The organism is Rugamonas rivuli, assembly GCF_009380165.1.
Classification (GTDB): domain Bacteria; phylum Pseudomonadota; class Gammaproteobacteria; order Burkholderiales; family Burkholderiaceae_D; genus Rugamonas; species Rugamonas rivuli.
This window is the reverse complement of the sequence record NZ_WHUF01000003.1, coordinates 287,041-396,000: the sequence shown is the minus strand read 5'-3', so window position 1 is coordinate 396,000 and position 108,960 is coordinate 287,041. Positions and strand designations below refer to the sequence as shown.

Here is a 108,960-nt window from a genome sequence, read left to right as displayed (position 1 = left end):
GAGCTGAGCACCGTCAGCGGCCAGGACGGCGTGTCGATCGCTGCCAATCTGAACATCAAGATTGACTCCTTCGTCTACACCGATACCGACGCACTCGATGCCAACGGCATGGGTGGCGGTTCGGTCAGCTTCAACGGCATCAAAGTGAACGGTCTGATCGCCGCCAACATCGACATCCTGTCGAAAAACTCCTTCCTGGCCGCTGCCGGCGCCGCTGGCGTGACCAACCCAGGCACCTTCTACAACCCAGCTACCGGCGGCGACGTCGTACAGATCGCTATCCCAGCGAGCGTGGTTGCTGACGGCCACTACCTGAACGTGTCGGTCGACGCGATCAAGATGGGCAACAGCGCAGCTTCGTTCGGTTCGGTTGCCATGAACCAGATCGACATGCGCGGCACCACCGTCTGGATCTTCGCGCACTAATCCAGGCCCGTCCGCGCTGGCTCGCAGGGTCTGTTGCTTGGCCTGAAAAGTCAGCGCGGCACGCTGGACGCTTGCAACACCGTAGCCCTAAGATGGTTACGCAGCATTGAAAAAAACACAAATACCTAGACCAAAACCTCACGGAGACGATCACATGCAATTCATCAAAACCGCAGTAGCAGCAGCCCTGGCAACCCTGGCTTTCTCGGCATCGGCCATGACCCCAATCCAAGACGCAGAGCTGAGCACCGTCAGCGGCCAGGACGGCGTGTCGATCGCTGCCAATCTGAACATCAAGATCGCTTCGTTCACCTACACCGACACCGACGCACTGGATGCCAACGGCATGGGTGGCGGTTCGGTCAGCTTCAACGGCATCAAAGTTAACGGTCTGATCGCCGCTAACATCGACATCCTGTCGAAAAACTCCTTCCTGGCCGCTGCCGGCGCCGCTGGCGTGACCAACCCAGGCACCTTCTACAACCCAGCTACCGGCGGCGACGTCGTGCAGATCGCTATCCCAGCGAGCGTGGTTGCTGACGGCCACTACCTGAACGTGTCGGTTGACGCGATCAAGATGGGCAACAGCGCAGCTTCGTTCGGTTCGGTTGCCATGAACCAGATCGACATGCGCGGCACCACCGTCTGGATCTTCGCTCACTAATCAGCTGAGCAACAACAGCCGCGCCCGCGGCTGTTGTTTCCCACATCATGAGCTCCTTCTATTCCCTGCGTTCGCTGTGGCTGTGCGCGGCTTTGGCCTGCTGCACGCTGACGGCGTCGGCGCAAATGCAACCGTTGAGCGAAGAGGAATTGTCCAACACGCGTGGACAAGGTCTGGTCGCGCTCACCAACACCAGCCTGGGCGGCTTCGATTTCAGCAAGGTCGCGCTGGACGCCGACATCACGCTGAGCGCCAACCTGCGCAATATGCGCCTGGGCGAATACAGCTACGCCCCGCGCAACGGCAGCGGCGCCGACCTGGACATCGGCCTGCTACAGTTTGGCCGCAGCGATGGCACCGAGGCGCAGCGCCTGGTCCACATCAGCAATCCCTATTTCGAATTCGTCTACAAGAACGCGGCCGATGGCGCCTCGCGCGAGGCGGTCGGCATGCGCTTCGGCTTCGAGGGCATCAGCGGCGACATCGGCATGAAGATCAACAGCCTGTCGGGCTCGATGCGGGTGACGGGCCAGGCGGCCGACGGCACCGCCGTGGTGCTCGATTCGCGCACCGATACGCTCGGCGGCAAGCGCTGGGACGGCGGCTGCACGGCGCCTTGCCTGTCGCTGGCGCAGTTGGGCGGCGTGACGGCCGGCGATGCCGCCGGACCGAGCCGCGATTTCTGGATTTCCGTCTTGAAGACCGGCGTGCAGTTTCCGACCGCCGCCGGCGTGCCGCCGACGGATGCGGCCCAGGCCGGCATCTGGATGAACTGGCGCGACAAGCTGCAGGCGCTGAGCACTTCCGGCCTGGTGCCGCCGAATCTGCCGAAGGGCCGTTGATGGCGGCCGCGCGCGCTTCCTTGCTGTTGCTGCTGGCCGCCGTGTGCGCGCCGGCGCCGGCGATGGAGCCTTTGAACGACGCGGCGCTGTCGACGGTGCGCGGGCGCGACGGCGTCAGCTTCGACCTGAACGGCTTCGCCATGAGCGGCGATGCGCGCGTCAGCTACACCACGCCGGTCGGCTCCAGCCTGTACGTGGAAAAATTCAGCGCCTCGCGCAGCGACAATCCGCTGCCGTTTTCCGATCCCTACAAGCTCGACATCGTGGCCGGTGCGCCCGGCCTGGCCGATGTCATCAACATCGCCTTTCCGTTGAACGTGAATGCCGACCAGCGCTGGCAGGCCGCCTACGATTGGGGCGTGACGGCGGATGGCGTCACGCGCGAGCAGGGCAGCGTGGTCATCAAGGATCTGGTGTTTTCCGGCGGCGGCTTGCAGTTCTCCACGCCGCAAGTCAACGACGGCGTGGCCTTCGGGGCGGCGCTGCGCATGGATATCGGCAAGCTGTCGTTCCAGCCGCGCGGCCGCAACGACGCCACCGAGGCGATGGTGCTGAGCGGCGTGCACATCGGCGGCGTCGATGGCAATGGCGTGTTCAACAATACGCCGTGGATGCTGGCCAATGTGGCGTCGCAGCCGGCGGTGATCAATGCGCTCAACGACGAGACCGGGCCGCGCCTGCACATCGGCATCGACTGGCCGGATGCGCGTTACGGCAGCGGCGTGGCGCCGGCCGGCGGCGTCGTGGTCGACAATATTTCCTTCGTGAGTCCTGGCCAGCCGACGGTGGATCTTGGCTCCTCGCGCATAGGCTCGATCCAGATCCAGTATCTCGACATAAAGTTCAAGCACTGATGGCGCGCGCTCTGTTCCTGTGGATGATGCTGGCGGCGGGCGTGTCGCAGGCGGGGCCGTTGCAGGCGTTGGACGACAGCGAGCTGTCCAAGGTCAGCGGACAGGACGGCATCAGCTTCGCGGCCCACATCTCGCTGAACGATCCGACGCTGGTGGGCGCGGTCAGCGACAGCCGTTTGTCGCTGGGCTTCAAGGGCGATGGGCAGAACCGCTACATCGTGTTCAAGAATGTGCGCGGCGCGGTGGACATGTTTGCCGTCAGCCTGGGCGTGCAGACGCGTACCGATGGCGGCGGCGACTACATCGCCATCGGCTTGCCGGGTTATGTGCGCTACACAAACTTCGGCTTCGAATCGCTGAGCGTGCAGAGCGATCCGAATGCGCCTGTCACCGGCAACCTGGGCAGCCTCAACATCAACGGCACCGTATCGCTACAGGGGCAAGTGCGTCTCTGGTCGCACTAAGCCCGGGGTTCGGTAGCGAACACGCACAGCGCGGTGACGGGGAAGGCCAGGCCTGCCCACAGCACGCCGCTCCATCCGTGTGCGGCAAACATCCAGCCGCCCAGCGATGATCCCAGCGCTCCACCCATGAAGAACAAGGCCATGTAGAGCCCGTTCAAGCGGCTGCGGATGTCCGCCGGCAGGGCGAAGATCGCCCGTTGTCCCGTCACCAGATTGGCCGAGACGCCCATGTCCAGCACGATGGAGGTCAGCACCAGCACGCCCAGGTCGACCAGGCGGCTGGAGTGGATCAGCAGGGGCAGGGCGAAGGCCAGCGCGCCCAGCGTCAGCGCGACGGCGGTGGTGGAGCGGCTCTTGCCATGGTCGGCGCGGCGGCCGGCGATGGGCGAGGCGATCGCGCCCGCCACGCCGACCAGCGCGAAGATGGCGACGCCGGTCTGGCTCAGCTGGAAGCGCGGGCCGGTCAGCTCCAGCGATACGCTGGTCCAGAACAGGCTGAAGGCGCCGAACATGCAGGCCTGGTAGGCGGCGCGGCGGCGCAGGATGGGCGTGGTCTTCAGCAGGTGCCACATCGATCCCAGCAAAGCGAAATAGTGCAGGCCCGAATCCGGCTGCCGCTGCGGCAGGCGCGCGCGCAGCAGGAAGGCCAGCGCGGTGGTGCCGACTGCCGAGATGACGAAGATCGCATGCCAGCTCAGCGCGTCGGCCACCAGGCTGGCCACGGGACGCGCCAGCATGATGCCCATCAGCAGGCCGCTCATCACCTTGCCGACGGTCTGGCCGCGTGTCTCGGGGCGCGACAGGTGGGCGGCGAACGGCACCACGATCTGCGCCGCCACCGAACCCAGTCCGATGCAGAAGGCCGCCAGCAGGAATAGCGCGGCGCTGCTGGTCAGCGAGGCCGCCAGCAAGGCCAGCGCCGTGGTCAGCAGGGCGATGAAGATCAGGCGGCGGTTTTCCAGCAGGTCGCCCAGCGGCACGATGAACAGCAGGCCGAGGCAGTAACCGATCTGCGTCAGCGTGACGATCAGGCCGGCCGCGCCGGGATCGAGGCCGGTGGCGCGGCTGATCGGGCCGATCAGCGTTTGCGCGTAGTACAGGTTGGCGACGATCAGGCCGGTCGCGGTGGCGAACAGCCAGACCATGCCTGGCGAAATGTCGCGCTGGGCGTGGGACGGGCTCACGCGCGCACCAGCGCCTGCCGTACTTCGGCGGCGATTTCGTAGGAGCGCAGCCGCTGGCTGTGGTCGAAGATCTGCGAGGTGATCATCAGCTCGTCGGCGCCGGTGCGGGCGATGAATTCCTGCAGCTGGCGGCTGACGGTGTCCGGCGCGCCGATGGCGGAGCAGGACAGCACGGCGTCCAGCATCGCCCTTTCCTGCGGCCCCAGCGATTGCAGATAGCCTGCCTTGGGCGGCGGCAGCTGCGACGGCTTGCCGGTGCGCAGGTTGACGAAGGCTTGCTGCATTGAGGTGGCGCGGTAGTGCGCTTCCTCGTCGCTGTCGGCGGCGAACACATTGAAGCCGAGCATGACGTGCGGTCTGGCCAGCTGCGCCGACGGCTGGAAATTGCCGCGATACAGGGCAATGGCCTGCTGCATCATCTGCGGCGCGAAGTGCGAGGCGAAGGCGAACGGCAGGCCCATGTGCGCGGCCAGCTGCGCGCCGAAGGTGCTGGAGCCCAAAATCCACAGCGGCACCTTGGCGCCTTTGCCGGGCACGGCCAGTACGCGCTGGCGCGGCGTGTCGGACAGGTAGTCTTGCAGTTCCAGCACGTCTTGCGGGAAGGCGTCGGCGTCGCTGTCGAGGTTGCGGCGCAGGGCGCGCGCGGTGGTCTGGTCGGACCCGGGGGCGCGGCCCAGGCCGAGGTCGATGCGGCCGGGGTAGAGCGCTTCCAGCGTGCCGAACTGTTCGGCGATCACCAGCGGTGCGTGGTTGGGCAGCATGATGCCGCCGGCGCCGACCCGGATGGTCGAGGTGCCGCCGGCCACGTGGGCCATGACGACGGCGGTGGCGGCGCTGGCGATGCCGGGCATGCCGTGGTGTTCGGCCAGCCAGTAGCGCTGGTAGCCCCAGCGTTCGCCGTGCTGCGCCAGGTCCAGCGTGTTGCGGAACGATGCGGAAGGATTGCTGCCTTCGGCAATGGGGGAAAGATCGAGGATGGAAAATGGAATCATGGTGCTTGGTCCGGCCGATGTGGACCAGCAAGCATACACAGAATGCGCGCAGCGCGCTGGCGGCGCCTTAATTGGTAATAATCCGATAATTAATAATCATTTAAACAGTATTTTTATTATTGAGCTGCTATTTAACTGTGTTTATTTTGCCGATATTCTCGGCGAAGTTTAAAAAAATATTTCCCAGCCAGTGGTCCTGATTTACCATTGGAAACAGTAACGCGCCTCGCTTTACTTCTCCCTTATTCCTTTTTTATTCGTTCGATGGCATGCCCTGCTATCGCGGGGAAACTCATGCCTAAGAAAATTGCCATTCTATTTAGCCTGTTGATATTCTGCTGTCAGATGGCGTTCGCGGCCGGTGTGGTCGAGCCTGCGACGGCTGCGCATCGCGGCCAGCTGTACCGGATCACGCACGATGGCAAGACCGGTTATCTGTTCGGCACCATTCATGTGGGCAGGGACGGTGTCTATCCGCTGGACCCGGTGGTGTCGCGCGCGCTGCGCGAGGCGAGGGCGCTGGTGATCGAGCTGGACATCCGCCAGGACGCGCCGTTCCAGCTGGCGCTGGCACGCCATGGCCGCTATCCGGAGGGCGACATGGTGCAGCGTCATCTGTCGCCTGCCGCGCTGGGCCTGATGGTGCAGGCGCTGGCGCGCGCCGGCATGTCGCTGCAGTCGGTGCAGCAGTACAAGCCGTGGCTGATCGCCAACCTGCTGATCGGCGCGGAGATGGAGGTGCACGGTTTCCAGCGCAGCCAGGCGGTGGAGTACGCGCTGCTGGCTGCGGCCAAGAACCAGGACAAGACCGTGCGCGAGCTGGAGAGCGCCGATTATCAGCTCAGCCTGTTCGATACGCTGGACGAGCGCCAGCAGGAGCAGTATCTGCTGGAGAACCTGGCCGACCTGGCCGATGGCGCCTCGCTGAAAAAGTCCACCGCGCTGATCGAGGCCTGGAGCGCAGCCGACGCGCCGGGCATCCATGCGGCGTGGCAGTCCGCCACCAGCGGCGATACGATCTCCGCCGGCTTCATGAACCGGGTGTTGCTGGGCAAGCGCAATCCCGAAATGGCCAGCAATATCGAGCGCATCCTGCAGCAGGACCAGGTCGCGTTCGTGGGCGTCGGCCTGCTGCATCTGGTGGGCGAGGATGGCTTGCCGCAGCTGCTGAAACGGCGCGGCTACCAGGTTGAACAGCTGCACTAGCAGCTGTACTAGTAACTGCTCACCATGCCGTTGTTGTAGCGCACGCGGTCGCCGATCTTGTAGCCGGGCAGGGAGTCGGCCACCGTCATCTGGGTGGTGCCGTCGTCCAGGCGCACGGTGACGCGATAGACTTTGTCCGTCGGCAGGCCGACGCTGCCGCCGGCCGCCGCCGCGCCCGAGAGGCCGGCGCCCACGTCCTGCCGCTGCATCTGGTCGATGGCTTGCACGACGCCGTAGCTGGTCTGCGCCGTGGTGCTGGCGGATGCGCTGCTGGGTGTGGCGCTACCGGTCATGCCGCTGGTCATGGTGCCGGTGGTGCTGCTCTGGTTGCCGGTCGTGCTGGTCGTGCTGTTAGCGTTGGGCTCGCCGCTGCGTTCCGACGCGCAGCCGGCCAATACCAGGATGGTCAGCGCGATCATGCTATTTCTGCTTGTGTTCATCTCATTCTCCCGTGGTCACTCATCAAAAAGGCTAGCCTTTTGATTCAGAGGACCAGCGCGCGGTTTTGTTCCCTTCACATCCCGGGGCAGTTGATATACATCAATTGCGGCGTGCTACTCGCACGCAATAATTGTTGGGTATCACTTTTAAGGATATCGATATGTTGACACGCGTGACAGACACTATTATCGAAGAATTAATTAACTCAACCTGTGGAGAAGCGCCGGACCCGCGTAGCCGGCATTTATTGACACATTCATTGCACGAGTTGGTACGCGTGGCCAAAGCCGAGCAATTACAGCAGATGCGCCTGGATGTGGAGTTGGCACTGGGCACGCCCGGGGAGCGTGCCGGGAATGTCAGTTTGACGGCTGGATGCGATAACGGGTCCACAAGAAATACATGAACAGCGCCGTCAGCACCGCAGCATTGCAGTCGACCAGCCAGTCGGACACAGCCCCGTGGCGGTACGGGAAAAAGCTTTGCACGTATTCGTCCAGCGCGCCCATCAGGGCGATGGTCAGCACGGCCTTGCCGGCCCGCAGCCTCAGGCTGCCGGTTCCGCCGGTGAAAATCAAGAAAGTCAGTCCTGCATAAGCCAGCGAATGCAGTATCAGCCCCGAAGCGACCTGGCCGATGTCCTGGCGGGCACCGGGCAGCGAGCCAAGTATCAGGATCAGCAGGTACAGGACGATGGCGGTCCAGTATCGGAGCCGGGCGTGGGAATTGGTCAGAAGGAATTGTTTGATCATGAACCAGACAATACCATGCAGTGCGGGGAAGGGGGGAGTGGTGCACCGGAGCCCCGGTGCACCTTTCTTCCGTCATGCCTATCGGTTGCATGTACTGAAGATGTGACCAGTATAGGAAGCGAATATGACGCCGTCATGACGGCGAGCAAAAAAAAAAGCCCGCTGGTTAAAGCGGGCTTAAAACTATTTTCTTGGAGGAGAATAGTGGAGACAGGTGTAATTATGGGGGTCTCCCAGATATGTGTCTAATTGTTGTTTCAGATACCAGACATCAATAATGCATATAACTCTTTATTTGACCGGCACCGTGTAGTTCAGGGCCAGGCGGCCGCCGTCCACGTACAGGGTCTGGCCCGTCATGTAGCTGGCGTCGTCGCTGGCCAGGAAGGCGGCGATGGACGCCACTTCCTCCGGCTCGCCGCAGCGGCCCATCGGCGTGCGCGACAGGATGGTGTTGCGCGCTTCCGGGCTGGCCATCACGGCTTGCTTGGCCAGTTCGGTCAGGATGGTGCCGGGGCCGATGCCGTTGACGCGGATGCCGTGCGTGACCAGGTTCAGCGACATCACCTTGGTCAGCTGGTTGATCGCGCCCTTGGACACCACGTAAGGCACCTGGTTGGGGATGGCCAGCTCGGCGTTCACGCTGGACATGTTGATGATGCAGCCGCTCTGCTGCTTGGCCATCTGGCGCGCGACCGCCTGGCCGCACAGGAACATGGACTTGAGGTTGATGCGCAGCACGCGGTCGAAATCGTCTTCCGTCAGGTCGAGGAAGTCGGCGGCGTGGGTGACGCCGGCGTTGTTGATCAGGATGTCGATGCGGCCGAATTCGGCCATCGTGGCGGCCACCAGGGCGTCAACGTCGCATTTCTGGCTGACGTCGGCGGCGAAGAAGCGGGCGGACTCGCCCAGCGTGGCGGCGGCGGACGCGCCTTCCGGCTTGATGTCGACCAGCATGACCTTGGCGCCCTCGGCCACCAGGCGCTGCGCGCAGGCCAGGCCTATGCCCTGGGTGGCGCCGGTGACGATCGCGACTTTATTCGAGAGTTTCATGGGATGTGCTTTCTAAGGAGAGAGGGCAAATTTTAACAGCCCGATGCGGGCGCGTTACAATAGAGGGTTTGCAACAAAAGCTAAGGGTGCGTCGTGACTTTCATCAACAAATTATCTGCCGCCTGGACGGCCAACGACTCGCTGCTGTGCGTGGGCCTGGATCCGGACATGGACAAACTGCCGGCGCAGTTCCAGAACGACCCGCAAGGCATCTACCACTTCTGCCGCGAAATCATCGATGCGACCGCCGACCTGGCGTGCTCGTTCAAGCCGCAGATCGCTTACTTCGCGGCGTTGTCCGCCGAAGCCCAACTGGAAAAAATATGCCACTACGTGCGCGACAATTATCCGCATATTCCGCTGATCCTGGACGCCAAGCGCGGCGACATCGGCGCCACCGCGCGCCAGTACGCGCGTGAAGCCTACGATCGTTACGGCGCGGACGCCGTCACCGTCAACCCGTACATGGGCTCGGATTCGGTGGAGCCGTACATGGAGTGGAGCGACCGTGGCGTCATCATCCTGTGCCGCACGTCGAATGCCGGCGGTTCGGATTTGCAGTTCCTGAACGTCGACGGCCAGCCGTTGTATCAGCACGTGGCGCGCCTGGTGGCGCAGAAGTGGAACGCCAACGGCCAGTGCGCGCTGGTGGTCGGTGCGACCTTCCCGGAAGAACTGGCGCAGGTACGGGCGATCGTCGGCGACATGCCGCTGCTGGTGCCTGGCATCGGCGCGCAGGGCGGCGATATCGCGGCCACCGTCAAGTCGGGCAAGACGGCTGCTGGCGCTGGCATGATGATCAACTCTTCGCGTGCGATTCTGTACGCGGCGCCGCAGGCAGGTGAAGACTTCGCCGCCGCCGCCCGCCGCGTGGCGCTGGAAACGCGCGACGCCATCAACCAGCATCGCGCCTAAACCGGCTTAGTGCGCTGGAGCGATCAGCTCCACGTACTCGTACAGCTCGGCCAGGATTTGTTCTGCACGCTCATCGGCATCCTGTTGCAGATGGTCGATCTCGCCGAAGAACTGGTCGATGCTGCGCGCACCGCCTGCGCCTTCGTAGAAGCGCGCTGCGCGGTGCTGCTCCCAATGCTCCATCTCGCCTTCCGATAACGTTTCGGGGAAGTTGCGCGCGCGGTAGCGGAACAGCAGTTCCAGCAGGCGCGGATCGCTGAACGATGGCGACGCCGTGGCCAGACGGGCCGGGGTTTCCTTGCGCAGCGTGTCGAGCATGCGGCGGTCTTCCTTGCCGACGAAGCCGTTGTACAGATCCTCGTCCACATCCAGCTCGGCGCCCGCCGGACGGTGGAACACCTGCTCCCATACGATGTCCATATTGCCGCCGGCCGCAGCCAGCGCGGCGTGCGCCTTGCCTTGCTCCAGGTCGATGCCCCATTTGGCCGCCATCGCCGGCGACAGCGTCTTCAGGTTGGACACCAGCATCGGCGATTTGTTCAGGTGGATGCTCTTGACCGGCAGCCGCGTCACGCCTTCCGGCAGCGCGTCGGCGCGGCTGAAGATGCGGGTGCGGATGGTGTCGGCGTCCAGCGTGAACAGCTCGGTAGGATCGTAGGTGCAATCCCAGACGATCACTTCATTCTTGTTGGTCGGATGCGTGGCCAGCGGCCACACCAGCGCGATGCAGCCGCGCTCGGCCGGGAACATGCCGGACACGTGCAGGAAGGGCGCGCGCAGCGCCGGCGCCAGGTGCATGCCGATCTCGTCGGCCACGCGGTCTTTCTTGTGCAGCGCCAGGCAGAAGTCGAACAGCTTGGGCTGCTTAGCGCGGATCAGGCGGGCCAGCGCGATGGTGGCGCGCACGTCGGACAGCGCATCGTGCGCCGCCTCGTGCAGCAGGCCGTTGGCTTTGGCCAGGTGCTCCAGTTTGAAGCTGGGCTTGCCGTCCTCGCGCATCGGCCATTCGATGCCCTCCGGGCGCAGTGCGTAGGTCATGCGCACCACGTCCAGCAAGTCCCAGCGGCCGCACTGGTTTTGCCATTCGCGCGCGTACGGGTCGATCAGGTTGCGCCAGAACATGAAGCGGGTGATCTCGTCGTCGAAGCGGATGGTGTTGTAGCCGACGCCGATGGTACCCGGCTTGGAGAAGGCTTGCTCGATGGTGTTGGCGAACTGGTGCTCGGGCACGCCCCATTCCAGGCACTGCTGCGGCGTGATGCCGGTGATCAGGCAGGATTGCGGGTCGGGCAGGAAATCATTGGCCGGCTTGCAATACAACATGATGGGCGTGCCGATCTCGTTCAGCTCGGCGTCGGTGCGGATCGCGGCGAATTGCGCCGGGCGGTCGCGGCGCGCCTGGGCGCCAAAGGTTTCGTAGTCGTGCCAGAGAAAGGTTTGTGTGGTCATAGGGTGCGGTCTAGGGGGCTACAGTTATTCTTAAATCTGCCGATAATTACAGGATATTCCATCAGGAGCAACATCATGGCGACTCCAGTGTCGGCAACATCGGGCAGTACGGCTGCCACGTCCAGCGCGCCGGTCCAGGCCAAGGACGACAGCAATGTGTCGGTCGCCGCCAAGGCCAAGGCGCAGTTGAACGTGTCCATCGTACAAGCTTCCTTGACGGTATCGTTGAATTCTTCCAACGAACCGCTGTCGGTGCTGCTGAAAACGGCGCTTACCGGCATCAACGAGGCGCTCAAGGACGATTTCGGCGACAACGCCATCCAGAACGCGGTATCGCAGGATAATACGCCGGAAGGCACGGCGAGCCGCATTGTATCGCTGTCGACGGCGTTTTACGAAGCCTATAAACAGCAACATCCCGGCGAAGAGGGCGATGCGGTGCTGAACAAGTTCATGGATACGCTGAAAAAAGGCGTGGACCAGGGCTTCAAGGAAGCGCGCGGCGTGCTCGACGGGCTGAAGGTGCTGAACGGCGACATCGCCAGCAATATCGACAAGACTTACGATCTGGTGCAGCAAGGCTATGCGGACTTCGCGGCTGCGCACAAGGCGCAGCCGGCGGCCGAGACGGATAGCGGTGTCGGCACCGCGCCGATCAAGGTTGGTCCGGGACAGTAGGCTGGTGATGGGCCACGCGGTTGCGGCCCAGTTCCTTGGCGCGGTAGAGCGCGCCGTCGGCGGCGGCGATCAGCGCTGATTCGTCCTGTCCCGCCTGCAGCGTCGCCACGCCGAACGAGGCCGTCACGTGCGGCAGCGGCTGGCGCATGTCGCCAAACACCACCGCTTGCTGCATGCGCTCGCACAGGCGCTCGGCCACCGCCACCGCGACCTTGTCGCTGGTGTCCGGCAGCAGCACCATCATTTCCTCGCCGCCGTAGCGCACGGCAAAATCGGTGGGCCGCAGCGCGCTGCTGAGCACGTGCGCTGCCGCGCGCAAGGCTTGGTCGCCGGCCAGGTGGCCGTGGCTGTCGTTGAATTTCTTGAAGTGGTCGAGGTCGATCATGATCAGCGCCAGCGGCGCGTGCGAGCCCTGCGCGGTGGCCACCATGGTCGGCAGCAGGTCGTTGAGCCAGGCGCGGTTGTACAGGCCGGTGAGGCCGTCGATCATCGACAGCTGGCGGTAGAACTCGCCCAGCTTCTGGCGCCGGCGCAGCTGCGCGTTGGCGGCGCGGATGCGGAAGGACAGCAGCCGCAGCAGGTTGCGCGCCAGCACATTCGATTCGTCGATCAGCTTCCACACCAGGTCGGCTTCGATGACCAGCACTTCGCTCTGTTCCAGCGCGGTGATGCTGGACAGGTTGGCTTCTTCATCCAGCACCGATTGCTCGCCCACGCTTTCGCCCGGCAGTATCTTGCTGACGGTGCCGTCGGCCATGCCGGTGCGGGTGTCGGTGGCGACCGACAGTGCGCCGCGCAGCACGATGTAGAGCCGGGCGCGGTTCGACTCGGCCACCGCCTGGCCGCTTTCCAGTAGCATCACGGGGCAGTGCGCCAGCAGCTTGGCGAGTGCGGCGTCGTCGTCCGCATTGCGCAACAGTTGCAAGTCGCTGATCTGGTAGCCGGAGCTGCCGAATGTGCTGATTTGTTTCAAAGTCGTCTTTCGAGGTGCTGATGGGCAAGCTGACTAATCATAGCTGAACTGCCCTGGACGCTGTGTAAATTTTGTCCCCGCAGTTGTTGCGCGATGTATCCGCAGATGCTTCAATACCGCCATTGCCCACACTGGATGAGAACATGGAATATACCGACGCGATCGGCAACAAGCACCTGGCCGATCCGCACGCGCGCATCGTCTCGCTGGTGCCGTCGATTACCGAGCTGCTGTGCGACCTGGGCCTGGCCGGCCAACTGGTGGGCCGCACCGGCTTTTGCATCCACCCGGCCGATGTGGTGCAGGCGATACCCAAGGTGGGCGGCACCAAGGATGTGAATATCGAGAAGATCCGCAAGCTGGCGCCGACCCATCTGGTGGTCAATATCGACGAGAACGAAAAGCCGACCGTCGAGCTGCTGGCGGAATTCATTCCGCATATCGTCGTCACCCATCCGCTGCGTCCGCGCGACAACCTGGAGCTGGCCCGGCTGATGGGCGGCGTGTTCTGCCGCGAGCAGGCTGCGGCCGACTGGTGCGCGGCGTTCGAGGCGGAGTATGCGCTGCTGCGCGCGATGCCGCCGGCGCGGCCGCAGACCATGTTGTACTGCATCTGGCAAGATCCGTGGATGACGGTGTCGCGCGACACCTACATCGCGCGCATGCTGGAGGAAATCGGCTGGAGCGTGCCGGACCTGGGCGAGTTGCGTTATCCGCGCTTCGAGTGGTCGGCCGAGTTGATGGATGGGGTGGATGGGGTGCTGCTGTCGAGCGAGCCGTATCGCTTCACCGAGGCGCATGCGGATGCGCTGGAAAAACAGCTGGGCAAGCCGGTGCTGCTGGTCGATGGGGAGATGATGTCTTGGTATGGCAGCCGGTCGCTGCAGGGCTTGAAGTACTTGAGGGAGCTGGCACGGCGCTAGCTCCCTCCCCATGGAATTATTCGGTGTCGTCGACGTCGGCTTCGGCCGGCACGGCGCCGTTGGCGTGGCGCTTGTCATGCAGGCGGCCCAGGGCGCTGTCGATGGCGCGCTTGAGTTTTTCCGCCGAGCCGCCTATGGCCTGATGCAGCGTGGCGGCGTGATCGCTGACGGCGATCGGTTGATACCCGGTGACGCGGGCTTCCATCAGGCAGCGGTTGTCGCCGTCGGCCGATTTCTGCACCAGGTTGTCGCTCAGGTGGACTTCGACGCGGGTGATCTGCTCGCCGAAGCGGTGGAGGGCATTGCTCACGACCGTTTGTACATGTTCATCCAGACCGGCGTGGCGGTCGATGGTTTTGTCGGCATTGATATTGATTTGCATACGCTTGCTCCTGTTTGTTGAACTGCAAAACAATATTACTCCTTTTCTCCTTAGGTTCTCGTTAAGAAGACATTTCAACATGATCGTGGCGTCGTTGCAGCTCCTTGCCGTGCAGGCGCACTGTCTTCGTCGCTGCGCCTAGCCACGCTCATGTTGAAACGTCTTCTACGTCGCTAACGTTGAGCTAGCCATTGATGAGCGAAGCGGCAATGTTGATCGATAAACCGAGGATGGCCAGGTTGTAGAAGAAGCACAGCACGGACTGGGCCAGCACCACCTGGCGCATGGCGCGGCTGCGCACGGCCACGTCCGAGGTCTGCACGGCGACCGAGATCGTCAGCGCGAAATACAGGAAGTCCCAGTAGTTCGGCGTCAGGTCATGGTCGGGGAATTGCAGCGGCTTCTCGCCGTCATTCTTGATGTAGTACAGATGCGCGTAGTGCGAGCAGAACATGGTGCCTATCATGAACCACGAACCGGTCAGCGTCAGCACCACGAAGCCATAGTGGTAGAGCATGTCGGCCGGCGCCAGGTTCTTCAGCGTCGACAGCTGCGAGATGATGGCCGCCAGGCTGATCATGATCGCCAGCGACAGCGTGGCCAGGATCACCGGCCCCTTTTCATCCTGGCGGCAGGCGGCGCGCTTGATGTCGTGCTGGTCGGCGCGCATCATCATCCAGCCCATCGTCAGCAGATAGGACCAGACGAGGATATTCCATGCCGTCAGCAGGCGGGCCAGCAGCGGCCAGGCTTGCGGCAGCAGCGGGCCGACCATGACACCCAGCGCGATGGCCAGGCTCAGGTGGGGGCGGCTGTGGATGATGCCGGGCAGTCGTATGCGTAAAGTCATTGCTTGTCCTCATGAGGGAAACGGTCCATGCGCGACAGTACAGGGAAGAGCACGGCCCAGGCGCCGGTCACGGCCAGCGTGGCGGCGCCGCCGAACAGCACGGCGCGCGTCAAGCCCATCCAGCCGGCGGTCAGGCCGGATTCGAATTCGCCCAGTTCGTTGGAGGCGCCGATGAACACCGAGTTGACCGCGCTGACGCGGCCGCGTATCGCATCCGGCGTTTCGTACTGTACCAGCAGGTGGCGCACGTAGACGCTGATCATGTCGCCGGCGCCCATCAGGAACAGGGCGACCAGCGCGATGATGAAGGTTGAGGTCGCGCCCAGCACCAGCGTGCCGACGCCGAACACGGCCACGCCGCCCAGCATCCACAGGCCGACCCGGCGCGTGATCGGGAAGAAGGCCAGCGCGATCGAGCAGAGGGCGGCGCCGGCGCCGGGCGCGGTGCGCAGCATGCCGAGGCCGGTCGGGCCGACGTGCAGCACGTCGTGCGCCAGCGCCGGCAGCAGCGCGGTGGCGCCGCCGAACAGCACGGCGAACAGGTCGAGCGAGATGGCGCCCAGCACCACTGGCTTGGACCAGACGAAGCGCAAGCCTTCGAGCACGGTGTGCCAGGTGGCGGGCTCGCGGTTGCTGGGCTGCTTGACCGATTTGACCAGGCTCATCATCACCACTGCGGCCACCAGCAGCGCCGAGGAAATCATATAAACCGTTTTCGGCCCGGCCAGGTAGAACAGGCCGCCCAAGGTGGGGCCGAGGATGACGGCGACGTGGAAGCTCGACGAACTCAGCGCGACGGCCTTGCTGAAGCTTTCCGGCGGCACCAGGTTGACCAGGATCGCTTGCGTGGCCGGCCCCATCAGCGCGCGGGCGCTGCCGAACAGCACCAGCACGGCAAACACCGGCCATACCGTACTCAGGCCGGCGACGGTGAAGCCCAGCAGCATCAGCCCACACAGCAGCTGCGCGCCCAGCGACAGCGCGATCAGGTTGCGGCGGTCGTAGCGGTCGGCGGCGTGGCCGGCGATCAGGATCAGCAGCAGGAAGGGCGCGAACTGCGCCAGGCCGATCAGGCCGAGGTCGAACAGGTTGTGGGTCAGCGCATACACTTGCCAGCCGATGGCGACGTTCTGCATCTGGACCGCCACGGTGGCGAGGGTGCGGGAGGACAGGTAGAGGGTGAAGTTACGGTGGCGCAGGACGCTGAAACCGTTGAAGGAGGTCGGACTGTCGGACATGGGCGCTTTCAGGGAGCAGAGCCTTGGGACTCTGCATCCCTGTCTGCTCCCGGTGGGGATGGATGCTTGCCAGCTTAAGGCTTGTTGATGTCGGCTTCGGTGGTGAAGGCATCGGCGTAGAATTCCTCCTCCGGCAGGCGGCATTGCGCGACAAAATCGCGCTTGGCGGAGTCGACGACGATAGGCGCGCCGCAGGCATACACCTGGTGGCCGGACAGGTCGGGCAGGTCGGCCATGACGGCGGCGTGCACGAAGCCGGTGCGGCCGGTCCAGTGGTCTTCCGGCTGCGCGGCCGAGATCACCGGCACGTAGCTGAAGTTCGGCAGGATCGCTTCCCACTGGCGGCACAGCGCGTCCATGTACAAGTCCTGCGGGCGGCGGCCGCCCCAGTACAGCACCATCGGGCGCTGCGAATCCTGCGCGCGCAGGTGCTCGATGATGGCCTTGATCGGCGCGAAGCCGGTGCCGGAGGCCAGCAGCACCATCGGCTTGTCGCTGTCCTCGCGCACGAAGAATGTGCCCATCGGGCCTTCGAAGCGCAGGATGTCGCGTTCCTTCATGGTGCTGAACACCTGGTCGGTGAACAGGCCGCCCGGCATGTGGCGGATGTGCAGGCTCAATGGCTGGTCCTGGTCCGGCGGCGAGGCCAGGCTGTAGCTGCGGCGCTTGCCGTCGCGCAGCATGAATTCGATGTACTGGCCGGCGCGGAATTTCAGCGTTTCGTTGGCCGGCAGTTGCAGCGTCATGACGACCACGTCCGGCGCCATTTTTTCCATCGTCGCCACGCGCGACGGCATCTTGCGGATCGGGTAGTCGTCGCTGCCGGCCACTTCGCGCGCTTCGATGGTCAGGTCAGAGTGCGCGGTGGCGCAGCAGAACAGGGCCTGGCCGGCCGCTTCCTCGTCCTTGCTCAGCGCGCGTTCCTGGTGCGCCTTGTGCGTGACCGAACCGGAGATCACTTTGCCTTTGCAGGAGCTGCATGCGCCATTCTTGCAGCCGTAGGGCAGGCCGACGCCGGCGCGCATGGCCGCGGCCAGGACGGTTTCGTCTTCCTCGCAGCTGAATTGATGGCCGCTGGGCTGTACAGTAATTTGGAAGGTCATGCGATATCAGGGGTAGTTAGGGCCGCCGCAGGGCAACCGGGGTGAATGGATGGAAACTTGATCAGCATATGTTTCCGCGATTTTATCACCCCGGCCCGCTCGGGCGGGCGCCGGCCCCACGGCGCCGTGCTAGGCAGTGCGGTTTTTGGCGAAAAACAGCACGACGCAGGCGCCAAGCAGCGCGGCGGCGGCCGGCAGCAGCATGGCGTGCGCCATGGCCCGGGCAAAGCCGGCATGGAACAGGGCCAGGTTGGCCGGGTCGAGCGCGCCCGGATGGAAGGCGCCCGCCGCATACTGGCCGGCCGGCAGCTGGCGCGCCAGTTGCGCCTGGACCAGCGCGGCAATCGAGGCGGCGCCCAGCACCGAGCCGATCTGGCGCGTGGTGTTGAAGATGCCGGAGCCGGCGCCGGCCCGCGCCGGGGGCAGCTTGCGCATCGTGCTGGCCGAGATCGGCGCCCAGATGCAGGCGTTGGCCACGCCGAGCAGGGCGGACGGCAGCAGCAACAGCCAGCGCGACTGTGCCGCGTCCGGCAGCCAGAGCGCGTACCACAGCAGGCCGCCGGCCAGGCAGGCCAGGCCGAAGCACGCCATGTAGCGCGGGTCGATCCGGTCGGCCAGCTTGCCGGTGAACGGGGCCAGCACGGCCAGCACCAGCGCCATCGGCGCCAGCATCAGCGCGCAGGCCAGCGGGCTCAGTTGCATGACGATCTGGAAGTGGAAGATCAGCGGCAGCAGCATGCCGGCCGTGGTGAACCCGACTATCGAGATGGACAGGTTGCCGACCGTGAAATTGCGGTCGCGGAACAGCTCCAGCGGCAGCAAGGGTTCGTGCTTGTTGCCGCGCTGCCAGAGCAGGAACAGCGCGAACAGCAGCACGCCGGCGGCGATCAGCGCCCAGACCGGGATTTGCCAGGCGATCACGCCCCAGTGGTAGCGCTCGCCCTCCTGGATGCCCAGCGCGATCAGCAGCAGGCCGGCACCGCTGAGCAGGGCGCCCGGAATGTCCAGGCGGTGCGGCTGCTGGCCGAACTCGGGCAGCAGCTTGCGGGCCAGCACGAAGGCGGTCAGGCCGACCGGCACGTTGACGAAGAAGATCCACTGCCAGCCCAGGGTGTTGACGATGGCGCCGCCGAGCATGGGGCCGATCAGGGTGGAGATGCCGGCCACGGCGCCGAGCAGCCCCATGGCCTGGCCGCGCTGGGCGGCAGGGAAGATGCGCGTGATGACGGCCATGGTCTGCGGCACCATGCAGGCGGCGCCTATGCCCTGCACGACGCGCGCCGCGATCAACTCGCCGGCAGTCTGCGACAGGCCGCAGGCCAGCGAGGCCAGCGTGAAGACCGCCAGGCCGGTCAGGTAGATGGGCTTGGGGCCGTAGCGGTCGCCCAGCCGGCCGGTCAGCAGCAGCGGCGCGGCGTAGGCCAGCAGGTAGGCGCTGGTCACCCACATCACGGCGCCGATGGAGGTGTCGAGGCCGGCCATGATGGCGGGGTTGGCGACGGAGACGATGGTGGCGTCGATCAGCACCATGAAGGTGCCGATCACCAGTGTCCAGAACACTGGCCAGGGTTTTTGGTGAGGATGCATGTCAGGCCTTGGCAGGATAGTCGGGAAGGGCGATGGCGTCGGCCTTGGGCTTGTTCAGTTTGCCGATCAGGCCGGAGACGGCGGGCCTGGCCAGCACGCCCAGCACGGCGTTGGACAGCCTGACTCCGGCACGGCTGTGGGGCGAGGCGAAGCGCAAGGCGCCCGGCGCGATGCGCTGCGCATTGCGCACGTAGGGCCGCATCAGCGCCTGGTAGCGCTGGAACGCTTGCCGGTGGCCCTGCTGGCTGCCCAGCTCGCCGGCCAGGATGTAGGCGCCGACCAGCGCCAGGCTGGTGCCCATGCCGCTGATCGGCGACGCGCAGTAGGCGGCGTCGCCCACCAGCGCCACCCGGCCGTTCGACCACTGCGGCAGCTTGACCTGGCCGATGGCTTCGAAATAAAAGTCGGGCGACTGCGCCATGTCGCGCAGGACGCGGGCGGTGTCGAAGCCGGCGTCGGCAAAGACTTCGTGCAGCAGCGCCTGCTGTTCCGCGCGGCTCAGTTCCTCATGGCCGCGGCGGCTGCTGCGGAAGGACAGGAAGGCGCGGGTGGTGCCCTGATTGTCCGGACGCAGCAGCAGGGTGCGGCCGCGCCCGGCGTTATACCAGCGCGCCCACTTGCCGTCGCCGGGCTGGTAGGGAATGGTGAAGTAGGCGGTGTACATGTCCAGGTAGTGGATGGCCGGCGTGTCGGGGCAGACCAGGCGGCGGGTCCGCGAGCGGATGCCGTCGGCGCCGATGACCAGGTCGAAACTGCGCTCGGCGCCGCTGGCAAAGACCACGCGCACCTGGTCGCCCAGGTCGGTGACGGTAAGCGGATGGTCGCCGAACAGGTACTCGGCGTCGCGGCGGCTGTGCTCGTAGAGCAGGTCGACCAGTTCGCCGCGCAGGATTTCGGTGTCGCAGACCAGGCCCTGGCCGCCGAAGCTGTCGGCGGTGAAGGAGGCCTTGGCATGGCCGGCGCCGTCGACAAAGGCCAGCCCGGCTTCACGGGTGATGCGGCTGCGCACTTCGGCGTCGATGCCCATGCGCCGCGCGACTTCGCGTCCGGCGCCGCGCAGATCGATGGTTTGTCCATAGCTGCGCAGCTGCGGCGCACGCTCGACGATAGTGACCTGGATGTTTTTACGATGGAGGAAATGCGCCAGCACCGGCCCGGCGATGCCGGAGCCAATGATCAACACGGTACGAATTTTCATGGTGGGCTCCTGAGGTGAGCTGGTGTGGACTGCCAGGCAAGATTTTCCTAAGCAGGTATTTAGTAAAGCAAATTTATATCTAAGTAAGTTAGCGATTATGGCGTGATAGTTCCCTTCAGTCAAGCGCTGGCGGTTTTTTGACGCACGCGGCATCGCTAAGTTAGTATGTGGTCAAGAAAATTGCTTACTAAATGACTTAGCGGTAGAGGGAAAAACCATCATGACGCAGCAAGCTGTGGGGCAAGTGGCCGACGTGGCCGACGACCCGATTTGCCAGAACCTGCAAAACATCTCGATCCTGACGCGGGAAATCGAAAAGCGGCTGGCGGAGACCTTGAAAGTCAATGCGACCGATCTTGCCGCCATGGAGCAGCTGGTGGGCAGCGGCGCGCTGACGCCGGGCGATCTGGCGGCGCGCCTGCAAGTGACCACGGCGGCGGCGACGCAGATCGTCGACCGCCTGGAGAAGGCCGGCCACGTCGGCCGGGTACGGCATGAAACCGACCGCCGCAAGGTGATGGTGGTGCCGGCTGCCGAGTCGGTGGCGCTGACCATGCGCGAGCTGACGCCGATGCTGGCCAGCCTGCAGGCGCTGGTGTCCTCGCTGGCGACGCCGGAGCGCGCCGTCGTTGGCGCTTTTCTTGAACAGGTGGTTGGCATTTATCGCGGCACCATCGAACGTACCGGGGGCAAGCAATGAAGCGACCACGTCTTTTAATTCTCGGCTGCGGCGACGTCGGCATGCGGCTGCTGCCCTTGCTGCGCAAGCGGTTCCGCATCTTCGCCGTCACCAGCCAACCGTCGCGCTGCGCCGAACTGCGCGCGCTGGGCGCGGTGCCGCTGGTGGCCGACCTGGACCAGCCGGCCACGCTGCGGCGCCTGGCCGGGCTGGCCAGCTATGTGGTGCACCTGGCGCCGCCGCCCGCCGAGGGCGTGCTGGACAGCCGTACGCGCTTTCTGACCGCTGTGCTGCCCGGGCATGCACGGATGGTGTATGTCAGCACCACGGGGGTCTATGGCGATTGCGGCGGGGCGTTGTTCGATGAGAGCCGTCCGGTGGCGCCGCGCAATGCGCGGGCCTTGCGGCGGGTGGATGCGGAGCGGGTGTTGCGGGGCTGGGCGCGGCGGGCCGGCGCGCAGTTGTCCATCCTGCGGGTGCCGGGCATCTACGCCGGCGACCGCCTGCCGCTCAAGCGCCTGCAGGCGGGCACGCCGGCGCTGATCGAGGCCGACGATGTCTACACCAACCACATCCACGCCGACGACTTGGCGGCCATCATCGTCAAGGCCCTGTTCCGGGGCGGTCACAACCGGGTGTATCACGCGGTGGACGACAGCGATATGAAAATGGCGGCGTATTTCGATGCGGTGGCCGATGCCTTCCAGCTGTCGAGGCCGCCGCGCTTGCCGCGTGCGGAATTGCAACAGGTGGTGACGCCGGCTCTGCTGTCCTTCATGTCCGAATCGCGGCGGCTGGGCAACGGCCGCATCAAGCGCGAGCTGGGCGTGCGGCTGCGTTACGCCACCGTGGCGCAGATGCTGGCGAGGCGCTGATCAGGCGCGTGGCGGGCGTTTCTTCTGCTGTACGCGTTGCTGCTGCTTCTTCTGGGTCTGGACCTTGTTCTGCTTGGCTTCGTACAGGGCGACGGCGTCGGCGCGGGCCTGTTCCGGGTTGCGCAGCTCAGGCTGGTCGTCGTGCTTGACGAAATATTCGGCGTCCTGGGCGTCGACCACCAGCTTGATGGCGGCGGCGTCGTCCAGGTCGTAGATTTCGTGGAGCAGCGTGGTTACTTCGTCGAGGAATTCTTCGTAGGTCATGGGAAATGTAAAAACAAGTAAAGACGGGGTGGAAATTGCACTAATGCAAGCCACTTTTGTGGTGTTTGTGCCAAAATGGCAACGCGGTTTAGCTGATCTATATCAATCAAGTCACCACATGATACGATATTGTTAGCTATCTTACGAAGGAGCCATGCGCATGACAGCCACTTCCCATCCTAGCAAGGAACAGGTTCGTGCCTACATGCATCAGCGTGAGTGCGATCACCGCCCTCCGCCAACTCCCGACGAGATCCGCCGCCAGCTAGGCTGGCACCAGTATCCAGACGGCACAGGTTTTCCCGCCGCATCCTCCTTGCTCCTCCCAGGCACTATCGCCCAACTGGCCGCCTTGATGGCCGTTGAATGGTGTTTTCGTGCCGCCGGCCTTAGCCGTTCCAACTGAATTTACAAAGATTTATACCTTTTCTTACAACAAATATCTTCCTAGCATAAGAAATAGGGGTAAAATCTCTCTAAATCTCACAGAAATGTCTGATGAGTTAGCCGTTCGTTAACGTAAACGTGTATTATCTCGGCTAAGCACTAAAAACCGGCATAAATGACTGTGTTTTGTAGTGCTTCATTGGTAATAGAGCTAAAAATTTTTTTTACCCATGTGTCGTTTTTTGTCTAAGACGGCCAGAAACCTACTTAAAAACATTATGTCTATCAAAGAAATCACCGCATCGCCGACCTACAACCCAAACCGCGTGCTGGACGCCATCATTGAGAAGTTGCAACTGAAAAATGATGCCGCCCTGTCCCGCGCACTGGAAGTAGCGCCACCGGTCATCAGCAAGATCCGTCACAACACGCTGCCTATCGGCGCGACCATCCTGATCCGCATGCACGAGATCAGCGATTTCAGCATTCGCGAACTGCGCGAATTGATGGCTGCCTGATGACGGCCTAGTCGCAAAGAAAACGGCGCGGACCTCTCGGTCACGCGCCGTTGTCTTATGCGGCCCGGAAGGCCAGGAATCAGGCCGACGTGCTGATGGTGGTGCCGATGCGCTGGCCGCTGGTGTTGACGGTCGGTGCCGACGCCGCTTGCGGCGGCGTCGGCGGAGCCTGCGGCGCGACGCGTTCGGCGGGTTTGTCCACTGCCTTCACCGGCTCAGGCTGGCGTGGCGGTGTCGCTTGTACTGTGGCGGTACTGGAAGCTACGGTATTGACAGCCATGATGCACTCCCGTCATCGATAAATATCCCCAGAGTATGCCACTTATTTGAGCAGCCTGCCTGTTCGTGTCGCCGTTTGTGGCACAAACGCCAGCGCTCAGGCGGACGGCGCCAGGCGCGGACGGTCGCTGTAGAAGCTGGCCAGCCGTGCTTTCTCGACGGCTGCGCCGGCGTCGGCCGCGGTTTGCAGGCCTTCCGCCACCTGGCCGGGGGCCGCCGAGTAGGCGGTCACGCCTGGCGCTGCCGAATAGGCGGTCTTGGCGGCGTGGCCCGGGGCTGCCGAGTAGGCGGTCTTGGCCATCTGGCCCGGAGCGGCCGAATACGCGGTCTTGGCCATCTGGCCAGGGGCGGCCGAGTAGGCGGTTTGCGCCATCTTGCCAGGGGCGGCCGAATAGGCGGTCACGCCGGGTGCGGCCGAGTAGGCGGTCCTGGCGGCGCCGGGTGCTGCCGAATACGCGGTGGCGCTCTGGCCTGGCGCGGCCGAGTAGGCCACGTCCTGGTGCGCGGCGCCGCGCAGATAGGATTCGCCGAAAGTCTCTTCATACAATTCCTGCATGCGATGGCCCAGGCGCTCGTGCGCCTCCAGGTCGTCCTCGCCGCGCAGGCCGATGTAAGGGAAGTGGTGCAGGAAATAGCCGAACACGGCGTCGCAGTCGACGGCGTATTTCATCGTGTCCAGGATGTGGTAGTGCCAGAAAGTGTCCACATCGACCAGCGGCGCGGTCTGCTCATTCGGGAACTGCTTCATCAGGAACAGGAAACGGCGGTACTCGGTTTCGATGGCGTTGGCGCGTTCCAGCGACCAGCCCTCGCCGGACTCCTTGTGCATCAGCTTGACTTTGATAGGTTCCAGGTCCAGTGCATTGATGACGTTCATGGCATTTCCTTTGCTGTGATGATGCGGGTTGAAAAAAGTGGAACAAATGTAATTTTTGTCCGGCAAGAAAGCAGGCTTGTTGATTTTTCTCAATGTTTGTCAGGAACGTCCTAACATCGGAGGTAAATACTGAGCGTCAGGCGGTGGCGCCGGCCGGCAGCGGGGCGCCGGCGTTGAAATCGTCGGGCGCGTGCGGCGGCAGGTAGTCGACCGGCACCGAGATCGATACCGTGGTGCCCGCGTTGTGGCCGCCGGTGATGGCGCAATGGCCGCCGAGCAGGCTGACCCGCTCCTCGATGCCGACCAGGCCGAAGGAACCCACCTTGTTGCGGCTGCTCTCGCGCAGGCCGACGCCGTTGTCGCTGATGGTCATGGTGAGCATGCCGCCGGCCTGCTTCAGCTCGACCCGCACCAGGCTGGCGCGCGCATGCTGGGCGATGTTGCTCAGCGATTCCTGCAGCACGCGGAAGAAGGCGGTGGCGCAGCGGTCGTCGATGCGGATGTCGCTCTGGTGCTCGATCAGTTCGCAGACCATGCCGGAACGCTGGCGGAATTGCGCGATCTGCCATTCCACCGCCGCGTTCAAGCCCAGGTCCAGCACCGTCGGGCGCAGGTCGTTGATGATGTGGCGCACGCTCTTGATAGTGCTGTCGATCTGGATCAGCGTGCTGCGGGCGCGCGCGTGCAGGCGCGGATGGCGGTGGCGCGTGCGGCTGGCCAGCAGGTCGGCCTCGATGCGCAGCACCAGCAGGTTCTGGCCCAGGTCGTCGTGGATTTCGCGGGCGATGCGCTTGCGTTCCTGTTCCTTGATCTGGTCGGCGTGGGCGGCCAGCTGGCGCAGCTTGTGGTGCGACTGCTGCAGCTTGGCCTGGCTGTCGCGCAATTCCTTGGTCATGGCCTTGGCCATCTTGATGGCGCGCAGGCGCGACGACGACAGCGTGTGGAACAGCAGGTAGAACAGCATGGCGCCGACGAAGCCGCAAGCCATGGCCAGCCACGGCAGGAAGGCGTCGAAGCGGCTGTACCAGACCGATTTGGGCGCGCTGAAATGCGCCGACCACTGGCGGCCGTTGAAGTCCACCGGCAGCACGATGGCGAACTGGTCGGACATGCGCGCCGTGTGCTGGGTGCTGCCGCGGTTGTCGTACAGCAGGGTTTGCGGCGAGACGCTGCCGTCGGCGTTCTTGCCATCGTCGTACAGCATCAGGTGCACATCGCGCACCTGCATCTGTTCCATCGCCGCCTGCACCAGGCGCGGCACGCTGAAGCCTATGCCGACCGAGCCGATGTAGGCCGCGCGGCGCTGCGCCACATCGGTCAGCGGCAAGTCCTTGCGGTACAGCGGCAGGCGCATCGCCAGCGCCCAGCCCTGGGCGTTGCGGGTGTTTTCGATCGGCATGCCGGAGGTGATCAGCTGGCCGGTGTCGCGCGCCTTGGCGATCGCGCGCGCCGCCTGGTCGCGGGCGTTGATGTCGACCCCGAGCCGGTGGCGGAACGGCGCGACCGGTTCGATCATGGTCAGCACCGAGTACTCGGCGCGGCGGCCGGGCGGCTTGATGGCGAAGTCCGGATAGCCGTCCGGCTTGCCGTCGCCGCTGTGGGCCGCTTCGCGCTCGAAGGCGTCGCGTTTGGCGTCGGTGACGTGCTGCGTGAAGTTGATGTTGTCGAGCGCGGGGAAATGGCGCTCCAGGTCCAGCCCGCCGACGTAGCGGTGGAAGCTGGCGCGGTCGACACGGTCGCTGGCGTCGAAGAAGCTGGCGGTGCCGCGCAGCACGTCGGTGTAGGCGTTGATGCGCGAGCTGATGTTGTACTGGGCGTTGCGGGCCTGCTGGTTGAAGCGTCCCGCGGCGTCGTATTCGATGGTCTTGAAGACGGTCACATAAAACAGCGCTCCCACCCCCAGCGATAACAGGACGCCTGCCCACCAGACGGGTTTAGTCGGCGAGAACAATTGTTTTTGCGCGAGGAACGTTGCCATATGAATTGCCTGAAGCACCTCCTGGTAGCGGGGACGTAGGCTGAATATAGGAAACTTTGGCAATGCTAGTCAAGTAAATTTGCAAATTTGATATTTGTCCTGGACGTTGTGGTGGAATTGCTAATGAAAAAGGCCGGCGCCTCCCGTGGGGGGAAGGCGCCGGCCTTGGGCATTGTTGCTGCTTGCGCTTACTTGGCGACCCAGCTGTCTTTCAGCGTGACGATGCGGTTGAACACCGGCTTGCCTGGCGTGGAATCGACGCGGTCGGCGACGAAGTAGCCGTGGCGTTCGAACTGGAAGCGCTGGTCCGGCAGGGCCGCGCTCATGCCCGGCTCCAGGTAGGCGGTGACGACTTCCTTGGCGTTCGGGTTCAGCAGCGAGATGAAGTCCTTGCCGCCGGCGTCGGGGTTGGCGTCGGTGAACAGGCGGTCGTACAGGCGCACTTCGGCTTCCAGCGCGGTGGCGGCGGAGACCCAGTGGATATTGCCCTTGACCTTGTAGTTGTCCGAACCCGGCGTGCCCGATTTCGAATCCGGGAAGTAGTTGACGTGGACGGCGATGACTTTGCCGTTCTCGTCCTTGTCGTAGCCGGTGCATTCGGTCACGTAGCCGTGGCGCAGGCGCACGCGGCTGCCCGGCTTGTCGTCGATCGGCGGGTAGTAGCGGAAGTAGCCCTTGCTCGGCACTTCCATGAAGTCCTCTTCCTCGATCCACAGCTCGCGCGTGATCGGGAAGGTGCGCACGCCCATTTCCGGGTGGTGCGGGTGGACCGGCGAGGTGCACTCTTCGGTCAGGCCTTCTGGGTAGTTGTCGATGATCAGTTTCAGCGGGCGCAGCACGGCGGTGGCGCGTGGCGCTTTCGGATCCAGGTCTTCGCGGATGCAGCCTTCCAGCGTGCTCATGTCGATCCAGCCGTCGGCCTTGGTGACGCCGATGCGCTCGCAGAACAGGCGGATCGCTTCCGGCGTGTAGCCACGGCGGCGCAGGCCGACGATGGTCGGCATGCGCGGGTCGTCCCAGCCGTCGACGATGTTTTCTTCGACCAGCTGGCGCAGCTTGCGCTTGGAGGTGACGACGTAGGTCAGGTTCAGGCGCGAGAACTCGTACTGGCGCGGCACCGGCAGCTTGAAGAAGCCGCCGGCCGACAGGGTTTCCAGCAGCCAGTCGTAGAACGGGCGGTGGTCCTGGAATTCCAGCGTGCAGATCGAGTGGGTGATGTTTTCCAGCGCGTCCGAGATCGGGTGCGTGTAGTCGTACATCGGGTAGATGCACCAGGCGTCGCCGGTGCGCACGTGGTGGGCGTGGCGGATGCGGTAGATGGCCGGGTCGCGCAGGTTCATGTTCGGCGACGACATCGCGTCGGCGCTGGTCTTGGCGCGCAGGATGTGCTCGCCGTCGGCGTATTTGCCGGCCTTCATGTCGCGGAAGATCTGCAGCGATTCGGCGGCCGGACGGTCGCGGAACGGCGAGTTCTTGCCCGGGGTGTTGAAATTGCCGCGGTTGGCCGCCATCTCGTCGGCCGACTGGCTGTCGACGTAGGCATAGCCTTTTTCGATCAGGTACTCGGCCATCGCGTACAGCTGGTCGAAGTAGTCCGATGCGTAGTGCAGATGGTGCTCGACGCCGCCGTCCGCTTTTGGATAGTCGTAGTCAAAGCCCAGCCATTTGACGCTGTCGATGATGGTGTCGACGTATTCCTGTTCTTCCTTGGCCGGGTTGGTGTCGTCGAAGCGCAGGTTGCAGCGGCCCTGGTAGTCGCGCGCCAGGCCAAAGTTCAGGCAGATCGATTTGGCGTGGCCTACGTGCAGGTAGCCGTTCGGCTCGGGCGGGAAGCGGGTGATCACGCTCGGCATGCCCTCGCGGACGTGGGTGCCGGAGGCCAGGTCGGATTCGACGATGGCGCGCAGGAAGTTGGAGGTCAGGACGGGCGCTGGGCTGTTTTTGTCGTTGCTCATCTGAAAAGTTGGCTTTGCAAAAGTTCGAGTAAAGGGCATTTTACCGTATCCCCCCTATGGCAGCGGTGGAAATGCTGCGTTGCGGCGGCCTGGGGCGGATTAGGGGGCTGCCACACGGGTATAATTCGTCTTTAATTGTTCGGCATCACGGCCCGGAGTTTCCAAAATGGAAAATTACTACAACACACTGGGTATCGCGCCTAACGCCACCGACGACGAGATCAAGAAGGTCTACCGCTCGCTGGCGATGCGTTTCCACCCGGACCGCAATCAGGCGCCCGGCGCGGAAGCACGCTTCAAGGCCATCACCAAGGCTTATGAAATCCTGTCCGACCCGGTCAAGCGCGAGGAATACAACCAGAGCGTGAACCACCGCATCATCATCGATCCGGAGGCGGAAGCGTACCAGTTGTGGCGTTCGGTGTTCAACCTGCATGGCACCGTGCTGCCACCGGCCTGAGCCGGCCACACAACAGAAAAATAACGAAAGTTTGCAATGTCTAGAAAAGTACACCCTGAGTTCGCCTACCAATCGCGTGAGCTGGAAGGCCAGATCGAGGGCATCCTGGGCGATCCGCCCGACCGCAAGAACTACCAGCGCATGATCGACGCGCTGGTGTCCGAGTACGCCAGCGGCGGCGGCATCGAGGACGTCAACATGCTGGCCTTCGCGCTGGTCGACCACCTGGAGTTCAACAATCCGAAAGGCTTGCTGGCCGAGGCGGAAGACTACGAGTTCGGCGACGCCGCGCGCGTGTTCGCGATGGCGTCGTGCAAGGGCGAGGAAGCGGCGCGCATGTACGCGGCGCTGGAAGAGAACCTGCCCGACCTGGCGCGCCAGGCCATCATCACCGCTTTCCTGTACAAGAATCCGCGCAAGTGGGACGACGACGACCAGTCGCTGGACCAGCTGTCGGCCAACGACGACGGCGACGATGTCGAGGACGAAGACCAGGCAACCGACGACTTCGCCCAAATGTTCGATCAGGATGGAGAGTAACCATGACCGAAAAAAGTAATCTGCCGGCGCTGAGCAAGCAAGTGACCGAGCTGGTGCTGGCCGGTTCGCTGAGCCACGCCGAGCAAGCCTTTGCCGAAGCGGCCGACCAGTTCGGCGACCTGGCGGTGGTGGAAGTGCTCAACAACATTCCGCCGCAGGTGACGGCGCTGCACATGGCCGGCTTCGACGGCGGCAAGATGTCGCTGGCGACCCTGCTGGTGCCACCGAAGGCCTGGGCCGACAGCCTGGCCTTCTTCGCCGCGACCTGGCCGGACGACCTGATCGAGGACGACCCGGAGCGCATCGCTGAATCGCTGTTCGCGCACATTCATGGCGTGGTGTTTTCCACCGACGATGAAGAGCGCCGCCATGAGCTGCTGGCGGCCGCATCGGCGACTGACCACGGTTCGACCGCATTCGCGATTCTGTTCTCGATGGCGCCGAAGGAAATCCTGGAAGTGGCCGGCGAGATCATCTCGAAAGGCCCTTACCTGACCGGCCAGACTTCGTCCGACAACGACGTGGTTCCGCTGGCGATCGCGCTGGCGCAGGCCTCGGAAGACGGCTGGGACCGCGCGCTGTTCGAGCTGTTCCCGGAGTTCCGCCACAGCGCCGACCTGGCCGACGCCGAATTCAGCGACGACCCGGACGACGAGCCGACCTTCCTGCAGCGCTCCACCAAGGAATTGCTGTACCGCTTGCGCAAGCAGGTGCCGTCCACGCGCAGCGCCGCCAAGCCTGGTTCGCGCCGCAGCCTGGGCACCGGCATTTTTTCGTGATGGGTGTCTGATACATGCTGCCAGCAATCGTCGTAGAAAATTTACCGCGCCTGACCCGCGCCATCCAGCAACTGGCGGCCCATCCGGACGATGACGCAGCCTACGCGCTGGCCGATGAACTGACCGGCATCACCGCCATGGTGGCCGAGAAGTTCACCAACGACCGCACCGCCGACGGCATCCAGAAAGCACTGCAGCTGACGGTGGGCGGCGTGTCGCTGGGCCTGGACCACGCGCTGATGCACGAGGGTGATCTGGCGGCGCTGGACTTCCTGGTCGAGCACGGCGCAGAGCACGCGTTCCAGATCGGCTTCCGTCTGATCAAGGAGCTGTCGGCCTTGCCGGAGGATGCGCTGGTCGGCGAGTACGATACCGATCCGGTGTACTCGGCCCGCCGCCTGCGCGACCTGTTCATCGATTTGTGCCAGACCGATCCGAATGAAAACTGGAACGGCCTGGAGCGATACGAGGTCATGCTCAAGCAGCGCAAGGAAGTGCAGGCCGTGGTGCGCCTGGCCGGCTGGCTGCGCCGCCACAACAGCGAAGGCCCGGTCAGCGATACCGACCTGAACGCCGAGGGTGTGATTGCGCTGTCCATCATCTTCGCCATCGAAGGTGGTGGGCGCGTGGTTGCGCGCACCGGGCAGAAGGAGTTCGAGCGCTTCGTGAAGTCGGTGCGCAAGGCCAAGCCGGATTACGAGGAAGGCTGGGCGGCGCTGGTGGCCAAGGTGCCGGTGCAGCATCATCCGGTGCTGCTGGACCGTATCGCCAGCTACCGCAGCAGCTGCACGGTGATCCAGAATATCAAGGGCCGCACGGCGATGAAGACGCTGTTCGCGGAGCTGGAGAACTACGCCGGCTCCGAGCTGGACGCGGACTACAACTAAGCTGCGGCGGCCTCCGTTGCAATCGCGACGAAGGCCGCCACCAGCGGCGAGACTTCGTCCTTGCGCTGCGCCAGCAGCAGCGTGGTGTTGGCCTCCGGGTCCGCCAGCGGGCGGTAGCAGACGCCGCCCATGCGGATGATGTCGAAGGAGCTGGGCAGCACCGAGATGCCGCAGCCGGCCGCCACCAGGCCGATGATGGTCGATGCTTCGTTCGCTTCCATGGCGATGGTCGGCAGGAAGCCGGCGGCGCGGCACAGGCGGAAAATCTGATAGTAAATCCCGGTGCCGGCCGTCTTCGGATACATGACGAATGCTTGTCCCTGAAGGTCGCTGATGGCGACCTTTTTCTTTTTGGCCAGCGGATGGTCCAGCGGCAGCACCAGCGTCAGCGGATCGTGGCGCAGCACGGTCATGCTGACGGTGTCGGACACGGCCACTTCGGGCGGGCGCACCAGGCCCAGGTCCAGCGTGCGGCCGGCGATGGCTTCGAACTGCGGCACGGTCGACATCTCCAGCAGTGTCAGCGTCACGCCCGGATAGCGCTGGCGGTAGCGGTTGACGATGGTGGCGAACAGCGGCGTCAGCGGGGTGGAGAAGGTGAAGCCCACGCGCAGTTCGCCGGCTTCGCCGCGCTCGGCACGGCGCGCGGTCTGCACCGCCTGCTCGGACAGCGACAGCACGCGGCGGGCGTCGTCCAGGAACAGCTTGCCCGCTTCCGTCAGCCGCACCCAGCGTTTGCTGCGCTCCAGCAGCAGCGCGCCCACTTCCGCTTCCAGCATCTGGATCTGGTGGCTCAGCGGCGGCTGGCCGATGTGCAGACGCTCGGCCGCGCGCGTGAAGCTGAGTTCCTCGGCGACGGCGACGAAGTAGCGCAGGTGGCGTAATTCCATCTTTGTTATCTTTTTAAAGTATGAGTAACGGCTTAAATATATATTGGACAGTGGTTCGGTGCAATCCTAAGATGAAGACATCGTACCTCTGAAGAGATCACCATCATGTCGTTGAGCGCCGCCGCAATATCCCACATCACCGTCGGCAGTCCCGAATTCAAGCGCAGCAGCCGCGCGCTGTTCTTCGGCGGCTTTTCGGCCTTCGCCCTGTTGTACAGCGTGCAGCCGCTGATGCCGGTGCTGTCGCATGAGTTCGCGCTGAGCGCGGCGCAGAGCAGCATGGTGCTGTCGGTATCGACCGGGGCGCTGGCGGTGTCGCTGGTGGCGTCGAGCGCGGTGTCGGAGCGCCTGGGCCGCAAGCCGTTGATGGTGGCGGCGATGGTGGTTGCGGCGCTGCTGACGATCTTGTGCGCGTTTGCGCAGAGCTATGCGCAGCTGTTGGCGATGCGCGCGACGCTGGGCGTGGCGCTGGGTGGCATGCCGGCGATCGCCATGGCTTATCTGGGCGAGGAGATGGAGCCGACTTCGCTTGGTGTGTCGATGGGGCTGTACATCAGCGGCAGCGCGTTCGGCGGCATGGCGGGGCGCGTGATCTCGTCGGTGCTGAGCGACCATTTCTCGTGGCGGCTGGCGCTGGCGGCGGTTGGTGTGGCGGGCCTGCTGGCGGCCTGGGAATTCTGGCGGTCCTTGCCGGCGTCACGGCATTTCGTGCCGGTGAGTAGTGGCTGGCGCACGCTGCCGAGCGGCTTACGGCTGCATTTCTCCGATGCGGGATTGCCCTGGTTGTTCGTGCTGTCCTTCCTGCTGATGGGGAGTTTTATCAGCCTGTACAACTACATCGCTTACCGTTTGCTGGCTGCGCCGTTTCACTTCAGCCAGAGCCTGGTGGGGGCCGTGTCGTTCATGTATCTGCTGGGGATTTATGGTTCGGTGTGGGCGGGGCGGCTGGCGGATCGGTACGGACGCCGCCATGTGCTGTGGGCGGTGATGACCATCATGTTCGCTGGTTTGCTGCTGACCTTGTCGAACTGGCTGCCGTTGATCGTCGTTGGCGTGGCGCTGTTCACGTACGGCTTCTTTGCTTCGCATTCGATCGCCAGCAGCTGGGTGGGGCGGCGGGCCACCAGCAACAAGGCGCTGGCGTCGGCCTTGTATCTGTTCTTCTACTATCTCGGGTCCAGCGTGGTCGGTTCGGCGACGGGCGTGATGTGGGGGCGCGGCGGTTGGCCGGGCGTGGTGCTGGTGCTGGGCTTTACGCTGACGCTGGCCATGCTGGTGGCGCTGCGCCTGCGCCGGCTGGCGCCGCTGGTGCAGGCCGAGCGCTGATCATTTGGGGCAGAAGGTGTAGCTCTTGCGGCCGTCCGGGTGGACATGGATGCAGTAGGGGCCGAGGGCGGTGATGATTTTGTAGACGCGTGTTTTGTCCTCGCCGTCTGGTCTGGTCAGTTCGACGATCCTGGCGCCCTCGTACCACTTCGGCGGCACGGCGTCGTGCGCGGCGCTGATGCCGCGCTCCAGGCGGGCTTGCTTGCTGTCCGGCGGCGGCTCCGGCGCGCGTTGCCGATAGCTTGCGCGCAGTTCCTTGTCGATTTTTCCCACGTCCAGTTTGGCCTGGTTCAGGATGTCGCTGGCGCTCTGCGGGCGTTGCGAGGCAGGCGCTTGGGCGAACGGATCGTCGGGCAAGGCGGCTGCCGGCGGCTGCGGATCCGGCTGAGCGGCCGGGGTATCGGAGGCTTTTGGTGGCGTGATGGCTTGCCGTGGCTGTGTGGCGATGGGCTGCGGTGCGGGCTTGTTCTGCGGTTTGCTTTGCGGTTGGCGCGGCGGCTCAATGGCGGGACGGGCGATAGGTAGCAGCCATTGGATCTCTTCCCGGTGCGCGCGTGGCGTGTCGGCCATGTGCTGGCGCTGCATGAATGCATAGATGATCGCTATGTGCAGCAGTCCGGTGACGAGCAGTCCCGGCAAGTAGCTTCTTCGTGGTTTGATCATGCCGGGAGGATAGCTTGCAAAATAGATATTTGTCCATCTTTTAACATCCTCTTACAAAGGCTGTAAGGCTATGGCCGGCGGCGCGACCAAGTTGGATCATATCGAGACCTGGAGACGTCGTGAAGCATTTAATCCTGAGCCTGGCCGCTGCGGCCGCGCTGAATATTCCCCCGGCGCTGGCCGCCGGTTGCAGCGCGCAGAGTCCCGCTTATCGCATCGCTTTGCTGGAGTTGTACACGTCCGAGGGGTGCAGCAGCTGTCCGCCTGCGGACCAGTACGTCAGCGGCTTGCGCGGCGAGGGCGTGACGGCGCAGCAGGCGGTGCTGTTGTCGGAGCATGTCGACTACTGGAATTACATCGGCTGGAAAGATCCGTTTTCCAGCAAGACCTTTACCGAGCGCCAGCGCTGGCTGAGCGATCTGGCCGGTTCGCGCACGATCTACACGCCGGAGATTTTTGTCGGCGGCAAGGAGCAGCGCGGTTGGCCGCGCGGTGTGGTGGATACGGTCAAGCGCATCAATGGTTTGGCGGCGCAGGCGGACATCGCCATCACGTTGGGCGCGGCCGATGCTGGTGGTTTGCCGGTTGCCGTCACGGCCAGGTCCGGGCGCGAGGGGAAGTTGTTTGTTGCGCTGGTCGAGAACGGCGTGGCCAGCCAGGTGAGGGCGGGCGAGAATCGCGGCCGTTTGCTGCGGCATGATTTCGTCGTGCGGGAGTGGCTGGCGCCGGTGTCGTTGTCGTCGGGTGGCGCGGTGGTCAGCCTGACTTTGGCGCTGCCGGCGGGTGCGGTGGCGGGCAAGCTGGGCATCGCGGCCTTTGTGCAGACGGACAAGGGCGAGGTGCTGCAGGCGTTGGCGCTGCCGGTTTGCGGCGGCTAAATTTGAGGGCGCGCTGATCTGCGTCAGTGCTGCCGCGATCGGCGTCCGTTGCGTCGAAACTGGCGGCGGCCTCCACTGTCGAATCTGCACGGGCACGCCTGTGCCTGAGCAAACAGAGGAGGAGTTCATCATGCTGCAAACGAACGACATCCAGCATCGTTTTCATTTGTTGGAGCAAGCGATAGGGCAGGCGGCGCAAGCCTGTTCGGCCGAGCCCTACATCCCGGGCGAACTGCGCGACAGTATTCAGCGCCTGGACCGGCAGTCCGATACGGCCAGGGAAGTATTGCTGTCCCAGGACCAGTTGCGCATCCAAAAACTGGTGCGTGAAATGGAGCGGCTATCCGAGCGAGCCCGGCAGGTGTGCATCAACGTGCCGCGATTGTCGGCCCACATGCGCAGCGCGGTCAATTACATGCACGGGCAGGTCATGGAGCTCAAGCGGGACATGCGCATCAGTTCGTAACCACAAGGAGGCAGGCCGCCTTCGTGGCGGCCTGAACGGAAACGTTCAAGAGAATGAGTCTTTTGGAATCACGTGCCTGAAGGTTGGCTCGATGTTTTTCTCGTGCAGGTGCTGGATGATGTCTTCCAGCGTCGCGTCCTTCAGCAGCAGGCCGGCTGGCGCCGAATGCGGTGCTGGCGTTGGCGTCTTGTGCGTGCGTTCCTTGCCGTGCGGTGGGTGCATGATGGTGATGGCTTGCGTGAACTGCTTGTCGCTGATGCCTTGCAGTCCCTCCAGGAACGCGGCCTGCGCCGCATAGGGCGGCATCATCTCCAAGCCGGTGTCGTCCGCGAACGACGCGCCCATGCCGGGATTGATGAACGCCGCCCAGGTGCCGCTGCCCATGTGCAGGCAGGGCGGCAGTTCGGCCGTGGTGCTGGTCAGCGTGTCGGGACGCAGGCCGATCTCTTCGTTCGGGATGTCGGGGAAGTAGGTCTTGCGCAGCAGGTGCAGGAAATGCTGCGCCTGGTTCAGCGGCACCGGCGTCTCCAGCGACAGCCACAGCCCGTAGCCGTTGCCGCCGTTGATGCTGACCGCCGGCGCAGGCAAACCCAGTTGGTCTTGCAGCGCATTGGCCACGCCGCACAGGCGGTCCCAGTGCTGCAAGGCCGGCGCGTCGCCCATGCGGTTGAAGTCGACGATCATCGTCCGCACCAGGCCGTTGTCGGAAACCAGGTTGAGGGCGGTGGTCTTGTCGCCGCTCAGGTGTTGCGCCAGCATGTCCGCCGTGAGCTCGCCCGCAGGGAAGCACTCCTGGTCTTCAAGCAGGTACAGCCGCTTTAATTCCGCTATCAGTTTTTCCATCATCACAGCACTCCCTGTGCGCGCAGGGCGGCGATGTCTTCGTCGCTCTGGCCCAGCATGTCGCGCAGGATTTCGTCGGTGTGCTGGCCCAGCAGCGGCGGCGCGACGGCGTTGTCGGTCGGCGTCAGCGACATCTTCATCGGGCTGCGCACCAGCCTGGTGGTGCCTGCGGTTGGATGCGGCACGTTCATCACCAGCTCACGCGCCAGCACTTGCGGATTTTTGTAGACGTCGTCGAGGTTGTTGATCGGGCCGCAGGGTACGCCGACCGCTTCCAATTGGTCGATCCAGAAATCGCGCGGCTGCGCCAACACCATCTCGGCCAGCAGCGGCACCAGCTCGTCGCGGTGCTTCACGCGCAGCGGGTTGGTGGCGTAGCGTTCGTGCGCGGCGAGGTCGCTGCGGCCGCCCACTTCGACGAACTTCTGATACTGGCCGTCGTTGCCGGTGGCGACGATGATGTAACCGTCGGCGCACTGGAAGGTCTGGTAGGGGACGATGTTCGGATGCGCATTGCCCCAGCGCTTGGGCGGCTTGCCGCTGTTGAGGTAGTTGCTGCCCATGTTGGCCAGCATCGCCACCTGCACGTCCAGCAGCGCCATGTCGATGTACTGGCCTTCGCCGCTGCGGTCGCGGTGGGTCAGCGCGGCGAGGATGGCGATGGTGGCGTACATGCCGGTCATCAGGTCGGTCAGCGCCACGCCGGCTTTCTGCGGGCCGCCGCCGGGCAGGTCGTCGCGCTCGCCGGTGACGGACATCAGGCCGCCCATGCCCTGGATCAGGAAGTCGTAGCCGGCGCGGTGCGCGTACGGGCCGTCCTGGCCGAAGCCGGTCACGGAGCAGTAGACCAGGTCGGGCTTGATGGCCTTCAGCGATTCATAGTCGAGGCCGTAGCGCTTGAGCTGGCCGACCTTGAAGTTTTCCAGCACCACGTCGCAATGGCTGGCCAGCTCGCGGATCAGCGCCTGGCCGTCGGCGCTGGCGATGTCGATCGTGACGGAGCGCTTGCCGCGGTTGGCGGCCAGGTAGTAGGCCGCTTCGGTGGTGTCGTGGCCTTCGGCGTCCTTGGCGTACGGCGGGCCCCAGGCGCGGGTGTCGTCGCCGCTGCCGGGACGTTCGATCTTGATGACGTCGGCGCCGAGGTCGGCCAGATTCTGCGAGCACCACGGTCCCGCCAACACCCGGCTCAGGTCGAGGACGCGGATATGGCCTAGCGCTTTTGGAGCTGTCATGATGTGTGTAACCTTTTGAGTAATCCAATCAGGCCGCTAGTGTAGTGGCTCAGTCCGGCGCTTGCACCTGATTTTTTTGCAAGGCGGCGGCCAAGGCGCGCGCGGCCTGCCAGCGCGTCAGCGGCGAGGGGTAGTCGGGCTTGCTGCGGCGCGGGGAGGCGCTCTCCCGGAACATCTTCCTGAAATAGCCGGCCAGTTGCTCCGGCGGCCAGCCGGCGCGCCAGGCCAGTTGCATGCCTTCGCGGTCGGCTTCGACTTCCTGCTCGTAGTTGGTCGCGGCCAGCTGGTCGATCAGGGCGTCGGCGTGGTCGACCGCGTGTTCCAGTTCGAGGAAGGGGCGCTCGGCCCAGCGCGGCTCCAGCCGCAGCGCCTGCTGGTATTCCTTCAGGTTGTGGTTCAGGGCGGCGTGTTCGATTTCATGCGCCAGCAGCATGGCCAGTTCGGCGTCGGCCAGCTCCAGCCGCTGCACGTAGGCCTGGCTGACCAGGATTTTGCCGCCGGCCATGCAGTCGGCGTTCTGGTCGGGATCGTTGGTGGTGTGGACTTCCCAGTCCCAGCCGGCGGTTTCCGGATAGTCGCGCTTGGCGCGGGCGATCAGGGTGGCGGCGATGGTGGTGACGCGGGTGGTGAAGCGGGCGTCGGCGTCGAGCACATGGTCGTTCAGGCGCGCGGCGTACAGCCTGGCGGCGCGGGCTTCCACCAGTTGCTGGGTCAGTTCGGCGGCCTGCGGCGCGGCTGCGCAGGCCGTCAGCGCGAGCATCAGCATGCCGGCCTGCCGGCGCAGCCTATTTGACGCTTGCCGCATTCGTGATAATGTTGACATCGTTTCCATCTTTCGAGGCATCCACCATGTGGCCTTACCCAAGAATCGTTGCACATCGCGGCGGCGGTACGCTGGCGCCGGAAAACACCATCGCCGGCCTGCGCGCCGGGCTGGCCTACGGCTTCCGCGCGGTCGAGTTCGACGTGATGCTGTCGCGTGACGGCATCGGCATGGTGATGCACGATCCCGACTTCGGCCGCACGGTGGCGGGGCAGGGCAGCGTGGCCACGACCGACGCCATCGAGTTGTCGGGCATGGATGCCGGCAGCTGGCTGGGGCCGCAGTTCCGCGATGAGCCTGTGCCATTCTTCACCCAGTTTATCGATTATTGCAAGCAGCAGCGCATCTGGATGAATGTGGAGATCAAGCCGGCCGACGGCTTCGAGCGCGAGACCGGCAGTTGGGTTGCAAAAGTGACACGCGAGTACTTTGCCGATGAAATCGCCGCCGGCGACCCGGCCGCCTTGCCGCTGCTGTCCTCGTTCAGCTTCGAGGCGCTGGCAGCCGCCCGCGACGCCGCGCCCGACCTGCCGCGAGGCTACCTGCTGGACCGCATCCCCGACAACTGGCAGGCGCAGGCCCGGGAACTGGGCGCGGTGGCCATCCACACCAACCAGAAACACCTGACGCCCGAGCTGGCGGCGCAGATCAAGGCGGCCGGTTACGGGCTGTTTTGCTATACGGTCAACGATCCCGAGCGGGGCAGGGCGATCCTGTCATGGGGTGTGGACGGCTTCTGTACCGACCGTATCGATTTGATCGGCCCGAGTTTCGCCTAAGACCCTATGGCTCTCACGGTCATATATAATCAACCCTTTGCATTTGCCAGCTACCACTGCTTACGACATGAAATCATCTGAAATCCGCGACAAATTCCTCAAGTTTTTTGAATCCAAGGGTCATTCGATTGTCCGTTCCAGCTCACTGGTGCCTGGCAACGACCCGACCCTGCTGCTGACCAACAGCGGCATGGTGCAGTTCAAAGACGTGTTCACCGGTACCGACAGCCGTCCGTACACCCGCGCCACCTCCGTGCAGCGCTGCGTGCGCGCCGGCGGCAAGCACAACGATCTGGAAAACGTCGGCTACACCGCGCGTCACCACACCTTCTTCGAAATGCTGGGTAACTTCAGCTTCGGCGACTACTTCAAGCGCGATGCCATCAACTACGCATGGGAACTGCTGACCAAGGTCTACGCCCTGCCGGTCGACAAGCTGACCGTGACCGTCTACATGGAAGACGACGAGGCCTACGATATCTGGGCCAACGAAGTGGGCGTGCCGAAAGAGCGCATCATCCGCATCGGCGACAACAAGGGCGCGCGCTACGCGTCGGACAACTTCTGGCAGATGGCCGACACCGGCCCATGCGGCCCGTGCACCGAGATCTTCTACGACCACGGCGCCGACATTCCAGGCGGCCCTCCAGGCTCGCCTGACGAAGACGGCGACCGCTTCATCGAAATCTGGAACCTGGTGTTCATGCAGTTCAACCGCGACGAAGCGGGCGTGATGCACAAGCTGCCGAAGCCGTGCGTCGACACCGGCATGGGCATGGAGCGCCTGGCCGCCGTGCTGCAACACGTGCATTCGAACTACGAGATCGACCTGTTCCAGGCCCTGATCAAGGCCGCCGCGCGCGAAACCGGCGCCACCGACCTGGAAAACAAATCGCTGCGCGTGATCGCCGACCACATCCGCGCTTCCGCGTTCATGATCGTCGACGGCGTGATCCCTGGCAGCGAAGGCCGTGCCTACGTCCTGCGCCGCATCATCCGCCGCGCGCTGCGTCACGGCCACAAGCTGGGCCAGACCAAGCCGTTCTTCTACAAGCTGGTGGCCGACCTGGCGATCGAGATGGGCGCTGCCTATCCTGAGCTGGAAGAAGCCAAGGACCGCGTGGCCCAGATGCTGAAGGCCGAGGAAGAGCGTTTCGGCGAGACGCTGGAAACCGGCATGAAAGTGCTGGAAGCCCAGCTGGCCAAGGACGGCAAGGGCATCGACGGCGCCACCGCCTTCACGCTGTACGAAACCTACGGCTTCCCGCCGGACCTGACGGCCGACATCTGCCGCGAACGCGATATCGAGTTCGACCAGGCTGGCTACGACGCTGCGCTGAAGGAAAGCCAGGAGCTGTCGCGCAAAGGCGGCAAGTCGACCAAGGATGCCAAGGTCGAGTACACCGGCGAGAAAAACAAATTCGTCGGCTACGACAACCTGACCCACAACAGCAAGATCGTGGCGCTGTACGCCGCCGGCACGCCGGTGCAGGAACTGAAGGCTGGCCAGGCCGGCATCGTGGTGCTGGACACCACGCCGTTCTACGCTGAATCGGGCGGCCAGGTCGGCGACCAGGGCGTGATCGCCACCGGCGCTGCGCAGTTCGCCGTCAGCGATACGCTGAAGATTCAAGCCGATGTGTTCGGCCACCACGGCGTGCTGGAATCCGGCTCGCTGAAAGTGGGCGACGCTGTCAGCGCCAACGTGGACGAAGCCAAGCGCGCGCGCACCATCCGCAACCACTCGGCCACCCACCTGATGCACAAAGCACTGCGCGAAGTGCTGGGTTCGCATGTGGCACAGAAAGGTTCGCTGGTCGATCCCGACAAGGCCCGTTTCGACTTCAGCCACAACGCACCGATGACCGCCGAGCAGATCGCCCAGGTGGAAGCCATCGTCAACCGCGAAGTGCTGGCCAACACCGCAGTCCAGCAGCACCACATGTCGTTCGACGACGCCGTCAAGCATGGCGCGATGGCGCTGTTCGGCGAGAAGTACGGCGATGAAGTGCGCGTGATGGACATCGGCAGCTCGAAAGAACTGTGCGGCGGCGTGCACGTGCACCGCACTGGCGACATCGGCCTGTTCAAGATCATCTCGGAAGGCGGCGTTGCGGCCGGTATCCGCCGCGTGGAAGCCGTTACCGGCGAAGGTGCAGTGGCACTGGTGCAGGCTATGAACCGCCGTCTGCTGGAAGCCTCGGCAGCGTTGAAGGCGACCCCGGAAGAACTGACCGCGCGTATCGGCCAGGTGCAGGACCACGTCAAGGCGCTGGAGAAGGAACTGGCCGCGCTGAAATCGAAACTGGCTTCGGGCCAGGGCGATGAGCTGGTCACGCAAGCGGTGGACGTCAACGGCATCAAGGTGCTGGCCGCTGTGCTGGACGGCGCCGACGTGGCCCGCCTGCGCGAAACCATGGACAAGCTGAAGGACAAACTGAAGACCGCCGCCATCGTGCTGGCGAGCGTGGCCGACGGCAAAGTCAGCCTGATCGCGGGCGTGACGGCGGACGCTACGTCCAAGGTCAAGGCAGGCGAGCTGGTGAACTTCGTTGCACAACAAGTGGGCGGAAAAGGCGGCGGACGCCCCGATATGGCGCAAGCCGGCGGTACCGATCCTAGCGGTCTGCCAGCAGCTCTGGCGGCGGTTCCGGCATGGGTGGGCGAGCGCGCCTAAGTTGCCAAAAAGCCTTGTAATGCAGTAACTATGCGGCCTGCGTATCTTGCGCAGGCCGTTGTTGTCTGGAGCGAGCTGTTGTATACTTGCCAGTTCCCGTTGCAAACTTGCAACGCACTATGAACTATTTTGGTGCAGCGCGTCATGCGGTCCGTTTTGGAGTAGTATGACGACAGTCCTAACAAAACATGCGGGTTCTTGATGAGCGACACGATACTTGAAAACGAAATCATGGAATTCCACAAAGAACTCGACGCGCGCGGTTTGAACTGTCCGCTGCCGATCCTCAAGGCCAAGAAAGCCTTGTCCGAGTTGCAAAGTGGGGAAGTCCTGCGCATCATGGCAACCGACCCGGGTTCCGTGCGCGATTTCCAGGCTTTCGCCAAACAGACGGGCAACGCCCTGTTGTCGCATGTCCAGACCGGCCGTGAATTCGTCTTTTTGATGCAGCGCAAATAATCCTGCTGCGTCTTTTTCCTAGAAACATCGTCTGAGAGATTTATTTTTTAGACGATTTCTACTAGCTAAAAAACGCACGATCGTGCTTTATTTTCTTGTGCGGGCTGAATTTCTCATATAATCTAGCCCACATAATTTAGTCCCGAATTCTTTAATTTTTCCAAAGGCACAGCTATGAAAGTCTTGGTACCCGTCAAACGCGTGGTCGACTACAACGTCAAGGTGCGCGTCAAGTCCGACGGCACGGGCGTAGATATCGCCAACGTCAAAATGTCGATGAACCCATTCGATGAGATCGCTCTGGAAGAAGCGATGCGCCTCAAAGAAGCCGGTAAAGTCACCGAAGTGGTCGCCGTATCGTGCGGCGTGACCCAGTGCCAGGAAACCCTGCGCACCGGTATGGCGATCGGCGCCGACCGCGGCATCCTGGTGGAAACCGCTGTCGACCTGGAGCCGCTGGCCGTTGCCAAGCTGCTCAAGGCGCTGGCCGACAAGGAACAGCCACAGCTGATCATCCTGGGCAAGCAAGCCATCGACGACGACTCGAACCAGACCGGCCAGATGCTGGCAGCCCTGCTGGGTTGGCCGCAAGCGACGTTCGCGTCGAAAGTGGTGCTGGAAGACGGCAAAGTCACCGTGACCCGCGAAGTGGACGGCGGCCTGGAAACCCTGGCGCTGACGCTGCCTGCCATCGTCACCACCGACCTGCGCCTGAACGAGCCGCGCTATGTGACGCTGCCGAACATCATGAAGGCCAAGAAAAAACCGCTGGATGTGACCAAGCCAGAAGACCTGGGCGTCGATGTGACCCCGCGTCTGAAAACCCTGAAAGTCGTCGAGCCTGCAAAACGCTCGGCCGGCTTCAAGGTTCCGGACGTCGCCACCCTGGTCGCAAAACTGCGCACCGAAGCTAAAGTCATCTAAAGAATTTAATTCCTGTTCCGGGCGGAGCCCGGGACAGGAATAATTAAAGGAAAAATCATGGTCGCATTAGTTATTGCAGAACACGACAACGCTAGCCTGAAAGGCAGCACCCTCCACACCGTGACCGCCGCAGCACAATGCGGTGGCGACGTGCACGTCCTGGTCGCTGGCTCGAACGCCGGCGCCGCCGCTGCCGCCGCCGCGCAAATCGCCGGCGTGTCGAAAGTCATCGTGGCCGACGCCGCTTACTTCGCCGACGGCCTGGCCGAGAACATCGCCGAGCAAGTGCTGGCGCTGGCCGGTTCGTACAGCCACATCCTGGCTCCAGCTACCGCCTACGGCAAGAACATCCTGCCACGCGTAGCCGCCAAGCTGGACGTTGCGCAGATTTCGGAAATCACCAAAGTGGATTCGCCGGACACCTTCGAGCGTCCTATCTACGCCGGTAACGCGATCGCCTACGTGCAATCGTCGGACAAGATCAAGGTCATCACCGTGCGTTCGACCGGTTTCGACGCCGCTGCCGCCACCGGTGGTTCGGCTGCGACCGAGACCGTTGCTGCTGTTGCCGACAACGGCAAGTCGGCCTTCGTCGGCCGTGAGCTGGCCAAGTCGGATCGTCCAGAACTGACCGCCGCCAAGATCATCGTTTCCGGTGGCCGTGGCATGGGCTCGGGCGAAGCGTTCAAGATCCTGGAACCGCTGGCAGACAAGCTGAACGCCGCCATGGGCGCATCGCGCGCCGCAGTCGACGCCGGCTACGTGCCGAACGACTGGCAAGTCGGCCAGACCGGCAAGATCGTTGCGCCTACGCTGTACATCGCCGTCGGTATCTCCGGCGCGATCCAGCACTTGGCCGGTATGAAGGATTCCAAGGTGATCGTCGCGATCAACAAAGATCCTGAAGCGCCGATCTTCTCCGTTGCCGACTACGGCATCGTGGGCGATCTGTTCGACATCGTGCCGCAACTGGTTGCAGAACTGGGCTAAGCAAGCCAGTGTGAATACAGGGCCACGCTGATCCGGAACACCGGATTGCCGTGGCCTTTTTCTTGGAGAGATAAGATGCCATATCAAGCACCCCTGAAAGACATGCTGTTCGTGATGAACGAACTGGCCGACCTGGCCGGCGTCAATGCGCTGCCGGGCAATGAAGATGCAACTCCGGACACGGCCGAAGCCGTGCTGGAAGAGAACGCGAAATTCGTCGCCAATGTGGTGGCGCCGCTGAACAATCCCAGCGATAAAGAGCCGAGCTTCTGGCACGATGGCCAGGTGACGACGTCCAAAGGCTTCAAGGAGGCCTTCAAGGCCTTCGCCGAAGCTGGCTGGCAAGGCGTGCAGCATCCGGTGGAGTTCGGCGGCCAGGGCCTGCCTAAGCTGCTGGCGACGCCATGCATCGAAATGCTCAACGCGGGCAGCATCTCGTTCGCGCTGTGCGCGCTGCTGTCGGATGGCGCGATCGAAGCGCTGCTGACCGCAGGCAGCGATGCGCAGAAAGCCACCTATCTGGAAAACCTGGTGTCGGGCAAATGGACCGGCACGATGAACCTGACCGAGCCGCAAGCCGGCTCCGACCTGGCCGCCGTGCGCACCCGCGCCGTGCCGCAGGACGACGGTACCTACAAAGTTTTCGGCACCAAGATCTTCATCACTTACGGCGAGCATGATTTCACCGAGAACATCGTGCACCTGGTGCTGGCGCGTACGCCGGACGCGCCTCCGGGCGTGAAGGGTATTTCGCTGTTCATCGTGCCTAAGTTCCTGGTCAATGCCGACGGCACGCTGGGCGCGCGTAACGATGCGCATTGCGTATCGATCGAACACAAGCTGGGCATTAAGGCCAGCCCGACCGCCGTGCTGCAATTCGGCGATCATGGCGGCGCCATCGGCACGCTGGTGGGCGAAGAGAATCGCGGCCTGGAATACATGTTCATCATGATGAACGCGGCCCGCTTCGGCGTGGGCATGCAGGGCATCGGCCTGGCTGAGCGCGCTTACCAGAAGGCGGTTGCCTTCGCCAAGGATCGCGTGCAGTCGCGTGACCTGGCTGGTTCGGCTGGCCCAGTTTCGATCATTCATCATCCGGACGTGCGCCGTATGCTGATGTCGATGCGTTCGCAGACCGAGGCGGCGCGTGCGCTGGCCTACGTCGGTGCGGGTATCAGCGATGTGGCGCATAGCCATGCCGACGCGGAAGTGCGCAAGGCCAACCTGGCTGTGTACGAGTATCTGGTGCCGGTGATTAAGGGCTGGTCGACCGAGATGTCGCAAGACGTTACCCGTGATGGCGTGCAGGTGCATGGCGGCATGGGCTTCATCGAAGAGACTGGCGCTGCTCAGCACTACCGCGATTCGAAGATCCTGACGATTTACGAAGGCACTACCGCGATCCAGGCTAATGACCTGGTTGGCCGCAAGACTGTACGTGATGGTGGTGCGGTGGCCAAGGGCATCATCGCCCAGGTGCGCGCGACTGAGGCGCAGCTGGCTGCGGTTGACAGCGCTGACTTCAAGGCGATACTGGCGCAGCTGTCGTCCGGCAGCAAGGATCTGGAAGCGGTGGTGGACTATGTGGTCGCCAATATGAAGAGCGATATCAAGGGTGTGTTTTCGGGTAGCGTGCTGTACCTGAAGCTGGCTGGCCTGGTGCTGGGTGGCTGGCAGATGGCGCGCGCGGCCCTGATCGCGCAGCAGAAGTTGGATGCCAACGAAGGCGACGCCAGCTTCTACAAAGCCAAGATCGCCACCGCGCGCTTCTTCGCCGACCACATCCTGTCGCAAGCATCGAGCCTGCGCATTGCCATCATCGACGGCAGCGCCGGCGTGCTGGCCTTGAGCGAAGACCAGTTCTAAGCGGAGTTTGCGTCCCCAGCGAAAGCGGCCTTCGGGCCGCTTTTTTTTATACCACCGGGGTCAAGTCTGACATTTGGACACGAGCTTTACCGTAGCAGTTGCTTACGGTAGCGTTCGTGTCCAAATGTCAGACTTGACCCCATTTTTATGCGCAGTCGTCGAGGTTGGATTTGACTTGTAGCAGCAGGCTGTGCAGCGTTTGCTGTTGCTCGGGGCTCAGGCCTTGCAGGGCTTGCGTGTTCAAGACTTCGGCCTGGCGTTTGATTTTTTGCTGGATGGCGCGGCCGGCGTCGGTCAGCGACAGGCGCGTGTTGCGGCGGTCGGCGGCGTCGGCTTCGCCTTGCAGCAGGCCGCGTTCGCGCAGCGCTGTGACCAGGCGCGTCAACTGCGCCTTGTCCTTGCCGGTGCGCTTGGCCAGGTCGCTCTGCGTGCTGCCCGGGTGGCGCGCGAAAAATCCCAATACCCTGCCTTCCATCGGCGTCATCTCATGCTGGCCTTCGCGCAAGGCCTGGAATTGCTGCGAACGGAACTGGTGCATGATCGTATGCACGAGATCGAGCACGCCATCCAGGTTGGGATCGCGAGAATGGTTGACTTTGTCATTTGATTTCGGAATAATGGGTGACATTATCAATTATCTGGATAGGCAAAGACATGAGTATAGACGCTCCAATCAGCCGTGTGCAGCGGGTTCGGCATGAACTCAAGATCCGTGAGGTGGAAGTGGCGGAAGTGCGCGATATCGGCACGCATTTCCGTCGTGTCACGTTCCGCGGGCCGGCTTTGCATGATTTTCACAGCGCTTCGTTCGACGATCACGTCAAGTTCATCCTGGGGCAGGGCGAGGATGCGGTCAAGCGCGATTACACGCCGCGCAGTTTCGATCCGGTCGCGGGGGAGCTGTGCCTGGAGTTCGCGCTGCATGGCGATGGTCCCGCCGCGCGCTGGGCGGCGCAGGCGGCGCCGGGGCAGCGCGTGATTGTCGGCGGGCCGCGTGGCTCGTTCATCATTCCGGCCGATTACGACTGGCAGCTGCTGGTCGGCGACGAGAGCGCCTTGCCGGCGATAGCCCGCCGTCTCGAAGAGTTGCCGGTTGGCGTGCGGGTGATCGTGATCGTCAAGGTGGGCGATGCGGCCGATCGTCGCGTGCTGGCCGGCAGTGCCGAGGTCGATCTGCGTTGGGTGGGCGATGACGAGGAAATGGTCGCGGCGGTGCGCGCGTTCAGCCTGCCGGACGGCGACGGCTACGCCTGGTGCGCGGGCGAGGCGGCGACGATGGCGGCGGTGCGGCGGGAGCTGGTTGGCGTGAAAGGCCTGGGCAAGCATCAGATCCGGGCCGCCGCTTACTGGAAGCGCGGCGGCAGCGGCTTCCATGCGACGCTGGAGGATTGAAGCCGGGCCTGCAAAAGTTGAATCCACCGCAGTGCGCGCTGCGTACAAGGAGGATGTCAACCACGAGGTCCTGTATGAAATCTATCGTTCTTTCTCCCGTTGCCGTCGGCGGCGATCGTAAAACCTACGCCGTCAGGCGCATGAACATCGCCGCCCAGCGCCTGCTGCATGCCGAGACGCCCGGCGAGGAAATCCGGGCCGGCCAGTGGGTGCTGGCCTGGGCCGTTGCCGCCGGCGCCCGCCCATCCGACCGCGCGCTGCGCGAGGCTGAGTCCAGCATGAGCTCGCTGGTGGAGTTGCGATTGCATTGAGAGACTGACTCGTTGCCGTACTATTGCGCCTTATAGTATTCTCAAGCAGGAAGGGTTGAAAAAATGAATACGGTTCGTTACGCCATCGTGATCGAAAAGGCAGAGGGGAACTACTCGGCCTATGTGCCGGACTTGCCCGGCTGCGTGGCTACTGGCGCCACAGTGGCTGAAGCGGAGTCCTCGCTCCGGGAGGCCATCGTTTTCCACCTGGATGGCATGCGCGAGGATGGTTTGCCTATCCCCGCGCCGGCCAGCCTGGTCGCTTATGTGGATGTCGCTGCCTGACTTGGGCTCATCACGTCAATGATCGCCTGGTAGACGCGCACCGGTTCTTCGGCGATGCGGTTCAGCACGTAGAGGAAGTGCTCGTCGCCGAAGACGGCGTATTCGCGCGTGGGGAAGCCGCGTGCTTGCAGCCCGGCGATCTGCTCGGTGCCCAGGCCGATCAGCGATTCGAATTCGAACCAGCGCGGGTCGATGCGTTCCTTCAGGATCAGCGCGCTGAGGTCGCCCTGGATGCTGCGGTCGTGGGTGGCGATCGAGCACTTGTGGCCGCTCAGCAGCAGTTCCTGCGCGTAGCGGCGGTAGGCGGCGGCCAGTTCGGGGCTGTTGCGGTGGTGGGAGATGTCTTCCGATTCGAGGAAGGCGCCTTTCACCAGGCGGATGCGGCCGGGGATTTTCATTAGCGACGGCAAGTCCTGCTCGGTGCGGTGGCGCTTGGCCGGCACGGTGATGCCGACGTTGTGCAAGCCGTCTTCCCGGTGCAGGCGGGCGTAGATGGCGTAGATGTCGTCGGCGCGGTCGGCGGCTTCCATCGAGATCATCACTTCGCGGTTGATCTCGGCCGCTGCCAGCGCGATGCGGCGGGTGTTGCGGTAGCCCAGTTCGGTATCCACCGTCATGCCCACGTGCGACAGGTCCAGCGAAACCGAACAGTTCAGGTTGCGCTGGCCGATGGCCTTGGTCAATTCCATGAAGACTTCAGTTTCGGCCATCGCGAAGGCTTCGTCGCGCACGCTTTCACCCATGTATTCGGCCGAGGCCGCATGGCCCTGGGCGATGATGTGCTCGACCCGTTGCAGCGCGTCGGCCACGGTGCGGCCGGCAACGTAGCGCTGCGATACCTTGTGCATGTAGGGGCGCAGCAGCGGGTCGTTGCAGAATTTTTCCTTGGCGCTCTCGTCGAGCGCCAGTGCGCGCAGGGTGGTGGCGGCCTGGTCTACCAGCGGCTGCCATAGTGCGGGGAAGGCGGGATGGTGCACGGGATCTCCTGTGGTGGTCGAATATGCAAGATGTGGTGATGCAGGCGAAAAAAAACAGCCCGGAGGCTGCTTTTTATTTTGCCTAGTTGCGGACCAGGTTGCCGTTGTCGTTTCGAACGCGGTCGCCGCTCATCATGCGCGGGTCGTGGTCGAAGTTGAAGCTGACCTGTTTGCCGTCGTCATACTGCACGTGCACGGTCCACTGTTTGGTGGACTTGGCTTTTTCTTCGATCTTCTTGCCGGCGTAGGCGCCGCCAGCCGCACCGGCCACGGTGGCCAGTTCGCGGCCATGGCCGCTGCCGACCTGGTTGCCCAGCAGGGCGCCAGCCACGCCGCCGGCGATCACGCCCAGCGCACTGCCTTCACCGGCTTTGTCGCTGACCACGACCGAGGTCACTTTGCCGCATTCCATGCAGCTGGCGCCCGGCTTGGCCGGGGAGGCTTTGAGCTGGGCCTTGGCCAGCGCCATCGATTTGTCGTATTCGGACTTGGCGTCGCGTGTGCATTGCATGCGGGCGGCCGAGTTGCTTTCTTCCGCGCACAGCTTCTTGTCTTCGGCGTAGCGGGTGGTGATGCGCTTGGATTCGGCGTTGTATTGCTCTTTGGGTGTTTGTGCCTGGGCGGCGGAGGCCAGGGTGGCCAGGGCCAGGGCCGCGAGGATAGAACGGTTCATGCTTTTCTCCTTATTAACCGTAGGAGCCACCAGTGTACAACAAGTCAAACAGGCGGGAGATGGTGGCGATCAGGCTCCCCGCGCCGACCATCATGCTGGCGACCAGCACCACGGCCAGCGGCCAGTGGGTGTCCGATTGCTTGCTGGAGCCGGGGTTGAAGCGGGCGTCCCACTTCTCGTCCGACATCAGGCCCAGCACCAGCGCCTCCAGGAAGCCGGCCAGGCCGGAGGCCATGATGGGCAGCAGTTTGTAGAAACCGTCGGCGTCGGGCCAGGCGGCGCTGATGGCGGCGGACGCGGGCAGGCAGGCCAGGTGCAGCCACAGCCAGGGGTCGCGCAGGCCGCGCAGGTAGAGGCGCTGCAGGCCCAAGCCGCCGGCCAGGAAGGCCAGCAGGGTGGCGAAGGTCTTGTTTTTGTGCGAAGTGTGGTGCAAAACAGTCATAGTTGTTGAGCAGTAGGCGGAAAACATGCAGTATCGGTCATAATACGGCCCCCGGCGGACCTTTTTTATGGACAAGGCTATTGCCCCGCACGCCGGATCGGGGGATAATCTTCGATTACCCCAATCTGCCCGATTATTTCATTAACGCTTGCTGCTTCGCGGCAAAGCGCGCTATAATTTGCGGCTTTTTCCGTCCTAGCACACTTTTTGGAAATATTATGGTCGTTATTCGTTTAGCTCGTGGAGGCGCCAAGAAGCGTCCGTTCTTCAACATCGTTGCAACCGACTCGCGCAATCGTCGCGATGGCCGTTTCATCGAGCGCATCGGTTTCTACAACCCGATGGCATCCGGTGGCGAAGTGCCACTGCGCATCACCGCTGACCGTCTGGCTCACTGGCAATCGGTTGGCGCACAACTGTCGCCTACCGTGGCTCGCCTGGTAGCTTCGAACAAAGCTGCTTAAGTCTGGCTGCTGGTTTGACCGATAAGAATGCATCCGGGGTGCAAGTCCCCGACGATCTGGCACAAGTAGGCTTTGTCTTTGGTGCTTATGGCGTCGCTGGCTGGGTGAGGGTACGCCCTTTCTCGGAAGATGCGGATGCACTCCTGTCGGTAAAAAACTGGTGGATCGACAAGCCTGGCTTGCACGAGGTCGAAGTCAAGCAGTGCAAACTGCATGGCGGCGACGTGGTCGCACAGCTGGTGGGAGTGACCGATCGGAACGTCGCAGAAGCGCTGAAGGGCGCAGCTGTTTCGGTTCCGCGCAGTCGTTTCCCGGCCTTGTCCGATGATGAGTTTTACTGGGCCGAGTTGATCGGTCTGGATGTAGTGAATTTGCAAGGTGAGCACCTCGGTACGGTGACTGACATGATGAGCAATGGTCCACAGTCGATCTTGCGCATCCAGCCAGCCGCTCTGCCCGATGCTGATCCTGAAGTTGCGGCGCAGGAGCGCCTGATTCCATTTGTGGACGCGTTTGTCATCAAGGTAGACAAGGCCGCAAAGAAGATCACTGTCGACTGGGGCCTTGATTATTAAAGAACATAAGGGCGGCCCGCCATGCAATTCGATGTCGTGACCCTGTTCCCTGAAATGTTCGCCGCACTGACGCAGTCGGGTGTCACCCGGCGCGCGTTTGAACAGAATAAATGTGGCTTGTCGTTGTGGAATCCGCGTGATTTCACGACCGACAATCACCGTACCGTGGATGACCGCCCCTATGGTGGCGGCCCCGGCATGGTGATGCTGGCCAAACCCCTGGAAGCGACGCTCAACGCGGCGAAGCAACGCCAGACCGATGCCGGTCTGCCCGCGCCCCGCGTAGTGTTCATGTCGCCCCAGGGCAAGCAGTTGACGCATGAGCGCGTGATGCAGCTGAAGCAGGAGCCCGGTCTGGTGATCCTGTGCGGCCGCTACGAGGCGGTGGACCAGCGTTTGCTGGACCGTTGCATCGATGAGGAAATCAGCCTTGGCGATTTCGTGCTGTCCGGCGGCGAGCTGCCGGCGATGGCCTTGATGGATGCCGTGATCCGCCAGATTCCTGGCGTGTTGAACACGGATGCCTCGGCGATCGAGGACAGCTTCGTCAACGGCTTGCTGGATTCGCCGCACTACACGCGGCCTGAAACGTATGAAGGTGTGGGCGTGCCGCCGGTTCTGATGGGCGGCAACCACGCCGAGATCGAGAAATGGCGCCGTCAGCGCATGCTGGAGGCGACCGCGCGCAAGCGCCCGGATTTGCTGGTCAAGGCGCGTGAGGCGGGGCAGCTCACCAAGCTTGATGAAAAGTTTTTGGCAGGTTTGTAAACCTGTTGTCGTAGAAGCCGGCGGACATGTCGTCCGCATGGTTGTTTAACCCCATCCTCTACTGGGCATCGAGTTTCGACTCATAGCGCGCCAGCACGATGGTTTATGGAGTCATCTAAATGAATCTGATTCAACAACTCGAGCAAGAAGAAATCGCTCGCCTGGGCAAAAGCATTCCTGACTTTGCACCTGGCGATACCGTGATCGTCAACGTTAACGTAGTCGAAGGCACCCGCAAGCGCGCCCAGGCTTACGAAGGCGTCGTCATCTCCCGTCGTAACCGTGGCCTGAACTCGAACTTCATCGTTCGTAAGATCTCGTCCGGCGAAGGCGTAGAGCGTACCTTCCAGCTGTACTCCCCGCTGATCGCTTCGATCGAAGTGAAACGCCGCGGTGACGTACGTCGCGCTAAACTGTACTACCTGCGTGATCGTTCCGGTAAATCGGCACGTATCAAGGAAAAACTGCCAAACCGTCGCCCAGTGGCGAAAGCAACCGCCGCTTAATAGCTGCGTTTGTGTTTGGATAGAAGGGGCGCCTATTGGTGCCCCTTTTTTGCATGTATGGAGGTAGTGTTTGGCCAAGTCCCTGTTCGATCCTCAGCAATTACCAATTGACGCCATTGCAGGCGAGCCCGCTGTCGCGCCGGAGCGTTTGACGCCCGCGTGGTTGCGTGGCCGCTTCATCGAGCAGCCGCTGTGGACGCCCGAGGGCGCCGAGGAATCGCTGGGCAGCCTGTCGCAGCGGCCGACGCCGACGCCTGCCTCGGTCTTGATCCCGCTGGTGCAGCGCGAGGGCGGCCTGACTATCCTGCTGACCCAGCGCACCGCGCACCTGACCGATCACGGTGGCCAGATCAGTTTTCCCGGCGGCCGCGCCGAAGATTACGACAGCGATGCGGTCGATACCGCGCTGCGCGAGTCGGAGGAGGAGATCGGGCTGGCGCGCCGCCATGTGGACGTGCTGGGCACCTTGCCCAAGTATCTGACCGGCACCGGTTATTGCGTCACGCCAGTGGTGGGGCTGATCGCGCCGCCGTTCGAGCTGACCGCCGATCCGTCCGAGGTGGCGGAGATCTTCGAAGTGCCGCTGGCCTTCCTGATGGATGGCCTGAATCACCAGCGGCTGTCGGTGCAGCTGCCGGGCGGCCGGCGCAGCTTCTACGCGATGCCGTACGGCGACTATTACATCTGGGGTGCGACCGCAGGCATGCTGCGCAATCTGTTCCATTTCTTGCGCGCATAGTCACACTACGCTATCGTAGCGGGCATCAAGGCATTGCCGACTCAAAGGATCACTAATGACTTTTCTTTCCATTCTATGCGCACTGCTGATCGAGCAAATGAAGCCGCTGCGCGCAGACAATCCGATCTACGCTGAAATCAAGAGCCTGGCGTTGCGGATGGAGACCTGGTTCAACGCCGGCCACTCGACCCACGGCCGCATGGGCTGGTTCCTGATGATGGCGATCCTGATGGTGCCGACGGCGCTGATCTACTGGGTGCTCAAGCACTACAACTGGTTCCTGGCCGCCTTCGCATGGAACGTGCTGATCGTCTACCTGACGCTGGGCTTCCGCCACTACAGCCATTACTTCACCTCGATCCAGCTGGCGCTCAACGCCGGCGACGACGCCGCCGCGCGCGCCTTGCTGGCCGAGTGGACCAAGCAGGACACGGTGGGCATGGAAACCTCCGAGATCGCCCGCATCGCCGTCGAGAAGTCGCTGATCACCACGCACCGCAATGTGTTCGGCGTGTTCTTCTGGTTCCTGATGCCGCTGGGCCCTGCCTGCGCCGTCATGTACCGCGTGGCCGAGCACCTGGCGCGCGCGTGGAACGAACCTGAGCACATGCGCAACGAGGCCTTCGGCCAGTTCGCGGCGCGCGCGTTCTACTGGATCGACTGGATCCCTGTGCGGCTGACGGCGGTGGCTTTCGCCGTGGTCGGCAATTTCGAGGACGCGATCTATGCATGGCGTAACTTCGCCCACCGCTGGGCGGACGAGGCGATCGGCATCATCCTGTCGGCCGGCGGCGGCGCCATGGGCGTGCGCCTGGGCTCGCCGGTGGAGAACGCGGCCAAGGTACTGCCTGCCGATGCGGCCACGGTGGACCTCAGCGATGAGGAGCCGGACGTGCTGCCGGGTGAAGAGCCGAGCGTGCGCGCCTTGCAAAGCACGGTGGGCCTGGTGTGGCGCGCCTTGCTGCTGTGGATGATGTTGTTATTGCTGTTGTCGGGCGCAGTCTGGCTCGGGGCGACGCCTTAAGCGGGTACAATAGCGGCATTGCTGTGGTGCAGAATGATGATTATTCTGCACCAAAGTGGTTAATCGCGCTGGAATCTGGATTGAAATCAATGACTTACGTATTCAGGTCTTCTATAAGATATAATACGTAAGATTCTTACAGAATGATATCCGCCCGTCCGACCAAGCCGGGATCTTCCACGCATTCTTGTTACCAACAAGTATCTACTCCTAAGCAGCCGCCTATGGCAGAGTCAGCTAACAAACCGTCAGAACAGCAGGATTCGTTCTTCATCCTCGGCCAGACCAGCAATGGCAGGCAGTTCCGTCCCAGCGACTGGGCCGAGCGCCTGTGCGGCGTGATGTCCTGCTTCAAGCCGGAAGGCTATGGCGGCGGACGCGACTCCCATTTGCAGTTCTCGCCGTATGTCACGCCGACCGTCATCAATGGCGTCAAGTCGGTGGTGGTCAACGGCAAGCTGCGCCAGCTCGAACCGCTGGCCTATCACTTCGTCATCTCCTTCGCCAAGGACAACGACCTGCAGATGGTCGACGCCTGCATCCTGCCTGAAAAAGCCTGACCCTTCCCGAGTTTTAAAATTTGCTTAAGCGTCTACCCACGAGGGCGGGGTAGGGCGTATGCTGCCTGTTCTTCAGTTTTTTTCGCGAGAGACCATGAACACCAGCCGTTTGAAACACGTCGCCGCCGCCAGCCTGATGCTGTGCGGTTTGTCCTTTGCCGCCACCGGCAGCGCCTGGGCGCAGACCTTGCCGGCCGGCGTGGTCAAGGGGCCGTCAGTCGAGGGCATCAGCGAGTACAGGCTGCCGAACGGCTTGAAGGTGCTGCTGTTTCCTGATGCGTCCAAGCCGACGGTGACGGTCAACGTCACTTATCTGGTCGGCTCGCGCCACGAGAACTACGGCGAGACGGGCATGGCCCACCTGCTGGAACACATGATGTTCAAGGGGGCGCCGAAGAACCGCAGCATTCCGCAGGAATTCGCCAACCGGGGCATGGAGTTCAACGGCACCACGTCCTACGATCGCACCAACTACTACGAGGTGTTCCAGGCCAGCCAGGATAATCTGAAGTGGGCGCTGGATATGGAGGCGGATCGCATGGTCCATTCCTTCATCGCCCGCAAGGATCTCGATTCCGAAATGACGGTGGTGCGCAACGAGTATGAGAGCGGCGAGAACGATCCCTTCTCGGTGCTGTTGAAGCGCATGCAAAGCGTGGCGTATGACTGGCATTCGTATGGCCGTTCGACCATCGGCAATCGCAGCGATATCGAGAACGTGCGTATCGAGAACCTGCAGGCCTTCTACCGCACCTACTACCAGCCGGATAATGCGGTGCTGCTGGTGGCTGGTAAATTCGAGCCGTCGCAGACGCTGGCGTGGATCAGCAAATCGTTCGGCGCGATCCCGAAACCCAAGCGCAGTCTGCCGCCGTTCTGGACGGTCGAACCGACGCAGGATGGTGAGCGCAGCTTCGTCGTGCGGCGCAAGGGCGATATGCAGGTGATCGCGCTGGGCTACAAGATTCCGTCGGCGCTGCAGCAGGATAGCGATGCGTTGAGTTTCATGTCCGAGATTCTGGGCGATACGCCGACCGGGCGTCTGCACAAGGCGCTGGTGGAGAGCGGCAAGGCGGCGCAGGTGTTCAGCTTTGGCCAGACCGGTTATGCACCGGGCTTACAGATCATTGGTGCGGTGGTGAAGGCGGGCCAGCCGCTGGAGCCGGTGCGCGATGCGCTGATCGCGACGGTGGAGGGGTTCGCTACCACGCCGCCTACCGCGGAGGAGATGGAGCGTGCGCGGCGTAATTTCGCCAATGGCATCGAGAAGGCGCTGAACGATCCGCAGCGCGTGGGCGTGAGCCTGTCCGAGGAGATCGCGCTGGGCGACTGGCGCTTGCTGTTCGAGGGCCGCGACAAGCTGCCTAACATCACGCCGGAGCAGGTGGCGGCTGCGGCGGGGCGTTATCTGAAGCGCGACAACCGTGTGGTCGGCAGCTTCGTGCCGGAGGATGCGCCGCTGCGCGCGGAGATTCCGGCGGCGCCGACGGTGGTGGAGGTGATGAAGGATTTCAAGGGCAAGGACAGTGTGCTGACGTCGGAGGTGTTCGATCCTAGCCAGGCCAATATCAATGCGCGCAGCGAGATCAAGACCATAGGCGGCTTGAAGGTGGCGCTGCTGACCAAGAAGAACCGTGGCGAGTCGGTATCGGTGGACTTGCAGCTGCATTGGGGCGACGAGAAGAATCTGTTCAACACGGCCATCGTGTCGAATGCCGCCAGCGAGATGCTGATGCGCGGCACCAGCAAGTACAGCCGCGAGCAGTTGGCCGATGCTTTCGCGAAGCTGAAAATCTCCGGCAGCCTGTATCACTTCGATACCACCGGACCGAATCTGGATGCGGCGCTGCGGCTGGTGGCGCATGTGCTGAAGGAGGCCAGCTTCCCGGCGGCGGAGTTCGAGCAGTTGCGCCAGCAGTGGTTGGTGGCGATCGAGGCGTCGCGCAATGAGCCGCAGTCGCTGGCGCGCACGGAAGTGGACCTGTATTTCAACCACTATCCGAAGGGCGACGTGCGGGCGCCGATGACGGTCGATGAGCAGCTGGCTGCGGTCAAGGCGCTGAAGCTGGAGGACGTGGTGGCGTTCCATCGCGCGTACTACGGCGCCAATCATGGCGAGCTGGCGATAGTCGGCGATTTCGACAAGGCGGCGGTCGGCAAGACGATAGCCGACAGCTTCGGCGGCTGGGACAGCAAGGTGGCTTATGCGCCGATCACGTCGGCCAATGAGGACAAGGCGCCGCTGCACAAGACCATCAATGCGCCGGACAAGGAGAATGGTTTCTACACGGCGCGTTTGAATCTGGACCTGAACGTCAACGATGCGGAGTATCCGCTGCTGGATCTGGCCAACTACATCTTCGGTGAAGGTGGCTTGAAGTCGCGGCTGATGGATCGCATTCGCCAGAAGGATGGTTTGTCTTATGGCGGCGGTTCGGGTTTGCAGCCGGGTGAGCTTGATCGTGCCGGCAGCTTCGGTATCGACGCGATCGCGGCGCCGCAGAATCTGAAGAAGCTGGAAGCGGCGATCCGGCAGGAGCTGGAGCGGGCGGTGAAGGATGGCTTCACAGCCGCCGAACTGGCGGGCGCGAAATCGGGCCTGTTGCAGCAGCGCGTGCAGAATCGTTCGAAGGACAGCGTGCTGGCGGCAGGGTGGACGCGCAATCTGTACATGAACCGTACGTACAGCTGGAGCAAGGAGTATGAGGACAAGCTGAAGGCGGCCACGCTGGCGCAGGTCAACGCGGCCTTCCGCAAGGCCATCGATCCGGCCAAGCTGACGGTGGTGACGGCGGGCGATGAGGCCAAGGCCCAAGGTGCGGCGCCTGCCGCGAGTGCGAAGTAATCGATAGGGGCGAGCATGGCCGTACTGTCGCTTGTTCTTACCGCCTTGTCGGTGTTGACCTTCTGGCTGGTGGTGCCGCTGTTCGTGCTGCCTCCTTTGGCTTTCTTCTTAGGATATAAGGCATACAAGGCGAGGCGGGCGAAGCTTGTCCCGGCGGGCCGCTTCGGACAGTTGCTGTCGGTTTTGCCGATGGCGCTAGCCGTGGCGGCGTTCTGTCTGGAGTTGTACGTTATGAATGTGGGTTATCGGGCTTGAATGGGCAATATGAAGCAAATTTTTGGTTACGCAGTAGGTATTAACTTCTTTTCTTTTATCCTTGGCGCCATGTATTTTGGTGGTGATGCCTTGAATGGGCGAGAGAAAGATGGTCACTTTTTTCTCGCATCTCATGGGAAGTTTACTGAGGTAAGTGAAAGTGTTTTCAGTTACAGCAAGCTTCATGCGATGTCGGTGTTGGTTTCCATTGGCTTGCTTGTGATATTTCATTATTTTGGTAAAACTGAATAAATCAATAAACGCTTTAAGGGGCGTGCAGTGCTAACCCCACCCTGTATTCTGTCGGCAAATTTGGGAGCGATCATGATTCGATTGATGGTGGAGGGCCGGGTGCAAGGCGTTGGCTACCGCGCTTCGTTTGCGGAGCGGGCGAGGGCGCTGGGCTTGTCCGGCTGGGTGCGCAATCGCCGCGATGGTTCGGTGGAAGCGGCCGTCGATGGCGAGCCGCAGGCGATCGAGGCCATTACCACCTGGGCCCGGCACGGCCCGCCCGCCGCCCGGGTTTCCAACGTTACTATCGAAGACGGCCCGGCGCTGGAGCCAGTGGGCGGCGACTTCAAGATTCTGCCGACGCTGTAAAAAGCGGCGCGGCCAGCACGCTTCCCGATTATGTACTATCATTAGTTACATGAGGCGAGACAGCAAACTATCTTCCATCCTGCACGTGCTGCTGCACATGGCGCACGCCGAGCGGCCGTTTACATCCGACGAGCTGGCGGGCTTCCTCGGCACCAATCCGGTGCTGGTGCGGCGCGTGCTGGCCGGGCTGCGCGAGCGTGGCTACGTGGGCTCCGGCAAGGGCCACGGCGGCGGCTGGAGCATCACCTGCGACCTGCGCAAGGTGACGCTGCGCGACATCTACGAGGCGGTCGGTTCGCCCACGGTGTTCGCGATGGGGAACCGTGACGAGCATCCGCTATGCCTGGTGGAGCGCGCCGTCAACGACGCGCTGTCCAGCGCCTTCGATGAAGCCGAGGCTTTGCTGATCGAACGTTTCAAGGACGTGACGCTGGCCGACTTGTCGGCCCGCTTCAACGACGGATACGCCAATCACAAAGGAGCTTCTCATGCACATCCCCCATCCGACGACTGAATTCGATGTCATCGTCATCGGCGGCAGTTACGCCGGCCTTTCTGCCGCGATGCAGCTGGCGCGCGCACGCCGCCGCGTGCTGGTGATCGACGCCGGCCAGCGCCGCAACCGATACGCCCAGCATTCACATGGCTTCCTTGGGCAGGATGGCCGCGAGGCTGCGGCCATTGCCGCCGACGGCCGCGCGCAGTTGATGAAGTATCCGACGGTGCGCTGGATCGAAGGCTCGGCCACGCAGGCAGCCCAGGCGGCGCAAGGCTTCCTCGTGACGCTGGGCGATGGCCGCGTGTTCAGCGCATCAAGGCTGCTGCTGGCGACCGGCGTGGTCGACGAGCTGCCACCCATCGCGGGCCTGGCGGAGCGCTGGGGCAGCAGCGCTTTCCACTGCCCGTATTGCCACGGCTATGAATTGATGGAAGGCGCGATCGGCGTGCTGGCGACCGGCCCGCTGTCCATCCACCATGCGATGATGCTGCCGGACTGGGGACGGGTGACGTTCTTCCTCAACGGCGCGTTCGAACCGGACGAGGCGCAGCTGACGGCATTGAAGGCGCGCGGCGTGGCGATCGAGCGCACGCTGGTGCGAGCCATCGAAGGCCGCGCGGCCGTGCAGTTGCAGGATGGCCGCAGCCTGGAGATGGCGGGCCTGTTCGTTCTGACCCGCACCCACAGCGGCAGTCGGCTGGCCGAGCAGCTGGGGTGCGAGATGGAGCAGGGGGCGACCGGTTCGCATGTGCGTGTCGATGCGATGAAGGCGTCCAGCGTGGCCGGTGTGTTTGTGTGCGGCGACGCGGCGCGCTTGTTCGGCAATGTGGCGCTGGCCGTGGCCGATGGCGCGATGGCCGGCGCGGCCACGCATCAGTCGCTGATCTTCGGGCTGGCCGCAGCGGCCTAGCATGTTTGGCGTCAGGGCCGGCGCGGCGGGCGGGCGTTGTGCAGCACGCCCTGCTTGTGTTCCGGTATGTGGGCCGCCGGGTCTTGCGCCGGATCGAACACGTAGTGCTGGAAGATCGCGCCCCAGGCAGCGCGCAGTTCCGGCGGCTGGTGCTTCATGCTTTGCAGCGTGGCGACCAGCGCCTCGAAGATGGTGCCGGCGTCCGGCGCCGGCTGCTCGTTCTTCCACCAGTAGTTCACCATCATGTTCAGGATGCCGTTGGACTGCACGTGGTGCCACCACAGCGGCGGGATGAACAGTGCGTCGCCCGGCAGCAGGTCGGCCACCAGGGCCGCGTCCAGCGCCTGCCGGAAGCGCGGGTGCTTCTCATAATCCGGATCGCGGAAATTGACCATGCTGATCGGCGTGGGCGTGGGCGCGAAATCGAGCGGGCCGATATACAGGTTGCCGATCTGCTCGGGAGGGAACAGCGTGAAGCGCCGCTCGCCGCTGACCACGCAGGCCAGGTTGTAGGATTCGTCGAAGTGCGCGGGCGTGGTGATGGTGTTGCCCAGCCAGATGCGCGGCCGCACCGACGGCGGCAGCGCCGGCGCCACATTGTGCAGCGCGAACTGCGGCAGGCAGTCGTCGATCAGCGCGCTCTGGATCGCCACCGCCGGTGGCGCTTCGAACTGCGAGTAGCGCGCCAGCTGCTCGATCACCTTGGACACCGTGACCTGGTTGCGCACGAAGTTGAAGCCTTCCATGTCCGGCTTGTAGAACAGCCGCCCGCGCTGGTCCGGCGGCGTCATCACGGCGTCGACCGGGCGCCCGCTGTCGAAGCCCATCAGGTACTGGCACAGCGCTTCCGGCGCTTGCCGCGCCTGGTGCACGGCCGGCCAGTGGCGCACGAAGCCGCGCAGGATGGCGGGGCGGTAGCTGCCGGCGATCTCGCGCTCGAAACGCGTCGGGTCGAGGTCGTGGTGTTCGGGGATCTGGTTCATGAATCGTATGATGGCATAAAAAAACCCGCCAGGGCCGGGGAGGCCGTGGCGGGAACAGACTACACAATGAAACGGTTACAGATTAGTACTTGATGTGCAGGCCGGCGTAGTACTGCGCGCCGTTGGCGTAGAAGCGTGCCGGCTGGTCCTTGTTGAAGATGTAGTTCTTCAGGATAGGATTGTTCAGGTTCTGGCCACTGATCGTCAGCACGATGTTCTTGCTGATGTTGTAGTTGAACGAGGCCGACAGGGTGCCCGATGCGTCCTGGTACAGCGGGGTGCCGCGGTCCTGGGCTGCCAGGAACGACGAGCGCCATGCGTAGCTCAGACGTGCATTGAACTTGTCGTTTTCGTAGTACACGCCGGCGTTGGCCGTGACCTTCGAAGCGCCCAGCATGTCGCACGGATCGCCGGAGGTGGCGGTCTGCATCGCCGGGCAGGCACCGAAGTTCAGGTGCGAGTCGGCGAAGGTGGCGTTGGCGTCGAAGCCGTAGCCCATGCCGACCGGTACCTGCGCTGCCAGTTCCATGCCCTTGACCTTGGCGCCGACGTTGATCGGCGAGGTGATGCTGTAGGTCGCGAACACTGGCTTCTTCTGTTCCTGCGAAGCGCGGGTGTCGATGAAGGTGCCGGTGCTGGTGCCGTAGCCGACGTAGTCATGCAGGTCCATGTAGAACAGGCCGGCCGACAGCAGGGCGCGCGGTGCGAAGTACCATTGCAGGCTGACGTCCAGGTTGTTCGACTTGACCGGTTTCAGTGCCGAGTTGCCGCCGTTGCCGGTGTGGGTTTCGTCGGTCAGGATCACCGCGCCGCCCAAGGCGCCGTAGTCGGGACGGGTCATGGTGCGCGACAGGCCGACGCGGGCCACCAGGTCGGAGCGCAGGTCGAACTTCAGGTTCAGGCTAGGCAGCGGGATGGTGCTGTTGTTGTCGATCGCCGTCTTCTGGACGAAACCGCCCCATGGATAGGCTGGCAGCGTGCCGCCGACCGGTTGGCTCGGCAGGATCTGGTAGCCGTTCGACGTGCCTTCGGTGCGCACGATGCGCAGGCCGACGTTACCGTTCCAGCCTTCGCCTTCCATCTCGCCCTGGACGTAGATCGCCTTGGTGTTTTCCTTCAGGTCGAACATGTCCTGGTAGTAGGTGCGCGAGACGTCGCGGTTCGAGTGCAGGTCGCCCCATGCGTTCAGGATGGCAGGATCGAGCAGCCAGACGTTTTTAGGGAAGTCGCCGCCCAGGTCCTTGCCGAAGTTGCCAGGGTAGGTGGTGCCGTTCCAGGCCGGGTTGGTGGTGTTGCCGCCGACGTCGGTGTTGGACCAGTTCGGGCCTTGCGCCACTTCGAAGTTGGCGCGGGTGTGGTGCGAGCCGCGCACGCCGAATTTGATCTCGCGGAATACGCCGGCGTCGAGCGCGAAGGCGGCGTCGATCTGGCCGTAGCTTTCCTTGTCGTCGGTGGTGGCCGGCGAGACGCCGAACACCCAGTCCAGCGGGGTGCCGGTGAACTTGGAGACGTCGATGTTAGGGAACTTGACGTTGGCCGGGCTGCCCAGGCCATTCAGCTGGTAGCTGGCGCCGGAGTTGTTGACGTCGCCCTCGAACACGCCCTGGCTAGGCGTGACGCCCTTGCCCTTGGTGGCGCCGGCCTTGGCGGTGAACACCAGCTTGTCGGTCGCGCGCCATTTGGCGTCCAGGTCGAAGAACTCGGTCTGCGCGTAGGCGCCTTCGCGGACGATGTCGTCGACGATGCCGTAGCGCAGCGGCTTGGCGGCCGTGCCCTTGTTGGTGAAGGCGGCCGACACCAGCGTGCCGTTGCGTACCACGTAGCCCGGATCAGGCGCCACGCCCGAACCCAGCATGCCGGAGCCGTTCATGTCGGTCATGTAGTTGGCGTTGAAGTTGGACGCATCCATCTTCGAGCGGAAGTAGGTCGCTTCCAGACTCAGGTCGCGGTTAGGCTTGAATTGCAGGTCGAGCAGGCCGCCCTTGCGCTTGCGCTCTTGCTGGAACAGCGAGGAGCCGATCAGGCGCGGGAACCAGACGTTGGCCAGGTCCGGGTTGGTCTTGACGGCGGCGTTGGTCGGCGCGACCTGGGTCCATTGCAGCAGCTCCTGGCCGTCGCGGCGCAGGCTGCGTTTTTCCGAGAAGCCCTGCACCATCAGGCCCAGCGTACCGGCTTCGTTCTTCCAGTTGAACAGCGCGCTGATTTGCGGATCGGTTTTCTTCGGCAGCGTGGCGTACACCGCCTGCACGGTCGCTTCCAGCGACAGCGGCTGTTTGAAGTCCAGCGGATGACGGGTGCGGATGTCGATCGAGCCGCTCGAACCGCCTTCGATCTGGTCGGCGGTCGGCGATTTGTAGACCACCACCTGGCCGACGATTTCCGACGGCAGCAGCGAGTACGAAGCCGAACGGCCGACGGCACCGCCCACCTGGTCCAGCACGAACCAGTCGCCCGACGATACGGCGTGGCCGTTGATCAGGGTCTGGGTCAGCGACGGGGCGGTGCCGCGCATGGAGACGCGGTCGTTTTCGTCGAAGCCGCCCGAGCCTGCGCCCGAGGTCGAGATGTTCACGCCCGGCACGCGTTGCAGCGAGTCGGCGACGTTCTTGTCGGGCATCTTGCCGACGTCTTCGGCGGTGATCACGTCGACGTTGCTCGACGCATTGCGCTTGACCGACAGCGATTGCTGCAGCGAGCCGCGGATGCCGCTCACCACGACCACTTCCGGCTCTTTCTCGGTTGCGGCCTGCTGCGCCTGGGCGTTCATCGCGGCGCTCAGCGCCAGGATGGCCGCCGCGGTCGCGATAGGCGTCAGTTTGGACATTTTCGTGTTATTTGAATTGTGATACATGTTCCCTCCCGTTGATGAAGGCTCCGCCGAGCCCGCTGATTGTTGATCTGTTTCTTATTTACTTCTTTACAAACCACTTACAAAACCAATCCAACGCCAATATACCCGTCTTTGAATACCAGATCACTACCACTTTGAAATTCTTTTTTGTTATGTTGTATGCGGCATACAGACTGTTGCTTTGGTAACTATTCGATACCGGCGCTGCGGTGGTATGGGACCGGGGTGTGTGGCGCTACAACAGCCGCAAACCCAGCATCCATGCGGGTTAGCGGGGTGGTGCTGAAAATATTTGAAGGGCGGGTGGCGCCGCCGGCGGTGTGCTGGTCTTTTTTTGGTATTATCGATTGACAACGACAAGACAGGATGCGTGCAGCGTTATGGAAAGCAATCCAATCAGCCCACTGGTACACATCCGGGCGCACCTCAATGAGACCAGTCACTTACCCCTGTACCAGCGTTTGCAGCGGGCGCTGCGTTCGGCGATCGAGCAGCATTTGCTCAAGCCGGAGGACGCGCTGCCGGCCGAGCGCCAGCTGGCGGCCGACCTGGCGATCTCGCGCATCACGGTGCGCAAGGCCATCGACGGCCTGGTCGCCGAGGGCGTGCTGGTGCGCCGGCCCGGCTCCGGCAATTTCATCAACACCCGCATCGAAAAGAACTTCGCCAAGCTGACCTCGTTCTCCGAGGACATGCGGGCGCGCGGGCGCACGCCGCGCAGCGTGTGGCTCAAGCGCTCGGAAGGCACGGTGACGCCGGACGAGGCGATGCGGCTGCGGCTCAGCCCCGGCGCCGCGGTCTACCGCTTCCACCGCATGCGCTACGCCGACGAGGTGCCGATGTGCCTGGAGTACGCCACCATCGTCGCCTCCTGCCTGCCGTCGCTGGAGGCGGTCGACACCTCGATGTACGACGCGCTGGAGCGGGCCGGCAACCGGCCGGTGCGCGCGCTGCAACGGCTGTCGGCGCTGCTGCTCAATGCGGAGCAGGCCTTGCTGCTGCAGGCGCGCGAGGGCGACGCCGGACTCGCGGTCGAGCGGCTGGGCTTTCTGCGCGACGGCCGCGCGGTGGAATTCTGCCGCTCGTATTTTCGCGGCGATATGTACGACTTCGTGGCCGAACTGAACGCCACCTGACCTTGCAAGGACTTATGAACCCATACCGTTTGAAGCGTCCGGCGCTGGCGCTGGCCGGCGCGCTGGCGTGCGCGCCCTCGATGGCCGCACCTGAAATCGTCGGCTACTACCCCGGCTGGAAGTCGGACGCCTTCCCCGTCACCGCCGCCAACGTCGGCGCCGGCAAATTGACGATGGCGCTGTACGCCTTCGTCGACGTCTGCTGGGACGGCAAGCATGGCAACGCCGACCCCACGGTCAACGACGTGGCGCCGTGCCAGGACGCGGCCGGCGATGCTGCATCGGCCAACGGCGCGCTGGTGTTCCGCGACGCCGCCAGCGACGGCGCCAACCTGCGCGCGCTGGTGGCGCTGAAGCGGCGCCACCCCGGCTTCAAGGTGGTGGTGTCGGTGGGCGGCTGGAACTGGTCGAACCGTTTTTCCAACGTGGCCGACGCGCCGGCCGCGCGCGCCGCCTTCATCGCCTCGGCGGTGAAGACGATGCGCCGCCATGGTCTGGATGGCATCGACATCGACTGGGAGTATCCGGGCGAGGCCGGCGTGCCGTGCGTGGCGGGCGAGGTGTGCGCGCGGCCGGCCGACAAGCGCAACTTCATCACGCTGGCGCGCGAGCTGCGCGCGGCCTTCGACGCGGCCGGGCGGGAAGACCGCAAGCATTACAGCATCACCATCGCCGCCGGCGGCAATGCCAACTACGTCAACGATGGCGGCGCGGCCAGCGGCTGGCTGCGCGAGCTGGCCTCCAGCCTGGACTGGATCAACATCATGGCCTACGACTACCACATGCCGTGGGAGCCGCGCAGCGGCCACCACGCCGCGCTGTACGGCGACGCCCGCGATCCGGTGACGGCCGACGGCTTTTACGCGGCCGGTTCGGTGCGGCGCTATCTGCAGGCCGGTGTGGCGGCGCGGCAGCTGGTGCTGGGCGTGCCGTTCTATGGCTACGGCTGGAAAGGCTGCCCGCCGGGCGCCGATGGCGACGGCCAGTACCAGGCCTGCGACGGCGGCGCCACGGGCGGCGTGGACGGCGGCAACTCGTATGGCTACGGCCACCTGCTCAAGCAGGGATATTTGACGCCGGCCGGGGAGGGCGGCGGTGGCTACCGGCGCTACTGGAACGCGGCGGCCAGGGCGCCGTATCTGTACGACGCGGCGCAGCAGGTGTGGATCACCTACGAAGATCCGGCGTCGCTGAAGGAGAAGGCGGCCTATATCAAGGCGCAGGGCTTGCGCGGGGCGATGTTCTGGGAATTGAGCGCCGACGGCGGACATCAACTGCTGAACGCCTTGTCGTCGGCGATGCGGCGATAAAAAAAGCCGGCGCTGGGCCGGCTTTCTCGATTACTTGGCTTCCGCCGGTGCTGCTTTTGGCGGGTTCTGGTACATGACCCAGTAGCGCGCCAGGTCGCCGCGGCCGTCGGTGCCGCTGATGGTTTCCAGCAGCTTGAGCGACTCATCCTTCTTGCCGGCGATCGCCAGCGCGTAGGCCAGGCGCAGCTTGGCGTCTTCCGGATTCTTCGACACGCCCTTGGCGATACCCTGTTTCATCAGGTCGATGCCCTTGTCGGCCTGGCCCAGCGTCACATAGTTGTAGCCCAGGTTGACCAGGCCGACGCCGTCCTTGGATTTCATGGCCGAGTCGATGCCCTTGTCGATGTTTTTCGCATCGTCGGCGGCGCCCTTGTTGGCGCTGTCGCGGATCTTCTGCAGCGCGGCCTTGTTCTTGTCGTTCGGGATGGCGCCAGGGTAGCCCTTGTCCATGGCGATCTTCGCTTCGGTGAAGAAGCCGCCCAGCACCGCCAGTTCGGCGATTTCGGCGTAGTCTTCCGGCTCCATCTTCGACGGTGCGGCCAGCGCTTTCAGGCGGGCGATGTCGAGGTCCAGGCGCGGCGCGTAGGTCTTCTTGCCGCGGGTGCGGTTCAGCAGGTCGAACCAGTAGTCTTCGCTCGGGTAGTAGCGGGTCAGCTCTTCCACTGCTTGCAGATACAGCTCGGTGTCCTTGGTCTTGATGCCGACGTTGCCCAGCAGGTTAAGCTCGTCCTTCGGCGGCGTGGCGCCGGACTTCTTGGCGGCGGCGACGTCCTTCAGCGCTTCGGCCTTGGCGGTGGCGAAATCGTCCTTGAAGAAGTAGGAGCGCACGATGAACTGGCGCTGCTTGAGCGTGTCGCCCGACTCGGTGCCGTAGCGGGTGAACCAGGCGATGGCCTGGTCGTAGTCCTTGATGTTGCTGTAGTAGATGCCGCCGACGGCGTCGATGAAGCGCAGCTTGTCTTCAGGCTTCAGGCGGCCGGAGTCGATCATCGCGGCCAGCGCCTTGACGGTGGCTTGATGGTCGCCGCTGGCCTGGCCCAGTTGCACGCGCATCTGGTTCAGGATGAAGTCTTCGTACGGCGTCACGTTCGGCATGGCGGCCGCGGTGTCGATGCGGGTCTTGAATTCGGTGTAGTTCTTGTTTGCCAGCAGATCTTTGGTCTGGGCCGGGTCGATCAGTTTGTAGATCTCGGGACGCACGGCATCCTTGGGCGGCTCGGCCGGTTTGGCGGCTTCGGCGGCGTAGACAGGGGACATGCCCAGCATGGCCGGTGCGGCATTCAGGCCGATGGCGGCCAGGATCAGGCTAATACGAGCGAGACGAGTGTGGGACATGAATTATCCTTCTATCAAACAATTTAGAGGGCCGGCGGGTACGCCATGCCATCGCGACAGTGTAAACCCGCGTATTGTTACATAAAACCGGGCCATATTACGAATTCAAGCGTGTGCCGGCCCGCGCGCCAGCGCCCGGCCTTCGGCGTCGAATAGCAGGCAGCGCGACGGCGGCAGGTGCACGCGGGTGCGGCTGCCGGCGTGCAGCGGCGGCGCCTCGGCGGCCTGCTTGACGGCGATCATTTCGCCCACGCCGGCCAGCGTGGTGTAGACGATGGACTGGTCGCCCAGGTATTCGACGTGGCCGACGCCGACGTCGATGGCGTTGCCCTGCTGCGGCGCGGCGATGGACAGGTGCTCGGCGCGCACGCCCAGCGTGACGCGGTCGCCGCGCTGCGCGCCCGCGCCGCCATCCGCGCCGCCCGCCATCGCCACGTCGACGATGGCGCCGCCCGGCAGCAGCACGCTGGCCTGGCCGGCCGACAGCGCGACGATCTCGCCGGCGATGAAGTTCATCTTCGGCGTGCCGAGGAAGCCGGCCACGAACAGGTTGGCCGGGTGGTTGTACAGCTCATGCGGCGTGCCGACCTGCTCGATGCGGCCGGCGTTGAACACCACGATGCGCTGGCCCAGCGTCATCGCCTCGACCTGGTCGTGGGTGACGTAGATCATGGTGGTCTTGAGTTCCTGGTGCAGGCGGCTGATCTCCACCCGCATCTGCACGCGCAGGCTGGCGTCCAGGTTGGACAGCGGCTCGTCGAACAGGAACACTTCCGGCGTGCGCACGATGGCGCGGCCGATGGCCACGCGCTGGCGCTGGCCGCCGGACAGCTCCTTGGGCCGGCGCTTGAGCAGCGGGGCGATCTGCAGGATCGCCGCCGCGCGCTCCACCGCCGCCGCCACCTCGGCCGGCTTGCGGCCGGCCAGCTTGAGCGCGAACGCCATGTTCTCGTACACCGTCATGTGCGGGTACAGCGCGTACGACTGGAACACCATGGCCAGCTTGCGCTGCGCCGGGGCGATGTCGTTGGCCAGCACGTCGCCGATGTGCAGCGTGCCGCCGCTGATCGGCTCCAGGCCGGCGATCATGCGCAGCAGGGTGGACTTGCCGCAGCCGGACGGGCCGACGAAGACCATGAATTCGCCGTCGGCGATATCGAGGTCGACGCCGTGGATCACGGCCGTCTGGTCGTAGCGCTTGACGATCTGTTTGAGGCTGACGCTGGCCATCCGCTAGCCTGCGCGCACGGCTTGCGGCGCCGGCTCTTCCTGCTCCTGCGGCCGCGCGGTCATCGGAATGAGCTGCGACAGCACCGCCACCGGGATCGCGCACAGCATCACCCAGATGAAGAAGTGCTGGTAGCCCAGCGAGATCTGGATGTCGCCGCTGAACAGTTTGAACAGCACGAAGCCCAGCTGCATGATGCCGGTCGAGAAGGCGTAGTGCGCGGTCTGGAATTTGCCCGGCGCGACCACCTGCATCATGTACAAAATCAGGCCGACGAAGCCGAAGCCGTAGCCGAACATCTCGACGCTGAGCGCCACGCCGATCACCGACAGCTCGGTAGGCTGGAATACCGACAGCAGGTAGAACGCCACGTTGGGCAGGTTGACCGCGAGGATCAGCCACAGGATGGCGCGTTTGAGGCTGAGCCACGAGGTGAAGTAGCCGCCGGCGATGCTGCCGACCACGAAGGCCACGGTGCCGACGGTGCCGTACACCGCGCCCACTTCGGCGGTGGTCAGGCCAAGGCCGCCGAGGTTGCGCGCCTCGCGCAGGAACAGGGGGCCGATCGACTGCACCTGCGCCTCGCCGGCGCGGAACAGGATGATGAATACGATCGAGATCCAGATGCCCGGCTTCTTGAAGAATTCGACGATCACTTCCCACAGCGTGCGGGCGATGGCGCCGGCGTTGGTATCGGCCGTGACCTCGTTCTTCGCCAGCGGCAGCGCCCAGCCGTTGTACAGGCCCAGGGCGACCATGATGGCTCCCAGGATGCAGAAGCAGATGGTCCATGCCGGCACCACGCCGATGGTCTTCTCGAAGTGGCCGGCCAGCAGCAGCAGGCCGCCGGTGGTGAAGAACTTGCCGGCGTTGAAGAAGGTGCCGGTCCAGCCGGCGTATTTGGCCTGGCCTTTTTCATCGAGGCTGGTGATGTACAAGCCGTCGCAGGCGATATCGTGGGTGGCTGCCGAGATGCCGACCAGTGCGAGCATCGCCATGCAGCCCGCGAACCAGAACGGTGCATGCAGCGCCAGCGCCACGCCGCCCAGGCACAGGCCGCCGAAGACCTGGAAGCCGACCACCACCAGCTTCTTGCTGCTGGCCAGTTCCAGGAAGGGACTCCACAAGGGCTTGAAGACCCAGGCGAAGCCGATCAAGCCGGTCCAGTGATTGAGCTCGTCGTTGGGCACGCCCATGCTCTTCAACATCTGGTTGGCGACGATGGCCACCGCGAAGAACGGCAGGCCCTGCGCCAGATACAGGCTGGGTACCCAGAACTTCGGATTGCGTATTTTGTTGTTGTCCATATTGCCTCCTCCCCCTGATTGATTTGTTATGCGAAGCCGGGCACCGGTGCGTTGCCGGTGGCTTCCAGTTCGCCGCTTAGCCAGCCGTTGACCGCGTCCAGCGCCGGCTGGGCGAAGCCGTAGGTCATCAGCGACGGCGACTGGATGTCCAGCGCCTGATACGGATTCCACAGCGCCAGGTGCAGGTCCGGCTTCCACGTGCCGCGCGCGTGCTCGCCGTAGCGCAGGCGCGAGGTCGAGGCCAGGATCGTGAAGCGGCCGTCCTGCGGCAGGGCGCTCCAGTTGAAGGTGTCGGCGTCGGCGAATGTGGTCAGTTCGACGTCGTACAGGCGGCGCAGCGATGCGGCCACCGCTTCGGCCGGCACACCGGCTTCGGATACGCCGTCGCTGACCACGTCCTGGCGCACCACCAGGCGCACCTGCGCGCCGGCGGCCGGACGGGCCGGCGCACCGTAGGCGGTAAGGCTGCGGCGCCAGCCTTCGGCCATCACCACGCGGTCGGCGGCGTCTTCCTTGTACGAACGCGGTTTGCATGGATAGGCCAGCGCCAGCGACGCCAGGCGGTCCAGGCGCTGCTGCACTTCCGCCATCGTCAGCTCGCCCGAGGCGATGGCGGCGGCGATGGAGTCCAGCGTTTCGTTCTGCGTTTCGGTGGTGCCCAGCGCCATGACCATGTCGGCGCCCGCGACCAGTGCGCGCACGGCGGCGTTGCCCACGCCGTAGCGGCCGGCGATGGCGTGCATGTCCATGCCGTCGGTGATGACGATGCCTTTGTACTGCCATTCCTCGCGCAGCAGGCCGGTGAGGATGCGGCGCGACATGGTGGCCGGATTGTCCGGGTCCAGCGTCGGGTAGACGATGTGGGCGGTCATCATGGCCGGGGCGGCGCCGGAGGCGATGCGGAACGGCGCCAGTTCAAGGCGGTCCAGTTCCTCGACCGGCTTGTTCACGGTCGGCAGGTCGCGGTGCGAATCGACGTTGGTGTCGCCGTGGCCGGGGAAGTGCTTGACGCAGCAGGCCACGCCTTCCGCGTGGCTGCCGGCCATCCACGCCATCGCCAGTTCGGCGGCGCGTTGCGGCTCGGCGCCGAAGGAGCGCTCGGCGATCACCGGGTTGTGCGGGTTGTTGTTCAGGTCCAGCACCGGCGCGAAGTTCCAGTTGAAGCCCAGCGCCTTGACCGCGCGCGCGACGGCGGCGCCGGTGCGGTAGGACAGGTCGGTGTCGTTGGCGGCGCCCAGGCCCATGGCGGCCGGCGGCGCAGGCACCCAGGTCGAACGCACCACGGCGCCGCCTTCCTGGTCGATGCCGATCAGCGACTCCGGGCCCATGACGGCGCGCAGGTCGGCGGTCAGTTTGCCCAGCTGTTCGGAGTCGGTCATGTTCCCACGGAACAGGCAGACGGCGCGGATGCCGTTGGCCTTGATGAAATCGGCGGTGGCGGCATCGAGCACGGTGCCGGGGAAGCGGATCATGATCAGCTGGCCGGCGATTTTTCTGAGGTCGTTTTGGGTTTGGGTCATTTCACAGCTCCGTCCATGCCACGCATGAAGAATCGTTGAGTAAAGAGGAAGGCTGCCAGCGTGGGCAGGATGGTCAAGATGGTGCCGGCGGCGATCACGCGCGTGCTGCTGCCGAAGGTGCCGCGCAAATACAGCACGCCCACCGACAGCGGGAATTCGTCCGGCTTGCTCATCACGATGGAGGGCCAGATGTATTCGTTCCAGGCTTCGACCGCCGTCAGGATGCCGACCGTGGCGAGCCACGGTGCGATCAGCGGCAGCATGATCTTGCTGAAGATGGTCCATTCCGAGGCGCCGTCGACGCGGGCGGCGTCGATCAGGTCTTGCGGCACTTCCTCGAAGGCTTGCTTGAGCAGCAGGATGGCGACCGCCGTCACCACGTTGGGCAGGATCACGCCGGTGTAGGTGTCGACCAGGCTCAGTTTCGTCACGGTGATGAAGTTGACCAGGAAGTTCACTTCCGACGGCAGCACCAGCGTGGCGAGGATCAGGCCGAACACCAGCTTGCGTCCCTTGAAGTGCATGCGCGCCAGCGGGTAGGCGGCGGCCGAGCACAGGGCCAGCTTCCAGAACACGGTGCAGGCGGCGATGAAGACGGAGTTGCGGAAGAAGGACCAGATCGGAATCGCCTTGAACACTTCGACGAAGTTGTCGAACGAGGGTTTGTTCGGCCAGAAGGTCGGCGGGAAGGCGAAGATGTTCCCTTCGGTGGAGATGGCCGTCACCAGCGTCCACCAGAACGGGAACACGCAGACGACCGCGATCGCGCAGAGCAGCAGGTAGTGGGTGATCGTCTTCATCATCGGTGTTTCGGCTTGATGTAGCGAAGGCAGAGCAGGGCGATGCCGATGCAGAAGATGGACATGACGAAGCTGGCGGCCAATGCGCGCGGCAGCTTCAGGTGCTTGAGGCCCTGGTCGTAGGCGTAGTACAAGCCGGTGAAGGTGGAATTCATCGGGCCGCCCTGGGTCAGCACGTCCACTTCCTGGTAGGCCTTCAAGGCGGCCAGCACGGAGAGGATGGTGCAGACCATGATGGTCGGGCGCAGCATCGGTACGGTGATCTGCCAGAAACGCTGCCAGCGGTTGGCGCCGTCGAGGATGGCGGCTTCCTGCATGTCGGCGGGGACGGCTTGCAATGCGGCCAGGTACATCACCATGTACCAGCCAAGTCCGCGCCACAGCGTGACGAACATGATGGCGAACAGCGCCAGGCTGTCGTTGGAGAGCCAGCCGACCGGTGCGCCGACCAGGCGCAGCGTCGTCAGCACGTAATTGAGCGCGCCCTGTTCGTGGAACATGAAGCCCCACATGATGCCGACCACCGAGACGGTGGTGACGACCGGTACGTAGAAGGCGGCGCGGAAGTAGCGGATGCCGGGCAGCTGGTTGTTGACCAGCACCGCGAGGCCGAGCGCGCCGATCTGCACGAAGGGTACCATCAGCAGGAAGATCAGCGAGTTTTTCAGGCCGGTGACGAACATCTCGTTGTCGAAGATGTAGCGGAAGTTGTCCAGGCCTACCCAGTGGGTGTCACGTATCAGGCTGTAGTCGGTGAAGGCCAGCAGGGAGCCGAAGGCCACCGGCCAGAACGAGAACACGGCCAGCAGCGCCAGCGCGGGGGCGAGGAACAGCCAGGCGGTCAGGGTTGCGCGGCTCATTTCAATGGCTCCGCTGCGCGGCGAGTTTCTTGTTCCAGATCGCCACCGCCTGGTCCAGCGCCTGCTTGACATCCTGCTTGCCGGTGACGCCGGCTTCCACGGCCTTCACCAGGTAGCGGCGTAGTTCGTCGTAGTCGGTGATGCCGGCCACGTACAGCGTGTGCGAATGCGGCATTGAAACGGCGCCCGCAGATACAGCCTTCTCGGCTGCGCCGGCGCCCGGCGGCACGGTCATGAAGAAGGGATCGTTGGCCGCCTGCGCCATCGCCGGATACACGCTGGCCTGCTTAGCGAAGGCCAGTTGGTTGGCGTCGTTGGTCAGGTAGCGGGCGAACTTGCCGACCGCCGGCAGCAATTTGGCATCGACGTTTTTCGGCACGGCGAAGTGGATCAGCCAGCCGCCGTCGGCGATGCCGGTGGGGCCCAGCGGCGCGGGGGCGACGTCGGTGATGGCGTAGATGTCTTTGGCGTCGCTCTCGATGCGCTTGACGGCCGTCGGTGGCGCCAGCAGCATGCCGAGGCGGCCGCCTTTGTAGGCGTCGATCGCGGCGGGGAAGTTATCCTCGGCGAACAGCGCGTCTTTCAGCAGGCCGCCGGCCTTGTAGGTGTCGGCGAGCTTTTTGATCAGCGCGATGTGGGCGGGCGAGTTGAACACCGCCTTGCCGTCCTTGATGACGGCCAGCCCTTGCTGCATCATCAGGCCGTCGATCTTGGACAGCGCGGGACACAGGCCTGCTTTGCCTGTGCGGGCGGCGATCTGGCGGGCGAACAGCAGTTGTTCGTCCAGATCGCGCGGCGCGTGCGGGATGGCGGCGGCTTTGAATATCTGTGTGTTGTAGGCGATGACGGCGACGTTGCTGTACATCGGGAAGCCGTAGGTCTTGCCGCCGAAGGTCAGGTCTTCCAGTGTGCTGGCGAGGTAGCGCGGGCGGGCGTCGCCGAGCAGTGTATCGACCGGCGCGAGCAGGCCGTCGCGGGCGAATTCGTCGGCCCAGGGCACGTTCAGGTTGACCAGCGCGGGCGGAGTGCCGGCGACGATGCGCGTTACCAGCTTGGTCTGGATCACGTCCCATGGAAAGTCGACCCACTCGACTTTCACGTTCGGATTGCCGGCTTCGTAGTTCTTCACCAGCGTCTCGAAGTAGGGAGTGAATTTGGGCTTCATGCTGAAGGTCCAGAATTCGATTTTTTCAGGCGCTGCGAGGGCAGCAGACATAACCAGCGCCGCCGCCGTCATCCCCGCGAAGGCGGGGATCCATGCTGAGCGTGAACGCTGCTTCAGTATGGATTCCCGCTTTCGCGGGAATGACGGGGTTACTGGCAGCATTGCTTAGTTGGTCTTGGTGACTTTGCTCAGGTGGCGCGGGGCGTCCGGGTCCATGCCGCGTGCCGCCGACAGCTGGGCCGCCATCACGTAGAAGGCCTGGATCGCCACGATAGGGTCGAGATCCGGCGTCGCCGCTACCGGCAAGGTCAGGTCACGGTCGGCCACGTCGGCCGGTGCGGCCAGCAGCACACGCGCGCCACGGCCGCGCATCTCGGTCGCCAGTTGCAGCAGGCTCGCTTGCGTCGGGCCACGGGTGGCGAAGATCACCAGCGGGTAGCCTTCTTCGATCAACGCCATCGGGCCGTGCTTGATCTCCGCGCCGCTGAAGGCTTCCGCCTGCAGTGCCGAGGTTTCCTTGAATTTCAACGACGCTTCCAGCGCGACAGGGAAGCTGATGCCGCGACCGACCACCATGATGTTGCGGGCCGGGGCCAGCACTTCCAGCGCCGGCGACCAGTCTTCCTGGGCCGCTGCGCGCAGCGAGTCGGGCAGGGCTTCCAGGCCGGCCAGCAGTTCAGGATCGTTCTGCCATGCGGCGACCAGGCGGGCGCCGGCCACCAGGCTGGTGATGAAGCTCTTGGTGGCGGCCACGCTCTGCTCTTTACCGGCGCGCAGCGGAATCGACCACTCGGCGGCGTGCGCCAGCGGCGAGTCGATGTCGTTGACCAGCGCGATGGTGGTGGCGCCGCCGTCGCGGAAGTATTTGATCGGCTCGACCACGTCCGGGCTCTGGCCCGATTGCGAGATCGAGATCGCCAGCGTGTCGCGGGTGATCAGCGGCGATTTGTTCAGCGTGACCAGCGACATCGGCAGCGAGGCCACCACGCGGCCCAGGCGGGCCATGATCAGGTAGGCCGCGTAGGCGCAGGCGTGGTCGGAGCTTCCGCGCGCGATGGTCAGCGCGGTCGAGAAGGACGTGCTCCTCAATTTGCGGCCCAGCTCCGCGTAACGGTCACCATCGCTGGCCAGCTGGAGGGCTACGCAATCCGCTGCGGACAGGGCTTCTTTCAACATCATTGAGGTCACAACAATTCTCCTTCGATATAGACGGCTTTGAGATTCAGGTCACGGTCGAGCACTACAAAGTCGGCGTAGGCGCCGGGAGCCAAACGGCCCCGCTCTTGCAGGCCGAGATAGTCGGCCGCATACGTTGAGACCCGTGCCGAGGCGTCCGCCAGATCGAGGCCGAGTCCGACCAGGTTGCGCAGCGCCTGGTCCATGGTGAGGGTGCTGCCGGCCAGTGTGCCGTCGGGCAGGCGTACGCCGCCCATGCACTTCATGACGGTGTGGCGGCCCAGCATGTACTCGCCGTCCGGCATGCCGGTGGCGGCGGTCGAATCGGTCACGCAGTACAGGTGCGGGATGCAGCGCAGCGCGGTGCGGATGGCGCCGGGGTGCACGTGCAGCAGGTCGGGGATGAATTCGGCGTACTGCGCATGGGCCAGCGCGGCGCCGACCATGCCGGGCTCGCGGTGATGCAGGCCGGTCATGGCGTTGAACAGGTGGGTGAAGCCGTGCGCGCCGTGCTCCAGCGCGGCCACGCCGTCCTCGTAGGTGCCGAGGGTGTGGCCGATCTGCACGCGCATGCCGGCGTCGGACAGTTCGCGCACCAGCTCCAGGTGGCCGCCGATTTCCGGCGCTACGGTGATCAGTTTGATCGGCGCGATAGCTTCCAGGCGCTCGACGTCGGCCAGCTTGGCGGTGCGCGCGTACGGCGGCTGCGCTCCCAGCTTGCCGGAGTTGATGAACGGGCCTTCCAGGTGCACGCCCAGCACGCGCGCTTCGCCTTTGCCGCGCAGGGCGGCGGCTTTGCCTATGCCTTGCAGCGCCAGGTCGATGTCTTCCGGCGGCGCGGTCATCGTCGTGGCCAGCATGCTGGTGGTGCCGTGCTTCGCATGGATGGCGGCGATGGTGTGGACGGCGTCGCCGCCTTCCATCACGTCCTTGCCGCCGCCGCCGTGCACGTGCAGGTCGATAAAGCCAGGCAGGATATAGACGTCTTCGTTTTTCGACGGATCGGTGCTGCTGCCGTGGATGGCGGCGATGCGCTCGCTGAAGCTGATCTCACCGCGGACCCAGCCCGCCGATGTCAGGATATTGCCTTGGATTGCACTGCTCATCTGCGCGACTCCGCTACGAATTCATAATAATCACTGCGGCAATACGAGTGGGTCAGTTCCACCGCTGCGCCGTTGTCGAGATAGCTGACGCGGGTGATGTGCAGCATCGCCGCACCCGCAGGTATGTTGGCCAGGCGCGCTTGTTCGACGCTGGCGTTGACGGCGCGGATGTGCTGCAGCGCGCGCATCGGGATGGTGCCGTTGGCTTCCAGGTAGCCGTACAGCGAATCGGTGACGCTGTGCGGATTGGGCATGTACTGGGCCGGGATGGTGGTGGTCTCGATCGCCATCACCACGTCGTCGGCGGTGCGCAGGCGCTTGAGGCGCGCGACCGGCATATTGGGCGACAGGCCGAGCGACAGCAGCTCGACCGGCGAGGCGATGCCGATGTCGCGCTGCAGCCAGCGCGAGCCGGCGGTGAAGCCGCGTTCGCGCAGCTCTTCGGAAAAGCTGGTCAGGCGGGATAAGGGCTGCTCCAGTTTCGGCGTGATGTAGGTGCCGGAGCCGCGCTTGCGGGTCAGCATGCCGCGGTCGCACAGCATGTCGATCGCCTTGCGCGCGGTGACGCGCGAGATGTTGAGCATGTCCGACAGCACGCGCTCGGACGGCAGGGCCTCGTTGGCACGCCAGTCGCCGGCGGCGATCCCGTCGGACAGCTTGTTCGCCAGCTGCATGTAGAGAGGGGTGTCGCTATCGGCGTCCGGCTTGAAATCGCTCAACTGGGCTAGCACAGGCTTACTCCTTCAGACGTTGTTGGATCAGCCGCAAGGCACCTGCCGCGGAATCGCCTTGCGGCGTGACGATCCGCTTCAACATCGAGACCGGCAGGTAGGGGCGCAACGGCGCCGCCAGGCCGCCGCACAGCGCGATCGGCAGCTTGCCGCCGGCGTCGAGCGCGTTGCCCATCAACTCCACCTGGCGGCCCGCTTCGAGCAGGATGGCGCGCGCGGTGTCGTTGGTTTCGCCGTGCTGCAGCACGATGCGCGCCAGTTGCGCGTATTGCGTTTGCGTGGCCTTGGCCAGCCAGTTCTGCAGCGCGTCGCGGCCGCCGCCGCAGGCTTGCGCCAGGTCGGCGCTGAAGGGTGAGGCCGGCATGCGGCCGTCCAGCACCTGCTGCACGTGGTTGATGGCGCGCAGGCCGATCCAGGCGCCGCTGGCTTCGTCGCCGGCGGGGAAGCCCCAGCCGCCGACTTCGACGTGGACGCCGTCGGCGCGTTTGATCTCGCCGACGCTGCCGGTGCCGAGGGCGATGATGGAGCCGGGCTGGCCGCGATGCGCGCCGAGCACGGTGGTGTGGCCGTCGGTTTCCAGCGCCACGCGGGCGTAGCCGGGATTGGCGGCGACGAATTCGGCCGCCCAGGCGCGGTTGTGCACGCCAGCCAGGCCGAGGCCGATGGCGATCTTGTCCTTGCCGGGCAGTTCCAGGTCGGCGACGCGGAAGGCCATGGCTGTGGCGTCCTCGACGGAGGCCCAGGCGTTGGCGATGCCGTGCATCAGGCCGGATGGGCCGCTGACGCCTTCGGCCAGTTCTACGCCGTCGGTGCGGGCCAGGCGTACCCGGGTGCCAGTGCCGCCGCCGTCAACGCCGATTAAAAATTCGATCATGATTATCCGAGAATTCCGTGCCGGGATACCCCGTGGTGAGGGCACTATATGTTTGGCAAACCAGCTTGTCAACAGGTATTTAACTGGTATTAGAAAATATTGAAGTGGACTGGCGTTGTCGACTTGGAATGTATTTGTAAGTTATTGTTTTTATTGTGGATTGATGAATTTGACGGCAAGTGGTCGGGTGTCGTATTTGCATGCCACTTTGGTCTGCATTTGGTAGGGGAGGCGGTCGAGGGAGTACACTATGGCTTTAGTGCACTTTTGAAAGCAAGATGATGAACGATTACTGGGACGACTGGCAGAAGGAAGCGTTGGCTGCCGGCGTGAAGGCGCCGCTGGCCAAGCTGGGGATGGAAGTGATGAAGGCGAACCGCAAGAATCGCTGGCCCAAGCATTTTATCGGGCGGATGGAGGATGGTCCGATGATGCTGGCGATGTGTCTGGAAGAGCCGGATGAGACGGAACTGCTGTTTATCGAAAACCTGCATCCGTACGACGACAAACTGATCGCCGCCACCAAGAAGCGCCTCTGCTTCGACTAAAAAACACAGGGGTCAAGTCTGACAATTGGACACGAGCTCTGCCGTCAGCGATGCTTAGGGCAGAGTTCGTGTCCGAATGTCAGACTTGACCCCATTTTTAATCGCGCCGGCTCATGCCTTTGCGGTCGTAGGTGACGGCTTTGTCGGCGACGGTGACGGTGGCGTTGCCGGGGCCGCTCACCTTGACGTCGGCCTGGCTGGTCCACAGCTGGCGCGCGTTCAGGCTGCCGGAACCGCTCAGCTGCGCAACCAGGCTGTCGGTCTTGCCGTTGAGCTTGACCTCGCCGGGGCCGTGCATGTTCAGCTTGACGTTCTTGCACGCCGCCGTGGCGTTCAAATCGCCCGAGCCGCTGAGCTCGGCATCAAGCGCGTCGCTGATCTTGTTCAGGAAGATGTTGCCCGGTCCGCGGCTGCGCGTGACGGCACGCTCCACCTGCAGCGCTTGCCCTTCCAGATCCCCCGAACCGCTGACTTCCGCGCTGAGCACGCCCACGCTGCCCGACAGGTTCATATTGCCCGGACCGCTGAGCATGGCGCGCGCGCTCGGCGCTTGCAGGCCGCGCACCGTCAGGTCGCCCGAGCCGTGCACTTCCGCGTCGAATTTCTTGATGGTGCCGGCCAGGCAGGCTTCGCCCGGGCCGCGCAGCATGGCGCTGGCCGCTTCGGTGTTCATCGAGCAGGCTTCCAGGTCGCCCGAGCCCGACACTTCGGCGCGGATTTCCTTGCTGCTGCCGTGCAAGGACACCGAACCCGGCCCGCGCACGGCGGCGTTGATCTTGCCGGCGTGCAGGTCATCAATGTCGAGGTCGCCCGAGCCGCTGACGGCCAGGTTCACATCCTGCGTCATGCCGCTGGCGCTGACGTCGCCGGGGCCGCTCATCACCAGGTTCAGGCTGGCTGCTTTCAGGGTGCGCAGGTCGACGTCGCCGCTGCCGGAGGCCGTCACCGTCAGGTCGCGCACGCTGCCGCTGGCGTGCACGTCGCCCGGGCCCTCCGAGGTCAACGACAGCTGCTGGCCCTGGAACTGTTGCAGATCAACATCGCCGCTGCCGGAGTTGCGTAGGCTCTTCAGACCGGCCGCGCTGATACGGATGGTCATCGGCGGCTTGCTGTCCTTGCCCCAGTTGAAGATGAAGTTCCAGCCCTTGGTTTTGTTGCGCGGCTGGCGCACGGTGAGGGTGTCGCCGCTGACCGACGTTTCAATTTCGGCAAACTTGCGGCGCAGGCCGGACAGTTCGATGCTGTTGCCTGGCTGCGAAGTGACGATCACGCGGAACGGGCCGCTGATGGCGATGCTGCTGAAGGCCGCAACGGTGCGGGTTTCGGTGCCGATGGTGTCGTCCTGCTTGCTGTCGGCCCGGGCTGCGACGCTGGCCAGGGATGCCACCATCAGGGCGGATACCAGCGCGGTGTGTTTGATCGTCTGCTTCATTTTTATCTCGATTATGGGAAGTGGCGAGGATTGAACGATAGGGCAAATCCGGGCGGCGGGCGCGTGGAATGGGATGGACGCGCGGAACGAGGGGATCAACTGCAAAAAAACGGTGCTGAACCGTGATTCAACTTCGGTACGCGGCTACCGTTAATGTCATAATGGACGCAAGTACGTATTGCCGGGGTCAAAGGAGCGCACATGATCAGGTATATGGGAACCAAGAATACAGACGATGGCTCGGTGCTGTATATTTTTTTGATTAACGGCTTGCAGAAGGAAATTCGGGAAAGCGCCTTGAAACAATATCCTGGCTGTTACGAAGCCCTTCCGGCCACGGCCAAGGCGCGCATCAGCGCCAACCGGTCCTGGCTGCAAAAATTATAATGCCGTCCATTCTGTGCATGCTGCGCGGCGCGCTGGCCGCCGCCGCGGTGGCCGCTTGCTGCGCCGCCGGCGCCCAGGCGGTGCCCACCACCTTCGGCACCATCATCGGCAACGGCCTGCTGTGCCGCGACCAGACCGACAACCTGTACTACTACGATTATCTGCTCAAGGCCTTCGGCCCGGCCTACAAGCACGACGGCGGCGCCTACTGGTTCAAGACCGACGGCGCCAATCTGTGGGGCACGGCGATTTCCGAGGTCATGGTCAGCGACGATACCAGCACCTATATCTTCGTCGGCGCCGTGGCCGAGGCCAAGCCGGAGGAGCTGGAGCAGGCCATCATTCGCCAGGTCGGCCTGCATTATGCGAGAATCGACAGCTCGGCCTATCCGGTGCGCGAGGCCAAGCCGGCCAGCCGCATCGTGTATTTCGATACCAAATCCAAGATTTACTGCGCCAAGTTCAAGCCCTTGCCGCCGGTGCAGCCGCCGCCGGTACGCCAGCGCTTGAAGTAGCGCCTTGCCAGGGCCTTCATGTACACGCATTTCTTTAATCTGAAGCAGTCGCCGTTTTCCATCGCCCCCGATCCCCGCTATCTGTTCATGAGCGAACGCCATCGCGAGGCGCTGGCGCATCTGCTGTATGGCGTGGGCAGCGGCGGCGGTTTCGTGCTGCTGACGGGCGAGATCGGCGCGGGCAAGACTACCGTGTGCCGCTGTTTCATGGAGCAGATTCCCGAGAACTGCAAGCTGGCCTACATCTTCAATCCCAAGCTGTCGGTGGAGGAGTTGCTGCTGTCGATCTGCGACGAGTTCGGCATCGCGCTGGCGCCGCCGGGCGCGGGGGCGGTCAGCGTCAAGGGTTATGTCGATGCGATCAATGCCTATCTGCTGGCCAGCCATGCGCAGGGCCGCAACAATGTGCTGATCATCGACGAGGCGCAGAATTTGTCGGCGGAGGTGCTGGAGCAGTTGCGCCTGCTGACCAATCTGGAGACCAGCGAGCGCAAGCTGTTGCAGATCATCCTGATCGGCCAGCCGGAACTGCGGGCAATGGTGGCGCGGCCGGAGCTGGAGCAGCTGGCGCAGCGGGTGATCGCGCGCTACCACCTGGGCTCACTGAGCGAGGCGGAGACCGGGGCGTATATCGAGCATCGGCTGGCGGTGGCGGGGGCGGCGGCGATTGCGCCGTTTCCGCGCCGCTTGATGGGACTGGTGCACAGTCTGGCCAAGGGCGTGCCGCGCCGTATCAATTTGCTGTGCGACCGGGCTTTGCTGGGCGCGTATGTGGAGAACCAGCCGCAGGTGACGCGCAACATCCTGCGCAAGGCGGCGGCGGAAGTGTTTGCCCGGCCGGATGCGATGATCGGCGGGGAACTCAAGGTGGCGGCCGGCGCGCGTTGGCCTTTGGTGGCGGCCGGTGTGCTGGCCGGGGTGGTGCTGAGTGCGACGGCATGGCAGTTGGCGGCGCCGGGCGTCAAGCCGGTTGCGCAGGCGGCTTCGGCGCCGGCCAAACCGGTGATCAGCGCGGTTGCTGCTGCGCCGTCGGTGCCAGCGGCGGCGCCTGCGCCTGTCACGGCAGCGGTTGGCGGCAGCGCGGCGGCCTTGCGGCAACTGGCGGCGATCTGGGGCCTGGCGTTGCCGGACGGCGAACCGTGTCCGACGGCGGCGCGTTTGAATCTGCGCTGCTTGCAGGTCAAGGGCGGTATCGCCGATCTGCGCCTGCTGGATCGCCCGGCGATGCTGACGCTGCACGACGATCCCACCGCCGCCAACTACGTGTTGCTGACGGCGATGGACGAGCACAGCGCAACCATCGTCGCCCCCGGCGGCAAGCCGCAGAGCATAGCCCTGGATGCGCTGGCGGCGCGCTTCGGCGGCGAGTTCACGACCTTCTGGCGCGCACCGCGCAGCTGGCGGGATGAGGTCTCGGGCGGCGATCACGGGCCGGACGTGGACTGGCTGGCGCGGCGGCTGGCGCAAATCTATGGCTTGAAGAAGCCGCAGGACGATCTGCCGCTGAGCACCGGCCTGCGCGCGCGCCTGACCGATTTCCAGACCGAGCAGCATCTCAAGGCGGACGGCGTGGCCGGTCCGAAAACTTTCATCCGGCTGTACCAGTTGGGCGGCGTGCAGGAGCCGCGTCTGCTGGCCCGCGCGAACGCCGGCGGCAGCGCGGCAGCAGGGGAATAATATGTCTTACATTTTGGAAGCGCTGAAGAAGGCGCAGGCGGAACGTCAACTGGGCAGCGCGCCGACGCTGCACGCGCCCGCGTTGCATGGGACGGATCGCAAGGCTGCCGGCGGCGCTTTGACCAGGCCGCTGGTGCTGGCGGCGCTGGCGATGGGCGTGGCGATCATGGTGCTGCTGGTGCTGGTGTTGCGCCCGGCGCAGCCACAGCAGCCGGCAGTTGCTCCTCCGGCCGTAGCGGCTGTAGCGGTCGCGGCGCCCGCCGCGCCTGCCATCCCCGTCGCGCCTGCCGCGCCGGCGCAGACTGGAGCCGCACCGCTGGCGGCCGCCTTGCCGCCGCCGGTAGCCACCGTCACCCCCGAGCCGCGTCCGCAGCCGGTGGCCGAAGAGGCGCCCGCACCTGCGCCGGCGGTGGTGGCCGACAAACCAGTCAAACCAGCCGCCGCGCCGGAAGAGCCGGTCCAGAACCTGCGCGACCTGCCGGAGCCGATACAGCGCTCGATCCCGCATGTCACCGTCGGCGGCTACATTTATTCCAAGAATCCTGCCGACCGCCTGCTGTTGATCGACAAGATACTGCGCCACGAAGGCGAGGAAGTCGCGCCCGGCCTGATGCTGGAAAAACTGCTGCCGCGCGAGGCGGTCTTCAGTTTCAAGGGTTATCGCTACCGCGTTCCGTATTGAAAGCTGTCACAGGCCCGTCATGTGTGCATGATATTTTTCTATCATTGACATTCATGCACGGGAAACACGATGAAATACCTGAAATTGTTGCCTCTGTTGATAGCCGCCGCGTTCGCCGTTCCACGCGCCCATGCCGCCGAGCAGGCACCGTCGGCCCAGCAGGACACCGGCACCTACGCCGCCGCTGCCATCAGCCTCGGTTTGCTGTTGCTGGGCGCGCGCAGCTCGCGCGTTGAACCGTTCAAGGCCCTGAACGACAAGTAAGCCCCCGGCCTTCCACGATGTTGCTGCGTATAATGGCGGCAACAAGATGTCGTGGAGAGGTAGGCAATGCAGAGAGAAATTCCCGCGCGTAAGCGCACTGTCCTGGCGATCACCGGGACGTCGGGCAGCGGCAAGACGACGCTGCTGGAGTTTCTCATCGCCGGGCTGGCCGGACAGGGCTTGAAGGTCAATGTTATCAAGCACAGCCACCACGACCTGGAACTGGAGCCGCCGCGCAAGGACAGCGCCCGCCTGCGCATGGCCGGCGCCGCCGAGGTGATGGTGGCGTCGCCGTTCCGCATGGCGATCATCCGCGAACTGCGCGGCGCCCCCGAGCCGTCGCTGGACGAACAACTGGACCGCCTGGCGCCCGCCGACCTGACCTTGCTGGAAGGCTTCAAGGCTTATCCGATCGCCAAGCTGGAGGTCTACCGGCCCGCATCCGGCAAGCCGCCGCTGTATCCGCACGATCCGCTGGTGATCGCGGTCGCCTCCGACCAGCCCTTGCCGCCGGACTTGCCGCCATCGGTGGCCTGGCTGGATTTGAACCAGCCGCAGGCGGTGCTGGCCTGGCTGGGCGGCTATTTGAAAAAAGTTTCATCGAACGCCTAAAGTTACGCGCCGAACGTCCGTAAAAGTAGTGATACGCCTTACTGGAGAATCACATGGACGTTTCAGGTATTGCTCAAGCAGCAACCACGATCGCTGACACCGGCACCAAGCAGGCCGTCGGCATCGCTGTGTTGAAAAAAGCCCAGGATATCCAGGCGTCGAGCGCTGCTGCCCTGATCGAGGCGATTCCACCGGTGCCTTCGGCGCCGAATCTGCCTTCGCATCTCGGCAACACGATCAACACGACTGCCTGACCGGCATCGCCGCGGCCCGTTCGGCGCCGCCTCTCCCCGCCTGCGCGCCGACCGGTGCGCAGCGTGTCGGCGCGTTGCTGCGCCCGACGACTTCTCCCGATTTGAATCCAGTCAACAGAATGATGCGTATATCCGTTAATGCTGGTACGCTGCGTCTGCTTACGGGTCTCGCAAAAATTTTTTAAAAAACCTGTAAGGCTGGACCCTCGTTGGCCGACTACCGTACAGTTGCAGACGATTGCGTTGCACATCAAACTTAACTTTCCACTGAGGAGACTTACCATGAACAAACGCCAAGCCCTGATCGCCGCCGCCCTGGCCACCGTATGCGCCGCTTCCGTCGGCACCGCTTCCGTCGGCACCGCTTCCGCCGCGACCGCGTCGGCATCGGCTGAAAAAGAGAAATGCTTCGGCATCGCCAAGGCAGGCCAGAACGATTGCGCTTCGGCCAACGGTTCGCACTCCTGCGCCGGCCAGTCGAAGACCGACAACGGCGCCGCCGAGTGGAAATATGTCGCCAAGGGCACCTGCGAAAAAGCCGGCGGCAAAACCGCAGCGCCAGCCAAGTAATCAGCAGAGCCGGTCGCGCCGTCATGTCCTCGCCACGTCCAGCGCAGCAGTTGCCGGGCGTGGGCGTGGGGCTGAGGGCGCCGCATTACCGGCAATTCATCGAGCAGCGGCCGCGCGCCGCCTGGCTCGAAGTTCACACCGAAAATTATCTCGATCAAGCCGGCTGGGACTGGCACGTGCTGCAGCAATTGCGGCGCGATTATCCGATCAGCCTGCATGGCGTCGGCCTGGGACTGGGCTCGGCACGCGGTTTCTCCGAACATCATCTTGAACGTGTGCGCAGTCTGGTCGAGCGCGCCGAACCGATGCTGGTATCCGAACACCTGTGCTGGGGCGCCGTCGGCGACCGGCAACTCAACGATTTATTGCCGCTGACGCTGGACCGGGCCGCGCTCGACCTGCTGTGCGCGCGCGTCGGCCGCGTGCAGGACACGCTGAAGCGCCAGCTGCTGCTGGAGAATGTGTCGACCTATGTGCGCTTCCATCGGGACTCGATGAGCGAGGCCGAGTTCATGGCGGCGCTGGCGGCGCGCAGCGGCTGCGGGCTGCTGTTGGACATCAACAATCTCTACGTCAATCAATGCAACCACGGCGAGGACGCGCTGGCCGCGCTGGCCGCGATCCGGCCCGGCATGGTGGGCGAGATGCATCTGGCCGGCCATCTGGTGACGCCGCAAGCGGTGATCGATCACCATGGCGATACGGTGGCCGAGCCGGTCTGGCGCCTGTACGAGGCGGCCTTGCAGCGCTTCGGCGCGGTGCCGACCTTGATTGAATGGGATACCGATATTCCCGAGCTTGGCGTGCTGCTGGGCGAGGCGGACAAGGCCGAGGCGATGCAGCGTCGGCATGAGTCGGCCGCTGCGTCACGGCCAGCGTCGGCCATGACCTCGGTCGCTGCCGCGGCCATCGCGGACGAAGCGGACGCCACGCTGGCCGCCGACCAGCAGGCGTTCGCCGCCGGCTTGTTCGATGCTGCGCTGGCGCCGGCGGCGCTGGCGCAATTCAAAGGCGAGCACAGCGAGCACCGCTACGCCCTGTATCGCGGCAACCTGAGCGCGACCTGGAGCAAGACGCTGGGTGCGGCCTATCCGGTGATCCAGATGCTGGTGGGCGAGGAATTCTTCGGCGGCCTGGCGCAAGCCTATGGCCGCGCGCAGCCGTCGGACAGCGGCGACCTGAATCGCTTCGGCGCGCATTTCGCCGACTTCCTGCGCGTCTTCCCGCACGTGGCCGACTTCCCGTATCTGCCCGACATGGCGACGCTGGAGTGGACCTTGCACCGCGCCCACTACGCGCCGTCGGCGGACGGCGTGACGGCGCAGCAGATGGCGGCGCTGTCGCCGCAGCAGGTCGAGGCGGCGCGCTTGCAGCTGCATCCGGCGTGCACGCTGCTGGCGTCGGCGTGGGCGGTGATCCCGCTGTGGCAGGCGCACCAGGCCGATGGCGACGTGGCGTTCCCGCCCGAGCTGGCGCTGGCCAGCTGCGGACTGGTCACGCGTCCGCACTGGAAAACCCGGGTCCTGCCGCTGAGCGCAGCCAGCCATGCGGCGCTGTCGGTGCTGGCGGCGGGCGGCGAGTTCGGCGCGGCGCTGGACGCGGCCTTCGAGCTCGACGAGGACTACGACTTCGCCGCCAATTTGCAGCAGTGGATAGATTTTGCATTGATTGTCAGGATAGACGTCTAACGGCGACTAACTAATTTTGAAAGCGCAATGATGAAAACTATCCTCGGACTGCACCAACAATTATCCCGCTACGATGCGGCACTGACCGCGTGGGGCGGTTCCCTGATGAGCCTGGCGCTGCGCTGTTATGTGGGCTGGCAATTCTTCAAGGCCGGCATGGTCAAGGTCGGCGACTGGGGCGCGACGCTGTCGCTGTTCCGCGACGAGTACATGGTGCCGCTGCTGCCGCCCGAACTGGCGGCCTACGCGGGCGCGGCCGGCGAGCTGGTGCTGCCGGTGCTGCTGTTCGTCGGATTGGCGTCGCGGCCGGCGGCGCTGGCCTTGTTCCTGGTGAATGCGATGGCGGTGATTTCGTATCCGCAGCTGCTGAGCTTTGAGTGCCCGGCCGCGATCAACGACCATTTCTACTGGGGCGCGATGTTGCTGGTGCTGGTGGCCTTCGGCCCGGGCAAGGTGTCGCTCGATGCGTGGCTGGCGCGACGCGCCTAAGTCGGCCGGAAGGCGCGCAGCAGCTTGGCCTCGCCGGTCAGGTCCTTGTGCAGGCGGTTGGCGGCGGCGGTCAGCTCGATCATGCGGTCGAGCTGGACGTTTTCGAAACGGGCCAGTTCCTCGGTGGCGGTCAGCAGCGCCTGCGCCAGCTTGGCGCGGGCCGCCTGGTACAGCACGCCGTGGTACTGGCCGGTATTCTTCAGCAGTTCTTCGGCGTTCTCGATCACTTGCCGGAGGTCGTCGAGCAGGCGTTCCTGCGTTTGCATGTTGTTGGCAGGATCGTCCATGACGTTCCCCTGGTCGTAAAAAGTTGAAAAAGCCGGCTGGCGGGCTATCCCAATATAGCGATGGTCAAGTCCGCCGGTTTGCGCTCGATCAAACGCGCAACCCCGCATGACCTCAGCTTAGGCCATTATTGCTCAAATGCAAGAACCAATCACACGCCGTCAACACTGATGCGGATGTCGCCCACGGTCACTTGCTGGCCGGCGCGGATCTTGGCGGTCTTGCGCAACTCTTGTTTGCCGTCCACTTTGACGGTGCCGCTGGCGACCATCATCTTGCCGGCGCCGCCGCTGTCGCACAGTCCCACCAGCTTCAATAGCTGATTTAGCTCAACAAACTCCCCGCTCAATTCAAAACTTACTCTCTGCATTTTATCCTCTGTTGCTATGATGTGAAATCGGCTCTGCCGCTTACTTTCAGTAGTGTAGCGGCATTCCGACAGGGCCGCAGTTTACTCGACGAATACCTCACGGTTGAGATTGCTGTTGAGAAAAAAAGTTGCTATCCTGAGTTAACTGCTGAATATTTGTGCAGCATGATTTGCCCTCAGCGAGTTGCATCATGAACAAGCTCATCTGGCCCCTGGCCGTCCTGATTTGCCCGCTTTCCGGTTTGGTAAGCGCCGCTGCATCCGACCCTTTTTCCCCGCAACGATTGCCGACCGCTTTTGAAAAGCGGGCCAATTCGTCGCTGCTGTTCGAGGCGGCGGACCGGCAGTCCGCGCTCAGCGAGCAGTTGCAGGGCGATAGCGCGCCGCGTTACGGCGTCGGCTACAACGGCGGGCCGCGCCTGCACTTCGGCGCCTTGCCGGACAACCTGACGCTGCTCGATCCGCTGGGGCCCATGCTCAACGAGCACAGCAAACGGTTTCTCACCAGCGCGGATTTTGAAAAGAAAATGGGGCGCGCGGTCGGCATCCTGACCATCGGCGTGTTGCGCGAGACCGGTTCGGCGCTCGGCTCGCAGCAGTCGCCGGCGCTGGCCATGAATACCCGTCCCACCACCACCTTCACCTCGCTCTCGCTGGGCTATGCGCTCAGCTCGCGCAGTGCGCTGATGCTGATGGCGTCCTACGGCCGGACCGAAGGCATCGGCAATCCGGACAGCCTGATCGCGCAGGTGTCGTCGGTGCGCACCGTGGCCTACAGCGTGGGCTTGTCGACGCGCCAGGTGTTCAACAGCCACGACCGCCTGGCGATCACCTTGTCGGTGCCGGCCCGGGTGCGGACCGGCACGCTGCAGTACAGCGGGGCGTCGCCGCAAAACGGCGATCCCGGCGCACCGGCCTTCGGTGCGCCGACGCTGAACCTGCGGCCGACCGCGACCGAGCGCGACCTGGAAATCGGCTACACCACCATGTTCGGCCGCGATGGCCGCATGGGCAAGCTGACCGGCGCCGTGATGTGGCGCGTCAATCCCGGCCACGACGCCAACGCGCGGCCGGACTGGCTGACCGGCATCCGCTACTCCTACGGCTTCTAGGCGCCCGGACGGGTCATGTCCAGCGGCACTATCCACTGCTCGAACTGCTCGGCGCTGACGTAACCCAGCGCCAGCGCCGCCTGCTTCAACGTCGTCCCTTCGTGCTGCGCCTGCTTGGCGATGGTGGCGGCCTTGTCGTAGCCGATGTGCGGCGCCAGCGCCGTCACCAGCATCAGCGAACGCTCCATCAGCTCGGCGATGCGGCTCCGGTTGGGCTCGATGCCGTGCACGCAATGCTCCTCGAAGCTGCGCATGCCGTCGGCCAGCAGGCGCGCGCTTTGCAGGAAGTTGTGGGCGATCAGCGGCTTGTAGACGTTCAATTCGAAGTTGCCCGAGGCGCCGCCCATGGTGATGGCGACGTCGTTGCCGAACACCTGGCAGCACAGCATGGTGACGGCTTCGCACTGGGTTGGGTTGACCTTGCCCGGCATGATGGAGCTGCCCGGTTCGTTTTCAGGGATCGTGATTTCGCCCAGGCCGGAGCGCGGGCCGGACGCCATCCAGCGCACGTCGTTGGCGATTTTCATCAGCGCGGCGGCCAGGGTTTTGAGCGCGCCGTGCGCCAGCAGCAGGGCGTCGTGGCCGGCCAGCGCGGCGAACTTGTTGTCGGCGCTGCGGAAGGGTAGGGCCAGCGTGTGCTCCAGCTCGGCCGCGATGCGGTGGGCGTATTCGGGGTGAGCGTTGAGGCCGGTGCCGACGGCGGTGCCGCCGGCCGCCAGTTGCAGCACGCCGGGCAGGGCGGTGCTGATGGCGCGTTCGGCGAAGTCGAGGTGGGCGACGTAGCCGGAGAATTCCTGGCCCAGCGTCAGCGGCGTGGCGTCCTGCAGGTGGGTGCGGCCGATCTTGACGATGTCGGTGTAGGCTTCGGCCTTGGCGTGCAGGCTGTCGCGCAGTTGGCGCAGCGCCGGCAGCACATTGCCGGCCAGCGCCTGCGCGGCGGCCACGTGGATGGCGGTGGGGAAGATGTCGTTCGACGACTGGCCCTTGTTGACGTCGTCGTTGGGGTGCAGCTTGCGGGATTCGCCGCGCACGCCGCCCATCAGCTCGGAGCCGCGGTTGGCCAGCACTTCGTTCATGTTCATATTCGACTGGGTGCCGGAGCCGGTCTGCCACACGGCCAGCGGAAATTCGCTCGGGTGCTGGTCGGCCAGCACTTCGTCGGCGGCCTGGGTGATGGCGATGGCCTTGGCGCCTTCTAGCAGGCCCAGATCCAGGTTGACGCGGGCGGCGGCGCGCTTGACGCTGGCCAGCGCGTGGATCAGCTCCAGCGGCATGCGTTCGGTGGAGATGTGGAAGTGTTCCAGCGAGCGCTGGGTTTGCGCGCCCCACAACTGGTGGTCGGGGACGTCGATCGGGCCAAAACTGTCACGTTCACTTCTGGTGTTCATGGTTTTTCCTTTGGGCGGATAGGCAATCATGTGAGTTTGCTAAGTGCTTTCTAGTGTAGCGCAGTCTGGAAAAATTAACCTAGGGCTACAAAACCGGGAAATTCAGCCGTTATAGCTGATACACTTTTAGAATTCGCGGCCAAGCGACCACAACATGCAGCGCACACCTTTCCTGACCTTGATCTTTGCTTGCGCCGGCGCGCTGTCGCTGGCGGCTGCCGCGTCGGCGGCGGAACTGGGGGATGTGGCGGTGCGCTCGTTCATCGGCCAGCCCTTGTCGGCCGATATCGAGCTGGTGCAGCTGGCGCCGGACGAGGTGTCGGCGCTGCAGGTGCGGCTGGCGCAGCCGGATGTGTATCGCGGCGCCAGCATTACGATGAACCCGGCGTTGGCCAGCGTTCATATGTCGGTGGTGCGGCGCGACGGGCGCCAGTTCCTGCATCTGACCACGACCCGCAATATCGATGCCGAGTATGTCCATTTGTTCCTGGAGCTGAGTGCCGCCGGGCGCCATGATGTGCGCGCGGCGACGGTGTGGCTGCAGCCGGATCCGAATCCGGCGCCGCTGCCGTCGGCGGCGCCGGTGTTGACGGCGGCGCAGATGGCGGCGCAGGCTCGGGCGGCCAAGGCGGCTGAGGTGGTGGCGGCTGCTCCGGTTGATCCGGCGCCGGCTCCTGTGCGCGACCGGACGCGGCCGGCGCCGATGCCGGCTGCGCATGAGTCGGAGGTGGGCGAGCCGGGTGGCTTGCGGGTGGCGCCAGCGCCTACGCCATCGCGGCGGCCGGCGGTGCGTGCGGTGCCGCCCAAGCCGGCGGCCGGCGGCGAGGTGGCGCAGGCCGATGGCGGCGTGCCGCTGGGCGTGGCGCAGGCTTTGTTGCCTTTGCCTCCGTTGCCGCTGCCTAAGGGCGTGAAGCGGCCGGCGGCTCCGGCCGCTTGTACACCGTCCGGCATGGGTGCGAAGGAATGCGCGGCGCTCGATACGCATAGTGTGGAGTTGTCCACCAAGCTGGTCGAGCTGGAGGGCAAGGTGAAAGTGCTGCAGGGCGCTCTGGCGGCGAAGGGCGGGGCGGTTGCCGCGCCGGCGGCGGTGCAACCGGCGGCTTCTGCGGCACATGCGGTATCGGCTGCGTCGGAGGCATCGAGTGCGCCAGCGGCATCGAGTGCGCCAGCAGCATCGGCGGCGCATTCGGCATCGGCAAGCGCGGTGAGTGGAGCATCTGCGGCGGCGAGCGAGTCGGCTTCCGGGGCGGCGTCGGCCGAGGCGTCGGCGCCGGTCAAGAAGGTGCGCGTATTGCCCAAGCTGAAGTACAAAAAGGAAAAGCCGCCGGAGCAGCCGTCCAGCAATCTGCCGCTGATCGCGGGCGGCGCCGGGGTGCTGGCGCTGCTGCTCGGCGCGGGCGGCTTCTTCTATCTGCGCAAGAAACGCGGCAGCGGGCCCTTGAAAATCTGGCAAGGATTCCGCAAGAAAAAGCCGGCCGCCGAGGAAACGCCGCCGGTGGAGGCGCCGCCACTGCACGAAGTCACGCCGGAATCAATGATGGAACGGTAATAAGCATATAACTGCCGGCTCTTATCCAAGCGGGACGTTCTGGGGTATAGTATTCGACGCCCATATTCCCACCATCCCTGAAAGAGCCTTATGACCGCAGCAGATCTCCCGTCTCAGCATCACGAGCAATACCAAGCTTTCAAACAACTCGGCCTGAAGCTGGACATGTCCCGTGGCAAGCCAGCCCCCGAGCAACTGGATCTGTCGAACGCCCTGATGGCGTCGCTGGACGGCTACCAGGCCGTCGACGGTACCGACGGCCGCAACTACGGCGGCACCATCGGCCTGCCGGAAGCGCGCGAACTGTTCGGCAAGCTGCTGGACGTGCCGGCCGCCCAGGTGGTGGTCGACAGCAGCGCCAGCCTGTCGCTGATGCATGACGTGATCATCTACAGCCTGCTCAACGGCACGCCCGGCCATGCGCCGTGGGTGCGCGAGCCGGTCACTTTCCTGTGCCCGGTGCCGGGCTACGACCGCCACTTCGCCATCTGCGAAGCGCGCGGCATCAAGATGATCAACATCCCGATGACCGAAGCCGGCCCGGACATGGACCTGGTGGAAAAACTGGTGGCCGAGGACGCCAGCATCAAGGGCATGTGGTGCGTGCCGAAGTACAGCAATCCGGGCGGCGTGGTGTACTCCGACGCCGTGGTGGCCCGTCTGGCGGCGATGAAGACCGCCGCGCCGGACTTCCGCCTGATGTGGGACGACGCCTATCGCTTCCACCATCTGGGCGAGCAGAAGCTGGAAGTGGCGAGCATCCTGGACGCCTGTGCCCAGGCCGGCAACCCGGACCGCGCGATCGTGTTCGCGTCGTCGTCGAAGGTGACGTGGGCCGGTTCGGGCATCGCGGCGCTGGCGGCATCGCCGGCCAACATCGCCTGGTGGACCAAGCATGCGGGCATCCGCAGCATCGGCCCGGACAAGATCAACCAGCTGCGCCATGTGCGCCTGCTGAAGGATGTGGCGACGGTGGAGGCGCTGATGGAGCAGCATCGCCAGCTGTTGAAGCCGAAGTTCGAGGCGGTGCTGGCGCAGTTCGAGCATTACCTGGGCGAGGTGCCGGGCGTGTCGTGGACCCGTCCGCAGGGCGGCTACTTCATCGACCTGGTCACGCCGCAGGGCTCGGCCAAGCGCACGGTGGCGCTGGCCAAGGAAGCCGGCATCACGCTGACGCCGGCCGGCGCGGCTTTCCCTTATGGTAACGATCCTAAGGACAGCCATATCCGCATCGCGCCTAGCTTCCCTTCGCTGGAAGAGATCACCAAGGCGGCGCAGGGGATTGCCTTGTCGTTGCGGGTGGCGCTGGGCGCCTGATTCCGCGCTGCAGGGCAGCAACGGTAAAGCAGGGCCGGATCTCGTCAGGGATCCGGCCCTTTACGTTTCCGACGGGCGAAAAAAAAGCGCCGGGGTGGCGCTTTGGGCAGTGGGGGTAACTCTTATTGGCGTGCCATGCCGGGAACGTTGTTCAGCCACGGCTCGGTGACGTCGCGGATTTCGCGGTCATTGGCCAGGATCTGCTTCAGCAGGTCGATCTTGCGCAGGCGCGGGGCGCCGCTCAGTGCCGGGGTGCCGCTGCCGGCCGCGCGGGCTTCGGTGGCGCATTGTGCTTCCAGGCGGCTCAGGCCGTCCCAGTCTCCCAGACGTGCGGCGGCGGCCATCTGATTGGTCAAACCGGCAATATTTTCGTACATCGAGAGGACTTCGGTGGAGGTCATGTTCTCACCCTGGCTAGTTAAAACGGATTACCGCATGTCCTGATTAACGTCGCCTTAAATGGGAACTTTAGGGTGTTTTGAAAAAATATTTGAAAAAAGTCGAAAAAAAAGCCGCGCGGTGCATTATCGGCGGCTTTTTTGTGGTGCTTCAGGCAAGCTGGCTTATTTGACCAGCTCCTCCAGGCCCGCGCTCAGCTCGTCCGGCGGCGGCATGTCGTCGATCAGGGCGTTGTCGTCCAGGCCCAGTTCCTCGGCCAGGTCGGCCGGGTAGCAGGCGGCGATTTCGTCGTCGCTCAACTGCGCCTGCTCGACGCGGGCACGCCAGGCGGCCAGCGAGACCACGGCGGCCAGGCGATTCAGCTCGCCGTTGTGGTGCGGTTCCGGGAAAGCCAGGATGGTTTCCGAGAAGGTTTGCGGGAACTTCCAGCGCTTGGCCAGTTCGGCGCCGACGTCGGCGAAGGTGTAGCCGAACGAAGCCTGTTCGGCGTCGAGGCGGCGCGCGTCCATCGGGCCGGCCACCTTGTCCAGCGCCATCGCCTGTTCGGCCATCGCCGAGTGGATCACCAGCTGGCCGATGGCGTGCATCATGCCGATGGTGAAGGCGAGGTCGGTGTTTTCCTTGGTTTTCTTGGCGATCCATTTGGCGCAGACCGCGGTGTGCAGGCTGTAGCGCCAGAATTGCTTGAGGTCGAGACCGGGCACGGTCTTGAAGCCGCTGACCAGGCCGGAGCTGATGACCAGCGTGCGCACGGTGACGAAGCCGAGCATCAGCACCGCATCTTCCACCGTGCCGATGCTGCGCGAGACGTGGTAGTAGGCCGAGTTGGCCAGTCGCAGCAGCTTGGCGCTCAGCACCGGGTCCGTCGACAGTTTCTTCGCGATCTCTTCGGTGGAGACGCTGGCCTTGTCGAAACTGCTGATCAGCTCTTCCACGACTTTAGGCGCAGTGGGCAACGCAGTTGGATTCTGGAACAGGGCATCAAGTTTCATATTTATCTCCTGGGTAATTAGCGCGTTGCTATAGGCTAACTATATAGCGATTCCCAGAATGAATGAAGCAATTTTGCTGGGGGAGCGTCTCTTTTCTGCCGTGCTGCAACCTTCTGTTCCGCGGAATCCGCAGTTCGTCGCAAACCGGCTGCGGCGCGCATGCGCAGGCGATAGAGTGCATGCTGGCGTACCACGCCTGTCATCCAACCAGATCCATTATCAAGGGACTTTTATGCACCCATCCGCTACCGCTCTACGCCTGGCCGTTTGCGCCACCCTGATGCTGGCCGCGCCGCTGCGCGCCGAGCCGGCCAACACTGCACCGCCGGCCGCCGCCACCAAAACCGCCGTGCTGCCGGGCGACGATTTCTTCGACTACGTCAACGGCGACTGGCTCAACAGCGTCGAGATTCCGGCCGACCGCAGCGGCTGGGGCGTGGGCAACGCGCTGATCGAGGACACCAACCAGCGCCTCCTCAAATTGATCGAAGCGATGGCGGCGCAGCCGGCCGACGCCGAGGCGAAAAAAATCGCCGACTTCTACGCCAGCTTCATGGACGAAGCCGGCATCGAAGCCAAGGGACTGGCGCCGCTGCAGCCGCTGCTGCAACAGATCGCCGCCATCCGCGACAAGGGCGAGCTGGCCAAGGCGCTGGGCGGCACGCTGCGGGCCGACGTCGACCCGCTCAACGCCACCAACTTCTTCACCGAGAATCTGTTCGGCCTGTGGATCGCGCAAGGCCTGAAAGACTCGGAGCATTACACGCCCTATCTGCTGCAGGGCGGCCTGGGCATGCCGGACCGCGCCTACTATCTGGACAACACGCCGGCCATGAAAAAACTGCGCGGCCAGTACCAGGCGCACATCGCCGCCACTTTCAAGCTGGCCGGCATCGCCGACGCCGACGCGCGCGCCGCCCGCGTGTTCGAACTGGAACGCCGCATCGCCATGGCGCACGCCAGCCGCGAAGTGTCGTCCGACGTGCTGAAGGCGAACAACAACTGGAGCGCCGCCGATTTCGCGCGCAAGGCGCCGGGGCTGGACTGGAAGGCCTTCTTCGCCAGCGCCGGTCTGGGCGAGCAGAAAAAATTCATCGTCTGGCATCCGGGCGCGGTGGTGGGCGCGGCCAAGCTGGTGCAATCGGCGCCGCTGGAAACATGGAAGGACTTCCTTGCCTTCCACAGCGTGAACCATGTGAGCAGCGCGCTGCCCAAGGCCCTGGCCGAGCAGCACTTCGATTTCTACGGCCGCACGCTGAACGGCACGCCTGAGCAATCGCTGCGCTGGAAACGCAGCCTGAACGCCGTCAACATGGCCATGCCCGATGCGCTGGGCAAGGTGTATGTCGCCAAGTACTTCCCGCCCGAGTCCAAGCAGCGCTTGCAGCAGATGGTGGGCAAGATCGTCGACGCCTTCCATGCCCGCATCGACCAGCTGGCGTGGATGGCCCCGGCCACGAAACTGGAGGCGCACGCCAAGCTCAAGACCTTGTACGTGGGCATAGGCTATCCGGACAAATGGGCCAGCTACGAGCAGCTGGAGGTGGCGCAGGATGACGCGCTGGGCAACCTGCTGCGCGCGGAACGCGTGCACACGCAGCAGCAGTTGGCCAAGCTGCAGCAGCCGGTGGACCGTGGCGAGTGGTGCATGCCGGCGCAACTGGTCAACGCGGTCAACATGCCGATGCAGAACGCGATCAACTTCCCGGCCGCGATCCTGCAGGCGCCGTACTTCGATCCGCAGGCCAGCGACGCGGTGAACTACGGCAGCATCGGCGCGACCATCGGCCACGAGATCAGCCACAGCTTCGACGACCAGGGCGCGCAGTTCGATTCCAAGGGACTGCTGCGCGACTGGTGGACGGCGGCCGACGGCAAGCATTTCAAGCGCGCTTCGGCGGCGCTGGCGGCGCAGTACTCGGCGTACAAGCCGTTCCCGGATCTGGCGATCAACGGCCAGCAGACCTTGAGCGAGAACCTGGCCGATCTGGCCGGCCTGGCCGCGTCGCATGATGCTTACCGGGCCACGCTGGCCAAGCAAGGTGCGACGGCGGAAGCGGACCAGCAGTTCTTCATCGGCTATGCGATGAGCTGGCGCGAGAAGTCGCGCGAAGCTGCGCTGCGCCGCGCAATCCTGACCGACGGCCATGCGCCGGACAAATGGCGCACCGCCACCGTCCGCAACATGGATGCGTGGTATCCGGCTTTCAATGTGCAGCCAGGGCAGACTTTGTACCTTGCGCCTAAGGACCGTGTGCGGGTCTGGTAAGTTGAACGGCGCTGCCTGTCAGTGATCGTCGGTCAGTTGATCGTATTCGCGGCGATAGCGGGGCAGGCGGCGCTCCAGTGTGTTTTGCGATTGATGGTTGGCGTGCTCTACCAGCGCAAGGGCGGTGGTCAGGGCGTCGCTCATTGATTTCGCGGCGACGGTCATGGCGTCGGCGGCGGACAGGGGCTGTTTGGCGGCGCGCTGTTGCAAACGGTCGCGCAGGCGGGCGGCGTTGGCCCAGGTTCTTTCGCCGGGCAGCAGTATCCACAGGTCGCGCCAGGCGTTGCGGCCGTCGCCGGCAATCTGTACGGCCATCTGGCGTGGCGACACGGCATCGCCGCGAAAGATGATTTCCTCGCCGACCACCTCGGCGTAGTACGACTCGCCTTCGTAGTTCATGCGCAAGCGGCTCTTTTCCGGAATGAAGAGCAGCTTCCATTGATAGCCGCGCAGCGGTGCCGCCGCAGCGCGGCTTTTTTCCATCCACTCGCGGATGGCGATAATGGTCGCCTCCACCGGCGACAGCGTGCTGCCGCTCTTGCGTAGAAAATCCGCCAGCTCGGAGTATGCGGCGGGTGGCAGTTCACAGGTCTGTGCGGCATTCATGCTCGTTCTCCTTGTGCGTTGTGTCGTGTTTTGTCTCGTTCTGTCTCGTTAGACCTTGTGCGTCGCACAAAGTTCAAACGAGTCAAAACGAGACAGAACGAGACATCCAAACGAGCACGAATGCCGCACAGGCCGAATTTCGCACCCGCCGTATATACTGGCGGCATGAACCCCGACGACCCTATCGAGCAGATCACGCAGACCACGCTGCAGCATTACGAGCGCACCGCCGAGCAATTCTTCGCCGGCACCATCGACCATGACGTGAGCCAGAACATCGCCGCCTTGCTGGCGGCGATACAGGGCCCGGCACCATACCGCCTGCTGGACCTGGGCTGCGGCCCCGGCCGCGATTTGAAGACCTTCAAGGACATGGGCCACGAAGCGATCGGCGTCGACGGTTCGGCGCGATTTGTCGACATGGCGCGCGCCTACAGCGGCTGCGAGGCCTGGCAGCAGGACTTCGTCAAACTCGATCTGCCTGCCGGTTTTTTCGATGGCGTCTATGCCAACGCTTCGCTGTTCCATGTGCCGAGCGTCGCGCTGCCGCAAGTGCTGCGCGACTTGCATGCGGCGCTGAAAACCGGCGGCGTGCTGTTCAGCTCCAACCCGCGCGGCGACAACCGCGAAGGCTGGAACGGCCCGCGCTATGGCAGCTACTACGATTACGAAACCTGGGAGCGTTACTTGCTGGCAGCGGGTTTTATCGCAGTCCAACATTACTACCGCCCGCCGGGCTTGCCGCGCGAACAGCAGCCGTGGTTGGCCAGCGTCTGGCGCAAAACCTGATTGCCGTGCAGGGTGCGCAAGCGCACAGAACCTCAACCGCCGCCTGCCTATAGTGGATGCCATGCACACAGCACAGCGCTGTGTGTCCTGTAGCTTCATCACCCACTAAGGAGTTCACCATGAACAAGGATCAAGTTAAAGGTACTGCGAAAGACATCGGCGGTAAAATTCAGGAAGAGGCTGGCAAGCTGGTCGGCAGCTCGGAGCAGCAAGCCAAGGGTTTGAACAAGCAAGCTGAAGGCAAGCTGCAAAAAGGCTTGGGCGATGCCAAAGAAGCCGTAAAAGACATCACCAAAGGCAATCGTAACTAAGTACGCATCAATTAAAAAAGGACCCGAGGGTCCTTTTTTTTATACTATTTACTTCGTTTCCGGCATCAGGTTCTTCTTGAAGAAGGCCTCGATATTGCCGTACACATGGCGCTGCGGACCGCGTCCCGAGATGCCGTGCTTGGCGCCCGGATAGGTCATCAGCTCGAAGTGCACATTGCGCTTGACCAGCGCGTCGATCATGCGCGTGGTGTTGGTGAAGAGCACATTGTCATCGGCCATGCCGTGCACCAGCAGCAGCGGCGATTTCAAACCGTCCAGGTGCGAGTACACGCCAGCCGATGCATAGCCCGCCGCGTTTTCCTTAGGCGTGCCCATGAACTGCTCGGTGTAGTGGGTGTCGTACAGCGACCAGTCGGTAACCGGCGCGACCGACACGCCCATGGCGATCTTGTCCGACGCTTCCGCCAGCAGGCGCAAGGTCATGAAACCGCCGTAGCTCCAGCCGAACACGCCCACACGCTTGGCGTCGACGAAGCTCTGCTTGCCCAGCCATTCGATGCCGGTGATCTGGTCTTCCACCTCGACCTTGCCCAGGTTGTGGTAGTTGGCGTCGGTGAAGACGCGCTCGCGGCGCGAGGAACCGCGGTTATCCAGACGCCAGACCACAAAGCCCTGCTGCGCCATGTACTGGTCGAAGAAGTTGCCCCATTTGCGCGCCACGTGCTGCGAGTGTGGGCCGCCATAGGTCGACAGGTAGACCGGGTATTTCTTCGACGCGTCGAAGCCGCTCGGTTTGATCATCGAGTAGTACAAGGTCTGGCCGTCCTTGGCCTTCAGCGTGCCGTACTCGGTGTGCAGGTGGGCGTCCAGGTATTTGCCGTAAGGGTGCGAAGCGTTCAGCTCATTGCGTTCCAGCCAGCTGATCATCGCGCCGTCCGGACGGCGGATGCTGACCTGCGGCGGCGTGTCCGGATCGGAGTAGGTGTCGACAAACACTTCGCCGTTGCGGGCAAACGAGGAGTCGTGCCAGCCGTCGCCCTGGGTGATGCGCACCGGCTTGTTGGCGCTGCTGCCGTCCAGCTTGAGCATATAGGTCTGGCTGTCGACCACGGCGTCGCGGTTCGATTGCACGAACAGGCGGCCGCCTTTTTCGTCCAGCGCCAGCAGGCGGTCGATGCCCCATTCGCCGCTGGTGATGGCGTGCTGCAGCTTGCCGTTCATATCGTACAGGTACAGGTGCTTGCGGCCGCTGCGCTCGGACGCCCAGACGAAGCCCTTGTCATTGCCCAGGAAACGCAGGTCGTCGAAGATGCTGACCCAGGTCGGCGAGGTTTCGGTGATCAGCACTTTCTGCGCCAGCGTGGCGGTGTCGACCGACACCAGCTCCAGTTTCTTCTGGTCGCGGCTCTGGCGCTGGAACAGCAGGGCCTTGGCGCTGGCGCTCCAGTCGGCGCGCACCAGATAGATGTCCGGGTTGGCGCCCAGTTCGACGTTGCGGATCTCGCCGCTGGTCGGCGACACGATCTTCAGCTGCACCAGCACGTTCGGATCGCCGGCGGCAGGGTAGCGCTGCTCGACCACGTCGGTGCGGTCGGCGAAGATTTCAAAGCGGCGCACCACCGGCACCGGCGCTTCGTCGTAGCGCTTGTAGGCGATGGCGGAATCGTCCGGCGCCCAGTAGTAGCCGCTGGTCTGGCCCATTTCTTCCTGCGCCACGAACTCGGCTTCGCCGTTGTGGATGGTGCCGGCGCCGTCGGTGGTCAGCTGCTTTTCCTTGCCGGTGCTCAGGTCGATGACGTACAGGTTCTGGTCGCGCACGAAGGACACGTAGCGGCCTTTCGGCGAAATCTTAGGATCGAGCACATTGCCCGAGGCCACCATGCGCGCGGCGTCCGGCTTGCTGGCGTCGATCAGGTACAGATTGCCGGCGATCGGCACCAGCAGCTGCTTGCCGTCCGGCGACCAGCTGTAGCTGAGGATGCCCTTCAGGCTGGCGGTGCGCTCGCGCTCGCGGCGGGCTTTTTCGGCGTCCGACAGATTCTCTTCCGGCACCAGGATCTTGGAATCGACCAGGCGGTGCGTGGTCTTGTCCTTCAGGTTGTATTCCCACAGGTCGAGCTGGAACTGGTTGTCGTCGCGGCCGCGCAGGAAGGTGACGCGGGCGCCGTCCGGCGACACTTTCAGGCTGCGCACGCCGGGGCCGCTCAGCGACGGGTCGGAATGCAGGCGGTCCAGGGTCAGTTTTTCGGCCGAGGCTTGGGAGCCGGCCAGCAGGGCGAGGAAGCAGAGGATGAAGCGCATGGGAGTGAGTGTCTTTTGGTTATCAGAACCCAAGACGATACCAGACCGGCCCGCTTGTGGCGAGACGCCAATGTTCTGAATCCGCGCAGGAAAACCGTTTTTCCTTCGGTAGCGCCTCAGCCGGCCCGCGCCTGGGCCACACGGGCCAGCGACAGCCGCTGCAGCGACCAGCTCAGCAGCACCGCCGCCACCGTCAGCCCGATCACCAGGCCGATCCAGAAGCCGGCCGCCGCCATCGGCTGCGCCGGCGACCACGGCAGCCATTGCGGCGCCAGCCCCAGCCAGCAGCCCAGCGGCAGCGCGAAGCCCCAGAACGCCAGCAGCTGGATCTGCATCGGCTGGCGCGTGACCTTGTAGCCGCGGATCGCGCACGAGGTGGCGACCTGGGTCGCGTCCGACAGCTGGAACAGGGCGGCGAACAGCAGCAACTGTTCGCACAGCGCCTGCACCGCCGCGTCCGAGGTGTAGGCGGCGGCGATCTGCCGGCGGCACAGCACGATGAACAGCGCCGACAGCACGGCGAATGCCAGCGACATCCACACGCCGACCCAGGCCACGAAGCGCGCCCGCACCGGATTGCCTTCGCCCACGGCCTGGCCGACGCGGGTGATCAGGCCGATGCCAAAGCTCAGCGGCACCATGAACACCAGCGAGGAAAAATTCAGCGCGATCTGGTGCGCCGACACTTGCACCACGCCATAGCGCGCCACCAGCAGGCTGACCGCGCCGAACGCGCTGACTTCGGCGAAATAGGTCACGCCGATCGGCAGCCCCAGCCGCAGCATGGAGCGGATCTCGGGCCAGTGCGGCCATTCCCAATGGGTGAACGGGTAGGTGGCGCGGTAGGCCGGCGCCCAGCGCATCCAGACCAGCATGGCGGCCAGCATCAGCCACATGCACAGGCCGGTCGCGACCGCGCAGCCGACCCCGCCCAGCCGCGGCAAGCCCCAGTGGCCGAACACCAGCAGCCAGTTGACGAAGACGTTGAACAGCAGGCCCAGGATGGCGATCAGCATCACCGGCTTGGTCTGGTTGATGCTGGTGCTGTAGCCGTACAGTGCGCGGTAGGCGGCGAACGGCGGCAGGCCGATGCTGATCGCGTGCACGAACAGCGTGGCCTGGCGCTGCACATGGGGCGTCAGGTAGAGGTGCTCGAACAGCAGCGTCGCCAGGTTGGCCAGCAGCATCGCCACCACGCCCACGCCCAGCGCCTTCCACAGCGATTGCCGCACCGCGTGCGGGATGCGCGCCAGCTCGCCGGCGCCGACGTCGTGCGCCACCACGCTGTTAATCGCCATCATGGTGCCGCTGACCGTCACCAGGATGATGGACCAGATCGACGCCCCCAGCGACACGGCGGCCAGCTCGTCGGCGCTGGCGTGGCCGGTCATCGCGACGTCGGCCACGCCCATGCCCACCGTGGCCAGCTGGCCGATCAGCATGGGCCAGGCCAGGCGCCACAGGGCGGCGGCTTCGCGGCGGAGGTTGGGCAACGTGAACGAGTGGGGCATGCGCGGCGATCGGAAAAGGGCGGGCGGCCATTTTACCCCGGCACTATTTTGCCTGCAGAGGCTATCATTACAATTTATTGCAAATTAGCCATACTGGCGTGTCGGCCGAAACGTTAGCATGCGCGTTGTCGGTGCATGTCACCGGCCGATTAACTTTTTTACCTTGGCGATCCCTATCATGAAACCATTCCTGCACCGTCTGACCCGCGCCGCCCTGCTGCTGGCCGCCCCTCTGCTGGCCTTCGCGGCCCACGCCGGGGAGTTGACGCTGTTCACCCATTCCAACTTCGAAGGCCCGCCGCTGACGCTGCGCGGCAGCGCGCCCGACCTCGATCAGCTCGACTTCAACGACCGCGCCTCCAGCGTCATCGTGCGCTCCGGCACCTGGCAGCTGTGCGAACATTCCGAATACCGCGGCCGCTGCATGACGGTCGAGCGCGGCGAATACCCGTCGCTGCCAGGCTTCAACGATGTTATCTCGTCGGTGCGCGAAGTCGGCGGCGGCGGCCGCGACGACCGTGGCGGCCGCTGGGACCGCGACGACAACCGTGGCGGCTACGACGACCGCGGCTACGGCCAGCGCCGCGAAGCCATCATCCTGTTCTCCAAGTCGCGCTTCCACGGCGCCCGGCTGGAGCTGCACAACAACGAAGTGCGCACGCTGGACCGCTACGACTTCAACGACCAGGCCGGCTCCGTCATCGTCAACGAAGGCCGCTGGGAACTGTGCGAGCACGCCGACTTCGGCGGCCGCTGCATCGTGCTGGAGCCGGGCCGCTACGAGTTCCTGGACGACATGAACAACCGCATCTCCTCGCTGCGCCGCATCCGTTGAGCCGCGTGCGCTATCATGCGGGACACCGCCACTTTTCGGAGTACCGTTCATGAAGCGAATACTAGGCCTTGCGCTGCTGGGCGCCGCTGCGGCGGCGCAGGCCGGCGACATCACGCTGTACACGCGCACGCATTTCGGCGGCCCGGCCCTGCAGCTGCACGGCTCGGAGCCCGACCTGGATAAACTCGGTTTCAACGACCGCACGTCCAGCGTGATCGTGCAGAGCGGCACCTGGGAAGTGTGCGAGAACAAGCACTACAAGGGCAAGTGCCTGATCCTGGAAAAGGGCGAGTACGCCGAACTCAAGAACTTTAACGACATGATGTCGTCGGTGCGCGAAATCGAGGCCAAATCGGCGTCCAAGGACAAGCCCGAGCGCAAGTGAGGCGGCGGGCGCCGCCTTGGCCCGTTTGGCGCTAGACTGTGGCTGACGCAATACAGGAGCGCGCAACGTGGAATACAAGGATTACTACCAGACCCTGGGCGTGCCGAAGACGGCCACCGAGGACGACATCAAGAAAGCCTACCGCAAGCTGGTCCGCAAATACCATCCGGACGTCAGCAAGGAGGCCGATGCGCAGGGCAAGACCCAGGAGCTGAACGAAGCCTACGGCGTGCTGGGCGACGCCGAAAAGCGCGCCGCCTACGACGAGCTCGGGCGCGGCCAGCACTACCGCGCCGGCCAGGAATTCCGTCCGCCGCCGGACTGGGGCCGGGGCTTCGGCGGCGGCAACGGGGCGGGCGCGGGCGGCTTCGGCGGCGACGCCATGGGCAGCGACTTCTTTGCCGACCTGTTCGCCAACCTGGGCGGCGGCCGCCGGCGCCAGGCGCCGCCCCAGCGCGGCGAGGACAGCCACGCCGCCATCACCATCGACCTGGCCGACAGCTATCAAGGCGCGACCCGCACCATCACCCTGACCGTGGCCGAGCGCGACGCCCTCGACCGCATCGTCACGCGCGAGCGCAACCTCAGCGTCAACATCCCGCCGGGCGTGACGGCCGGCCAGCAGCTGCGGCTGTCGGGCCAGGGCCAGCCGGGCGCCGCCGGGCCCGGCGATCTGTACCTGGAAATCCAGTTCCGCCCGCACGCGCGCTACCGCATCGACGGCCGCGACGTCTACGAAACGGTGCCGGTGGCGCCGTGGGAAATGGCGCTGGGCGGCGAGATCGAAGTGGCCACGCCGTCCGGCAAGGTCAACGTCACGGTGCCGGCCGGTTCGCAGAGCGGCCGCAAGCTGCGCCTGCGCGGGCGCGGCATTCCCGGCAAACAGGCCGGCGATTTGTATCTGCTGCTGGAAGTGGTGCTGCCGCCGGCCAGCACCGACAAGGCACGCGAACTGTATCAAGCGATGGCGCGCGATCTGGCTTTCAACCCGCGCGCGGGAGGATGAACGATGGGACAGGCTATCTTGGACGCGGTGCTGGTCGACGACGCCGCGCTGACCGTGGAAGAACTGGCGCAAGCCTGCGCCGTCGAGCCGGACTGGGTGGTGCAGCGGGTGCGCACCGGCATCCTGCTCGACAGCGCGGAACCGGATTGCGCCGACATCGTGGCCTGGCGCTTCACCAGCGCCGACCTGGTGCGCGCGCGCCGGCTGTGCCAGGTCGAGCGCGACTTTGACGCCAACGACGATGTCGCCGCGCTGGTGGTCGATCTGTCGGAAGAGATCCGCCGCCTGCGCCGCAAGCTCAGCGCCGCCGGAGTGAAATAGGGGCGGGCGCGGTCAGGCCGGCCGGCGCGTCGCCCATCGGCGGCGGCGGGCCGGGCTTGGCCCTGGCGCCCGCCCTGGTCCTGGCTTTGGCCGGCGCCGGCTGGCCCGGCGTGGCTTCGTCCCGCAGCCGGTGGTACATATGGCTCAGGCCCGCGTCGCCCGGCACCGGCACCGGCATCGGCCGCAGGTCGTGGTTGGGCAGCGGCTCGCCGGTCTGCTCCAGCTCGAGGAACTGCTGCATCAGCCAGCGCGTGGCCGGCCCCGGCTCCTCGTCGCCGCGCCGTATCACGTACAGCGGGAAGCTGAACGCGCTGCCCTCGCTGATGTGCAGCTGCACCAGCCGTCCCGCATCCAGATCCCACTGCACGAACTCGACCGGCATATTGCCCCAGCCGATGCCGCTGCGCAGCAGCGCGTGCTTGGAGCTCAGATCGCCCAGCCGCCAGTCGCGCAGGGCCAGCACGCCGAAGTCCTGGCCCTTGGTCAGCGTGCTGCGGTCGGTCAGCACCAGCTGGGTGTGCTCGCGCAGCACCGCGCTCGGAATCTTGCCCTCGATCTGCGCCAGCGGATGCTCGGGCGAGGCCACCGGCACCATGGTGACGAAGCCGCAGCTCTGGCGCTCGATGGTGTCCGGCGTGCCCGGCATCCAGCCGCTGATGCCGATGTGGCATTCGCGCTGCAGCACCAGCTCGGTGACGGCGCCCAGCGCCTCGGTGCGCAGCCGCATCGCCACGGTCGGGAATTCCTTCTGGAAGGCGTGCAGGATGCGCACCAGCTTGCAGGTCGAGAACATCACGTCGACCACCACCGACACCTCCGCCTCCAGCCCGGCCGACAGCGCCTTGGCGCGCGCCCGCATGCCGTCCACCTTGAGCGACACCGCGCGGGCGTCGGCCAGCAGCGCCTTGCCGGCCTCGGTCAGCACCGGCTTGCGCTTGCTGCGGTCGAGCAGCTCGACGTTGAGCTGCTCCTCCAGGTTGGCGATGGTGTAGCTGATCACCGACTGCGTGCGGTGCAGCGCCCGCGCCGCGTGGGCGAAACCGCCATGGTCGATGACGGCGATAAACACCCGCAGCTGGTCGAGGGAGGGCAGGCCGGGATCGCGCATAAGAGCACCTTGTTGGAAGTTTGATATCGAATATATCGATAGGTACGATTTAAATTTATGGTATTTCGTCGATATTAAACCCGTTCTATGATGTAAGCAATCCCTCCCCACACGAAAGGTTTAGCATCATGGCAACCGTACTCCACATCAACAGCAGTGTTCGTCAAAACGGCTCCCTGTCGCGCCAGCTGGGCGGCGAATTCGTCGCCAAATGGCAAGCGGCCAACCCATCGGGCACCGTCGTCACGCGCGACCTGGCCACCAGCCCGGTGCCGCACCTGACCGAGCAGATGATGGGCGCCTACTTCACCCCGGCCGAGCAGCGCAACGCCGACCAGGCCCACACCATCAAGACGTCCGACGCGCTGGTGGACGAACTGCTGGCCGCCGACACCATCGTCATCGGCGCACCGATGTACAACTTCTCCGTCACCTCCGGCCTGAAGGCCTGGATCGACCACGTCGCGCGCGCCGGCCGCACCTTCAAGTACGGCGCCAACGGCCCTGAAGGCCTGGTGCACGGCAAGAAAGTGATCGTGTTCGTCGCCAGCGGCGGCGTCTACAGCGAAGGCCCTGCCGCCGCCTACGACCACGTCACCACCTACCTGCGCTCGGTGCTGGGCTTCCTCGGCATGACCGACGTCACCTTCGTCGTCGCCGAAGGCGTGGCCATGGGTGAAGAAGCGGTGGCCGCCGCCGTCGCCAAGGGCCGCTCGAAGATCGAAGCGATCGCCGCTTAACTCCCGGCCCCGCAAAGCAAAACTCCCCGCCGGCTTGCGCCGACAGGGAGTTTTTTTTGCGTCCGGCGCGGCGCGGCGGGGGCTCAGCCGGCCACGTAGAAGCGGTACAGCGCCTTGTACGGCACGCGCGCCTGCTTGCCGATGTCGGCGTTGGTGCAGCCGTCGGCCGGCGCCTTGCCGGCTTCGGTTGCCAGGCGCTGCACATAGCTGACCCGGCCGAAGGCGCCGTCGCCGCTGGCCGACTTGGCCGCCAGCAGCAGCCAGGGGATGGCCTTGCCGGCCGCATCGTCCTGCTTGGCCTTGACCTCGCCGGCCACCTTGCTGCCGTCATTGCCTTCCCAGGTCGGGCCCGCGTAGTGCTTGCCGATGACCGCGCCGGCGGCGTCGAACAGCGCCGCCTCGGGCGCCTTGAACACCCACTCGGCCTGCGCCGGACCGGCCTTGGCGGCGCTGCACACATAGATCTGCACGCCGGTGGCGTTGGCCGCCAGCGACAGCTGATGCCCGGCCGGCGGCTGCAGCGCGTCCGGCACCGTCACCGGCGGGAAGCCGGCGCTGGCGCAGCCGGACAGGGCCGCCGCAATGGCGGCTGCATGGAAAAGGCGAGCGCTCATAGGTTTTCCTCCATCTTATTGAAAAAGCATTTTACGCAAATTCCTGCGGCTTGACCGATAATCATCACCATCGGCCCGCACTATCGGGCAAAATCATATACAGTTAAGCAAGCCTCGGAGCCCACATGAAACGGAACCTGCATCTGCTGATCATCGATCCGCAAAACGATTTTTGCGATCTGCCGGCCAGCTACCTGCCCGACAACCCGGCCACCCGCGCGCGCCACGCGCCGGCGCTGCCGGTGCCGGGCGCCCACCAGGACATGCTGCGCCTGGCCGGCCTGATCAACCGCGGCCGCGCCGGCCTGACCGCCATCAGCATCACGCTCGATTCCCACCACCGCTTCGACATCGCCCACCCGACCTTCTGGATCGCCAGCGACGGCGCCCCGGTGGCGCCGTACACCGAAATCAGCGCGGCCGACGTGCGGGCGGAAAAATTCCTGCCGCGCCATCCGGCCGCCCTGCCGCTGGCGCTGAACTACCTCGACAAGCTGGAAGCGGCCGGCCGCTACCGCCTGATGGTGTGGCCGGTGCACTGCGAAATCGGCACCTGGGGCAACAACGTCCACGACGACGTGCGCGCCGCCTACGGCGCCTGGGAAGAAGCGTCGCTGGGCATCGTCGCCAAGCTGGCCAAGGGTTCCAATCCGTGGACCGAGCACTATTCCGCCGTCATGGCCGAAGTGCCGGATGCCGACGACCCGGACACCCAGCTCAACACCGGCTTCATCGCCACGCTGGCCGAGGCCGACCAGGTCTACATCGCCGGCGAGGCCGGCAGCCACTGCGTCAAGGCCACGGTCGAGCACATCGTCGAGCACCTGGGCCAGCCGCTGTCCAAGCTGGTGCTGCTGACCGACTGCATCAGCCCGGTCGCCGGCTTCGCGCCGCAATACCAGGCCTTCCTGCAGGCGATGCAGGCGCGCGGCGTGCAACTGATGCAGACGGCCGATGTCTTGCCCGAACTGCTGGCCAACGCCAGCCGCGGGCTCGGAACGGATCCGGCATGAACCAGCCCATCATCCGCAGCCTGCTGGAAACCGATTTATACAAATTCACCATGTGGCAGGCGCTGTTCACCAGCGCCTACAACGACAACGAGGCGGAATACCGCTTCGTCTGCCGCAAGCCGCCCGCCATGCCGCTGGCGGAACTCAAGGACGCCCTGGTGCGCGAGGTGGAGCACCTGTGTTCGCTGAGCTTCCGCGAGGAAGAGCTCAACTACCTGCGCTCGCTACGCTACATCAAGTCCAGCTTTGTCGACTTCCTGTCCATCTTCCGCTTGCAGCAACGCTTCATCAGTATCGAAGTGAACGGCGAGGGACTGGACATCGTCGCGCGCGGACCGCAGATGCATGTGATGTTCTTCGAGATTTTCATACTGGCCATCGTCGGCCAGCTGCACGCCCGCCGCTATCCGCAGCAGCCTGCGCTGGAAGAGGGCCGGCGCCGGCTGGCCGCCAAGATCGCGCGCTTGCGCAGCTTCGAAGCCGAGGCGGCCGCGCTGGAAAGTGTCCACCCGTTCGGCCTGGCCGACTATGGCCTGCGCCGCCGCTTCAGCAGCGACTGGCACGAGGAAGTCGTGCAGACGCTGGTGGCGCAGGTGCCCAGCGTGTTCAAGGGCACCAGCAACGTCTACCTGGCGATGAAGCTGGGGTTGACGCCGATCGGCACAGTCGCCCATGAATTCATGCAGACTTTTCAAGCCGTGCACGACGTGCCGCTGCGCAATTCGCAAAAGGCGGCGCTGGAGGCCTGGGTGCAGACGTACCGGGGCGATCTCGGCGTGGCGCTCACCGACGTGGTCGGCATGGATGCCTTCCTGCGCGACTTCGACCTGTACTTCGCCAAGCTGTTCGACGGCCTGCGCCACGACTCGGGCGATCCGGCCGAGTGGGGCGAGAAGGCGCTGGCCCACTATGCCAAGCTGCGCATCGATGCGCATACCAAGCTGCTGGTGTTTTCGGACAGCCTCAACGTCGAAAAATCCATCGA

Annotated in this window: 119 protein-coding genes (2 of these 119 cut by a window edge); 68 read left to right on the top strand and 51 right to left on the bottom strand. The window is 64.2% G+C overall.

The annotated features are described in order from the left end of the window. The 5 genes from GEV01_RS12235 to GEV01_RS12215 form a co-directional block, all read left to right on the top strand. Positions 1-426, top strand: the 3' portion of a protein-coding gene (locus tag GEV01_RS12235) for a DUF6160 family protein (protein WP_070267527.1). Its footprint begins 84 nt before the window's first position; 426 of the gene's 510 nt are visible here — the last part of the coding sequence; its start codon lies beyond the left edge, outside the window; the stop codon is at positions 424-426. Between the two features lie 154 nt (positions 427-580). Then, positions 581-1,090 (top strand): DUF6160 family protein, encoded by a 510-nt coding sequence (locus GEV01_RS12230; protein WP_152804633.1) that lies wholly within the window; start codon positions 581-583, stop codon positions 1,088-1,090. 47 nt (positions 1,091-1,137) lie between these two features. Continuing rightward, positions 1,138-1,932, top strand: coding sequence for a hypothetical protein (locus GEV01_RS12225; RefSeq protein ID WP_152804631.1), 795 nt, complete (start codon positions 1,138-1,140; stop codon positions 1,930-1,932). After that, positions 1,932-2,786: a DUF6160 family protein gene (locus GEV01_RS12220; RefSeq protein WP_152804629.1), complete on the top strand. Its 855-nt coding sequence runs from the start codon at positions 1,932-1,934 to the stop codon at positions 2,784-2,786. Before GEV01_RS12225 ends, GEV01_RS12220 begins: the two co-directional genes overlap by 1 nt. Next, positions 2,786-3,250 (top strand): DUF6160 family protein, encoded by a 465-nt coding sequence (locus tag GEV01_RS12215; RefSeq protein ID WP_152804627.1) that lies wholly within the window; start codon positions 2,786-2,788, stop codon positions 3,248-3,250. The genes GEV01_RS12220 and GEV01_RS12215 overlap by 1 nt, the downstream gene beginning before the upstream one ends. Here GEV01_RS12215 and GEV01_RS12210 read toward each other — a convergent pair. Both GEV01_RS12210 and GEV01_RS12205 read right to left on the bottom strand, forming a co-directional pair. After that, positions 3,247-4,395 carry an MFS transporter gene (locus GEV01_RS12210; RefSeq protein ID WP_008445911.1) on the bottom strand — a complete coding sequence of 383 codons (1,149 nt, stop codon included), beginning with the start codon at positions 4,393-4,395 and terminating at the stop codon, positions 3,247-3,249. The genes GEV01_RS12215 and GEV01_RS12210 overlap by 4 nt on opposite strands. Before the next feature lie 35 nt (positions 4,396-4,430). Further along, positions 4,431-5,426, bottom strand: coding sequence for an LLM class flavin-dependent oxidoreductase (locus GEV01_RS12205; RefSeq protein WP_152804625.1), 996 nt, complete (start codon positions 5,424-5,426; stop codon positions 4,431-4,433). Here GEV01_RS12205 and GEV01_RS12200 point away from each other — a divergent pair. Together GEV01_RS12200 and GEV01_RS12195 are read left to right on the top strand one after the other, a co-directional pair. Beyond that, a complete protein-coding gene (locus GEV01_RS12200) occupies positions 5,410-5,598 on the top strand; it encodes a hypothetical protein (protein ID WP_152804622.1) in 189 nt (62 codons plus the stop codon). The two genes, GEV01_RS12205 and GEV01_RS12200, sit on opposite strands and share 17 nt — an antisense overlap. 122 nt (positions 5,599-5,720) lie before the next feature. After that, positions 5,721-6,632 carry a TraB/GumN family protein gene (locus GEV01_RS12195; protein ID WP_152804620.1) on the top strand — a complete coding sequence of 304 codons (912 nt, stop codon included), beginning with the start codon at positions 5,721-5,723 and terminating at the stop codon, positions 6,630-6,632. An 8-nt stretch (positions 6,633-6,640) separates the two neighbouring features. On the opposite strand, the gene GEV01_RS12190 is transcribed toward GEV01_RS12195, so the two are convergent. From GEV01_RS12190 to GEV01_RS12180, 3 genes are all read right to left on the bottom strand, one after another. After that, entirely contained in the window at positions 6,641-7,072 is a 432-nt protein-coding gene (locus tag GEV01_RS12190) for a hypothetical protein (protein WP_152804619.1), read from the bottom strand. Positions 7,073-7,432: 360 nt separating this feature from the next. Further along, the gene (locus GEV01_RS12185) at positions 7,433-7,825 is read right to left on the bottom strand and encodes a VanZ family protein (protein ID WP_152804617.1); all 393 of its coding nucleotides are present in this window, start codon (positions 7,823-7,825) and stop codon (positions 7,433-7,435) included. Between the two features lie 291 nt (positions 7,826-8,116). Then, positions 8,117-8,878: an SDR family NAD(P)-dependent oxidoreductase gene (locus GEV01_RS12180; protein WP_152804615.1), complete on the bottom strand. Its 762-nt coding sequence runs from the start codon at positions 8,876-8,878 to the stop codon at positions 8,117-8,119. 93 nt (positions 8,879-8,971) lie between these two features. Here GEV01_RS12180 and pyrF point away from each other — a divergent pair, with 93 nt between their 5' ends. Next, positions 8,972-9,793 (top strand): orotidine-5'-phosphate decarboxylase, encoded by an 822-nt coding sequence (pyrF, locus tag GEV01_RS12175; RefSeq protein ID WP_008445923.1) that lies wholly within the window; start codon positions 8,972-8,974, stop codon positions 9,791-9,793. A gap of 6 nt (positions 9,794-9,799) precedes the next feature. Here pyrF and sbcB read toward each other — a convergent pair whose 3' ends face one another. Then, the gene (sbcB, locus tag GEV01_RS12170; protein ID WP_152804613.1) at positions 9,800-11,242 is read right to left on the bottom strand and encodes an exodeoxyribonuclease I; all 1,443 of its coding nucleotides are present in this window, start codon (positions 11,240-11,242) and stop codon (positions 9,800-9,802) included. Positions 11,243-11,317: 75 nt separating this feature from the next. Here sbcB and GEV01_RS12165 point away from each other — a divergent pair, with 75 nt between their 5' ends. Beyond that, a complete protein-coding gene (locus GEV01_RS12165; RefSeq protein WP_152804611.1) occupies positions 11,318-11,920 on the top strand; it encodes a DUF5610 domain-containing protein in 603 nt (200 codons plus the stop codon). Here GEV01_RS12165 and GEV01_RS12160 read toward each other — a convergent pair. Beyond that, on the bottom strand, positions 11,898-12,893 hold the full coding sequence (locus tag GEV01_RS12160) for a GGDEF domain-containing protein (protein ID WP_152804609.1): 996 nt from the start codon (positions 12,891-12,893) through the stop codon (positions 11,898-11,900). The two genes, GEV01_RS12165 and GEV01_RS12160, sit on opposite strands and share 23 nt — an antisense overlap. A 143-nt stretch (positions 12,894-13,036) precedes the next feature. Between GEV01_RS12160 and GEV01_RS12155 the strand changes: the two genes are divergently transcribed. Next, a complete protein-coding gene (locus GEV01_RS12155; RefSeq protein WP_152804607.1) occupies positions 13,037-13,816 on the top strand; it encodes a helical backbone metal receptor in 780 nt (259 codons plus the stop codon). 16 nt (positions 13,817-13,832) lie between these two features. Here the strand turns inward: GEV01_RS12155 and GEV01_RS12150 are convergent, their stop codons facing one another. From GEV01_RS12150 to GEV01_RS12125, 6 genes are all read right to left on the bottom strand, one after another. Next, positions 13,833-14,198 (bottom strand): HPF/RaiA family ribosome-associated protein, encoded by a 366-nt coding sequence (locus GEV01_RS12150; protein ID WP_152804606.1) that lies wholly within the window; start codon positions 14,196-14,198, stop codon positions 13,833-13,835. Positions 14,199-14,382: 184 nt separating this feature from the next. Further along, entirely contained in the window at positions 14,383-15,048 is a 666-nt protein-coding gene (locus GEV01_RS12145; RefSeq protein WP_152804604.1) for a DUF1345 domain-containing protein, read from the bottom strand. Beyond that, a complete protein-coding gene (locus GEV01_RS12140) occupies positions 15,045-16,286 on the bottom strand; it encodes an MFS transporter (protein WP_152804602.1) in 1,242 nt (413 codons plus the stop codon). Before GEV01_RS12140 ends, GEV01_RS12145 begins: the two co-directional genes overlap by 4 nt. A gap of 74 nt (positions 16,287-16,360) precedes the next feature. Continuing rightward, on the bottom strand, positions 16,361-17,389 hold the full coding sequence (locus GEV01_RS12135; RefSeq protein ID WP_152804600.1) for a CDP-6-deoxy-delta-3,4-glucoseen reductase: 1,029 nt from the start codon (positions 17,387-17,389) through the stop codon (positions 16,361-16,363). Positions 17,390-17,518: 129 nt separating this feature from the next. Next, complete coding sequence (locus GEV01_RS12130; protein ID WP_152804598.1) at positions 17,519-18,976, bottom strand: MFS transporter; 1,458 nt, start codon at positions 18,974-18,976, stop codon at positions 17,519-17,521. 1 nt (position 18,977) lies between these two features. Further along, positions 18,978-20,174 carry an FAD-dependent monooxygenase gene (locus GEV01_RS12125; RefSeq protein ID WP_152804596.1) on the bottom strand — a complete coding sequence of 399 codons (1,197 nt, stop codon included), beginning with the start codon at positions 20,172-20,174 and terminating at the stop codon, positions 18,978-18,980. A 220-nt stretch (positions 20,175-20,394) separates the two neighbouring features. On the opposite strand from GEV01_RS12125, the gene GEV01_RS12120 reads away from it, so the two are divergent. After that, positions 20,395-20,874 (top strand): MarR family winged helix-turn-helix transcriptional regulator, encoded by a 480-nt coding sequence (locus tag GEV01_RS12120; RefSeq protein WP_152804594.1) that lies wholly within the window; start codon positions 20,395-20,397, stop codon positions 20,872-20,874. Further along, positions 20,871-21,728, top strand: a complete 858-nt coding sequence (locus tag GEV01_RS12115; protein WP_152804592.1) for an NAD-dependent epimerase/dehydratase family protein — start codon at positions 20,871-20,873, stop codon at positions 21,726-21,728. Before GEV01_RS12120 ends, GEV01_RS12115 begins: the two co-directional genes overlap by 4 nt. Here GEV01_RS12115 and GEV01_RS12110 read toward each other — a convergent pair whose 3' ends face one another. Further along, a complete protein-coding gene (locus tag GEV01_RS12110) occupies positions 21,729-21,992 on the bottom strand; it encodes a hypothetical protein (RefSeq protein ID WP_070267557.1) in 264 nt (87 codons plus the stop codon). It abuts the gene before it with no gap. A 665-nt stretch (positions 21,993-22,657) separates the two neighbouring features. On the opposite strand from GEV01_RS12110, the gene GEV01_RS12100 reads away from it, so the two are divergent. Beyond that, the gene (locus tag GEV01_RS12100; RefSeq protein WP_008445950.1) at positions 22,658-22,897 is read left to right on the top strand and encodes a hypothetical protein; all 240 of its coding nucleotides are present in this window, start codon (positions 22,658-22,660) and stop codon (positions 22,895-22,897) included. A 79-nt stretch (positions 22,898-22,976) separates the two neighbouring features. Here GEV01_RS12100 and GEV01_RS12095 read toward each other — a convergent pair whose 3' ends face one another. The 4 genes from GEV01_RS12095 to GEV01_RS12080 form a co-directional block, all read right to left on the bottom strand. After that, positions 22,977-23,177: a hypothetical protein gene (locus GEV01_RS12095; protein ID WP_152804588.1), complete on the bottom strand. Its 201-nt coding sequence runs from the start codon at positions 23,175-23,177 to the stop codon at positions 22,977-22,979. Between the two features lie 96 nt (positions 23,178-23,273). Beyond that, positions 23,274-24,053 carry a hypothetical protein gene (locus tag GEV01_RS12090; protein ID WP_152804586.1) on the bottom strand — a complete coding sequence of 260 codons (780 nt, stop codon included), beginning with the start codon at positions 24,051-24,053 and terminating at the stop codon, positions 23,274-23,276. Positions 24,054-24,189: 136 nt separating this feature from the next. Then, positions 24,190-26,031 (bottom strand): CHASE domain-containing protein, encoded by a 1,842-nt coding sequence (locus tag GEV01_RS12085; RefSeq protein ID WP_152804583.1) that lies wholly within the window; start codon positions 26,029-26,031, stop codon positions 24,190-24,192. Positions 26,032-26,219: 188 nt separating this feature from the next. After that, on the bottom strand, positions 26,220-27,986 hold the full coding sequence (locus GEV01_RS12080; RefSeq protein ID WP_152804581.1) for a glutamine--tRNA ligase/YqeY domain fusion protein: 1,767 nt from the start codon (positions 27,984-27,986) through the stop codon (positions 26,220-26,222). Positions 27,987-28,152: 166 nt separating this feature from the next. Between GEV01_RS12080 and GEV01_RS12075 the strand changes: the two genes are divergently transcribed. The 4 genes from GEV01_RS12075 to GEV01_RS12060 are packed head-to-tail and all read left to right on the top strand — an operon-like array spanning position 28,153 to position 30,652. Then, complete coding sequence (locus tag GEV01_RS12075; RefSeq protein ID WP_117015446.1) at positions 28,153-28,446, top strand: DnaJ domain-containing protein; 294 nt, start codon at positions 28,153-28,155, stop codon at positions 28,444-28,446. Positions 28,447-28,482: 36 nt separating this feature from the next. Continuing rightward, positions 28,483-28,986, top strand: a complete 504-nt coding sequence (locus GEV01_RS12070) for a hypothetical protein (protein ID WP_152804579.1) — start codon at positions 28,483-28,485, stop codon at positions 28,984-28,986. Positions 28,987-28,988: 2 nt separating this feature from the next. Beyond that, positions 28,989-29,765 (top strand): hypothetical protein, encoded by a 777-nt coding sequence (locus GEV01_RS12065; RefSeq protein WP_008445963.1) that lies wholly within the window; start codon positions 28,989-28,991, stop codon positions 29,763-29,765. A 14-nt stretch (positions 29,766-29,779) separates the two neighbouring features. Beyond that, positions 29,780-30,652 (top strand): hypothetical protein, encoded by an 873-nt coding sequence (locus tag GEV01_RS12060; RefSeq protein WP_070267569.1) that lies wholly within the window; start codon positions 29,780-29,782, stop codon positions 30,650-30,652. Here the strand turns inward: GEV01_RS12060 and GEV01_RS12055 are convergent. After that, a complete protein-coding gene (locus GEV01_RS12055) occupies positions 30,649-31,542 on the bottom strand; it encodes a LysR family transcriptional regulator (RefSeq protein ID WP_152804577.1) in 894 nt (297 codons plus the stop codon). The genes GEV01_RS12060 and GEV01_RS12055 overlap by 4 nt on opposite strands. Before the next feature lie 105 nt (positions 31,543-31,647). Here GEV01_RS12055 and GEV01_RS12050 point away from each other — a divergent pair, with 105 nt between their 5' ends. Next, entirely contained in the window at positions 31,648-32,868 is a 1,221-nt protein-coding gene (locus GEV01_RS12050) for an MFS transporter (RefSeq protein WP_152804575.1), read from the top strand. Here the strand turns inward: GEV01_RS12050 and GEV01_RS12045 are convergent, their stop codons facing one another. Next, positions 32,869-33,507 carry a hypothetical protein gene (locus GEV01_RS12045; protein WP_152804573.1) on the bottom strand — a complete coding sequence of 213 codons (639 nt, stop codon included), beginning with the start codon at positions 33,505-33,507 and terminating at the stop codon, positions 32,869-32,871. A gap of 143 nt (positions 33,508-33,650) precedes the next feature. Here GEV01_RS12045 and GEV01_RS12040 point away from each other — a divergent pair, with 143 nt between their 5' ends. Continuing rightward, positions 33,651-34,409 carry a DUF1223 domain-containing protein gene (locus tag GEV01_RS12040; RefSeq protein WP_152804571.1) on the top strand — a complete coding sequence of 253 codons (759 nt, stop codon included), beginning with the start codon at positions 33,651-33,653 and terminating at the stop codon, positions 34,407-34,409. A gap of 130 nt (positions 34,410-34,539) precedes the next feature. Continuing rightward, a complete protein-coding gene (locus GEV01_RS12035) occupies positions 34,540-34,875 on the top strand; it encodes a hypothetical protein (protein ID WP_152804569.1) in 336 nt (111 codons plus the stop codon). A 45-nt stretch (positions 34,876-34,920) separates the two neighbouring features. Here GEV01_RS12035 and GEV01_RS12030 read toward each other — a convergent pair whose 3' ends face one another. The 3 genes from GEV01_RS12030 to GEV01_RS12020 are packed head-to-tail and all read right to left on the bottom strand — an operon-like array spanning position 34,921 to position 37,716. After that, positions 34,921-35,718: a hypothetical protein gene (locus GEV01_RS12030; RefSeq protein WP_175023040.1), complete on the bottom strand. Its 798-nt coding sequence runs from the start codon at positions 35,716-35,718 to the stop codon at positions 34,921-34,923. Between the two features lie 2 nt (positions 35,719-35,720). Next, positions 35,721-36,950 carry a CaiB/BaiF CoA transferase family protein gene (locus tag GEV01_RS12025; RefSeq protein ID WP_152804566.1) on the bottom strand — a complete coding sequence of 410 codons (1,230 nt, stop codon included), beginning with the start codon at positions 36,948-36,950 and terminating at the stop codon, positions 35,721-35,723. Positions 36,951-36,999: 49 nt separating this feature from the next. Next, positions 37,000-37,716, bottom strand: coding sequence for a M48 family metallopeptidase (locus GEV01_RS12020; protein ID WP_175023038.1), 717 nt, complete (start codon positions 37,714-37,716; stop codon positions 37,000-37,002). An 83-nt stretch (positions 37,717-37,799) separates the two neighbouring features. Here GEV01_RS12020 and ugpQ point away from each other — a divergent pair, with 83 nt between their 5' ends. The 6 genes from ugpQ to GEV01_RS11990 all read left to right on the top strand — a co-directional run bounded on the left by ugpQ (position 37,800) and on the right by GEV01_RS11990 (position 45,468). Next, a complete protein-coding gene (gene ugpQ / locus GEV01_RS12015; protein WP_152804561.1) occupies positions 37,800-38,552 on the top strand; it encodes a glycerophosphodiester phosphodiesterase in 753 nt (250 codons plus the stop codon). A gap of 67 nt (positions 38,553-38,619) precedes the next feature. After that, entirely contained in the window at positions 38,620-41,229 is a 2,610-nt protein-coding gene (gene alaS, locus GEV01_RS12010) for an alanine--tRNA ligase (protein WP_152804559.1), read from the top strand. Positions 41,230-41,430: 201 nt separating this feature from the next. Then, positions 41,431-41,688, top strand: a complete 258-nt coding sequence (locus GEV01_RS12005; RefSeq protein ID WP_008445984.1) for a sulfurtransferase TusA family protein — start codon at positions 41,431-41,433, stop codon at positions 41,686-41,688. Between the two features lie 174 nt (positions 41,689-41,862). Continuing rightward, positions 41,863-42,612: an electron transfer flavoprotein subunit beta/FixA family protein gene (locus GEV01_RS12000; protein ID WP_152804557.1), complete on the top strand. Its 750-nt coding sequence runs from the start codon at positions 41,863-41,865 to the stop codon at positions 42,610-42,612. A 57-nt stretch (positions 42,613-42,669) separates the two neighbouring features. Further along, positions 42,670-43,602, top strand: a complete 933-nt coding sequence (locus GEV01_RS11995; protein WP_070267583.1) for an electron transfer flavoprotein subunit alpha/FixB family protein — start codon at positions 42,670-42,672, stop codon at positions 43,600-43,602. 75 nt (positions 43,603-43,677) lie between these two features. Then, entirely contained in the window at positions 43,678-45,468 is a 1,791-nt protein-coding gene (locus GEV01_RS11990) for an acyl-CoA dehydrogenase (protein WP_152804555.1), read from the top strand. A 145-nt stretch (positions 45,469-45,613) separates the two neighbouring features. Here the strand turns inward: GEV01_RS11990 and GEV01_RS11985 are convergent, their stop codons facing one another. Further along, on the bottom strand, positions 45,614-46,030 hold the full coding sequence (locus GEV01_RS11985) for a MarR family winged helix-turn-helix transcriptional regulator (RefSeq protein ID WP_328595499.1): 417 nt from the start codon (positions 46,028-46,030) through the stop codon (positions 45,614-45,616). A 92-nt stretch (positions 46,031-46,122) separates the two neighbouring features. On the opposite strand from GEV01_RS11985, the gene GEV01_RS11980 reads away from it, so the two are divergent. The 3 genes from GEV01_RS11980 to GEV01_RS11970 all read left to right on the top strand — a co-directional run bounded on the left by GEV01_RS11980 (position 46,123) and on the right by GEV01_RS11970 (position 47,456). Further along, positions 46,123-46,860: a siderophore-interacting protein gene (locus GEV01_RS11980; RefSeq protein WP_152804553.1), complete on the top strand. Its 738-nt coding sequence runs from the start codon at positions 46,123-46,125 to the stop codon at positions 46,858-46,860. 74 nt (positions 46,861-46,934) lie between these two features. Next, positions 46,935-47,171, top strand: coding sequence for a hypothetical protein (locus GEV01_RS11975; RefSeq protein ID WP_152804551.1), 237 nt, complete (start codon positions 46,935-46,937; stop codon positions 47,169-47,171). Positions 47,172-47,234: 63 nt separating this feature from the next. Next, a complete protein-coding gene (locus tag GEV01_RS11970; protein ID WP_152804549.1) occupies positions 47,235-47,456 on the top strand; it encodes a type II toxin-antitoxin system HicB family antitoxin in 222 nt (73 codons plus the stop codon). On the opposite strand, the gene GEV01_RS11965 is transcribed toward GEV01_RS11970, so the two are convergent. From GEV01_RS11965 to GEV01_RS11955, 3 genes are all read right to left on the bottom strand, one after another. Further along, positions 47,435-48,433: a proline dehydrogenase family protein gene (locus GEV01_RS11965; protein ID WP_328595498.1), complete on the bottom strand. Its 999-nt coding sequence runs from the start codon at positions 48,431-48,433 to the stop codon at positions 47,435-47,437. The genes GEV01_RS11970 and GEV01_RS11965 overlap by 22 nt on opposite strands. Before the next feature lie 82 nt (positions 48,434-48,515). Beyond that, positions 48,516-49,106, bottom strand: coding sequence for an outer membrane lipoprotein (locus GEV01_RS11960; RefSeq protein WP_152804547.1), 591 nt, complete (start codon positions 49,104-49,106; stop codon positions 48,516-48,518). Between the two features lie 13 nt (positions 49,107-49,119). Further along, the gene (locus tag GEV01_RS11955) at positions 49,120-49,548 is read right to left on the bottom strand and encodes a TM2 domain-containing protein (protein WP_152804545.1); all 429 of its coding nucleotides are present in this window, start codon (positions 49,546-49,548) and stop codon (positions 49,120-49,122) included. 218 nt (positions 49,549-49,766) lie between these two features. Here GEV01_RS11955 and rpsP point away from each other — a divergent pair, with 218 nt between their 5' ends. From rpsP to GEV01_RS11890, 13 genes are all read left to right on the top strand, one after another. Beyond that, a complete protein-coding gene (gene rpsP, locus GEV01_RS11950) occupies positions 49,767-50,012 on the top strand; it encodes a 30S ribosomal protein S16 (RefSeq protein WP_008446017.1) in 246 nt (81 codons plus the stop codon). A gap of 14 nt (positions 50,013-50,026) precedes the next feature. Then, positions 50,027-50,587, top strand: a complete 561-nt coding sequence (gene rimM / locus GEV01_RS11945; protein ID WP_152804543.1) for a ribosome maturation factor RimM — start codon at positions 50,027-50,029, stop codon at positions 50,585-50,587. Positions 50,588-50,608: 21 nt separating this feature from the next. Beyond that, complete coding sequence (gene trmD, locus GEV01_RS11940; protein WP_070358876.1) at positions 50,609-51,355, top strand: tRNA (guanosine(37)-N1)-methyltransferase TrmD; 747 nt, start codon at positions 50,609-50,611, stop codon at positions 51,353-51,355. Between the two features lie 119 nt (positions 51,356-51,474). Then, positions 51,475-51,861 carry a 50S ribosomal protein L19 gene (gene rplS, locus GEV01_RS11935; protein WP_008446022.1) on the top strand — a complete coding sequence of 129 codons (387 nt, stop codon included), beginning with the start codon at positions 51,475-51,477 and terminating at the stop codon, positions 51,859-51,861. A 70-nt stretch (positions 51,862-51,931) separates the two neighbouring features. Next, complete coding sequence (locus GEV01_RS11930; RefSeq protein WP_152804541.1) at positions 51,932-52,600, top strand: CoA pyrophosphatase; 669 nt, start codon at positions 51,932-51,934, stop codon at positions 52,598-52,600. A gap of 55 nt (positions 52,601-52,655) precedes the next feature. Next, on the top strand, positions 52,656-53,624 hold the full coding sequence (locus GEV01_RS11925) for a CobD/CbiB family protein (RefSeq protein WP_008446027.1): 969 nt from the start codon (positions 52,656-52,658) through the stop codon (positions 53,622-53,624). 224 nt (positions 53,625-53,848) lie between these two features. Next, positions 53,849-54,184: a DUF3579 domain-containing protein gene (locus GEV01_RS11920; RefSeq protein ID WP_070267610.1), complete on the top strand. Its 336-nt coding sequence runs from the start codon at positions 53,849-53,851 to the stop codon at positions 54,182-54,184. Between the two features lie 94 nt (positions 54,185-54,278). Further along, the gene (locus GEV01_RS11915) at positions 54,279-57,029 is read left to right on the top strand and encodes a M16 family metallopeptidase (protein ID WP_152804539.1); all 2,751 of its coding nucleotides are present in this window, start codon (positions 54,279-54,281) and stop codon (positions 57,027-57,029) included. A gap of 15 nt (positions 57,030-57,044) precedes the next feature. Then, positions 57,045-57,284, top strand: coding sequence for a hypothetical protein (locus GEV01_RS11910; protein WP_152804537.1), 240 nt, complete (start codon positions 57,045-57,047; stop codon positions 57,282-57,284). A 9-nt stretch (positions 57,285-57,293) separates the two neighbouring features. Further along, positions 57,294-57,536, top strand: coding sequence for a hypothetical protein (locus GEV01_RS11905; protein ID WP_152804535.1), 243 nt, complete (start codon positions 57,294-57,296; stop codon positions 57,534-57,536). Between the two features lie 72 nt (positions 57,537-57,608). Further along, positions 57,609-57,884, top strand: a complete 276-nt coding sequence (locus GEV01_RS11900) for an acylphosphatase (protein ID WP_152804533.1) — start codon at positions 57,609-57,611, stop codon at positions 57,882-57,884. A 49-nt stretch (positions 57,885-57,933) separates the two neighbouring features. Next, positions 57,934-58,398: an Rrf2 family transcriptional regulator gene (locus GEV01_RS11895; RefSeq protein ID WP_152804531.1), complete on the top strand. Its 465-nt coding sequence runs from the start codon at positions 57,934-57,936 to the stop codon at positions 58,396-58,398. Beyond that, positions 58,373-59,293, top strand: a complete 921-nt coding sequence (locus GEV01_RS11890; protein ID WP_152804529.1) for an NAD(P)/FAD-dependent oxidoreductase — start codon at positions 58,373-58,375, stop codon at positions 59,291-59,293. Before GEV01_RS11895 ends, GEV01_RS11890 begins: the two co-directional genes overlap by 26 nt. An 11-nt stretch (positions 59,294-59,304) precedes the next feature. Here the strand turns inward: GEV01_RS11890 and GEV01_RS11885 are convergent, their stop codons facing one another. After that, entirely contained in the window at positions 59,305-60,276 is a 972-nt protein-coding gene (locus GEV01_RS11885) for a cupin-like domain-containing protein (protein WP_152804527.1), read from the bottom strand. A gap of 82 nt (positions 60,277-60,358) precedes the next feature. Continuing rightward, entirely contained in the window at positions 60,359-63,100 is a 2,742-nt protein-coding gene (locus GEV01_RS11880) for a TonB-dependent receptor (protein ID WP_152804525.1), read from the bottom strand. Between the two features lie 407 nt (positions 63,101-63,507). On the opposite strand from GEV01_RS11880, the gene GEV01_RS11875 reads away from it, so the two are divergent. Together GEV01_RS11875 and GEV01_RS11870 are read left to right on the top strand one after the other, a co-directional pair. Next, the gene (locus GEV01_RS11875; protein WP_152804523.1) at positions 63,508-64,263 is read left to right on the top strand and encodes a GntR family transcriptional regulator; all 756 of its coding nucleotides are present in this window, start codon (positions 63,508-63,510) and stop codon (positions 64,261-64,263) included. Positions 64,264-64,277: 14 nt separating this feature from the next. After that, positions 64,278-65,573: a glycoside hydrolase family 18 protein gene (locus GEV01_RS11870; RefSeq protein ID WP_152804521.1), complete on the top strand. Its 1,296-nt coding sequence runs from the start codon at positions 64,278-64,280 to the stop codon at positions 65,571-65,573. 30 nt (positions 65,574-65,603) lie between these two features. Here GEV01_RS11870 and GEV01_RS11865 read toward each other — a convergent pair whose 3' ends face one another. The 11 genes from GEV01_RS11865 to GEV01_RS11815 form a co-directional block, all read right to left on the bottom strand. Continuing rightward, on the bottom strand, positions 65,604-66,908 hold the full coding sequence (locus GEV01_RS11865) for a hypothetical protein (RefSeq protein ID WP_152804519.1): 1,305 nt from the start codon (positions 66,906-66,908) through the stop codon (positions 65,604-65,606). A gap of 105 nt (positions 66,909-67,013) precedes the next feature. Beyond that, entirely contained in the window at positions 67,014-68,138 is a 1,125-nt protein-coding gene (locus tag GEV01_RS11860; protein WP_152804517.1) for an ABC transporter ATP-binding protein, read from the bottom strand. Between the two features lie 3 nt (positions 68,139-68,141). After that, positions 68,142-69,443: an MFS transporter gene (locus GEV01_RS11855; protein WP_152804515.1), complete on the bottom strand. Its 1,302-nt coding sequence runs from the start codon at positions 69,441-69,443 to the stop codon at positions 68,142-68,144. Positions 69,444-69,469: 26 nt separating this feature from the next. Then, a complete protein-coding gene (locus tag GEV01_RS11850; protein ID WP_152804513.1) occupies positions 69,470-70,963 on the bottom strand; it encodes a glycoside hydrolase family 3 protein in 1,494 nt (497 codons plus the stop codon). Continuing rightward, the gene (locus tag GEV01_RS11845; RefSeq protein ID WP_152804511.1) at positions 70,960-71,766 is read right to left on the bottom strand and encodes a carbohydrate ABC transporter permease; all 807 of its coding nucleotides are present in this window, start codon (positions 71,764-71,766) and stop codon (positions 70,960-70,962) included. The genes GEV01_RS11850 and GEV01_RS11845 overlap by 4 nt, the downstream gene beginning before the upstream one ends. Continuing rightward, entirely contained in the window at positions 71,763-72,623 is an 861-nt protein-coding gene (locus GEV01_RS11840) for a carbohydrate ABC transporter permease (RefSeq protein WP_152804509.1), read from the bottom strand. The genes GEV01_RS11845 and GEV01_RS11840 overlap by 4 nt, the downstream gene beginning before the upstream one ends. A 1-nt stretch (position 72,624) precedes the next feature. Continuing rightward, a complete protein-coding gene (locus GEV01_RS11835; RefSeq protein WP_235914337.1) occupies positions 72,625-73,839 on the bottom strand; it encodes an ABC transporter substrate-binding protein in 1,215 nt (404 codons plus the stop codon). 114 nt (positions 73,840-73,953) lie between these two features. Next, entirely contained in the window at positions 73,954-74,967 is a 1,014-nt protein-coding gene (locus GEV01_RS11830; RefSeq protein ID WP_152805649.1) for an SIS domain-containing protein, read from the bottom strand. A gap of 5 nt (positions 74,968-74,972) precedes the next feature. After that, positions 74,973-76,070, bottom strand: coding sequence for an N-acetylglucosamine-6-phosphate deacetylase (nagA, locus tag GEV01_RS11825; protein WP_152804505.1), 1,098 nt, complete (start codon positions 76,068-76,070; stop codon positions 74,973-74,975). Continuing rightward, entirely contained in the window at positions 76,067-76,801 is a 735-nt protein-coding gene (locus tag GEV01_RS11820) for a GntR family transcriptional regulator (protein ID WP_328595497.1), read from the bottom strand. Before GEV01_RS11820 ends, nagA begins: the two co-directional genes overlap by 4 nt. Before the next feature lie 4 nt (positions 76,802-76,805). Then, positions 76,806-77,675, bottom strand: a complete 870-nt coding sequence (locus GEV01_RS11815; RefSeq protein WP_152804503.1) for a BadF/BadG/BcrA/BcrD ATPase family protein — start codon at positions 77,673-77,675, stop codon at positions 76,806-76,808. 278 nt (positions 77,676-77,953) lie between these two features. Between GEV01_RS11815 and GEV01_RS11810 the strand changes: the two genes are divergently transcribed. Continuing rightward, a complete protein-coding gene (locus tag GEV01_RS11810; protein ID WP_070267635.1) occupies positions 77,954-78,223 on the top strand; it encodes a hypothetical protein in 270 nt (89 codons plus the stop codon). Positions 78,224-78,320: 97 nt separating this feature from the next. Here the strand turns inward: GEV01_RS11810 and GEV01_RS11805 are convergent, their stop codons facing one another. Beyond that, on the bottom strand, positions 78,321-79,655 hold the full coding sequence (locus tag GEV01_RS11805) for a head GIN domain-containing protein (protein ID WP_152804501.1): 1,335 nt from the start codon (positions 79,653-79,655) through the stop codon (positions 78,321-78,323). Between the two features lie 201 nt (positions 79,656-79,856). Here GEV01_RS11805 and GEV01_RS11800 point away from each other — a divergent pair, with 201 nt between their 5' ends. The 10 genes from GEV01_RS11800 (at position 79,857) to GEV01_RS11755 (ending at position 86,793) form a co-directional block, all read left to right on the top strand. Then, entirely contained in the window at positions 79,857-80,042 is a 186-nt protein-coding gene (locus GEV01_RS11800) for a hypothetical protein (RefSeq protein ID WP_043480370.1), read from the top strand. Then, a complete protein-coding gene (locus tag GEV01_RS11795) occupies positions 80,042-80,557 on the top strand; it encodes a hypothetical protein (protein WP_152804499.1) in 516 nt (171 codons plus the stop codon). Before GEV01_RS11800 ends, GEV01_RS11795 begins: the two co-directional genes overlap by 1 nt. 18 nt (positions 80,558-80,575) lie before the next feature. Beyond that, a complete protein-coding gene (locus tag GEV01_RS11790) occupies positions 80,576-82,234 on the top strand; it encodes an AAA family ATPase (protein WP_152804497.1) in 1,659 nt (552 codons plus the stop codon). Position 82,235: 1 nt separating this feature from the next. Further along, a complete protein-coding gene (locus tag GEV01_RS11785; protein ID WP_152804494.1) occupies positions 82,236-82,916 on the top strand; it encodes a general secretion pathway protein GspB in 681 nt (226 codons plus the stop codon). A 69-nt stretch (positions 82,917-82,985) separates the two neighbouring features. Next, complete coding sequence (locus tag GEV01_RS11780; protein ID WP_152804492.1) at positions 82,986-83,180, top strand: hypothetical protein; 195 nt, start codon at positions 82,986-82,988, stop codon at positions 83,178-83,180. Between the two features lie 66 nt (positions 83,181-83,246). Next, a complete protein-coding gene (mobB, locus tag GEV01_RS11775) occupies positions 83,247-83,792 on the top strand; it encodes a molybdopterin-guanine dinucleotide biosynthesis protein B (RefSeq protein WP_152804490.1) in 546 nt (181 codons plus the stop codon). Positions 83,793-83,845: 53 nt separating this feature from the next. Continuing rightward, complete coding sequence (locus GEV01_RS11770) at positions 83,846-84,046, top strand: YjfB family protein (protein WP_152804488.1); 201 nt, start codon at positions 83,846-83,848, stop codon at positions 84,044-84,046. 282 nt (positions 84,047-84,328) lie between these two features. Beyond that, positions 84,329-84,616, top strand: coding sequence for a BufA1 family periplasmic bufferin-type metallophore (locus tag GEV01_RS11765; protein WP_152804485.1), 288 nt, complete (start codon positions 84,329-84,331; stop codon positions 84,614-84,616). Between the two features lie 23 nt (positions 84,617-84,639). Beyond that, a complete protein-coding gene (bufB, locus tag GEV01_RS11760; protein WP_152804483.1) occupies positions 84,640-86,304 on the top strand; it encodes an MNIO family bufferin maturase in 1,665 nt (554 codons plus the stop codon). 30 nt (positions 86,305-86,334) lie between these two features. Beyond that, entirely contained in the window at positions 86,335-86,793 is a 459-nt protein-coding gene (locus GEV01_RS11755) for a DoxX family protein (protein WP_152805642.1), read from the top strand. On the opposite strand, the gene GEV01_RS11750 is transcribed toward GEV01_RS11755, so the two are convergent. Both GEV01_RS11750 and GEV01_RS11745 read right to left on the bottom strand, forming a co-directional pair. Continuing rightward, positions 86,790-87,080 carry a DUF883 family protein gene (locus GEV01_RS11750; RefSeq protein WP_070361578.1) on the bottom strand — a complete coding sequence of 97 codons (291 nt, stop codon included), beginning with the start codon at positions 87,078-87,080 and terminating at the stop codon, positions 86,790-86,792. The two genes, GEV01_RS11755 and GEV01_RS11750, sit on opposite strands and share 4 nt — an antisense overlap. Positions 87,081-87,229: 149 nt before the next feature. Next, on the bottom strand, positions 87,230-87,448 hold the full coding sequence (locus tag GEV01_RS11745; RefSeq protein ID WP_008446085.1) for an RNA-binding S4 domain-containing protein: 219 nt from the start codon (positions 87,446-87,448) through the stop codon (positions 87,230-87,232). Between the two features lie 284 nt (positions 87,449-87,732). On the opposite strand from GEV01_RS11745, the gene GEV01_RS11740 reads away from it, so the two are divergent. Further along, the gene (locus GEV01_RS11740; RefSeq protein ID WP_235914336.1) at positions 87,733-88,560 is read left to right on the top strand and encodes a hypothetical protein; all 828 of its coding nucleotides are present in this window, start codon (positions 87,733-87,735) and stop codon (positions 88,558-88,560) included. Here the strand turns inward: GEV01_RS11740 and fumC are convergent. Then, positions 88,557-89,948 carry a class II fumarate hydratase gene (gene fumC / locus GEV01_RS11735; RefSeq protein ID WP_152804479.1) on the bottom strand — a complete coding sequence of 464 codons (1,392 nt, stop codon included), beginning with the start codon at positions 89,946-89,948 and terminating at the stop codon, positions 88,557-88,559. The two genes, GEV01_RS11740 and fumC, sit on opposite strands and share 4 nt — an antisense overlap. Positions 89,949-90,102: 154 nt before the next feature. On the opposite strand from fumC, the gene GEV01_RS11730 reads away from it, so the two are divergent. Both GEV01_RS11730 and GEV01_RS11725 read left to right on the top strand, forming a co-directional pair. Continuing rightward, the gene (locus tag GEV01_RS11730) at positions 90,103-91,497 is read left to right on the top strand and encodes a type IV pilus assembly protein FimV (protein ID WP_152804478.1); all 1,395 of its coding nucleotides are present in this window, start codon (positions 90,103-90,105) and stop codon (positions 91,495-91,497) included. Between the two features lie 90 nt (positions 91,498-91,587). Beyond that, entirely contained in the window at positions 91,588-92,814 is a 1,227-nt protein-coding gene (locus tag GEV01_RS11725; RefSeq protein ID WP_152804477.1) for an aminotransferase class I/II-fold pyridoxal phosphate-dependent enzyme, read from the top strand. A gap of 122 nt (positions 92,815-92,936) precedes the next feature. Here the strand turns inward: GEV01_RS11725 and GEV01_RS11720 are convergent, their stop codons facing one another. Next, positions 92,937-93,215, bottom strand: coding sequence for a flagellar protein FliT (locus tag GEV01_RS11720; RefSeq protein ID WP_152804476.1), 279 nt, complete (start codon positions 93,213-93,215; stop codon positions 92,937-92,939). A gap of 162 nt (positions 93,216-93,377) precedes the next feature. Further along, a complete protein-coding gene (locus tag GEV01_RS11715; protein ID WP_152804475.1) occupies positions 93,378-94,205 on the bottom strand; it encodes an HDOD domain-containing protein in 828 nt (275 codons plus the stop codon). 232 nt (positions 94,206-94,437) lie between these two features. On the opposite strand from GEV01_RS11715, the gene GEV01_RS11710 reads away from it, so the two are divergent. Further along, positions 94,438-96,474, top strand: coding sequence for a M13 family metallopeptidase (locus GEV01_RS11710; protein ID WP_152804474.1), 2,037 nt, complete (start codon positions 94,438-94,440; stop codon positions 96,472-96,474). A gap of 18 nt (positions 96,475-96,492) precedes the next feature. On the opposite strand, the gene GEV01_RS11705 is transcribed toward GEV01_RS11710, so the two are convergent. After that, positions 96,493-97,080 carry a hypothetical protein gene (locus GEV01_RS11705; RefSeq protein ID WP_152804473.1) on the bottom strand — a complete coding sequence of 196 codons (588 nt, stop codon included), beginning with the start codon at positions 97,078-97,080 and terminating at the stop codon, positions 96,493-96,495. 165 nt (positions 97,081-97,245) lie between these two features. Here GEV01_RS11705 and GEV01_RS11700 point away from each other — a divergent pair, with 165 nt between their 5' ends. Next, complete coding sequence (locus GEV01_RS11700; protein ID WP_152804471.1) at positions 97,246-97,869, top strand: class I SAM-dependent methyltransferase; 624 nt, start codon at positions 97,246-97,248, stop codon at positions 97,867-97,869. Between the two features lie 119 nt (positions 97,870-97,988). Next, positions 97,989-98,180 (top strand): CsbD family protein, encoded by a 192-nt coding sequence (locus tag GEV01_RS11695; protein WP_008446105.1) that lies wholly within the window; start codon positions 97,989-97,991, stop codon positions 98,178-98,180. A 48-nt stretch (positions 98,181-98,228) separates the two neighbouring features. On the opposite strand, the gene GEV01_RS11690 is transcribed toward GEV01_RS11695, so the two are convergent. Both GEV01_RS11690 and GEV01_RS11685 read right to left on the bottom strand, forming a co-directional pair. Next, positions 98,229-100,442: a S9 family peptidase gene (locus GEV01_RS11690; protein ID WP_152804469.1), complete on the bottom strand. Its 2,214-nt coding sequence runs from the start codon at positions 100,440-100,442 to the stop codon at positions 98,229-98,231. 116 nt (positions 100,443-100,558) lie between these two features. After that, positions 100,559-101,953 carry an MATE family efflux transporter gene (locus GEV01_RS11685; RefSeq protein WP_152804467.1) on the bottom strand — a complete coding sequence of 465 codons (1,395 nt, stop codon included), beginning with the start codon at positions 101,951-101,953 and terminating at the stop codon, positions 100,559-100,561. 178 nt (positions 101,954-102,131) lie between these two features. Between GEV01_RS11685 and GEV01_RS11680 the strand changes: the two genes are divergently transcribed. The 4 genes from GEV01_RS11680 to GEV01_RS11665 all read left to right on the top strand — a co-directional run bounded on the left by GEV01_RS11680 (position 102,132) and on the right by GEV01_RS11665 (position 104,500). Next, positions 102,132-102,788 carry a beta/gamma crystallin-related protein gene (locus GEV01_RS11680; RefSeq protein WP_152804465.1) on the top strand — a complete coding sequence of 219 codons (657 nt, stop codon included), beginning with the start codon at positions 102,132-102,134 and terminating at the stop codon, positions 102,786-102,788. Positions 102,789-102,837: 49 nt separating this feature from the next. Next, the gene (locus GEV01_RS11675; RefSeq protein WP_152804463.1) at positions 102,838-103,173 is read left to right on the top strand and encodes a beta/gamma crystallin-related protein; all 336 of its coding nucleotides are present in this window, start codon (positions 102,838-102,840) and stop codon (positions 103,171-103,173) included. Positions 103,174-103,240: 67 nt separating this feature from the next. After that, entirely contained in the window at positions 103,241-104,179 is a 939-nt protein-coding gene (locus tag GEV01_RS11670; protein ID WP_328595496.1) for a DnaJ C-terminal domain-containing protein, read from the top strand. A gap of 3 nt (positions 104,180-104,182) precedes the next feature. Continuing rightward, positions 104,183-104,500 carry a chaperone modulator CbpM gene (locus GEV01_RS11665; RefSeq protein ID WP_152804461.1) on the top strand — a complete coding sequence of 106 codons (318 nt, stop codon included), beginning with the start codon at positions 104,183-104,185 and terminating at the stop codon, positions 104,498-104,500. Here GEV01_RS11665 and GEV01_RS11660 read toward each other — a convergent pair. Further along, positions 104,478-105,608, bottom strand: coding sequence for a LysR family transcriptional regulator (locus tag GEV01_RS11660; RefSeq protein ID WP_152804459.1), 1,131 nt, complete (start codon positions 105,606-105,608; stop codon positions 104,478-104,480). The genes GEV01_RS11665 and GEV01_RS11660 overlap by 23 nt on opposite strands. Positions 105,609-105,736: 128 nt before the next feature. On the opposite strand from GEV01_RS11660, the gene GEV01_RS11655 reads away from it, so the two are divergent. After that, entirely contained in the window at positions 105,737-106,348 is a 612-nt protein-coding gene (locus GEV01_RS11655) for an FMN-dependent NADH-azoreductase (protein ID WP_152804457.1), read from the top strand. 83 nt (positions 106,349-106,431) lie between these two features. Here GEV01_RS11655 and GEV01_RS11650 read toward each other — a convergent pair whose 3' ends face one another. After that, positions 106,432-106,962: a DUF3455 domain-containing protein gene (locus tag GEV01_RS11650; protein ID WP_152804455.1), complete on the bottom strand. Its 531-nt coding sequence runs from the start codon at positions 106,960-106,962 to the stop codon at positions 106,432-106,434. Positions 106,963-107,087: 125 nt separating this feature from the next. On the opposite strand from GEV01_RS11650, the gene GEV01_RS11645 reads away from it, so the two are divergent. Beyond that, the gene (locus tag GEV01_RS11645) at positions 107,088-107,975 is read left to right on the top strand and encodes a cysteine hydrolase family protein (RefSeq protein WP_152804454.1); all 888 of its coding nucleotides are present in this window, start codon (positions 107,088-107,090) and stop codon (positions 107,973-107,975) included. Further along, positions 107,972-108,960: the 5' portion of a nicotinate phosphoribosyltransferase gene (gene pncB / locus GEV01_RS11640; RefSeq protein WP_152804452.1), read on the top strand. 229 nt of this gene lie beyond the right edge of the window; only the first 989 of its 1,218 coding nucleotides appear in the window; the start codon lies at positions 107,972-107,974; its stop codon lies beyond the right edge, outside the window. The genes GEV01_RS11645 and pncB overlap by 4 nt, the downstream gene beginning before the upstream one ends.

Excerpts from the sequence above, each read along its gene's own strand:
- GEV01_RS12230 (WP_152804633.1), top strand. The coding sequence starts at position 581 with ATGCAATTCATCAAAACCGCAGTAGCAGCAGCCCTGGCAACCCTGGCT.
- GEV01_RS12225 (WP_152804631.1), top strand. The coding sequence starts at position 1,138 with ATGAGCTCCTTCTATTCCCTGCGTTCGCTGTGGCTGTGCGCGGCTTTG.
- GEV01_RS12220 (WP_152804629.1), top strand. The coding sequence starts at position 1,932 with ATGGCGGCCGCGCGCGCTTCCTTGCTGTTGCTGCTGGCCGCCGTGTGC.
- GEV01_RS12215 (WP_152804627.1), top strand. The coding sequence starts at position 2,786 with ATGGCGCGCGCTCTGTTCCTGTGGATGATGCTGGCGGCGGGCGTGTCG.
- GEV01_RS12210 (WP_008445911.1), bottom strand. The coding sequence starts at position 4,395 with ATGGTCTGGCTGTTCGCCACCGCGACCGGCCTGATCGTCGCCAACCTG.
- GEV01_RS12200 (WP_152804622.1), top strand. The coding sequence starts at position 5,410 with ATGGAAAATGGAATCATGGTGCTTGGTCCGGCCGATGTGGACCAGCAA.
- GEV01_RS12205 (WP_152804625.1), bottom strand. The coding sequence starts at position 5,426 with ATGATTCCATTTTCCATCCTCGATCTTTCCCCCATTGCCGAAGGCAGC.
- GEV01_RS12195 (WP_152804620.1), top strand. The coding sequence starts at position 5,721 with ATGCCTAAGAAAATTGCCATTCTATTTAGCCTGTTGATATTCTGCTGT.
- GEV01_RS12190 (WP_152804619.1), bottom strand. The coding sequence starts at position 7,072 with ATGAACACAAGCAGAAATAGCATGATCGCGCTGACCATCCTGGTATTG.
- GEV01_RS12185 (WP_152804617.1), bottom strand. The coding sequence starts at position 7,825 with ATGATCAAACAATTCCTTCTGACCAATTCCCACGCCCGGCTCCGATAC.
- GEV01_RS12180 (WP_152804615.1), bottom strand. The coding sequence starts at position 8,878 with ATGAAACTCTCGAATAAAGTCGCGATCGTCACCGGCGCCACCCAGGGC.
- sbcB (WP_152804613.1), bottom strand. The coding sequence starts at position 11,242 with ATGACCACACAAACCTTTCTCTGGCACGACTACGAAACCTTTGGCGCC.
- GEV01_RS12165 (WP_152804611.1), top strand. The coding sequence starts at position 11,318 with ATGGCGACTCCAGTGTCGGCAACATCGGGCAGTACGGCTGCCACGTCC.
- GEV01_RS12155 (WP_152804607.1), top strand. The coding sequence starts at position 13,037 with ATGGAATATACCGACGCGATCGGCAACAAGCACCTGGCCGATCCGCAC.
- GEV01_RS12150 (WP_152804606.1), bottom strand. The coding sequence starts at position 14,198 with ATGCAAATCAATATCAATGCCGACAAAACCATCGACCGCCACGCCGGT.
- GEV01_RS12145 (WP_152804604.1), bottom strand. The coding sequence starts at position 15,048 with ATGACTTTACGCATACGACTGCCCGGCATCATCCACAGCCGCCCCCAC.
- GEV01_RS12140 (WP_152804602.1), bottom strand. The coding sequence starts at position 16,286 with ATGTCCGACAGTCCGACCTCCTTCAACGGTTTCAGCGTCCTGCGCCAC.
- GEV01_RS12135 (WP_152804600.1), bottom strand. The coding sequence starts at position 17,389 with ATGACCTTCCAAATTACTGTACAGCCCAGCGGCCATCAATTCAGCTGC.
- GEV01_RS12130 (WP_152804598.1), bottom strand. The coding sequence starts at position 18,976 with ATGCATCCTCACCAAAAACCCTGGCCAGTGTTCTGGACACTGGTGATC.
- GEV01_RS12125 (WP_152804596.1), bottom strand. The coding sequence starts at position 20,174 with ATGAAAATTCGTACCGTGTTGATCATTGGCTCCGGCATCGCCGGGCCG.
- GEV01_RS12120 (WP_152804594.1), top strand. The coding sequence starts at position 20,395 with ATGACGCAGCAAGCTGTGGGGCAAGTGGCCGACGTGGCCGACGACCCG.
- GEV01_RS12115 (WP_152804592.1), top strand. The coding sequence starts at position 20,871 with ATGAAGCGACCACGTCTTTTAATTCTCGGCTGCGGCGACGTCGGCATG.
- GEV01_RS12110 (WP_070267557.1), bottom strand. The coding sequence starts at position 21,992 with ATGACCTACGAAGAATTCCTCGACGAAGTAACCACGCTGCTCCACGAA.
- GEV01_RS12100 (WP_008445950.1), top strand. The coding sequence starts at position 22,658 with ATGTCTATCAAAGAAATCACCGCATCGCCGACCTACAACCCAAACCGC.
- GEV01_RS12095 (WP_152804588.1), bottom strand. The coding sequence starts at position 23,177 with ATGGCTGTCAATACCGTAGCTTCCAGTACCGCCACAGTACAAGCGACA.
- GEV01_RS12090 (WP_152804586.1), bottom strand. The coding sequence starts at position 24,053 with ATGAACGTCATCAATGCACTGGACCTGGAACCTATCAAAGTCAAGCTG.
- GEV01_RS12085 (WP_152804583.1), bottom strand. The coding sequence starts at position 26,031 with ATGGCAACGTTCCTCGCGCAAAAACAATTGTTCTCGCCGACTAAACCC.
- GEV01_RS12080 (WP_152804581.1), bottom strand. The coding sequence starts at position 27,986 with ATGAGCAACGACAAAAACAGCCCAGCGCCCGTCCTGACCTCCAACTTC.
- GEV01_RS12075 (WP_117015446.1), top strand. The coding sequence starts at position 28,153 with ATGGAAAATTACTACAACACACTGGGTATCGCGCCTAACGCCACCGAC.
- GEV01_RS12070 (WP_152804579.1), top strand. The coding sequence starts at position 28,483 with ATGTCTAGAAAAGTACACCCTGAGTTCGCCTACCAATCGCGTGAGCTG.
- GEV01_RS12065 (WP_008445963.1), top strand. The coding sequence starts at position 28,989 with ATGACCGAAAAAAGTAATCTGCCGGCGCTGAGCAAGCAAGTGACCGAG.
- GEV01_RS12060 (WP_070267569.1), top strand. The coding sequence starts at position 29,780 with ATGCTGCCAGCAATCGTCGTAGAAAATTTACCGCGCCTGACCCGCGCC.
- GEV01_RS12055 (WP_152804577.1), bottom strand. The coding sequence starts at position 31,542 with ATGGAATTACGCCACCTGCGCTACTTCGTCGCCGTCGCCGAGGAACTC.
- GEV01_RS12050 (WP_152804575.1), top strand. The coding sequence starts at position 31,648 with ATGTCGTTGAGCGCCGCCGCAATATCCCACATCACCGTCGGCAGTCCC.
- GEV01_RS12035 (WP_152804569.1), top strand. The coding sequence starts at position 34,540 with ATGCTGCAAACGAACGACATCCAGCATCGTTTTCATTTGTTGGAGCAA.
- GEV01_RS12030 (WP_175023040.1), bottom strand. The coding sequence starts at position 35,718 with ATGGAAAAACTGATAGCGGAATTAAAGCGGCTGTACCTGCTTGAAGAC.
- GEV01_RS12025 (WP_152804566.1), bottom strand. The coding sequence starts at position 36,950 with ATGACAGCTCCAAAAGCGCTAGGCCATATCCGCGTCCTCGACCTGAGC.
- GEV01_RS12020 (WP_175023038.1), bottom strand. The coding sequence starts at position 37,716 with ATGCTGATGCTCGCGCTGACGGCCTGCGCAGCCGCGCCGCAGGCCGCC.
- ugpQ (WP_152804561.1), top strand. The coding sequence starts at position 37,800 with ATGTGGCCTTACCCAAGAATCGTTGCACATCGCGGCGGCGGTACGCTG.
- alaS (WP_152804559.1), top strand. The coding sequence starts at position 38,620 with ATGAAATCATCTGAAATCCGCGACAAATTCCTCAAGTTTTTTGAATCC.
- GEV01_RS12005 (WP_008445984.1), top strand. The coding sequence starts at position 41,431 with ATGAGCGACACGATACTTGAAAACGAAATCATGGAATTCCACAAAGAA.
- GEV01_RS12000 (WP_152804557.1), top strand. The coding sequence starts at position 41,863 with ATGAAAGTCTTGGTACCCGTCAAACGCGTGGTCGACTACAACGTCAAG.
- GEV01_RS11995 (WP_070267583.1), top strand. The coding sequence starts at position 42,670 with ATGGTCGCATTAGTTATTGCAGAACACGACAACGCTAGCCTGAAAGGC.
- GEV01_RS11990 (WP_152804555.1), top strand. The coding sequence starts at position 43,678 with ATGCCATATCAAGCACCCCTGAAAGACATGCTGTTCGTGATGAACGAA.
- GEV01_RS11980 (WP_152804553.1), top strand. The coding sequence starts at position 46,123 with ATGAGTATAGACGCTCCAATCAGCCGTGTGCAGCGGGTTCGGCATGAA.
- GEV01_RS11975 (WP_152804551.1), top strand. The coding sequence starts at position 46,935 with ATGAAATCTATCGTTCTTTCTCCCGTTGCCGTCGGCGGCGATCGTAAA.
- GEV01_RS11970 (WP_152804549.1), top strand. The coding sequence starts at position 47,235 with ATGAATACGGTTCGTTACGCCATCGTGATCGAAAAGGCAGAGGGGAAC.
- GEV01_RS11960 (WP_152804547.1), bottom strand. The coding sequence starts at position 49,106 with ATGAACCGTTCTATCCTCGCGGCCCTGGCCCTGGCCACCCTGGCCTCC.
- GEV01_RS11955 (WP_152804545.1), bottom strand. The coding sequence starts at position 49,548 with ATGACTGTTTTGCACCACACTTCGCACAAAAACAAGACCTTCGCCACC.
- rpsP (WP_008446017.1), top strand. The coding sequence starts at position 49,767 with ATGGTCGTTATTCGTTTAGCTCGTGGAGGCGCCAAGAAGCGTCCGTTC.
- trmD (WP_070358876.1), top strand. The coding sequence starts at position 50,609 with ATGCAATTCGATGTCGTGACCCTGTTCCCTGAAATGTTCGCCGCACTG.
- rplS (WP_008446022.1), top strand. The coding sequence starts at position 51,475 with ATGAATCTGATTCAACAACTCGAGCAAGAAGAAATCGCTCGCCTGGGC.
- GEV01_RS11925 (WP_008446027.1), top strand. The coding sequence starts at position 52,656 with ATGACTTTTCTTTCCATTCTATGCGCACTGCTGATCGAGCAAATGAAG.
- GEV01_RS11920 (WP_070267610.1), top strand. The coding sequence starts at position 53,849 with ATGGCAGAGTCAGCTAACAAACCGTCAGAACAGCAGGATTCGTTCTTC.
- GEV01_RS11915 (WP_152804539.1), top strand. The coding sequence starts at position 54,279 with ATGAACACCAGCCGTTTGAAACACGTCGCCGCCGCCAGCCTGATGCTG.
- GEV01_RS11910 (WP_152804537.1), top strand. The coding sequence starts at position 57,045 with ATGGCCGTACTGTCGCTTGTTCTTACCGCCTTGTCGGTGTTGACCTTC.
- GEV01_RS11905 (WP_152804535.1), top strand. The coding sequence starts at position 57,294 with ATGAAGCAAATTTTTGGTTACGCAGTAGGTATTAACTTCTTTTCTTTT.
- GEV01_RS11900 (WP_152804533.1), top strand. The coding sequence starts at position 57,609 with ATGATTCGATTGATGGTGGAGGGCCGGGTGCAAGGCGTTGGCTACCGC.
- GEV01_RS11895 (WP_152804531.1), top strand. The coding sequence starts at position 57,934 with ATGAGGCGAGACAGCAAACTATCTTCCATCCTGCACGTGCTGCTGCAC.
- GEV01_RS11890 (WP_152804529.1), top strand. The coding sequence starts at position 58,373 with ATGCACATCCCCCATCCGACGACTGAATTCGATGTCATCGTCATCGGC.
- GEV01_RS11885 (WP_152804527.1), bottom strand. The coding sequence starts at position 60,276 with ATGAACCAGATCCCCGAACACCACGACCTCGACCCGACGCGTTTCGAG.
- GEV01_RS11880 (WP_152804525.1), bottom strand. The coding sequence starts at position 63,100 with ATGTCCAAACTGACGCCTATCGCGACCGCGGCGGCCATCCTGGCGCTG.
- GEV01_RS11875 (WP_152804523.1), top strand. The coding sequence starts at position 63,508 with ATGGAAAGCAATCCAATCAGCCCACTGGTACACATCCGGGCGCACCTC.
- GEV01_RS11870 (WP_152804521.1), top strand. The coding sequence starts at position 64,278 with ATGAACCCATACCGTTTGAAGCGTCCGGCGCTGGCGCTGGCCGGCGCG.
- GEV01_RS11865 (WP_152804519.1), bottom strand. The coding sequence starts at position 66,908 with ATGTCCCACACTCGTCTCGCTCGTATTAGCCTGATCCTGGCCGCCATC.
- GEV01_RS11860 (WP_152804517.1), bottom strand. The coding sequence starts at position 68,138 with ATGGCCAGCGTCAGCCTCAAACAGATCGTCAAGCGCTACGACCAGACG.
- GEV01_RS11855 (WP_152804515.1), bottom strand. The coding sequence starts at position 69,443 with ATGGACAACAACAAAATACGCAATCCGAAGTTCTGGGTACCCAGCCTG.
- GEV01_RS11850 (WP_152804513.1), bottom strand. The coding sequence starts at position 70,963 with ATGACCCAAACCCAAAACGACCTCAGAAAAATCGCCGGCCAGCTGATC.
- GEV01_RS11845 (WP_152804511.1), bottom strand. The coding sequence starts at position 71,766 with ATGATGAAGACGATCACCCACTACCTGCTGCTCTGCGCGATCGCGGTC.
- GEV01_RS11840 (WP_152804509.1), bottom strand. The coding sequence starts at position 72,623 with ATGAGCCGCGCAACCCTGACCGCCTGGCTGTTCCTCGCCCCCGCGCTG.
- GEV01_RS11835 (WP_235914337.1), bottom strand. The coding sequence starts at position 73,839 with ATGTCTGCTGCCCTCGCAGCGCCTGAAAAAATCGAATTCTGGACCTTC.
- GEV01_RS11830 (WP_152805649.1), bottom strand. The coding sequence starts at position 74,967 with ATGATGTTGAAAGAAGCCCTGTCCGCAGCGGATTGCGTAGCCCTCCAG.
- nagA (WP_152804505.1), bottom strand. The coding sequence starts at position 76,070 with ATGAGCAGTGCAATCCAAGGCAATATCCTGACATCGGCGGGCTGGGTC.
- GEV01_RS11815 (WP_152804503.1), bottom strand. The coding sequence starts at position 77,675 with ATGATCGAATTTTTAATCGGCGTTGACGGCGGCGGCACTGGCACCCGG.
- GEV01_RS11810 (WP_070267635.1), top strand. The coding sequence starts at position 77,954 with ATGATGAACGATTACTGGGACGACTGGCAGAAGGAAGCGTTGGCTGCC.
- GEV01_RS11805 (WP_152804501.1), bottom strand. The coding sequence starts at position 79,655 with ATGAAGCAGACGATCAAACACACCGCGCTGGTATCCGCCCTGATGGTG.
- GEV01_RS11800 (WP_043480370.1), top strand. The coding sequence starts at position 79,857 with ATGATCAGGTATATGGGAACCAAGAATACAGACGATGGCTCGGTGCTG.
- GEV01_RS11795 (WP_152804499.1), top strand. The coding sequence starts at position 80,042 with ATGCCGTCCATTCTGTGCATGCTGCGCGGCGCGCTGGCCGCCGCCGCG.
- GEV01_RS11790 (WP_152804497.1), top strand. The coding sequence starts at position 80,576 with ATGTACACGCATTTCTTTAATCTGAAGCAGTCGCCGTTTTCCATCGCC.
- GEV01_RS11785 (WP_152804494.1), top strand. The coding sequence starts at position 82,236 with ATGTCTTACATTTTGGAAGCGCTGAAGAAGGCGCAGGCGGAACGTCAA.
- GEV01_RS11780 (WP_152804492.1), top strand. The coding sequence starts at position 82,986 with ATGAAATACCTGAAATTGTTGCCTCTGTTGATAGCCGCCGCGTTCGCC.
- mobB (WP_152804490.1), top strand. The coding sequence starts at position 83,247 with ATGCAGAGAGAAATTCCCGCGCGTAAGCGCACTGTCCTGGCGATCACC.
- GEV01_RS11770 (WP_152804488.1), top strand. The coding sequence starts at position 83,846 with ATGGACGTTTCAGGTATTGCTCAAGCAGCAACCACGATCGCTGACACC.
- GEV01_RS11765 (WP_152804485.1), top strand. The coding sequence starts at position 84,329 with ATGAACAAACGCCAAGCCCTGATCGCCGCCGCCCTGGCCACCGTATGC.
- bufB (WP_152804483.1), top strand. The coding sequence starts at position 84,640 with ATGTCCTCGCCACGTCCAGCGCAGCAGTTGCCGGGCGTGGGCGTGGGG.
- GEV01_RS11755 (WP_152805642.1), top strand. The coding sequence starts at position 86,335 with ATGAAAACTATCCTCGGACTGCACCAACAATTATCCCGCTACGATGCG.
- GEV01_RS11750 (WP_070361578.1), bottom strand. The coding sequence starts at position 87,080 with ATGGACGATCCTGCCAACAACATGCAAACGCAGGAACGCCTGCTCGAC.
- GEV01_RS11745 (WP_008446085.1), bottom strand. The coding sequence starts at position 87,448 with ATGCAGAGAGTAAGTTTTGAATTGAGCGGGGAGTTTGTTGAGCTAAAT.
- fumC (WP_152804479.1), bottom strand. The coding sequence starts at position 89,948 with ATGAACACCAGAAGTGAACGTGACAGTTTTGGCCCGATCGACGTCCCC.
- GEV01_RS11730 (WP_152804478.1), top strand. The coding sequence starts at position 90,103 with ATGCAGCGCACACCTTTCCTGACCTTGATCTTTGCTTGCGCCGGCGCG.
- GEV01_RS11725 (WP_152804477.1), top strand. The coding sequence starts at position 91,588 with ATGACCGCAGCAGATCTCCCGTCTCAGCATCACGAGCAATACCAAGCT.
- GEV01_RS11720 (WP_152804476.1), bottom strand. The coding sequence starts at position 93,215 with ATGACCTCCACCGAAGTCCTCTCGATGTACGAAAATATTGCCGGTTTG.
- GEV01_RS11715 (WP_152804475.1), bottom strand. The coding sequence starts at position 94,205 with ATGAAACTTGATGCCCTGTTCCAGAATCCAACTGCGTTGCCCACTGCG.
- GEV01_RS11710 (WP_152804474.1), top strand. The coding sequence starts at position 94,438 with ATGCACCCATCCGCTACCGCTCTACGCCTGGCCGTTTGCGCCACCCTG.
- GEV01_RS11705 (WP_152804473.1), bottom strand. The coding sequence starts at position 97,080 with ATGAATGCCGCACAGACCTGTGAACTGCCACCCGCCGCATACTCCGAG.
- GEV01_RS11700 (WP_152804471.1), top strand. The coding sequence starts at position 97,246 with ATGAACCCCGACGACCCTATCGAGCAGATCACGCAGACCACGCTGCAG.
- GEV01_RS11695 (WP_008446105.1), top strand. The coding sequence starts at position 97,989 with ATGAACAAGGATCAAGTTAAAGGTACTGCGAAAGACATCGGCGGTAAA.
- GEV01_RS11690 (WP_152804469.1), bottom strand. The coding sequence starts at position 100,442 with ATGCGCTTCATCCTCTGCTTCCTCGCCCTGCTGGCCGGCTCCCAAGCC.
- GEV01_RS11685 (WP_152804467.1), bottom strand. The coding sequence starts at position 101,953 with ATGCCCCACTCGTTCACGTTGCCCAACCTCCGCCGCGAAGCCGCCGCC.
- GEV01_RS11680 (WP_152804465.1), top strand. The coding sequence starts at position 102,132 with ATGAAACCATTCCTGCACCGTCTGACCCGCGCCGCCCTGCTGCTGGCC.
- GEV01_RS11675 (WP_152804463.1), top strand. The coding sequence starts at position 102,838 with ATGAAGCGAATACTAGGCCTTGCGCTGCTGGGCGCCGCTGCGGCGGCG.
- GEV01_RS11665 (WP_152804461.1), top strand. The coding sequence starts at position 104,183 with ATGGGACAGGCTATCTTGGACGCGGTGCTGGTCGACGACGCCGCGCTG.
- GEV01_RS11660 (WP_152804459.1), bottom strand. The coding sequence starts at position 105,608 with ATGCGCGATCCCGGCCTGCCCTCCCTCGACCAGCTGCGGGTGTTTATC.
- GEV01_RS11655 (WP_152804457.1), top strand. The coding sequence starts at position 105,737 with ATGGCAACCGTACTCCACATCAACAGCAGTGTTCGTCAAAACGGCTCC.
- GEV01_RS11650 (WP_152804455.1), bottom strand. The coding sequence starts at position 106,962 with ATGAGCGCTCGCCTTTTCCATGCAGCCGCCATTGCGGCGGCCCTGTCC.
- GEV01_RS11645 (WP_152804454.1), top strand. The coding sequence starts at position 107,088 with ATGAAACGGAACCTGCATCTGCTGATCATCGATCCGCAAAACGATTTT.